105 protein-coding genes and 1 riboswitch (1 of these 106 cut by a window edge) are annotated in these 112,498 nt (G+C 70.3%); of the genes, 64 read left to right on the top strand and 41 right to left on the bottom strand.

Features of this window, described 5'->3' with window-relative positions; genetic code table 11:
• Positions 1–1,020, bottom strand: the 5' portion of a protein-coding gene (locus tag LG391_RS18275; RefSeq protein ID WP_225769467.1) for a L,D-transpeptidase family protein. The gene continues 177 nt to the left of window position 1, outside the view; only the first 1,020 of its 1,197 coding nucleotides appear in the window; the start codon lies at positions 1,018–1,020; its stop codon lies off the left edge, out of view.
• A gap of 239 nt (positions 1,021–1,259) precedes the next feature.
• Between LG391_RS18275 and LG391_RS18270 the strand changes: the two genes are divergently transcribed.
• The gene (locus LG391_RS18270; RefSeq protein WP_225769466.1) at positions 1,260–2,213 is read left to right on the top strand and encodes a sugar-binding transcriptional regulator; all 954 of its coding nucleotides are present in this window, start codon (positions 1,260–1,262) and stop codon (positions 2,211–2,213) included.
• On the opposite strand, the gene LG391_RS18265 is transcribed toward LG391_RS18270, so the two are convergent.
• From LG391_RS18265 to LG391_RS18255, 3 genes are all read right to left on the bottom strand, one after another.
• Positions 2,210–2,560: a VOC family protein gene (locus LG391_RS18265; RefSeq protein WP_225769465.1), complete on the bottom strand. Its 351-nt coding sequence runs from the start codon at positions 2,558–2,560 to the stop codon at positions 2,210–2,212. The two genes, LG391_RS18270 and LG391_RS18265, sit on opposite strands and share 4 nt — an antisense overlap.
• A 105-nt stretch (positions 2,561–2,665) precedes the next feature.
• A complete protein-coding gene (locus LG391_RS18260; RefSeq protein WP_225769464.1) occupies positions 2,666–3,859 on the bottom strand; it encodes an NAD(P)/FAD-dependent oxidoreductase in 1,194 nt (397 codons plus the stop codon).
• Positions 3,860–3,946: 87 nt separating this feature from the next.
• Entirely contained in the window at positions 3,947–5,083 is a 1,137-nt protein-coding gene (locus LG391_RS18255) for a ribonucleotide-diphosphate reductase subunit beta (RefSeq protein ID WP_255646723.1), read from the bottom strand.
• 1,050 nt (positions 5,084–6,133) lie between these two features.
• On the opposite strand from LG391_RS18255, the gene LG391_RS18250 reads away from it, so the two are divergent.
• A complete protein-coding gene (locus LG391_RS18250) occupies positions 6,134–9,343 on the top strand; it encodes a M10 family metallopeptidase C-terminal domain-containing protein (RefSeq protein ID WP_304608512.1) in 3,210 nt (1,069 codons plus the stop codon).
• A 95-nt stretch (positions 9,344–9,438) separates the two neighbouring features.
• Here the strand turns inward: LG391_RS18250 and LG391_RS18245 are convergent, their stop codons facing one another.
• The gene (locus LG391_RS18245) at positions 9,439–12,366 is read right to left on the bottom strand and encodes a ribonucleoside-diphosphate reductase subunit alpha (protein ID WP_225769463.1); all 2,928 of its coding nucleotides are present in this window, start codon (positions 12,364–12,366) and stop codon (positions 9,439–9,441) included.
• Between the two features lie 111 nt (positions 12,367–12,477).
• Positions 12,478–12,667: riboswitch (cobalamin riboswitch) on the bottom strand.
• Between the two features lie 167 nt (positions 12,668–12,834).
• Here LG391_RS18245 and LG391_RS18240 point away from each other — a divergent pair.
• Both LG391_RS18240 and LG391_RS18235 read left to right on the top strand, forming a co-directional pair.
• Positions 12,835–13,635 (top strand): potassium channel family protein, encoded by an 801-nt coding sequence (locus LG391_RS18240; protein ID WP_225769462.1) that lies wholly within the window; start codon positions 12,835–12,837, stop codon positions 13,633–13,635.
• Positions 13,628–14,242, top strand: a complete 615-nt coding sequence (locus tag LG391_RS18235) for an acetoacetate decarboxylase family protein (RefSeq protein ID WP_225769461.1) — start codon at positions 13,628–13,630, stop codon at positions 14,240–14,242. The genes LG391_RS18240 and LG391_RS18235 overlap by 8 nt, the downstream gene beginning before the upstream one ends.
• 257 nt (positions 14,243–14,499) lie before the next feature.
• Here LG391_RS18235 and LG391_RS18230 read toward each other — a convergent pair whose 3' ends face one another.
• Positions 14,500–15,003: an SRPBCC domain-containing protein gene (locus tag LG391_RS18230; RefSeq protein WP_225769460.1), complete on the bottom strand. Its 504-nt coding sequence runs from the start codon at positions 15,001–15,003 to the stop codon at positions 14,500–14,502.
• Entirely contained in the window at positions 15,000–15,359 is a 360-nt protein-coding gene (locus LG391_RS18225) for a helix-turn-helix transcriptional regulator (protein ID WP_225769459.1), read from the bottom strand. Before LG391_RS18225 ends, LG391_RS18230 begins: the two co-directional genes overlap by 4 nt.
• Before the next feature lie 100 nt (positions 15,360–15,459).
• Here LG391_RS18225 and LG391_RS18220 point away from each other — a divergent pair, with 100 nt between their 5' ends.
• Positions 15,460–16,371, top strand: a complete 912-nt coding sequence (locus tag LG391_RS18220) for a LysR substrate-binding domain-containing protein (protein WP_225769458.1) — start codon at positions 15,460–15,462, stop codon at positions 16,369–16,371.
• A gap of 148 nt (positions 16,372–16,519) precedes the next feature.
• Here LG391_RS18220 and LG391_RS35040 read toward each other — a convergent pair whose 3' ends face one another.
• A complete protein-coding gene (locus LG391_RS35040) occupies positions 16,520–18,190 on the bottom strand; it encodes a DapH/DapD/GlmU-related protein (protein ID WP_374200750.1) in 1,671 nt (556 codons plus the stop codon).
• A gap of 9 nt (positions 18,191–18,199) precedes the next feature.
• On the bottom strand, positions 18,200–19,474 hold the full coding sequence (locus LG391_RS18210; protein ID WP_225769457.1) for an ABC transporter substrate-binding protein: 1,275 nt from the start codon (positions 19,472–19,474) through the stop codon (positions 18,200–18,202).
• A 202-nt stretch (positions 19,475–19,676) separates the two neighbouring features.
• On the opposite strand from LG391_RS18210, the gene LG391_RS18205 reads away from it, so the two are divergent.
• Together LG391_RS18205 and LG391_RS18200 are read left to right on the top strand one after the other, a co-directional pair.
• On the top strand, positions 19,677–20,720 hold the full coding sequence (locus LG391_RS18205; protein ID WP_225769456.1) for a LacI family DNA-binding transcriptional regulator: 1,044 nt from the start codon (positions 19,677–19,679) through the stop codon (positions 20,718–20,720).
• Positions 20,721–21,078: 358 nt separating this feature from the next.
• Complete coding sequence (locus LG391_RS18200) at positions 21,079–22,044, top strand: OmpA family protein (protein WP_225769455.1); 966 nt, start codon at positions 21,079–21,081, stop codon at positions 22,042–22,044.
• Between the two features lie 60 nt (positions 22,045–22,104).
• Here LG391_RS18200 and LG391_RS18195 read toward each other — a convergent pair whose 3' ends face one another.
• The 3 genes from LG391_RS18195 to LG391_RS18185 all read right to left on the bottom strand — a co-directional run bounded on the left by LG391_RS18195 (position 22,105) and on the right by LG391_RS18185 (position 24,326).
• A complete protein-coding gene (locus LG391_RS18195; RefSeq protein WP_225769454.1) occupies positions 22,105–22,461 on the bottom strand; it encodes a VOC family protein in 357 nt (118 codons plus the stop codon).
• Between the two features lie 73 nt (positions 22,462–22,534).
• Entirely contained in the window at positions 22,535–23,338 is an 804-nt protein-coding gene (locus LG391_RS18190; RefSeq protein ID WP_225769453.1) for a DUF6597 domain-containing transcriptional factor, read from the bottom strand.
• A 7-nt stretch (positions 23,339–23,345) separates the two neighbouring features.
• Positions 23,346–24,326, bottom strand: coding sequence for a S1C family serine protease (locus tag LG391_RS18185; RefSeq protein WP_225769452.1), 981 nt, complete (start codon positions 24,324–24,326; stop codon positions 23,346–23,348).
• Between the two features lie 159 nt (positions 24,327–24,485).
• On the opposite strand from LG391_RS18185, the gene LG391_RS18180 reads away from it, so the two are divergent.
• From LG391_RS18180 to LG391_RS18165, 4 genes are all read left to right on the top strand, one after another.
• Positions 24,486–25,604: a winged helix DNA-binding domain-containing protein gene (locus LG391_RS18180; RefSeq protein WP_225769451.1), complete on the top strand. Its 1,119-nt coding sequence runs from the start codon at positions 24,486–24,488 to the stop codon at positions 25,602–25,604.
• A gap of 261 nt (positions 25,605–25,865) precedes the next feature.
• The gene (locus tag LG391_RS18175; RefSeq protein WP_225769450.1) at positions 25,866–26,528 is read left to right on the top strand and encodes a response regulator transcription factor; all 663 of its coding nucleotides are present in this window, start codon (positions 25,866–25,868) and stop codon (positions 26,526–26,528) included.
• A gap of 180 nt (positions 26,529–26,708) precedes the next feature.
• Positions 26,709–28,103: a hypothetical protein gene (locus LG391_RS18170; RefSeq protein WP_225769449.1), complete on the top strand. Its 1,395-nt coding sequence runs from the start codon at positions 26,709–26,711 to the stop codon at positions 28,101–28,103.
• A 23-nt stretch (positions 28,104–28,126) separates the two neighbouring features.
• Complete coding sequence (locus LG391_RS18165) at positions 28,127–28,759, top strand: DUF4142 domain-containing protein (RefSeq protein WP_225769448.1); 633 nt, start codon at positions 28,127–28,129, stop codon at positions 28,757–28,759.
• A gap of 33 nt (positions 28,760–28,792) precedes the next feature.
• Here LG391_RS18165 and LG391_RS18160 read toward each other — a convergent pair whose 3' ends face one another.
• A complete protein-coding gene (locus LG391_RS18160; protein WP_225769447.1) occupies positions 28,793–29,272 on the bottom strand; it encodes a nuclear transport factor 2 family protein in 480 nt (159 codons plus the stop codon).
• A 211-nt stretch (positions 29,273–29,483) separates the two neighbouring features.
• Here LG391_RS18160 and LG391_RS18155 point away from each other — a divergent pair, with 211 nt between their 5' ends.
• From LG391_RS18155 to LG391_RS18120, 8 genes are all read left to right on the top strand, one after another.
• On the top strand, positions 29,484–30,347 hold the full coding sequence (locus tag LG391_RS18155) for a helix-turn-helix domain-containing protein (protein WP_225769446.1): 864 nt from the start codon (positions 29,484–29,486) through the stop codon (positions 30,345–30,347).
• Positions 30,348–30,438: 91 nt separating this feature from the next.
• Positions 30,439–30,879, top strand: a complete 441-nt coding sequence (locus tag LG391_RS18150; protein ID WP_225769445.1) for a VOC family protein — start codon at positions 30,439–30,441, stop codon at positions 30,877–30,879.
• An 11-nt stretch (positions 30,880–30,890) separates the two neighbouring features.
• Positions 30,891–31,904: an ABC transporter substrate-binding protein gene (locus LG391_RS18145; protein WP_225769444.1), complete on the top strand. Its 1,014-nt coding sequence runs from the start codon at positions 30,891–30,893 to the stop codon at positions 31,902–31,904.
• A complete protein-coding gene (locus LG391_RS18140; protein ID WP_225769443.1) occupies positions 31,901–32,689 on the top strand; it encodes an ABC transporter ATP-binding protein in 789 nt (262 codons plus the stop codon). The genes LG391_RS18145 and LG391_RS18140 overlap by 4 nt, the downstream gene beginning before the upstream one ends.
• Positions 32,690–32,867: 178 nt before the next feature.
• The gene (locus LG391_RS18135) at positions 32,868–33,617 is read left to right on the top strand and encodes an ABC transporter permease (RefSeq protein WP_225769442.1); all 750 of its coding nucleotides are present in this window, start codon (positions 32,868–32,870) and stop codon (positions 33,615–33,617) included.
• 92 nt (positions 33,618–33,709) lie between these two features.
• The gene (locus LG391_RS18130) at positions 33,710–34,129 is read left to right on the top strand and encodes a helix-turn-helix transcriptional regulator (RefSeq protein ID WP_225769441.1); all 420 of its coding nucleotides are present in this window, start codon (positions 33,710–33,712) and stop codon (positions 34,127–34,129) included.
• On the top strand, positions 34,129–34,485 hold the full coding sequence (locus LG391_RS18125) for an SRPBCC domain-containing protein (protein ID WP_255646720.1): 357 nt from the start codon (positions 34,129–34,131) through the stop codon (positions 34,483–34,485). The genes LG391_RS18130 and LG391_RS18125 overlap by 1 nt, the downstream gene beginning before the upstream one ends.
• Positions 34,486–34,494: 9 nt before the next feature.
• Positions 34,495–34,956: an NUDIX domain-containing protein gene (locus tag LG391_RS18120; RefSeq protein ID WP_225769439.1), complete on the top strand. Its 462-nt coding sequence runs from the start codon at positions 34,495–34,497 to the stop codon at positions 34,954–34,956.
• A gap of 3 nt (positions 34,957–34,959) precedes the next feature.
• On the opposite strand, the gene LG391_RS18115 is transcribed toward LG391_RS18120, so the two are convergent.
• Both LG391_RS18115 and LG391_RS18110 read right to left on the bottom strand, forming a co-directional pair.
• Entirely contained in the window at positions 34,960–35,679 is a 720-nt protein-coding gene (locus LG391_RS18115; protein WP_225769438.1) for a DUF2076 domain-containing protein, read from the bottom strand.
• Positions 35,680–35,792: 113 nt separating this feature from the next.
• Positions 35,793–37,040, bottom strand: coding sequence for a cytochrome-c peroxidase (locus LG391_RS18110; RefSeq protein WP_225769437.1), 1,248 nt, complete (start codon positions 37,038–37,040; stop codon positions 35,793–35,795).
• 165 nt (positions 37,041–37,205) lie between these two features.
• On the opposite strand from LG391_RS18110, the gene LG391_RS18105 reads away from it, so the two are divergent.
• Positions 37,206–38,771 (top strand): acid phosphatase, encoded by a 1,566-nt coding sequence (locus tag LG391_RS18105; RefSeq protein WP_225769436.1) that lies wholly within the window; start codon positions 37,206–37,208, stop codon positions 38,769–38,771.
• A gap of 39 nt (positions 38,772–38,810) precedes the next feature.
• Here the strand turns inward: LG391_RS18105 and LG391_RS18100 are convergent, their stop codons facing one another.
• Genes LG391_RS18100 through LG391_RS18090 form a run of 3 tightly spaced genes read right to left on the bottom strand, consistent with a single transcriptional unit; the run spans position 38,811 to position 41,096 of the window.
• Positions 38,811–39,596: a transporter substrate-binding domain-containing protein gene (locus LG391_RS18100; RefSeq protein WP_225769435.1), complete on the bottom strand. Its 786-nt coding sequence runs from the start codon at positions 39,594–39,596 to the stop codon at positions 38,811–38,813.
• Positions 39,597–39,621: 25 nt separating this feature from the next.
• Positions 39,622–40,374, bottom strand: a complete 753-nt coding sequence (locus LG391_RS18095) for an amino acid ABC transporter ATP-binding protein (RefSeq protein ID WP_225769434.1) — start codon at positions 40,372–40,374, stop codon at positions 39,622–39,624.
• 8 nt (positions 40,375–40,382) lie between these two features.
• Entirely contained in the window at positions 40,383–41,096 is a 714-nt protein-coding gene (locus LG391_RS18090; RefSeq protein ID WP_225769433.1) for an amino acid ABC transporter permease, read from the bottom strand.
• 301 nt (positions 41,097–41,397) lie between these two features.
• Between LG391_RS18090 and LG391_RS18085 the strand changes: the two genes are divergently transcribed.
• The 3 genes from LG391_RS18085 (at position 41,398) to LG391_RS18075 (ending at position 43,793) form a co-directional block, all read left to right on the top strand.
• Entirely contained in the window at positions 41,398–41,652 is a 255-nt protein-coding gene (locus LG391_RS18085; protein WP_225769432.1) for a hypothetical protein, read from the top strand.
• Positions 41,653–41,747: 95 nt separating this feature from the next.
• Positions 41,748–41,999 (top strand): helix-turn-helix domain-containing protein, encoded by a 252-nt coding sequence (locus tag LG391_RS18080; protein ID WP_034837751.1) that lies wholly within the window; start codon positions 41,748–41,750, stop codon positions 41,997–41,999.
• A gap of 99 nt (positions 42,000–42,098) precedes the next feature.
• On the top strand, positions 42,099–43,793 hold the full coding sequence (locus LG391_RS18075; protein ID WP_225769431.1) for a SulP family inorganic anion transporter: 1,695 nt from the start codon (positions 42,099–42,101) through the stop codon (positions 43,791–43,793).
• A gap of 3 nt (positions 43,794–43,796) precedes the next feature.
• On the opposite strand, the gene LG391_RS18070 is transcribed toward LG391_RS18075, so the two are convergent.
• Complete coding sequence (locus LG391_RS18070; RefSeq protein ID WP_225769430.1) at positions 43,797–44,099, bottom strand: hypothetical protein; 303 nt, start codon at positions 44,097–44,099, stop codon at positions 43,797–43,799.
• A 223-nt stretch (positions 44,100–44,322) separates the two neighbouring features.
• On the opposite strand from LG391_RS18070, the gene efeU reads away from it, so the two are divergent.
• From efeU to efeO (LG391_RS18050), 4 genes are all read left to right on the top strand, one after another.
• Complete coding sequence (gene efeU / locus LG391_RS18065) at positions 44,323–45,153, top strand: iron uptake transporter permease EfeU (protein ID WP_225769429.1); 831 nt, start codon at positions 44,323–44,325, stop codon at positions 45,151–45,153.
• A 19-nt stretch (positions 45,154–45,172) separates the two neighbouring features.
• Positions 45,173–46,267: an iron uptake system protein EfeO gene (gene efeO, locus LG391_RS18060; protein ID WP_225769428.1), complete on the top strand. Its 1,095-nt coding sequence runs from the start codon at positions 45,173–45,175 to the stop codon at positions 46,265–46,267.
• A gap of 14 nt (positions 46,268–46,281) precedes the next feature.
• Positions 46,282–47,580 (top strand): iron uptake transporter deferrochelatase/peroxidase subunit, encoded by a 1,299-nt coding sequence (efeB, locus tag LG391_RS18055; protein ID WP_225769427.1) that lies wholly within the window; start codon positions 46,282–46,284, stop codon positions 47,578–47,580.
• A 67-nt stretch (positions 47,581–47,647) separates the two neighbouring features.
• Entirely contained in the window at positions 47,648–48,472 is an 825-nt protein-coding gene (efeO, locus tag LG391_RS18050) for an iron uptake system protein EfeO (protein WP_304608508.1), read from the top strand.
• A 112-nt stretch (positions 48,473–48,584) separates the two neighbouring features.
• On the opposite strand, the gene LG391_RS18045 is transcribed toward efeO (LG391_RS18050), so the two are convergent.
• Positions 48,585–48,851 (bottom strand): hypothetical protein, encoded by a 267-nt coding sequence (locus LG391_RS18045; protein ID WP_225769426.1) that lies wholly within the window; start codon positions 48,849–48,851, stop codon positions 48,585–48,587.
• A complete protein-coding gene (locus LG391_RS18040) occupies positions 48,851–49,144 on the bottom strand; it encodes a hypothetical protein (protein WP_225769425.1) in 294 nt (97 codons plus the stop codon). Before LG391_RS18040 ends, LG391_RS18045 begins: the two co-directional genes overlap by 1 nt.
• Before the next feature lie 247 nt (positions 49,145–49,391).
• Here LG391_RS18040 and LG391_RS18035 point away from each other — a divergent pair, with 247 nt between their 5' ends.
• Genes LG391_RS18035 through LG391_RS18020 form a run of 4 tightly spaced genes read left to right on the top strand, consistent with a single transcriptional unit; the run spans position 49,392 to position 53,221 of the window.
• Positions 49,392–50,333 carry an ABC transporter substrate-binding protein gene (locus LG391_RS18035; RefSeq protein WP_225769424.1) on the top strand — a complete coding sequence of 314 codons (942 nt, stop codon included), beginning with the start codon at positions 49,392–49,394 and terminating at the stop codon, positions 50,331–50,333.
• 31 nt (positions 50,334–50,364) lie between these two features.
• The gene (locus LG391_RS18030) at positions 50,365–51,525 is read left to right on the top strand and encodes an ABC transporter permease (protein ID WP_225769423.1); all 1,161 of its coding nucleotides are present in this window, start codon (positions 50,365–50,367) and stop codon (positions 51,523–51,525) included.
• Entirely contained in the window at positions 51,522–52,445 is a 924-nt protein-coding gene (locus LG391_RS18025) for an ABC transporter ATP-binding protein (protein ID WP_225769422.1), read from the top strand. The genes LG391_RS18030 and LG391_RS18025 overlap by 4 nt, the downstream gene beginning before the upstream one ends.
• On the top strand, positions 52,442–53,221 hold the full coding sequence (locus LG391_RS18020; RefSeq protein WP_225769421.1) for an ABC transporter permease: 780 nt from the start codon (positions 52,442–52,444) through the stop codon (positions 53,219–53,221). The genes LG391_RS18025 and LG391_RS18020 overlap by 4 nt, the downstream gene beginning before the upstream one ends.
• Before the next feature lie 6 nt (positions 53,222–53,227).
• Here the strand turns inward: LG391_RS18020 and soxR are convergent, their stop codons facing one another.
• From soxR to LG391_RS34740, 3 genes are all read right to left on the bottom strand, one after another.
• Positions 53,228–53,680, bottom strand: a complete 453-nt coding sequence (gene soxR / locus LG391_RS18015; RefSeq protein ID WP_225769420.1) for a redox-sensitive transcriptional activator SoxR — start codon at positions 53,678–53,680, stop codon at positions 53,228–53,230.
• Between the two features lie 86 nt (positions 53,681–53,766).
• Positions 53,767–54,924, bottom strand: coding sequence for an MFS transporter (locus LG391_RS18010; RefSeq protein WP_225769419.1), 1,158 nt, complete (start codon positions 54,922–54,924; stop codon positions 53,767–53,769).
• Positions 54,925–55,058: 134 nt separating this feature from the next.
• Positions 55,059–58,001 carry a hypothetical protein gene (locus LG391_RS34740; RefSeq protein ID WP_255646713.1) on the bottom strand — a complete coding sequence of 981 codons (2,943 nt, stop codon included), beginning with the start codon at positions 57,999–58,001 and terminating at the stop codon, positions 55,059–55,061.
• 209 nt (positions 58,002–58,210) lie between these two features.
• Between LG391_RS34740 and LG391_RS17990 the strand changes: the two genes are divergently transcribed.
• From LG391_RS17990 to LG391_RS17980, 3 genes are all read left to right on the top strand, one after another.
• Positions 58,211–59,113, top strand: coding sequence for a LysR substrate-binding domain-containing protein (locus LG391_RS17990; RefSeq protein WP_225769418.1), 903 nt, complete (start codon positions 58,211–58,213; stop codon positions 59,111–59,113).
• Positions 59,114–59,207: 94 nt separating this feature from the next.
• Complete coding sequence (gene gabT / locus LG391_RS17985; RefSeq protein WP_225769417.1) at positions 59,208–60,488, top strand: 4-aminobutyrate--2-oxoglutarate transaminase; 1,281 nt, start codon at positions 59,208–59,210, stop codon at positions 60,486–60,488.
• Between the two features lie 196 nt (positions 60,489–60,684).
• Positions 60,685–62,136 carry an NAD-dependent succinate-semialdehyde dehydrogenase gene (locus LG391_RS17980; protein WP_255646712.1) on the top strand — a complete coding sequence of 484 codons (1,452 nt, stop codon included), beginning with the start codon at positions 60,685–60,687 and terminating at the stop codon, positions 62,134–62,136.
• Between the two features lie 57 nt (positions 62,137–62,193).
• On the opposite strand, the gene LG391_RS17975 is transcribed toward LG391_RS17980, so the two are convergent.
• Together LG391_RS17975 and LG391_RS17970 are read right to left on the bottom strand one after the other, a co-directional pair.
• Positions 62,194–62,547, bottom strand: coding sequence for a YidB family protein (locus LG391_RS17975; protein WP_225769416.1), 354 nt, complete (start codon positions 62,545–62,547; stop codon positions 62,194–62,196).
• Between the two features lie 16 nt (positions 62,548–62,563).
• Positions 62,564–63,271 (bottom strand): helix-turn-helix domain-containing protein, encoded by a 708-nt coding sequence (locus tag LG391_RS17970; RefSeq protein WP_225769415.1) that lies wholly within the window; start codon positions 63,269–63,271, stop codon positions 62,564–62,566.
• Positions 63,272–63,323: 52 nt separating this feature from the next.
• Between LG391_RS17970 and LG391_RS17965 the strand changes: the two genes are divergently transcribed.
• Entirely contained in the window at positions 63,324–64,010 is a 687-nt protein-coding gene (locus LG391_RS17965) for a B3/4 domain-containing protein (protein WP_225769414.1), read from the top strand.
• 180 nt (positions 64,011–64,190) lie between these two features.
• Here LG391_RS17965 and LG391_RS17960 read toward each other — a convergent pair whose 3' ends face one another.
• Genes LG391_RS17960 through LG391_RS17950 form a run of 3 tightly spaced genes read right to left on the bottom strand, consistent with a single transcriptional unit; the run spans position 64,191 to position 66,023 of the window.
• The gene (locus tag LG391_RS17960) at positions 64,191–65,006 is read right to left on the bottom strand and encodes a DUF2625 family protein (protein WP_225769413.1); all 816 of its coding nucleotides are present in this window, start codon (positions 65,004–65,006) and stop codon (positions 64,191–64,193) included.
• Entirely contained in the window at positions 64,889–65,656 is a 768-nt protein-coding gene (locus LG391_RS17955) for an SDR family NAD(P)-dependent oxidoreductase (RefSeq protein WP_225769412.1), read from the bottom strand. The genes LG391_RS17960 and LG391_RS17955 overlap by 118 nt, the downstream gene beginning before the upstream one ends.
• Before the next feature lie 34 nt (positions 65,657–65,690).
• The gene (locus LG391_RS17950; RefSeq protein WP_225769411.1) at positions 65,691–66,023 is read right to left on the bottom strand and encodes a DUF2794 domain-containing protein; all 333 of its coding nucleotides are present in this window, start codon (positions 66,021–66,023) and stop codon (positions 65,691–65,693) included.
• 233 nt (positions 66,024–66,256) lie between these two features.
• On the opposite strand from LG391_RS17950, the gene LG391_RS17945 reads away from it, so the two are divergent.
• From LG391_RS17945 to LG391_RS17925, 5 genes are all read left to right on the top strand, one after another.
• On the top strand, positions 66,257–66,898 hold the full coding sequence (locus LG391_RS17945; RefSeq protein ID WP_225769410.1) for a tetratricopeptide repeat protein: 642 nt from the start codon (positions 66,257–66,259) through the stop codon (positions 66,896–66,898).
• An 11-nt stretch (positions 66,899–66,909) separates the two neighbouring features.
• Complete coding sequence (locus LG391_RS17940) at positions 66,910–68,232, top strand: PQQ-binding-like beta-propeller repeat protein (protein WP_225769409.1); 1,323 nt, start codon at positions 66,910–66,912, stop codon at positions 68,230–68,232.
• A 14-nt stretch (positions 68,233–68,246) separates the two neighbouring features.
• Positions 68,247–69,662, top strand: a complete 1,416-nt coding sequence (der, locus tag LG391_RS17935; protein WP_225769408.1) for a ribosome biogenesis GTPase Der — start codon at positions 68,247–68,249, stop codon at positions 69,660–69,662.
• A gap of 86 nt (positions 69,663–69,748) precedes the next feature.
• Positions 69,749–70,075 (top strand): NIPSNAP family protein, encoded by a 327-nt coding sequence (locus tag LG391_RS17930; protein WP_225769407.1) that lies wholly within the window; start codon positions 69,749–69,751, stop codon positions 70,073–70,075.
• Positions 70,076–70,138: 63 nt separating this feature from the next.
• Complete coding sequence (locus LG391_RS17925) at positions 70,139–70,867, top strand: class I SAM-dependent methyltransferase (protein ID WP_225769406.1); 729 nt, start codon at positions 70,139–70,141, stop codon at positions 70,865–70,867.
• On the opposite strand, the gene LG391_RS17920 is transcribed toward LG391_RS17925, so the two are convergent.
• The 7 genes from LG391_RS17920 to LG391_RS17890 form a co-directional block, all read right to left on the bottom strand.
• Complete coding sequence (locus LG391_RS17920; RefSeq protein ID WP_225769405.1) at positions 70,864–72,264, bottom strand: FAD-binding oxidoreductase; 1,401 nt, start codon at positions 72,262–72,264, stop codon at positions 70,864–70,866. The two genes, LG391_RS17925 and LG391_RS17920, sit on opposite strands and share 4 nt — an antisense overlap.
• Positions 72,265–72,388: 124 nt before the next feature.
• Positions 72,389–73,540: a Gfo/Idh/MocA family protein gene (locus LG391_RS17915; RefSeq protein WP_225769404.1), complete on the bottom strand. Its 1,152-nt coding sequence runs from the start codon at positions 73,538–73,540 to the stop codon at positions 72,389–72,391.
• 189 nt (positions 73,541–73,729) lie between these two features.
• Positions 73,730–74,497: a sugar phosphate isomerase/epimerase gene (locus LG391_RS17910; RefSeq protein WP_225769403.1), complete on the bottom strand. Its 768-nt coding sequence runs from the start codon at positions 74,495–74,497 to the stop codon at positions 73,730–73,732.
• 26 nt (positions 74,498–74,523) lie between these two features.
• Positions 74,524–75,609 (bottom strand): ABC transporter ATP-binding protein, encoded by a 1,086-nt coding sequence (locus LG391_RS17905; RefSeq protein ID WP_225769402.1) that lies wholly within the window; start codon positions 75,607–75,609, stop codon positions 74,524–74,526.
• A 4-nt stretch (positions 75,610–75,613) separates the two neighbouring features.
• Complete coding sequence (locus LG391_RS17900) at positions 75,614–76,471, bottom strand: carbohydrate ABC transporter permease (RefSeq protein WP_374200753.1); 858 nt, start codon at positions 76,469–76,471, stop codon at positions 75,614–75,616.
• A 47-nt stretch (positions 76,472–76,518) separates the two neighbouring features.
• Positions 76,519–77,394 (bottom strand): carbohydrate ABC transporter permease, encoded by an 876-nt coding sequence (locus LG391_RS17895; RefSeq protein ID WP_225769400.1) that lies wholly within the window; start codon positions 77,392–77,394, stop codon positions 76,519–76,521.
• A gap of 49 nt (positions 77,395–77,443) precedes the next feature.
• Positions 77,444–78,601 carry an ABC transporter substrate-binding protein gene (locus LG391_RS17890; protein WP_225769399.1) on the bottom strand — a complete coding sequence of 386 codons (1,158 nt, stop codon included), beginning with the start codon at positions 78,599–78,601 and terminating at the stop codon, positions 77,444–77,446.
• Between the two features lie 288 nt (positions 78,602–78,889).
• On the opposite strand from LG391_RS17890, the gene LG391_RS17885 reads away from it, so the two are divergent.
• The 15 genes from LG391_RS17885 (at position 78,890) to LG391_RS17815 (ending at position 94,737) form a co-directional block, all read left to right on the top strand.
• Positions 78,890–79,873 (top strand): LacI family DNA-binding transcriptional regulator, encoded by a 984-nt coding sequence (locus LG391_RS17885; protein ID WP_225769398.1) that lies wholly within the window; start codon positions 78,890–78,892, stop codon positions 79,871–79,873.
• Between the two features lie 82 nt (positions 79,874–79,955).
• Entirely contained in the window at positions 79,956–80,306 is a 351-nt protein-coding gene (locus tag LG391_RS17880; protein ID WP_225769397.1) for a hypothetical protein, read from the top strand.
• Between the two features lie 24 nt (positions 80,307–80,330).
• Complete coding sequence (locus tag LG391_RS17875) at positions 80,331–80,960, top strand: glycine zipper family protein (protein WP_225769396.1); 630 nt, start codon at positions 80,331–80,333, stop codon at positions 80,958–80,960.
• 176 nt (positions 80,961–81,136) lie between these two features.
• The gene (locus LG391_RS17870; RefSeq protein ID WP_225769395.1) at positions 81,137–81,619 is read left to right on the top strand and encodes a GNAT family N-acetyltransferase; all 483 of its coding nucleotides are present in this window, start codon (positions 81,137–81,139) and stop codon (positions 81,617–81,619) included.
• A 62-nt stretch (positions 81,620–81,681) separates the two neighbouring features.
• Complete coding sequence (locus LG391_RS17865) at positions 81,682–82,710, top strand: glycoside hydrolase family 3 N-terminal domain-containing protein (protein ID WP_225769394.1); 1,029 nt, start codon at positions 81,682–81,684, stop codon at positions 82,708–82,710.
• Positions 82,711–82,789: 79 nt separating this feature from the next.
• Complete coding sequence (locus LG391_RS17860; protein ID WP_225769393.1) at positions 82,790–84,448, top strand: ABC transporter substrate-binding protein; 1,659 nt, start codon at positions 82,790–82,792, stop codon at positions 84,446–84,448.
• 153 nt (positions 84,449–84,601) lie between these two features.
• A complete protein-coding gene (locus tag LG391_RS17855; protein WP_225769392.1) occupies positions 84,602–85,579 on the top strand; it encodes an ABC transporter permease in 978 nt (325 codons plus the stop codon).
• Between the two features lie 3 nt (positions 85,580–85,582).
• Positions 85,583–86,470 carry an ABC transporter permease gene (locus LG391_RS17850; RefSeq protein ID WP_225769391.1) on the top strand — a complete coding sequence of 296 codons (888 nt, stop codon included), beginning with the start codon at positions 85,583–85,585 and terminating at the stop codon, positions 86,468–86,470.
• Positions 86,467–87,324, top strand: a complete 858-nt coding sequence (locus LG391_RS17845; RefSeq protein WP_225769390.1) for an ABC transporter ATP-binding protein — start codon at positions 86,467–86,469, stop codon at positions 87,322–87,324. Before LG391_RS17850 ends, LG391_RS17845 begins: the two co-directional genes overlap by 4 nt.
• Entirely contained in the window at positions 87,321–88,205 is an 885-nt protein-coding gene (locus LG391_RS17840; RefSeq protein ID WP_225769389.1) for an ABC transporter ATP-binding protein, read from the top strand. The genes LG391_RS17845 and LG391_RS17840 overlap by 4 nt, the downstream gene beginning before the upstream one ends.
• Positions 88,206–88,417: 212 nt before the next feature.
• Positions 88,418–89,425, top strand: coding sequence for a LacI family DNA-binding transcriptional regulator (locus LG391_RS17835; protein ID WP_225769388.1), 1,008 nt, complete (start codon positions 88,418–88,420; stop codon positions 89,423–89,425).
• 60 nt (positions 89,426–89,485) lie between these two features.
• Positions 89,486–90,733, top strand: a complete 1,248-nt coding sequence (locus tag LG391_RS17830; RefSeq protein ID WP_225769387.1) for a sugar ABC transporter substrate-binding protein — start codon at positions 89,486–89,488, stop codon at positions 90,731–90,733.
• 238 nt (positions 90,734–90,971) lie between these two features.
• Entirely contained in the window at positions 90,972–91,901 is a 930-nt protein-coding gene (locus tag LG391_RS17825) for a carbohydrate ABC transporter permease (protein WP_225769386.1), read from the top strand.
• The gene (locus tag LG391_RS17820) at positions 91,901–92,755 is read left to right on the top strand and encodes a carbohydrate ABC transporter permease (protein ID WP_225769385.1); all 855 of its coding nucleotides are present in this window, start codon (positions 91,901–91,903) and stop codon (positions 92,753–92,755) included. The genes LG391_RS17825 and LG391_RS17820 overlap by 1 nt, the downstream gene beginning before the upstream one ends.
• Positions 92,756–92,799: 44 nt before the next feature.
• Positions 92,800–94,737: a glycoside hydrolase family 127 protein gene (locus LG391_RS17815; protein WP_225769384.1), complete on the top strand. Its 1,938-nt coding sequence runs from the start codon at positions 92,800–92,802 to the stop codon at positions 94,735–94,737.
• A 27-nt stretch (positions 94,738–94,764) separates the two neighbouring features.
• Here LG391_RS17815 and LG391_RS17810 read toward each other — a convergent pair whose 3' ends face one another.
• Positions 94,765–95,271, bottom strand: a complete 507-nt coding sequence (locus tag LG391_RS17810; protein WP_225769383.1) for a ferritin-like domain-containing protein — start codon at positions 95,269–95,271, stop codon at positions 94,765–94,767.
• 151 nt (positions 95,272–95,422) lie between these two features.
• On the opposite strand from LG391_RS17810, the gene LG391_RS17805 reads away from it, so the two are divergent.
• Positions 95,423–95,755 (top strand): hypothetical protein, encoded by a 333-nt coding sequence (locus LG391_RS17805; RefSeq protein WP_225769382.1) that lies wholly within the window; start codon positions 95,423–95,425, stop codon positions 95,753–95,755.
• On the opposite strand, the gene LG391_RS17800 is transcribed toward LG391_RS17805, so the two are convergent.
• Positions 95,756–97,033: an arsenic transporter gene (locus LG391_RS17800; protein ID WP_225769381.1), complete on the bottom strand. Its 1,278-nt coding sequence runs from the start codon at positions 97,031–97,033 to the stop codon at positions 95,756–95,758.
• 66 nt (positions 97,034–97,099) lie between these two features.
• Positions 97,100–97,243 carry a hypothetical protein gene (locus LG391_RS17795; protein WP_225769380.1) on the bottom strand — a complete coding sequence of 48 codons (144 nt, stop codon included), beginning with the start codon at positions 97,241–97,243 and terminating at the stop codon, positions 97,100–97,102.
• A gap of 131 nt (positions 97,244–97,374) precedes the next feature.
• Here LG391_RS17795 and LG391_RS17790 point away from each other — a divergent pair, with 131 nt between their 5' ends.
• The 8 genes from LG391_RS17790 (at position 97,375) to LG391_RS17755 (ending at position 107,749) form a co-directional block, all read left to right on the top strand.
• Positions 97,375–99,540 (top strand): VTT domain-containing protein, encoded by a 2,166-nt coding sequence (locus tag LG391_RS17790; protein ID WP_225769379.1) that lies wholly within the window; start codon positions 97,375–97,377, stop codon positions 99,538–99,540.
• On the top strand, positions 99,537–100,274 hold the full coding sequence (locus tag LG391_RS17785; RefSeq protein WP_225769378.1) for an endonuclease/exonuclease/phosphatase family protein: 738 nt from the start codon (positions 99,537–99,539) through the stop codon (positions 100,272–100,274). Before LG391_RS17790 ends, LG391_RS17785 begins: the two co-directional genes overlap by 4 nt.
• 37 nt (positions 100,275–100,311) lie before the next feature.
• Entirely contained in the window at positions 100,312–100,857 is a 546-nt protein-coding gene (locus LG391_RS17780) for a DUF4142 domain-containing protein (protein WP_225769377.1), read from the top strand.
• A 302-nt stretch (positions 100,858–101,159) separates the two neighbouring features.
• Entirely contained in the window at positions 101,160–103,292 is a 2,133-nt protein-coding gene (locus tag LG391_RS17775) for a TonB-dependent siderophore receptor (protein ID WP_225769376.1), read from the top strand.
• Positions 103,293–103,299: 7 nt separating this feature from the next.
• Entirely contained in the window at positions 103,300–104,196 is an 897-nt protein-coding gene (locus LG391_RS17770; RefSeq protein WP_225769375.1) for an ABC transporter substrate-binding protein, read from the top strand.
• Positions 104,189–106,195, top strand: coding sequence for a Fe(3+)-hydroxamate ABC transporter permease FhuB (fhuB, locus tag LG391_RS17765; RefSeq protein ID WP_225769374.1), 2,007 nt, complete (start codon positions 104,189–104,191; stop codon positions 106,193–106,195). Before LG391_RS17770 ends, fhuB begins: the two co-directional genes overlap by 8 nt.
• A gap of 16 nt (positions 106,196–106,211) precedes the next feature.
• Positions 106,212–106,934, top strand: coding sequence for a siderophore-iron reductase FhuF (gene fhuF / locus LG391_RS17760; protein WP_225769373.1), 723 nt, complete (start codon positions 106,212–106,214; stop codon positions 106,932–106,934).
• Positions 106,931–107,749 (top strand): ATP-binding cassette domain-containing protein, encoded by an 819-nt coding sequence (locus tag LG391_RS17755; protein WP_255646706.1) that lies wholly within the window; start codon positions 106,931–106,933, stop codon positions 107,747–107,749. The genes fhuF and LG391_RS17755 overlap by 4 nt, the downstream gene beginning before the upstream one ends.
• 20 nt (positions 107,750–107,769) lie before the next feature.
• Here the strand turns inward: LG391_RS17755 and LG391_RS17750 are convergent, their stop codons facing one another.
• Both LG391_RS17750 and LG391_RS17745 read right to left on the bottom strand, forming a co-directional pair.
• Positions 107,770–111,828: a non-ribosomal peptide synthetase gene (locus tag LG391_RS17750; RefSeq protein WP_225769372.1), complete on the bottom strand. Its 4,059-nt coding sequence runs from the start codon at positions 111,826–111,828 to the stop codon at positions 107,770–107,772.
• On the bottom strand, positions 111,825–112,498 hold a 674-nt coding region (locus LG391_RS17745), incomplete at its 5' end, for a phosphopantetheine-binding protein (RefSeq protein ID WP_225769371.1). The genes LG391_RS17745 and LG391_RS17750, both read right to left, overlap by 4 nt.

Genomic DNA, 112,498 nt, shown 5'->3' with positions numbered 1-112,498 from the left:
GGCGGCGAGGCCGAGATAGTTCTCGACCCGGATGCAGCCATTCGACACCGCCCGGTTGTCGGTGGCGAACAGGCGCCGGTTGTTGGTGTCGTGCAGATAGATCGCCTGGTCGTTGTCGAGCTCGAACTTGAGCAGGCCGAGCGCGTTGTCGTCGCCCGGCGGCTGCCAGAACTTCCAGCCCATGGTGCCGACCATGTCGGGCGGCACCTGGGCCGGGTCGAAGGTCTGGCCCTCCGGCGTCTTCACCACCACGCCGTGCTTGCGCATCTCGGTGTACTGGCCGGCCGCCATCAGGGCCTTGTACTTCTTGGTTAGGCCGGGCGGCACGGTCCAGTCCGGGTTGTACTTGACCGCGATCATGTTGGACTGGATCAGCGGCGTCTGGGTCAGGGGCGAGCCGACCACGGCGCGGGTGCGCAGCACCTCGACCCCGTTCTCGAAGGCGATGATCTCGGCCGTCGGCACGTTGACCGTGATCGACTTGCCGCGCGCCGGCGGAGGCTGCCAGCGGGCCAGGGTCTGGCGCAGCGACGCCGCCTCGTCCGCCGGGGTGAAGTTCAGCGCCCGCAGGGTGCGGCGGCCGACAACGCCGTCGTCGCGCAGCCCCCAGCGCGACTGCAGCAGCTTCACCCGCTGGGTCAGCGCCTCGTCATAGACCAGGGTGGCCGGCGCCACCGGGCCGATCAGCTCCGGCTCCGCCGTCGTCACGGCGGTCGCGGGGACCGCCTCGGATTGGGCAGGCTCGGCCGCCGCGGGCGCCGCGGCTTCGGGCAGCGCCACCCCCATGGCGTCGAGCCGCTGGCGCAGGAGCGGCACGCGCGGGTCGACGGCGCTGGGCTTGATGGTCCCGAGGGGAATGGCCGATGGCGCCGCGGCCAGCTCGGCCTCCGCCCGCTCCAGCGCCTGGCGCAGCTGGGCGTGGATCTTGTCCTCCGGCGGCACCGGCGTCGGCTTGGTCGCGGCCGTCGCGACATGCGGCGCCAGCGCCAGCGCCAGAACCAAGGCCCACCGAATCATCATCTGCCCCTTCGCTCGCCCCGCCGATCTTCCGGTCGGGCACATGCTTCCTTGCGGCCGGAATCGACCGCTTCGCCGCGCCGCGGTCAAGCCTTTCGACACGTGTCGGAGCAGGCATCATCGCCGCAGCGGTCCCGCCGGCGAACCGCAATCGCTGCACGCCACCGTTGCGCCGGACGCCCCGATCGGACGAGATGTTGCGGAAGGCCGCACAACGGCACGGAGCGTGGCGGATGCCGGGGATGGATCAGGCGGAGAGGAAGCGCGATCAGGCGGCGCGGGCGGCATGGCTGTCCTATGTCTCGGGCCTGACCCAGGACGAGATCGCCCGGCGGCTGAACGTCTCGCGCATGGCGGCGCAGCGCCTGCTGGCCTTCGCCGCGCAGGAGGGCATGGTCAAGGTCCGCATCGACCATCCGATCGCCGCCTGCATGGAGCTGGGCGAGCGCATCGCCCGCCGCCACGGTCTGCGCTTCTGCGAGGTGGTGCCGGCCGACCCGGTGGCGCCGGCCCAGCCCAACCTGCCGGCGCTGGCGATCGCCGGCGCCACCTGGATCGAGCGGCTGGTCGACACCGACACGCCGCTGGTGATCGGCGTCGGCAACGGCCGCAGCGTGCGCGCGGCGGTGGAGGAGATGGCGTCCTCGCCGCGGCCGCAGCACCAAGTGGTCTCGGTCACCGGCAACATCGCCCGCGATTCCTCCTACAACCCGTTCGACGTGGTGATGCGCCTGGGCGACCGGCTGGGCGCGCAGCGCTACCTGATGCCGGCGCCGCTGATCGCCGAGAGCGCCGAGGACCGCAAGGTGCTGGAGGAGCAGAAGCCGTTCCGCGAGATCATGGCGCTGGCGGCGCGGGCCGACGCGATCCTGATCGGCATCGGCCAGCTCGACGACAGCGCGCCGGTGCTGCACGACAAGGTGATCAGCCGCGCCGAATACGAGGCGCTGCGCCAGGCCGGCGCGATCGGCGAGGTGCTGGGCAACTTCCTCGATTCGGAGGGTCGGGTGCTGCCCTCGCCGCTGCGCGACCGGGTGGTCGGGCTGCCGCTCGACGCCGTCGCCCGGCGCCCGGCCGTCGCCATCGCCGGCGGCGCGGTCAAGGTGCCGGCGATCCGCGCCGTGCTGACCCGCGGCCTGCTGCAGGGGCTGATCACCGACGAGACCGCGGCCTCGGCGCTGGTGAGCCTGGGCTAGCCCGCCCGGCTCGGCACCGGATGGCGCGGTTCGTAGAGGCCGAGCCGGCCGCCGCCCGGCAGGTGGATGGCGGACAGAAGGCCCCAGCCCTCGTCGCTGACCGGCGCGCAGTCGACGCCCTTCTTGCCCAGCCGGGAGATCTCGGCCGTCAGGTCGTCGCACATCAGGAAGACCTCGTGCCGGTCGTTGGCCTCGGCGGGATGGCAGGCAATCTCGGCGGGCGGCGCCGCGAAGATCAGCCATCCGTCGCCGGCATCGACCGAGGCCAGGCCGAGGACGTCCCGGAAGAAGGCGCGGTCCGCCTCGGCGTATCGGGTGTAGATCACGACGTGAAGACCGGTCAGCATCGGTCCCTCCATCGATGGATGGCGCATGCCCATTCAACCGGCCCGCCGGGATCGATGTTCCGCCCGCCCGGCGTCGATGCGGCGGCCGGTGGCATGCGCCGCCCCTCAGCGGAACCGCTGCGGCGGCGCCTGGATCACCGGTGCGGCCGCGTCCAGGATGGCGCGCCGGTCCCCGGTCAGCGGCGGGTAGATGCGCTGGCGGTTGATGACCTGCTTGGTCTGCTTCGCGGCCGCGCCCTGCGCCACCACCTGCCGGTCCCAGCCTTCGGTGTAGACGGCGCCCCATGAGCCGAGGTCGAGGATGGTGGTGTACCAGTCGATCCGCATCGGCAGCAGCGGCCGGCCGAGCAGGTCGGCGACCGCATTGTAGCCGCCGAAGCGGCCCATCGGCCGGCCATGCTGGCACGACATCACCGAGGCGTGACTGCCGTCGACCATCGCCCGCGCCGAATCGCCGACGGCGAACTCGGCGTCGAGGCCGATGATCTTCAGGGTCGGACCGACCGGCAGCCGGCCCAGCCGGTCGCGATCGACCGGGAACTGGGCGGTCAGCGAGCTGGCCCGCATACCGGCGCACCAGATCACGGTCGCGGCCGGGATCGCCTCTCCGGTCGACAGCGTCGCGCCGCCCGCATCGATGGCGGCCACCGACACGCCCATCCGCGTCTCGACGCCGAGCGCGGCCAGGGCGGTCTCGATCACCGGCCGGGCGCTGTCGCCCATGTCGGAGCCGACCTGCGGCGCGCGGTCGGCCAGGATCACCCGGCCCGCCGTCCGGAGCCGGCCCACCATCTCGGTCGCGACCTCGATGCCGGTCAGGCCGGCGCCGACGACCAGGACGGTGTCGCGCCCCGGCGCGGCGGGACGCCCGCCCAGCCCAGCCAGATGGTCGGCGAGGCGGCGGGCGCCGGCGAAGGTGTCGACGTCGAAGCCGTGCTCGGCCAGTCCCGGAACCGGCGGGCGGACGAGGCAGCTGCCGAGCGCGAAGACCAGGCGGTCATAGGGCAGCGCCGGCCCCTCCCCCGAGACAGCGACGCTGCGCCGCGCGAGGTCGATGCCCGTCACCTCGCCCTCGACCCGGCGGACGCCGATCGGGTCGAGCACCGAGGCCAAAGGCACGCGGATCGCATCGAGATCGGCCTCGTAGTTGCGCACGCGGATGCAGTGCCAGGCATCGCGGTTAACCAGCGCCACCTCGACCCGGTCGGGCCCGATCCCGAATTCGTCGAGCGCCCGCGCCGCCCCGGCCGCGGCCCACAGCCCGGCGAACCCCGCGCCCAGGATCAAGATGCGCTGCATCCCCCCGCCCTCGCCCGCCGGTCCGGCCGGAACCCTAGGACCGGCCCGGGCCGGAGGCAACGCCGCCCTTCGGCTGAACGCGGGAGATCAGTCCCAGCTGAGCGCGCCGCCGTTCTGGTATTCGATCACCCGGGTCTCGAAGAAGTTCTTCTCCTTCTTCAGGTCCATCGCCTCGGACATCCAGGGGAACGGGTTCTCGGCCTCGGTGAAGACCGGGGCCAGGCCCAGCTGGGCGCAGCGGCGGTTGGCGATGACGTGCATGTACTGCTCGCATAGCGCCGCGTTCAGGCCGAGGAAGCCGCGCGGCATGGTGTCCCGGCCGTAGGCGGCCTCGAGCTCCGCCGCCTCGGCCAGCATCCGCCGCAGCTCCTGCTGGAACTCCGCGGTCCAGAGATGCGGGTTCTCGATCTTGATCTGGTTGATGACGTCGATGCCGAAGTTCAGATGGATCGACTCGTCGCGCAGGATGTACTGGTACTGCTCGGCGATGCCGACCATCTTGTTGCGCCGGCCGAGCGACAGGATCTGGGCGAAGCCGGTGTAGAACCACATGCCCTCGAACACGACGTAGAAGGCCACCAGGTCGCGCAGGAAGGCCTGGTCCGCCGCCGGCGTGCCGGTCTTGAAGGACGGGTCGGACAGGTTGCGGGTGTAGTCCAGCGCCCAGGCCGCCTTGTCGGTGATCGACGGCACCTCGCGATACATGTTGAACAGCTCGCCCTCGTCCAGGCCCAGGCTGTCGACCACGTACTGGAAGGTGTGGGTGTGCACCGCCTCCTCGAAGGCCTGGCGCAGCAGGTACTGCCGGCATTCCGGGTTGGTCAGGTGGCGGTAGATCGCCAGCACGATGTTGTTGGCGACCAGCGATTCCGAGGCGGCGAAGAAGCCGAGGTTGCGCTTCACCGCCCGGCGCTCGTCCTCGGTCAGCCCGTCGCGCGACTTCCACAGCGCGATGTCGGCCTGCATCGAGACCTCGGTCGGCATCCAGTGGTTGTTGCAGCCGGCCAGGTACTTCTCCCACGCCCAGCGGTACTTCATCGGCAGCAGCTGGTTGACGTCGGCGCGGCAGTTGATCATCGCCTTGTCGTCGATGCTGACCCGGCCGCCGGACCGGTCGATGGCGCCGAGGCCGGTGGCGTCGCCCGCGAGATCGGCTGCGGACGCGTCGGCCCGCTTCACCCGGATCGGCGCGGCGGGGGTGTCGGACCAGTCGAGCATGGTCATGGGTCTGGGCTCACGGTTGTGATGGTCGGGGTCCTCGGCTCGGCACCGTGAACGTCGAGGTCTCGGGCGGCGACGCAGGGTCGATGACCCTACAAGATGTTGCCGAATGCGGCAAGTGTCGCGCTAGGTGTTGTGGCGCTGGGATCCCGAGACCGCGGCCGGCCGGCCCCGAGGCGCCCCTGCCGCCCGAAGCCCCGCCAGGCGACGCGAAATCTTCCGCATCGTCCAGGTTTCCCGAGATCCCGCCGAAGCCGGCGATCGGAATCGCGACGACAACCAGGTTGCAAAAGAAAAGTAAGTCATATTGTCAAGACAACAGCCTTGTCTCAAATGACATATCCTGGCGCCTTCAAGGCATCTCGCGATTTTGAATCTAATTTCAGATAATCTCCAAAATATCGAGACGCCCTTCTCGGCAACATCCGGCCCGTGCTCTGGACAGCACTCGTATGCACACCAACGAAGGATCCGGATTCAACCGGAAGCGAAAGCATTTTTTGATTGCGGCGGCCGCTACATTGCCGAAGGATGACGGCCAGAGGTGCGCAGACAGTCGAGATGCTGAATCGCGCTTCACCTCTCGTTTGAGGGGTGGAAGAGCCATGACGTGGTGCCGTTGCCGTCGGCGTCCGTCAAGAAATGGCCGCAGCGGTCGGCCGAGTGACGCGTGTCGTTTCTCGGCCCGGTGTGTCGACGGACTGCGAACCGCAAACAGGGGGACATCGACAACCATGAGCATCATATCCACGTCGGGACTGCCGCGGCGCCGTTCCTTGGTGTCCGCATCGATTCCGACGGGTTCCGCATCGTCCCCGCCGGCGCAGGAGCCGTTTTCGGGACGATGTCAGCGCCGTGATGCCCAGGGCGCGACGCGGACGCGCTGAAGGCGAGCGGCGGGCAAAGCCCGGCGCCAGCTGACGAAACCTTGATCGCCAGACGCTGATACCACGGCCAAAGCTGTCATGGCCTCCGTGAACGGGATCCGATTCGCCGCCGAGCGCACCGACCCGAGCCGGGCCCATGCCAGGGCCGCCATCAAAGGGGGAACACATGTGCGTCCTATGCCAGATGGGCTACAGCCGAGAACATTCCACCCCGACAGGACAGGCGAGCGCCGGATCGTTCACGCTCAGCCCGGAAGACCTCCAGAACTGGCAGAACATCGACCAGACTCCGGACAATCCTTATAACAAGGACACCAATTACGAGACGTATCTCGACTATCTGGGGGCGCTGCAGCGCCCGCTGACGCCCGAGATGGCGCAATCGCCGATCGTGGTGAACCTGTCCGAGCTCAGCGACCATCCCGACTATCTGGAGGCCGCCATCGGGGCGCTGGAGATGTGGTCGGCGGTGACGCCGCTGCAGTTCGAGATCGTCACCGACCGACCCTTCGACCCGAGCACCGACTATCTCGAGGTCGTCAGCCCGGAGGTGGGCGAGGAGGACGACGGCAGCGCCTATTCCGCCGGCCGCTATGTCAGCGTCGGCCAGCGCTTCCACGACACCGAGCCGAACAAGACCGAGCCGGGCGGCTACATCTTCAACACCTTCATCCATGAATTCGGCCATGAATTCGGCCTGAACCATCCCGGCTTCTACAACTACGGCGGCCCCGGCGGCCCGCAGATCACCTATTACAACGACGCCAAGTGGGTCTACGACCAGCAGCAATATTCGGTGATGTCGTATTTCGACAGCATCGACACCGGCGGCACCACAGCCTGGACCAACACCACGCCGGGGATCGCCGATATCGAGGCCGTCATCCGGCATTATTTCTCGACGGTGACGGACGGCGTGCGGACCTATCAGGACATCCAGCTCAACACCGGCGACGACGTCTACGGCTTCGGCAGCACCCGGCTGGGCTACACGCTGACGGCGGACGGGCCGACCCATGACATCGGCTTCGTGATCCACGACACCGGCGGCCACGACACGGTCGACTTCTCCGGCTCGACCAGCAGCACCATCCTGGACCTGCGCGAGGGCCGCTTCTCCAGCGTCAACGGCCACGCCAACAACGTCGCCATCTTCGACGGACACAACGCCGACGCGACCGAGTACTACATCGAGAAGGGCGTCGGCAGCGCCTTCGACGACATCATCCTGGGCAATGACGGCGAGAACGAGCTGCTCGGCGGCGGCGGCGACGACCGGATCGACGGCGGCAACGGCGCCGACGAGATCCATGGCGGCGACGGCGACGACCTGATCGTCGGCGGCGCCGACAGCAACGATAGCCGCGACCGCAACAACACCTTGCCGGTCATCACCGGTCCGGACAGCAACGATGGCGACGACCGGCTGTATGGCGAGGCCGGCAACGACACGATCAATGCCGGCAAAGGCAACGACCTCCTCGACGGCGGCGCCGGAGATGACATCCTGCGCGGCATGGAAGGCATCGATGTCTTCCACGGCGGCGCCGGCAACGACACGGTCGATTTCAGCCTGGAGAGCCCGTTCCAGCTGCTGGTCAACCTGGTGACCAACGTCGCCAGCGGCGGCACCGCCTCCGGCGACACCTTCTTCAGCGTCGAGAACCTGATCGGGTCGGACGACCGCATCGACCGCTTCATCGGCAATGACGCCAACAACTACTTCCTCGGCCTCGGCGGCGGCGACGTCCTCAGCGGCGGCAACGGCAACGACAAGCTCGAGGGCGCCCGCGACGGCGACGTGCTGAACGGCGATGCCGGCAACGACCGGCTCATCGGCGGCGCCGGGGCGGATTACCTGGACGGCGGCGACGGCGTCGACACCGCCGACTACACGCTGGACGAGCGCCAGCCGATGTTCGGCCCGCCGCGGACGCCGGCCACCGAGGGCGTGACCGTCAACCTGCAGACCGGCACCGCCAGCGGCGGCGACGGCGAAGGCGACACCACGACCACGCATCAGTTTGACAGGCTGGTGAACATCGAGAACGTGATCGGCTCGAAATTCGCCGACACCCTGATCGGCAATACCGGCAACAACGTGCTCTCGGGCGCTGCGGGCGACGACGTCCTCGCCGGCGGCGGCGGCCAGGACACGCTGAACGGCGGTGCCGGCCGGGACATGGCGGCCTATTACGGCAGCACCACGGGCGTGATCGTCTCCCTCGGCGTGGCGAGCTCGCATCCCGAGACCTTCGTCTCGATCGAGGGCCTGGCCGGCTCCGGCCACAACGACCAGCTCACCGGCGATGCCGGCGATAACCGGCTTGTCGGCCAGGGCGGCGACGACGTCCTCACGGGCGGCGGCGGGAACGACGCGCTGGATGGGGACTTCATCCCCTTCCCGGTCACCGGCGTCGGCACGGGCGATGGCTATGCCACGCTGGCGCCGGGCGCGACCAACAACTCCACGGCAACCGCCCATGACCTGACCGGCAACTTCACGCTGGCCGCCGATGCCGACATCGTCAACGCGACCACCCTGGCGCATTCGACGGTCAACGCCACCGGCAACGGCGAAGGCGGATACTACAAGCTGACGGTGAATGCGGGGACGGTCATCACCGCCGATCTCGACCACACCTCGGACGGGCTGAGCGACAGCTTCCTGTGGCTGGTGCGGGCCGACGGCACCGTGGTCGCCTTCAACGACGACGGCGGCAACGATCCGGGGTCGAGCCGCCGGACGGATTCGGCGTTCAGCTTCAAGGTCGCCGAGACCGGGGACTATTACATCGTGGTCGGGCAGTACAACAACGACACGGGCGAGCCCGAACAGACCGTTCCCGACGGCGCCACCTACGAGCTGAACGTCTCGGTGACGCCGCCGCCGCCGGTGATGCCGAATATCGGCGTGGCCGGGAACGACACGCTCGACGGCGGTGCCGGCAACGACACGCTCTACGGGCGTGCCGGCGACGATGTCCTGAACGGCGGCGCCGGGGCGGACGTCCTCGACGGCGGCACCGGGAAGGACACCCTGTCCGGCGGCGACGGCGCCGATCGCTTCAACTTCTCGGCGGCCGGCGACAGCCGGGTCGGCGCCAACGCCGATCGGGTCACCGATTTCAGCCATGCGCAGGGCGACCTCATCGATCTCTCCGCGATCGATGCCGACACCGGCGCGGCGGGGGACCAGGCGTTCACCTTCATCGGCACGGCGGGCTATTCGAACCATGCCGGCGAGCTGCGCTTCGCCTCCCTGTCCACGACCACCACGACCATTGCCGGCGACATCGACGGCGACGGCGTGTCGGACTTCCACATCACGCTGACAGGGCGTGTCGGCCTGGTGGCGGCCGACTTCGTGCTCTGATCGGCCCACGACCGGGAGAATGACTGAGGCGGCGGGGGAACCCGCCGCCTCTTTTCATGTCGCGGGACGCCCGAAGACGGGATCCGCGATGCCTGCTACTGGCAGGCTTCGCAGGTCGGGTCGTCGATCGGGCACACCATCGGCGCGCCGTCGGTCAGCGTCAGCTCGTCGGCCGCCGCAACCGGGGCCGCCGGCGCGGGCGCCGCGACGGCCGGGGCGGCCGCGACCGGCGCCGGGGCGGAGACGGCGTTGAGCTTGCCGTCGGTGCCCTTCAGCGTCGACTTCTCGACATGGGTCGCGCTCATCGCCCGCAGGTAGTAGGTGGTCTTGAGCCCGCGCTTCCAGGCCAGGCGGTAGAGGGCATCGAGCTTCCGGCCGTTCGGGTTGGCGATGTAGAGGTTCAGCGACTGCGCCTGGTCGATCCATTTCTGCCGCCGCGCCGCCGCCTCGACCAGCCAGGAGGCGTCGATCTCGAAGGCGGTGGCGTAGAGCGCCTTCAGGTCGTCCGGCACCCGGTCGATGGCGCCGAGGCTGCCGTCGAAATACTTCAGGTCCGAGATCATCACCTCGTCCCACAGACCGAGCGCCTTGAGGTCGCGGACGAGGGCGGGATTCACCACCGTGAAGTCGCCCGACATGTTGGCCTTGACGTAGAGGTTGCGGAACGCCGGCTCGATCGACTGGGCGACGCCGCAGATGTTGGAGATCGTCGCGGTCGGCGCGATCGCCATGGTGTTGGAGTTGCGCATGCCGACCGTCCGCACCCGCTCGCGCAGGCCGCTCCAGTCGAGGGTCGAGGACGGGTCGAGGTCGAGCACGCCGCCGCGCGCCTCGGCCAGGAGCTCGACGGAGTCGATCGGCAGGATGCCGCGGCTCCACAGCGAGCCGTCGAAGGACGGGTAGCGCCCGCGCTCCGCCGCCAGGTCGACCGAGGCGGCGATGGCGTGGAAGCTGATCACCTCCATGCTCTCGTCGGCGAAGCGCACCGCGGCCTCGGAGGCGATCGGCAGGCGCAGCGCCTGCAGCGCGTCCTGGAAGCCCATGATGCCGAGCCCGACCGGCCGGTGGCGCAGGTTGGACCGGCGCGCTTCCGGGATGGTGTAGAAGTTGATGTCGATGACGTTGTCGAGCATCCGCATCGCGGTGCGGATGGTGCGTTCCAGCCGTGCCCGGTCGAGGCCGCGCTCACCAACATGGTTGGCGAGGTTGATCGAGCCGAGGTTGCAGACCGCCACCTCGTCGTTCGAGGTGTTCAGCGTGATCTCGGTGCACAGGTTCGAGGAGTGCACGACGCCGACATGGCCCTGCGGCGAGCGGATGTTGCAGGGGTCCTTGAAGGTCACCCAGGGGTGGCCGGTCTCGAACAGCATGGTCAGCATGCGCCGCCACAGGTCGAGCGCGCGGACCTGCTTGTGCACCCGGATCTCGCCGCGCGCGGCCTTGGCCTCATAGGCCTCGTAGGCGGCCTTGAAGGCCGGGCCGTACAAATCGTGCAGGTCGGGCACCTCGTCCGGCGAGAACAGGGTCCAGGGGCCGTCGGCCTCGACCCGCTCGAGGAACAGGTCGGGCACCCAGTTGGCGGTGTTCATGTCGTGGGTGCGGCGCCGGTCGTCGCCGGTGTTCTTGCGCAGGTCGAGGAATTCCTCGATGTCGACGTGCCAGGTCTCGAGATAGGCGCAGACCGCACCCTTGCGCTTGCCGCCCTGGTTCACCGCGATGGCGGTGTCGTTCGCGACCTTCAGGAACGGGACGATGCCCTGCGACTGGCCGTTGGTGCCGCGGATATGGGCGCCCAGGCCGCGCACCCGGGTCCAGGCGTTGCCGAGGCCGCCGGCATATTTGGAGAGCAGCGCGTTGTCCTTCACCGACTTGAAGATGCCGTCGAGGTCGTCCGGCACCGAGGTCAGGAAGCAGGAGGACAGCTGCGGCCGCGGCGTGCCGGCGTTGAACAGCGTCGGCGTCGAGCACATGAAGTCGAAGGAGGAGATCAGGTCGTAGAACTCGATCGCCCGCGCCTCGCGGTCGATCTCGCGCAGCGCCAGCCCCATGGCGACGCGCATGAAGAAGGCCTGCGGCAGCTCGAAGCGGATGCCGTCCGTCTGCAGGAAGTAGCGGTCGTAGAGGGTCTGCAGGCCGAGGAACTGGAACTGCAGGTCGCGCTCCGGCTTCAGCGCCGCGGACAGCCGGGCCAGGTCGAAGCGGCCGATCTCGGCGTCCAGGAGGCCGACGGCGATGCCCTTCTTCACATAGGCCGGGAAGTATTCGGCATAGCCCTCGGCCATCTCCGCCTGGGTGGCGCGGGTGGGCCGGCCATGGACGAAGGTCAGCGCCTCGTGCCGCAGCATGTCGAGAAGCAGCCGGGCGCTGACATAAGTGTAGTTCGGCTCGGTCTCGATCAGGGTGCGGGCGGCCATGATCGGCGCCAGGGCCAGCTCGGCCTCGCTGATGCCGTCATAGAGGTTGCGCCGGGTCTCGGCCAGGACCGGGCCGGGCTCGACATCGGCCAGCCCCTCGCAGGCCTCCTCCACCAGCCGCGCCAGCCGCGCCTGGTCCAGCGGCGCACGGCTGCCGTCGGCCGCGGTGACGTGCAGCGCCGGCGCGACCGGGGACGCCTCCGCCTTGGCCGCGGCGGCGGCGCGCTCGCGCGACCGCTCCTCGCGGTACAGCACATAGGCGCGGGCGACCTTGTGGTGCTCGCCGCGCATCAGGGCGAGTTCGACCTGGTCCTGCACCTCCTCGATGTGGAAGGTGCGGCCATGGTCGGCGCGGCGGGTCAGGGCGGCGACGATCTGGGCGGTCAGCCCCTCGACGATGTCGTGCACCCGGCGCGAGGCGGCGGCGCCGGAGCCCTCGACCGCCAGGAACGCCTTGGTCAGCGCGACCGAGATCTTGCTCTCGTCGAAGGCGGTGACGGCGCCGTTGCGGCGGATCACCTGATAGGCCGGCTCGGCGGCGGCGCGGGGCGCTGCCGGGACGGAGGGTGCGCCGGCGAGGGCGCGATCGGATTCCTGGATGGCTGACATCGGCAAACCCCATGATCGTGTTGGGGCTTGGGCCGACGGACGCGGAGTCGACGTTGCGCCGGCATGCCGGCGCAACTCGACCCTCGCTCCATCGGGACACCCCGCCCGAGGACGCTGTTCTCGATCACGGGCTCGGTCTCCTGGCTCGCGGGAATCGCCCTTCCGCCTCGCCTTCCCGGCCGGTCGCCCGGCCAGTGACTGGCGACGGAAGCGCTCTCCGCTTACAGTTGCGGGGACAGCCCCGGCCTTGCCGATGACTCGGCGCACCGGATTCCCGGACGCCCGTGATGTCTAGATATAGACGTCCGTCCGCCGGTTTCCGTCAATCCCTAGTTGGGCCCGCCAGCAACTTCGCAATCCAAGTTCGTTTTCGACTCCACCGATGCAATCCCGGAATCGCGCCGGCGCGGCCCGGCGGCGTCCGGTTCGGCGTGGAGGCGGGCGGGCGCTTCCGGTACAGAGGTGGGGATGACGCCGATCGACTCCCCCGCCCCGCCGGGCCGGTTCGCCCGCCTGAGGGGCGTCCTGCGCGCGCTGTATCACGGGCGCAGCCCCGAGGCGATCCACTTCCGCCTCGGCGTGCTGGTGATCGATTTCGCGATCATCGCCTTCTTCATCGTCGCGCCGGTGCTGCGCGACACGGCCGCCTTCCTGGCCATCGACTATGCCATCGCCGTGCTGCTGGCCCTCGACCTCGTGGCGCGGGCGGTGTCCTGGCGTGGCCTCCGCAGCTGGATCCGCCAGCCGATCGTGTGGGTCGACCTGTTCGTGCTGGCGACGCTGCTGGCGCCGCAGCTGCTGTTCAACCTGGGCTTCCTGCGGATCCTGCGGCTGTGGAGCCTGTTCCACAGCGAGTTCTTCTGGTCGACGGTCGGCCGGCGCTACGACGACACGCGCTGGGAGGACGTCGCCCGCACCCTGTCGACCCTGGTCACCTTCGTCTTCGTGGTGACCGGCTTCGTCTACACGGGCTTCGCCGGGACCGACAGCGGCGTCGAGGGCTATGTCGACGCCCTCTATTTCACCGTGGCCACGCTGACCACCACCGGCTTCGGCGACATCACCCTGCCCGGCACGGCCGGCAAGCTTCTGTCCATCGTTACCATGATCGTCGGCATCAGCCTGTTCGCGCGGCTGGCGCAGACGCTGTTCCGGCCGAACAAGGTGCAGTTCGACTGCCCGACCTGCGGGCTGCAGCGGCACGACCCGGATGCGGTGCATTGCAAGGCCTGCGGAACGCTGCTGAAGATCCCGAACGGGGATGACTGACGCCCCGGCCTATCCGCCGCCGCCCTGGCGGCTGCGCGGCACGGTACGGGCGGCGCTGTGGCGGGTGCCGCTGGCGGCGCTGCCGGGGCCGCTGCCGGACGGGGCGCGGCCGCTGGGCTGGGGGCGGTCGGCGCTGCTGGCGACGGTCTGGGCCGAATGGCTGCCGGGCGGCGACCTGGCCTATGCCGAGCTGGTGGTCGCGGTGCCGGTGCGGCTGGGACGGCGGATCGGGGTCACGGTCACCGCCGCCTGGGTCGACAGCCCCGCCTCGCTGGCCGGCGGCCGGGCGCTGTGGGCGATCCCGAAGCGGCTGGGCCGGTTCGAGACCGCGGGCGGTCGGACCGAGCTGTTCGCTGCGCAGCGGCCGGTGGCGGCCTTCACGGACCGGCCGGGACGCGCCCTGCCCCTGCGCCTGCCTTTCCCGCTGCGGGTGCTGCAGCCGGACGGAGCGGGCGTGCGGATCACGCGCGCCGCCGCCACCGGCTGGCCGCGCTTCGGCGGCCCCGGCTGGGAGTTTCCGCCGGACGGGCCATTGGCCCTGCTGGCCGGCCGGCAGCCGTTCATCGCCCTCACGCTGGCAGAGGCCGAGGCGCGGTTCGGGCTGTGACCGGCCTGCCCGCCTGATCGGCGCCATCCGGCTGCGGCGGCTCGACCCAGAAGGGCAGGTCGGCCAGCTCGCGCGGGGTCATGGCCAACAGCGCCTCGGCGCCATCCGGCCGGCGCCGGAGGTCCCGGCGCCGCAGGAAGGAGAACATCGCAGCCTCCTTGGAAGATCCTCTCCAAGAGATAGATCCGCGGGCCGGCGGCTGCGATGGACAGTGTCTCTCCAGGTCTGTAGAAAATCTCCACAGATCTGATGGCTGCTCAGCGAGCGGCCAGCGCCTCGTCCAGCTTGTCGAAGGTGCCGCCCCAGCCCTCGGTCATCGAGTCCAGCATGCCGGCGAAGGCCTGCCGCTCCTCACCGCTGGCGTCGAGCGGCGTCCAGACCAGCCGAATCCGGGTGCTCGCCCCCTCCTCCGCCAAGGTCACGGTCGACAGGATCCTGAGCGGCCAGGGCCCGCCGAAGGGTGACTCGACGATGTTCGCCTGCTCGTCCGAGAAGGAGTGCTCCCAGACCAGGCGCGACGGCTCGACCACTTCCCGATAGACGAACTTCACCCACATCCGGCCGCCGTCGGGCCGGTCCATGCGGGCATGCATCATCCCGCCCGGCCGCAGATCGAGGGTCTTGACGGTGGTGGTGACGCCCTTGGGGCCGAACCACTGCGACATCAGCCCGGCGCTCGTCCAGTGCTGCCAGACCCGGCTGCGCGGCGCGTTGAACAGGCGGGTGATGACGAATTCGGCATCGGCGGCGGCGGTTCTCATGATCGATCGTCCTTCTGCGGTTCGGGCTTCGGGTCGGCGTCCGCTTCGAGCAGCGCCTCGAGGCGGTCGAAGCTGTCGTTCCAGAGGTTCCGGAAATGGTCGAACCATTCGACCGTCTCCTTCAGCGCCAAATGGTTGAGGCGCCGCGGCCGCGACTGGGCGGCCTGGCCGCGCTCGATCAGCCCCGCCCCCTCCAGCACCTTCAGATGCTTGGAGATGGCGGGCTGGCTGATCCGGAACGGGGCCTGCAACTGCGACACTGTGGCCTCGCCTTGCGACAGGCGAAGCAGGATGGCGCGGCGGGTCGGATCGGCGAGCGCGGCGAATTTCAGGGTGAGCGAGTCTTCTAAAACCATATGGTTATATAACCAATCAGATATTTACGAGTCAACGCCTCTCGGCCCGCCGGTTGCGGCGGCGCTGGACAGCCCGCCTTCCGCCGCTCAAAGAAGAGGCATGGCCTCGCCTTTCCCGATTCCGCTGAATGCGCTGCGTGCCATCGCGGTGGTGGCGCGCGGCGGCTCGCTGTCGGCCGCGGCGAAGGAGCTGGGGGTGACGCCGGGCGCGGTCAGCCAGCACATCCGCCGGGCCGAGGCGCGGCTGGGCGTGACGCTGTTCGAGCGCACCCCGACCGGGCTGGTGCCGACGGCGGAGCTGTGGCGGATCCGGCCGATGCTGGACGCCGGCTTCCGCATGCTGGCCGACGCGATCGCGGCGCTGGCGGTCGAGCGCGCAGGCATCCTGACGGTCACCACCGGCAGCGCCTTCGCCGCGCGCTGGCTGGTGCCGCGGCTGTCGCGCTTCACCGGCGCGCATCCGGAGATCGAGCTGCGCTTCGTCGCCACCGCCGAGGTGCTGGACCTGGCGCTCGGCGACATCGACTGCGCCATCCGCATGGGCCGCGGCGGCTGGACCGGGGCGCTGGCCGAGAAGCTGATCCCGCAGACCGTGTTTCCGGTCTGCGCCCCGGCGCTGGCGCCGAAGCTGAAGCGCCCGGCCGACCTGGCGACGGTGCCGGTGATCCGCGACGAGGGCTCGCTGATCTCCTGGGCCGAATGGTTCGCCGCCGCCGGGGTGGCGTCGCCGCCGCGCCTGTCCGGCCCGTCCTACACCGACCCGATCCCGGCGCTGGAGGCCGCGGTGGCCGGCCAGGGTGTGTTCATGGCCTGGCAGCTGATCGCCGCCGACGCGCTGGCCGACGGGCGGCTGGTCCGCCCCTTCCCGATCGCGGCGCCGACGGAGATCGCCTACTGGTTCGTCACCACCGAGGCCCGGGCGCGGCAGCGCAAGGTGCAGCTGTTCCGCGCCTGGCTGGAGGCGGAACTGACGGCCAAGCGGGCGCGCCCGGTCTCGGGCGTATGGGGGTGAGCCTCACGTGGCGAGCCCATACGGGATCGTCATTGCGGGCGCAGCGAAACAATCCAGGGCCGCTCGCCGTGGCCCCTGGATTGCTTCGTCGGCTTCGCCTTCTCGCAATGACGGTTCTCGAGAGAGTCCGATCGCCTGTTCGTCCGCCTCACTGTCCCGGCCAAGGGATCCGGTCGGCCGGCAGGGCCGGGCCCCAGCGATGCACGCCGACCAGCCGGAATCTCGCGGCATCGGCCAGGCCGAGATGGGTCAGGATCAGGGCGACGATCGACAGCCACATCTCCGTCCCCTGCAGCCCCGGCGCCTCGCCGCGGCTGAAGGCGAAGCCGCGGCCGGGCGTGTAGTGCCGGAGCGCGGCGGCCAGAAGGTGGCGCAGCGCCTCCGCGATCTCCGCCGCGCGATGGCCGGCCTGGCGGGCGCAGAGCATCAGCGGGTGCACCACGTCGAGCACGTTGCAGGCGTTGAAGCCGGTGTGCCCGAACCCGCCGGTGCGGCGGAGATGGGCCAGGACGGAATCGATCGTCCGCTCCGGATACGGCAGCGGCAGGCCGAACTGGGCGTAGGTGCCGCGGGTCAGCCGGTAGAAGCCGTTCACCGGCTGCAGCCAGTCGTCGCCGACCGGTCCGCTCCACAGGCCGGTGGTGACGCCGGCCCGGGTGGTCAGCCAGCCGATCAGCGTGATCAGTTCGCCCGGATCGCCGAAGTCGCGAGCGTTGAAGTAGTAGGCCGTGCCCAGCGCGTCGACCCAGGCGCCGGAGGACCAGCCGCGTTCGGCCCAAGGCAGCCCGTCCAGCGCCCGCTGCAGCGCCGCGGGGTCGAGCCGCGAGGCCCAGGCGACGGGGTGGCGGAAGCCGGCGCCGAGGCACTCCAGCGCATAGCCGACGCAGAGGATATTGTAGAGATTGTCGCCGCCGGGATCGGCCGGCGGGTCGCGGCGGATCGCGTCCGGCGTGTCCGGGTTGAAGCACAGCCCGGTCGCCGGATCCTGCAGCGCCTGGAGGCGGGCGATCCACGCCGCGCGATCGAAGGGCGGCGGCACGGCGCCGAACATCGCGGCGATCTGGATCGCGTCGCAATCGGCCCGGAACGGCGCTTTCCCGGCGTTGCGCGGATCCTGGTACCAGGAGGGCTGGCCGGGCGGCGCCGCCTGGGCGGCGAGGATCGCCGGCCACTCCTCCCCGATCCGCGCGTCGAACTCCCTGACCTCCTCCAGCAGCGCATCGGCCGGGGGCGCCCCCCGCGGCCGGCGCCGGTCGCGGATCACCCGGGCGGGGTTGCCGCCGACCAGCGCGTAGTCCGGCACGTCGCGGGTGACCACCGCCCCGGCGGCGACGATGCAATGGCTGCCGATCCGCACCCCGTCGGTGATCACGGCATTGGCGCCGATCCAGACGTCGTCGCCGATCTCGATGCCCTTGGTGGACACGCCCTGCTGCGCGATCGGCGTCTCCGGATCATCCGAGACATGGTCGAAGCCGGCGATCATGGCGCCGGCGGCGATGCGGACCCAGGAGCCCATCCGCACCTGGCCGATCACCGAGCAATGCAGGTTGAAGGAGCAGTGGTCGCCGGCGACCAGTTGGCCGTGCAGGCGCACCCCGGCGGCGACGAGGCAGCGGTCGCCCAGCGTCAGGCTTTCGGGGAAGATATAGGCCTGGGGCGACAGGTAGCAGGCCTCGCCGAGCGTGAGCGGCAGGCGCTGCGCCAGCTGGGCGACGAAGGCCGCCTGCACCCGGCGCTGCGCCTCCGTGGCCTGGCTCTCGAAACGCCAGGGGTGGGAGTCGAACTCCTCCACCGGGCGGGCGTCTGGGATCGGCATCGGATCTCCTCAGAGAATGCCGCTGGCGTCGGCGACCAGCTGGGCGGCGCCATCTGTGACGGAGGCGGTGCCGAAGGCGACCGTGTCCGCCACCCGCTTCAGCACCCGGCCGAACTGCTGCGACCCCTTGGGCGGGGGCGGCGGATAGGGGCCGACCTTGTCGGCGATGAAGTTGACATAGTCGACCGTGGCGCGCTCCACCGGCCTGAGCGTCGGCAGGATCAGCTCGCGCGTCGCCGGGGCCATGGGCACGCCGCGCTCCACCCCCAGCACCTTGGCGGCCCCGGGGTCGCTGAGGAAGAAGGCAATGAAGCCGGCCGCCGCGTCCGGCGCCTTGCAGCGGGCGTAGATCGACCAGCAGGAGGCCGGCCGGTAGAACTGGCCCGGCTTCGCCCCGGGGCCGCCATTCGGATACATCGTCAGCGCCAGCGGCGCCGTGGTGGCGGACTGCATGCCGACGATCTGGTTGGAGAAGGCCAGGCTGGTCGCCGCCTTGCCCTGGATCAGCGGCATCTGGGTGATGGTCGAATCCGGGCTGAGCGCCGCGATGTCGGCCGGCACGCAGCCGCCGCGCCTGCGCATCCTGTCCCAGTAGCTGAACCACTCCGCGGCGTGGTCCCGGCCGAAGCCGAGCGCCCGGTCGGCGGTGAACAGCTCGGCGCCGCGCTGCCGCAGCCAGACCTGGAAGGCGAAGCCGTAGCCGCTGGCGTCGCAGGAGCCCCAGTACTGGTCGCGCCTCGCCGCCTTGGTCAGCTCGACCATCCGGTCGGCGTAGTCGTCCCAGCTGGTCTCGTGGTCCGGCGGGGCGATGCCGGCCGCCTTGAACACGGCGGTGTCATACATCAGGGCGAAGGAGTTCAGGCCGTGCGGGATGCCCCAGACCTTGCCGTCGAGGGCGCAGAGGCCGAGCAGGTCGCGGCTGACGCCGGCGGTGTCGATCGGCTGCGGCATCAGATCGTCGAGCGGCAGGGTGGCGCCGCGCTGGACGAAGTCGGCGAAGCTGCCGGGCTCGAGCTGGAAGATGTCCGGGGCGCTGCGCCCGACCAACTGGGTGGCGAGCTTGGGGAAGTATTCGGCGTTGCTGACCTCGCCCACCAGCTCGGCGCCCCGCGCCCTGGACTGATACAGCTTCAGCACCTCGAGCGTGCGGCGGGTGCGGTCGTCATTGCCCCACCAGACGACGCGCAGCCGCGCCGATTCGGCCCGAAGGCCGGCCGGCAGCGCCGCCCCCGCCAGCCCCAACGCCCCGGCCAACACGGATCTGCGCCCGATCGGAGCCGACATCGCGCCCTCCCCTGCCTGGTTGCCGATGATCCGGACGGTTGTCCCCGCCCGAGAAGTAACCAATTGGTTACAAGTGAACCGGGGAATGCGCCCGCTGTCAATTCGCAATGCACCCCGGCCGGACCGGCCGATCGCCCCCCTTGGCCCGCACCGCCGTTCCGGGGCATCGTCGGGGCATGATCCAGGATTCCGAGATCCGGCCGTGAGCCGCAGCCGCAGCCTGCCGCCGGCGCCCGAGGACGGGCGGCCGCGCATGGCCGACATCGCCCGCATCGCCGGCGTGTCGGTGGCCACGGTCAGCCGGGCCCTGGCCGGGTCGCCGCGGGTGACCGGGGAGACGCGCGAACGGATCGAGGCGGCGGTGCGCGACACCGGCTATGTCGTCAACCGCATGGCCCGCAGCCTGCGCCTGCAGCAGGCGCGGCAGGTGTTCGTGATGGTGCCGAACATCGCCAACCCGTTCCACGCCTCGGTGCTGCTGGGCGCCGAGGAGGCGGCGGTGGCGGCCGGCTTCCACGTGCTGATCGGCAACACCGCCGGCGACCCGGCGCGGGCGGAGGAGCATGCCCGCCAGCTGCTGACCGGCGCGGTCGACGGCATGCTGCTGCTGGGCGGCCGGATGCCGGATCCGCTGAAGGCCCCGGCGCTGCAGCGGCGCCTGGTGGCGGTGATCGAGCCCGTGGCCGCCCCCGGCGTGCCGGTGGTCGAGATCGACAACCGGGCCGGCGGGCGGGAGGCAACGCGGCACCTGATCGCGCTGGGCCACCGCCGGATCGGCCATATCGGCGGCACCGCCGCCACCACGGCCACGCCGAGGCGCTTCGCAGGCTATAAGGAAGCGCTGGCCGAGGCCGGGCTCGAGCCGCAGCCCGAGCTGGTGCGCTACGGCACCTTCTCGATCGCCACCGGGGCCGAGGAGATGGCGGAGCTGCTGGCGCTTCCGGAGCCGCCGACCGCCGTGTTCTGCGGCAGCGACGAGATCGCCATGGGCGCGATCCGCACCATCAAGCAGGCGGGCCTGCGGGTGCCGGAGGACGTCTCGATCGTCGGCTTCGACAACATCTACTTCGCCGCCGTCACCGACCCGCCGCTGACCACCATCGACCAGCCGGCCCGGCGGCTGGGCTTCGAGGCGATGCGCCTGCTGGCCGACCGCCTGGCCGGCGTCGCCGGCCCGAAGCGCGGCGTCGAGGTGCCCTACCGCCTGATCGTCCGCGCCAGCACCGCCCCGCCGCCGCGGCGCTGAGCCTGCCGCGCCGGCTGATCGACCCATTGCACGGCAACCGGCCGGCCTGACGCGGAGTCGAGCCGGATGGGCGGCCCCGATCGCCCGCCGGGAGCCGCGCCGCAGGGCGCCGGCGAGCGATCCCGGCACGGTGTTGCCGGACGGCCCCGCTGCTGTCGAACCCGCCAGTCCGGCCTTATGCCTGGCTTTCGCCCCTCTCGGCCCCTCCCCCCCTTGTGACGGATCGGTGACGGTTCAAGGTGCGACAATGCCGCTGCGCGCCATTTTGGCATACATTCAAGAACGTATGCGTCTGTATCGTCTGACCCGGGACGAGATTCGAGACCGAAATCCTATCGAGAAATCCGTGGAGTCAGGAATGACCAGACGCATCGTCTTCGCCGCGGGGGCAGCCGCGCTGCTGGCCGCGACGCCGGCCATGGCGCAGCAGGTGAGCGGCCTCTATGTCGGCGCCGGAGCGGGCGCCAACTTCCTCCAGGGCAACGGCCTGAACAACGACGACTACGATGTCGGGCCGGCCGGCAACCTCTATGTCGGCTACGGCTTCGGCAACGGCTTCCGCACCGACCTGGAGGCGAGCATCCGGGAGAACAGCCACGACGGCAACAACCACCAGACCACCTACGGCCTGATGGCGAACGGCTACTACGACTTCGACTTCGGTTCGCCCTTCGTGCCGTATATCGGCGCCGGTGTCGGCCTGGCGCTGGTCAATGCCGACTTCAACCCGAGCGGCCCGGGCAACTACTTCAGCTCGACCAAGGCGCAGTTCGCCTATCAGGGCATCGCCGGCGTGGCCTACAACTTCGCGCCGAACCTGGCCGCCACCCTTGAGTACCGCTACCTCGGCAACACCGGGCCGGTCTTCAAGGACAACGGCGTCCGGATCAAGTCGGACGACGACAACAACCACAGCGTCCTGGTCGGCCTGCGCTACACCTTCGGCGCCGAGGAAGCGCCGCCGCCGGTGGAGCAGGTCCAGCAGGTCACCCAGGCCCGCAGCTACCTGGTGTTCTTCGACTTCGACAGCTCGAAGCTGACGCCGGAGGCCACGCAGATCGTCGGCTCCGCCGCCTCCGACGCGCTGCAGGGCAGGAGCACCCGGATCGACGTCACCGGCCACACCGACCGGGCCGGTTCGGACAGCTACAACCAGGCCCTGTCGCAGCGCCGGGCCGAGGCGGTGCGCCGCCAGCTGGTGGCCGACGGCGTGGCCGACAGCATGATCGTCACCCGCGGCGTCGGCGAGGCCGATCCGCTGGTCCCGACCGCCGACGGCGTGCGCGAGCCGCAGAACCGGCGGGGCGAGATCGTCGTGAACTGAGAGCCCACAAGGGTCCAGGGATGTCGGAAGGGGGCTTCGGCCCCCTTCCCTCTTTTGGCGCTACCGGTCGGACCAGACCGCGAGCTCGTAGCCGTCCGGGTCGTGGAAGTGGAAGCGCCGGCCGCCGGGGAAGCTGTAGATCGGCTTCGTGATGCGGCCGCCCGCCTGCTCCAGCCGCTCCTGGACGGCGGCGAGGTCGTCGGCGTAGAGGATCACCAGCGGGCCGCCGGCCTTGGCCGGGCCGCTGCCCTGGGCGAAGCCGCCCTTCAGCCGGCCGTCGTCGAACTCGCAATAGGCGGGGCCGTAATCGGTGAAGCTCCAGCCGAAGGCGCGGCCGTAGAAGTCGCGCGAGCGCGGAATGTCGGCGACGGCGAACTCGATGTAGTCGATGCGGCGGTCGTTGCCGGGGCTGGCCATGGGGCCTCCTTTCTTCAACTCTCGGCGTGAGGGTCGCACTGTCCTGACGCCCCGTCTTGAACGGAACGGCCAGTCAGGCCGCCGCGCGCTCCTCCGCACCGGCGGCGAGCTGGCCGAGGATCGCGACCGGAGTCAGGCCGCACAGCCGCCGCGCCTCCCGCGTCAGATGCGCCGGGTCGGCATAGCCGGCCGCGGCGGCCAAGGCCGACAGCCCCGGCTCTTCCCCTGCCGCCGCCAGCCGCAGGAAGCGCTGGAAGCGCAGGATGCGGTCGAGCGTCTTGGGGCCGTAGCCGAAGGCCTCGTGGCAGCGCCGCCGCAGGCTGCGCTCGCTGATGCCGAGCCGGTCGCGCAAGGCCGCCAGCCCGGCCTCCTCCGTCCCGCGGCCGAGCCAGCGGAAGGCCAGCGCCATCTCCGGCGCCGGCGGGCCGATCTCCGGCGCGATCCGCGCCAGTCCGGCCTCGAGCCGCGCCATCCGCTCCACCATCGTCCGCGCCTCACCGATCCGGTCGGCCAGGTCGCGCGCCCAGGGCCGGCCAAGCTCCTGCAGATCCGGCTGCCGGCCGGTGATCTCCGACATCGGCAGGCCGAGCCAGCGCATCGCGGCGCCAGGCCGGAAGCGGACGGCGACCACCGGGTCGCCGGGCGGCAGCACGGGATGGGCGGCGGTGACGTCCGGCCCGGCCACCACCAGCCTTCCGCCGACCCACAGCAGGTCGACGCAGCCGTCGGGCACGACCGCGACCGGCAGGGCCGGGCCCTGCGGGATCACATGGACCCAGCGGCACAGCAGATGCGGCGCCAGCTGCGGCGCCGGCCGGGCCTCGCGATAGAGGCCGGCGCGCTTGGCCAGGATCGGCATGCCGTCGCCGGGCCGCATGCCGCCCCTAGTGCAGCTTCGCCGATTTCAGCACGCGGGCCCGGTCGGCCGAGCGGACGCTCACGTCGAACACGTCGCCCTCGCGGTCGAGCGTCAGCGGCACCTCGACCCCGGCCTCGCCCAGCGCCCAGACGGCGCGGAAGAAGCCGGCCAGTTCGGTGACAGCCTCGCCGTCGACAGCGAGCACGGCGTCGCCCTCGCGCAGCCCCGCCCGCCGGGCCGGGCCGTTGCCGGCGAAACCGACCACCACCACCCGGCCCTCATCCTCGGTCGCGAACAGGCCGAGCCAGGGGCGCGGCGGCGTATCGGGGCGGCCGAGCGTCGCCAGGTCGTCGAAGATCGGCTGCAGCAGGCCGATCGGCACCACCATGTTCAGCGGCAGCACCCGGCCGCCTTCCGCCTGGTGCTGGATCTGCAGCGAGCCGATGCCCAGCAGGTCGCCGGCCGGGCCGATCACCGCAGTGCCGCCCCAATGCGGATGGGCGGGCGCGGTGAACATGGCATCGTCCAGCACGTATTCCCAGTATCCCGCGAATTCCTGGCGGGCGACGATCCGCCCGGCCAGCGACCGGCGGCGGCCGCCGGCGCCGGCGATCACCACCTCGGTCCCCGGCTCGGCGCTGCGGCCGTAGCCGGGCTTCAGCGCGCGGACACCGAGCGGCCCCAGCGCCTGGACGAGGCCGAAGCCGGTCGCCTGGTCATAGCCCAGCACATGGCCGGGCACGACCCGGCCGCTGTTGGTGGTGAGCCACACCTCCTCGGCCTCGGTGATCAGGTAGCCGATGGTCAGCACGATGCCGTCGTCGCGGATCACCACGCCGTTGCCGGCGCGCTCGGTGCCCAGCGTGCCGGCGGTGAAGGCGTCGGCCGGGATGCGCGCGGTCAGGCCGACCACGGCGTCGAGCGCCCGGTCGAGATCGAAGACGTAGTCGTCGGGGTCGGGCTGCGCCCGGACGGGCACTTCCCAGTCGTCCGGTCCGAGGGCCATCGCGGCCTCCATGGTATCGGGCGGGATAGTCCCCTAATTGTCGGCGCCATGCGGGGCCGGATGCAAGCCCCGAGACGGACCCGGCCGGCCGGATGCCGCGCTTGTGTCCTGCCGCCGATCCGGACAGGCTGGCGCCCGGAATCGCGGATCGGGGGACCCATGGCGAAGGGGGACGCGGCGGAGGTGCTGGACCGGCGCAGCCGCAACCGGGCGCTGCTGGCCCGGCAGGGGCTGCTGCAGCGCTGGAAGGCGACCGCGGCCGAGGCGATCGAGCGGCTGGTCGGGATCCAGTCGCAATCCCCGACCGCCCCCTATGTCGGGCTGTGGAGCCGGCTGGAGCGGTTCGAGCTGGAGGATCTGGCCGAGCTGATCCGCGACCGCAAGGCGGTGCGCATCGCGCTGATGCGGTCGACCATCCACCTGGTCACTGCCCGCGACTGTCGGGCGCTGCGCCCGGTGCTGCAGGGGGTGCAGGAGCGGCTGCTGATGACCGGCACGCCCTACGGGAAGCAGCTCGCCGGGCTGGACCTGGAGGCGGTGGTGGCGGCCGGGCGGCGCCTGCTGGTCGACCAGCCGCGCACGGTGGAGGAGATGGGCCGGCTGCTGCAGAAGCGGTGGCCGGACCGCGACGCCAAGGCCCTGTCCTATGCCATGCGCAACCTGGCGCCGCTGGTGCAGGTGCCGCCGCGCGGGCTGTGGGGCATCGGCGGGCTGCCGCTGTGCACCACCGCCGAGGCCTGGCTGCGCCAGCCGCTGGGCACCGACACGGCGCCGGAGCCGATGCTGCTGCGCTACCTCGCCGCCTTCGGCCCGGCCGGCGTGCAGGACATGCAGACCTGGTCGGGGCTGACCCGGCTGCAGCCGGCGGTCGACGCGCTGCGGCCGAAGCTGGCGACGTTCCGCGACGAGGCCGGCCGCGAGCTGTTCGATCTGCCCGACGCGCCGCGGCCCGGCCCGGACCTGCCGGCGCCGCCGCGCTTCCTGCCGGAATACGACAACCTGCTGCTGTCCCATGCCGAGCGCGAGCATGTCATCGCCGAGCGGCACCGCCCGCTGGTCTACGGCAACTTCATGCCGCCGGTGCTGCTGGTGGACGGCCGCGTCCAAGGCCGCTGGAAGGCGACCCAGGCGCGCGGCGCCGCGACGTTGCGGATCGAGATGTTCGAGCCACTGTCGAAGCCGCAGGCCGCGGCGGTGACCGAAGAGGGAGAGAGGCTGCTGGCCCTGGTCGCCGAAGGGGCCAAGAGCCGCGAGGTGCGGATCGAGGCGGTGGAATAAAAGTCGCCGGCCGGGCGTCATCCTGAAAGAGCTCTCGACGAATTCGCCGCAAATTTCAGACAAACTTCCGCAACGGCGTTGGAGACGCCGGGACGCCGCCGTGATCTGCACAACAATCCGGGAGGAGAGGAAATGCTCGCGTATCGAGGGTCTGCCACGATGCCGCCCCCTCCGGAGAGCCGACCGGTCCGGGAGACGGAGTCCCACGGCTCATCCGCCGAAACCGGCCAGGACAAACCTGGCGGTGAGTCCGAGGCACCGGTGGTCACCATCATCGATCATCGTGCGCTCAGCCGGGACGGCCTGGCGAAGGCGATCAAGGATGCCGACGCCGGATATGCCGTAGAAACCTTCGCCAGCTTCGATGACTGGCTGGTCGACGAAGACGCGCCCCAGCGCACCTCAATCATCATCATCTCCATAAATGCGGGGTCGGACGCCGAGGATCATGCCCGCGAGATCGGCGCCCTGGACTGCCTGAGGACGCACCACCCTTCCATCCATGTCCTGGCATTGGGGGACGATGAGGATCCGGATCTGGTTGTCGGTGCGCTGGCCTGCGGGGTTCAGGGATATCTGTCGAGAGGCTTGAGCGTCAGCGTCGTGCTCGGCGCGATCAGATTGGTCCAATCCGGCGGAGTCTTCGTTCCGGCCGGCAGCCTCCTACGGCTGCATCAACGCCGGTCCACCCACCCCAGGGATCCGACGGAAGAGTTTCTGACCGCTCAGCAGGCCAAGGTTGCCCAGAAATTGCTGACGGGCAAAGCCAACAAGGCCATTGCCCATGAACTGAACATCCACGAAAGCACCGTGAAGGTGCATGTCCGGAACATCATGCGGAAGCTTCAGGCTCGAAATCGTACGGAAGTCGCCTTCAAGCTGAACACCTGGCTTCAGCTTAATCGGAAACGGGACCTCTTCTGAGATCCCATCGCCGAGCCGAAGGAGAGCTGCCGAGGCATTCGAGCGAAGAGACATCTCGTGGCGCCGCCGGCGCAAAAACGATCCGGGCCGCAGGAACCGCCCCGGCAAAGTTCCTGTTGGCCCGAAAACGCCGCGTCGCTCAGCGTCGGATTTTCCGAGGACGATTTCACGAGGTGCCCGATGGTCCGCCGTCTGCTGCCCCTGTCCCTGCTCACGGCCGGCATCGTCGCCGGCGTCGGCGCCCTGGCCGGGTCGCTGCCGCCGGACGCCACCTACCGGCCGCTGCCCACCCAGCCCTTCGACCAGGTCAAGGCCGATGACGAGGCCGCCAAGCCCGAGGTCATGCAGCGCCAGGGACAGCTGCTGGAGCAGCGCTACGACCTGGCCGACCGGCCGATCCCCGGCGTGATGATGTCGGGCGGACGCAAGCCGGTGCAGGGCGGCGTGCGGGTGAAGCTGCCGCAGGGAGCGACCTGGGACGAGCTGGCGGCGATGAGCCCGGACGAGATCCGCCAGCGCGGCCTGTTCCCGGCCGGCTTCCTGCCCCTGCCGCATGTCAAGCAGGCGACCGGCGGCCAGGTGTTCCCGAACCACCAGATCGACGAGATCGCCCGGCAGGAGCAGCGCAACCTGCGCCGCTTCGACGTCGATTTCGACCTGCCCGACGCCTTCACCCCGGAATTCCCGCCGCCGATCTTCCTGACCACACATCCCGAGCTGGGCGACGTCTCGCGCGGGCAGCTGCTGACCATCAAGAACTACTACGCGCTGATGGTCGGGCTGATCACCCCGGTGCAGATGGAGGGGCTGCGCCTCTTGCTGACGCCGTTCCCGCAGGAGGAGTTCAACCAGACCGAGGACCGCAAGAGCGCGGACCAGAGCCTGGGCGTCACCTGCCTGGACTGCCACGCCAATTTCCACAGCAACGCGGCGTTCCACCTGACCCCTGACATCCGGCCGCAGGCGGCGCGGTTCCGGATCGACACGGTCAGCCTGCGCGGCATGTTCAACCAGCAGATCCACGGCTCGAAGCGCTCGCTGCGCTCGGTCGAGGACTTCACCGAGTTCGAGCAGCGCACCGCCTATTTCAACGGCGACCAGATGAGCGCCCAGCGCAAGGGCGTGAACCTGCCGGACCGCCACGACCAGACGGCGATGATGGCGCAGATGCAGAACATCATCGACTTCCCGCCGGCGCCGAAGCTGACCCCGCTGGGGCGCCTCGACCCGGCCAAGGCGACCGAGCAGGAGCTGGCGGGCGAGCGGATCTTCATGGGCAAGGGCCAGTGCGCCACCTGCCACATGCCGCAGACCGCCTTCATGGACAACCAGATGCACGACCTGAAGGCGGAGCGGTTCTACGACATCGGCCAGACCGTGAACGGCCAGGTCGTCCTGCCGGACGGGCCGATCAAGACCTTCACCCTGCGCGGCATCAAGGATTCTCCGCCCTATCTGCATGACGGCCGCCTGCCGACCCTGGCCGACACGGTCGAGTACTTCAACCTCGTGCTCGGGCTGAAGCTGACCCAGGACGAGAAGGACGAGCTGACCGCCTATCTGCTGACGCTGTGACGGTCATGGAAGGAGGAACCGGCATGACGGATCGGATCGCGGCCGCGGCGCTGGCGGCCCTCCTGCTGGGGACGACGCCGGGCTGGGCCCAGACCGTCGACCCGACCACCCCCGCGCCGGGCAACCCGGCGACCACCCCCGCCGGGACGCCGGAGCGGAAGCCCGGCACGCCGGCGCCGCACCGGCCGAACGCGTCGGACCAGGTCTTCGTCGTCGCGGCGGCGCAGGGCGGCCTGGCCGAGGTCGCCTTCGGCAAGCTGGCCGAGGCGCAGGGCGGCAGCGACGCGGTGCGCGACTTCGGCCGGCAGATGGTGCGCGATCACGGCAAGGCGAACGACCGGCTGGCCGATCTGGCAAAGGCGGCCGGCATCGTCCTGCCCCGGGAGATGGATGCCGAGCACCAGGCGATCCATGACAAGCTGAAGGGGCTGAAGGGCGCCGATTTCGACCGCGCCTACGTCGCCAGCCAGATCGCCGACCACCAGGTCACGGCGCAGCTGCTGGAATACGAGATCGGCGCCGGCCAGGACGAGGGGCTGAAAGGCTTCGCCACCGAGACCCTGCCGGTGGTGTTCCACCACCTGCAGATGGCGCAGGGGCTGCACACGGAGATGGCGACCGCCAGCACCGCGCCGCCCATCCCGAAGGCGAAATGAATGTCTCCTGCGGGTGGGCTGACCTGCTGACGGTCAGGCCTGTCCGCCGGGCCGAGAGTGGAGTTCTGCCTCGCCGCGGGCGATCGCAGCCGCCTGGTCCAGGCTGATGCCGTGGACCAGCGCGTCGGCGTGGCGGTGAACCAGCCGCCATTCCGTGCCGTCGCGGCGAAAGACCAGGGTGACGCGCAGCGACCAGTCCTGATCCGGCAGGCCGCCGACCTCGGCCGTCTGCCGCTCGATCACCGCCAGCACCGCCATGTCGCCCGAAGCGTAGGCCTGCACCAGCTCCAGCGCCGTCCGGCCCGCCCGGAAGAAGCGGCCCAGCGCCGCCACCCGATCGCTCGACATGTCGAAGCCCCGGCTGGGCGGCCCGCCGAACGGGGACATGAGCGTGAAGTCGTCGGCAAGGGAGATCAGGGCAAAGTATCCCTCGACATCCCCGCGCATCAGCGCCGCATTGGCGTCCGCGGCGCGCGCCACGAGATCGGCGATGTCCTTGTCGGTGACGGCCATGGCTGCATCCTCGCTCCGTCGGTCCTTCGCGACCGATGGTCTACGGCAATCCGCAACGCCCGCCTGTTCCCCAGGGCACATCAGGCCGGGACCGATGGCCCTGCCCGCCTCCGTCTGGCATGCTGCTTGCGTCGTTCCGGTGCGGCAACGGCATCGGAATCGGAATCGCGGCCGCGAGAGCCGCGGACCGGGCAGGCAGGGAGAGCATGGGATGGACGGTCTCGACCCCTCGGTCTTCGCCATCAGCCGGCCGGCACTGCACGATTACGCGGCGACCGCGCGGCCGGACATCATGGTGGAGTGCTATCGCAGCGACGCCGGGCGGATGGAGTCGTGCGGCGCGCTGCACCGGCTGTCGCTGAACCGCACAAGCCATGGGCGCTATGCCTTCCGGATCGGCGACGGGCCGACGCGGCGGGTGGCGCGGCCGTCCTGGACGCTCGGGGTGCAGCCGGCCGGGCTGCCGCTGTTCGTCGACGGCGACGGCGCCGACTACATCTCGATCTTCCAGCCGCCCGAGGCCTATCGCCGGATCGGCCGGGAGATCGGCCCGGCGCAGTTCGAGGACGGCGAGATGCTGGTCGCCGCCGACCCGGTGACGATCCATGTCGCCCTGGCCCTGGCCGAGCTGGCGCGGCGACCGGAGGCGACGGACCCGCTGCTGGCCGAGCAGCTGGGCCTGTCCTTCGCCGCCTGCACCCTGCGCCTGCTGTCGCACCGCCCGGCGCCGCGGCCGGAACGGCCCGACGCGCTGTCGCCGGACCGGCTGCGCCGGGTGCTGGAGCATATCGAGGATGCGCTGGAAGACGGCGATCTGAGCCTGGCGGAGCTGGCCGCCGTCGCCCGGCTCAGCCCGTTTCATTTCAGCCGCGCCTTCAAGGCCGCGACCGGCCGGGCGCCGCATCAGTTCGTGCTGGCGCGGCGAGTGGAGCGCGCCAAGACGCTGCTGGCGCGGCCCGACCTGGCGCTGGCCGAGATCGCCTATCGCGTCGGCTTCGCCAGCCAGGCGCATTTCTCCACCGCCTTCCGCCGCGCCACGGGCACCACCCCGGCGCGTTTCCGGGCGGAGGGGTGACCGCAAGTTCCGGCAACGAAACCGCAGGATTGCGAAAGAGCGGTGGCGGGCGGCGGCGCCATGATCGGCGCGAGACCGTCCGGAGACCGCCATGCCCTTCGCCCAGGCCCATCCGATCACCGACATCTGCTTCCTGGTCGAGGATGTGGAGCGGGCGGCCGCCTTCTATATCGGCAAGCTGGGCTTCCGGCTGCGCCGCCGCGCCCCGGGCTTCGCCGACTTCAAGGGCGCCGGGCTGACCCTGGCGCTGTGGGAGATCGGCCACATCGCCGAGCACACCGGCGTCTCCGGCCGCCGCGCCCCGCCGCAGGTGCACAAGGCTTGCGCCGCCGCCGAGCTGCCGTCGCCTGACACGATCGATGCGGTCTATCGCGAGCTGAGCGCGCTGGGCGTGACGTTCACGCGGCCGCCCGCCGACTATCCGTGGAATGCCCGCTGCGCCTATTTCACCGACCCGGACGACAATCTGTGGGAGATCTATGCCTGGCTCGACGGCGGCCCGGTGGGCGACGTCGAAGGCCCGGCCGCCTGACGGAGGACCGCATGACCGCCTTCGACCGCCGCACCGTCCTGGCCGGGATCGCCGCCTTCGGCGCCGGCATCGCGCTGAGGATTCCGGAGGGCCGGGCCGAGGCCGCCAAGGTCGTGATCAAATACGACTGGCTGATCAGCAACGGCCAGATCGGCGACGTGGTGGCGCTGAAGCAGGGGCTGTTCCAGGCCGAGGGGCTGGAGGTCGAGTTCTCGCCCGGCGGCCCGAACTCCGCCACCGTGCCGCCGGTCGTCACCGGCCAGGCGGCGCTGGGCCAGTTCTCGGATTCCGCGCAGCTGCTGCTGGCCCGCGGCTCCGGCGTGCCGGTGAAGATCATCGCCTGCGGCTACCGTTCCGGCCCCTTCGCCTTCTACTCCCTGCCCAGGGCGCCGATCCGCAGCGTCAAGGACATGATCGGCAAGCGCATCGGCATCCAGCCGACCGCACGCTTCGTGCTAGACGCCATCCTGGCGCAGAACAGGATCGACCCGTCGCAGCTGGACATCACCAATATCGGCTTCGACATGACGCCGCTGGTGGCCGGCCAGGTCGACGCCGTCACCGGCTGGATCACCAACACCAAGGCGTTGTCGGTGATCGGGCCGGACCGGATCGATCTGATGATGAAGGACACCGGCCTGCCCTCCTACTCCAACGTCTATTTCGCCACCGACACGGCGCTGGAGCAGAATGCCGAGGTGCTGGCGAAGTTCCTGCGCGCCGTGGCCAAGGGCTGGGCCTGGACCCATGCGCATCCGAAGGAGGCCGTGGACCTGACCGTCGACGCCTATCCGCAGCTGGACCGCGAGACCGAGCAGGCGACGGTCGGGCTGGTGCTGAAGCTGAGCTTCGATGCCGACACCAGGGCGAAAGGCTGGGGCTGGTTCGACCCCGACGCGATCGCCGAGCAGGTGCGGATCTACGACTCGATCGGCCAGTTCCAGGGCAGCGCGCCGAAGCCGGAGGAGTGCTGGTCCGGCGCGATCCTGGAGATGACCGCGGCCGACCGGCCGAAGCTGGGGTGACGGCAGGAGTGGACAGCGCCGCGATCCGCTGCCGGGGCCTCGCCATCGGATACGGCGCGATGCCGGTGCTGGACGGCGTCGATCTGGACGTGCCGCAGGGCGGCTTCCTGACCATCCTCGGGCCCTCGGGCTGCGGCAAGTCGACCCTGCTGCGGGTGGTGGCCGACCTGCTGGCGCCGCTGGGCGGCGAGATCGCGGTGCTGGGCGGCCCGCCGGAAGCGGCCCGGGCGCGCCGCGACATCGGCTTCGTGTTCCAGGACCCGACCCTGCTGCCCTGGCGCAACGTGCGCGCCAATATCGAGCTGCCGCTGCAGGTCGGTCGCGGCCGGTCCGCCCGGCCCGACCGGGTGGCAACCGAAGACCTGCTGGCCCTGCTCGGCCTCGGCGGGCTGGCGGAGCGGATGCCGGACCAGCTGTCGGGCGGCCAGCGCCAGCGCGTGGCGATCGCCCGCGCCCTGCTGTCCCGGCCACGGATCCTGCTGATGGACGAGCCCTTCGGCGCGCTGGACGAGATCACCCGCGACCGGCTGAACGACGAGCTGCTGGCGCTGTGGCGGCGCACCGGCACCACCGTGGTCTTCGTCACCCACAGCATCGCCGAGGCGGTGTATCTGGGCCAGCAGGTGCTGGTGCTGGCGGCCCATCCCGGCCGGGTGCTGGAGATCGTCGACCTGCGGCCGCTGAAGGATTCCGACGGCCGCTGCGACCGCGACGCGCCGGAGGTGACGGCGGTCTGTGCTCATCTGCGTCGGCTGCTGGCCGAGGGGTCGGGAGCGCCGACATGACGGGGGCATCAGTTCTGGCTTCGGGAACCCCCTCCCCCTGCCCCCCTCCCGCAAGGGGAGGGGGAACTTGGTTTTGCATGTCGTCGCGAACCGTTCTCCACGCTATCCCCACCGTGTCCCCCCTCCCCTCGCGGGAGGGGGCTAGGGGGAGGGGGTTTGCGCCGCTGGGGTGCAAGCCATGACCCGCCCCTCCGACCTCCTGTGGCCGGCGCTGGGGGCGCTGTCGATCCTGCTGGCCTGGCAGTTCGCCGTGCCGGCGCTGGGCGTGCCGGCCTTCATCGTGCCGACGCCGGCCGCGGTGTTCGGCAAGCTCTGGACCGACCGGGCGCTGCTGCTGGCCAATGCCGGGCCGACGGCGCTGGAGGCGGTGCTGGGCTTCCTTCTGGGCAACGCCGTCGCGGTGCTGCTGGCGGTGCTGTTCACCTACAGCCGGCCGGTGCGCGCCGCCTACTTCCCGATCGTGCTGTTCCTCAACACCATCCCGGTGCTGGCCCTGGCGCCGATCTTCATCCTGATGTTCGGGCTGGGCCTGCTGCCCAAGATCGTGATCGCCGCGGTGATCTGCTTCTTCCCGACCCTGATCGCCATGGCCCGCGGCCTGACCCTGGCGACGCCGAACGAGCACGAGCTGATGCGGGTGCTGTCGGCCAGCGGCTGGGAGACCTTCTGGCGGCTGCGCGCGCCGCGGTCGCTGCCGATGCTGTTCACCGCGCTTCGCATCGCCGCCACCGGCAGCGTCATCGGCGCCATCGTCGGCGAATGGATCGGGTCGAATGCCGGCCTGGGCGCGCTGATCATCCAGGCCACCTTCAACTACCAAGCCGACCGCCTGTTCGCCGCCGTCTTCGTCGCCGCTGCGATGGGTCTGATGGCCTTCGGCCTCGTGGTGCTGGTCGAGCGCCTTGGCTTCCGGCGGTGGGTACGGTAGGACCGACCTAAACGTCCGGGATACTGGACCCTCGTCCCGATGTCGGCGCATATGGCTTGACAGCCGGACCCGATAACCCCAAAGTTCACTTGATGGTTAACTATCAAGAGCCCGCCCTCGACCGTACCTTCGCCGCCCTGGCCGACCCGACGCGCCGGGCGCTGATCGCCCGGCTGGGCGAGGAGCAGGACGTCTCGGTCAGCGAGCTGGCGCGGCCCTTCACCATGTCGCTGCCGGCGGTGATGAAGCATCTCGACGTGCTGTCCGACGCCGGGCTGATCACGCGGACCAAGACCGGGCGCACCGTGACCTGCCGCCTGTCCGCGGCACCGATGGAGCAGGCGATGGGCTGGCTGAGCCGATACCAGCGCTTCTGGTCCGAACAGCTCGACCGACTGGCCGCCTTCGTCGAGGAGGAGTCATGCTCGCCAAGCCCAGCCTCAGCATCCGGCGCCGCCTCGCCGCCCCTCCCGCCCGGGTCTACGCGGCCTGGATCGAGCCGGAAAAAATAATGCGCTGGTTCGGGCCGGCGGGCGCCGAGACGATCAGCGCCGAGGCCGACCCGCGCACCGGCGGCCGCTATCACGTCGCCTTCTCCACGCCGGACGGCGAGCGCCACGATATCGGCGGCGTGTACAAGGAGGTGGTGCCGAACGAGAAGCTGGTGTTCAGCTGGGCCTGGCGGACCATGCCGGAGCGGGAGTCGCAGGTGACGCTGACCCTGCGGCCGGACGACGACGGCACCGTGCTGATCCTGACGCATGAGCAGTTCTTCGACGAGCCGGCCCGCGACCGCCATCGCGAGGGCTGGGGCGGGTGCCTCGACCGGCTGGAGCGCTATCTTCTCGAGGAGGAAGCCGTCGCCTGAGAGGAGCCTATGCCCGCGGAGAGCGCCGGACTGCTGATGCACAAGCGTGTCGACGGGCGACGGCTGGTGCTGCTGGTGCATCCGGGCGGCCCGTTCTGGCGCGGCAAGGACCTGGGCGCCTGGTCGATCCCGAAGGGCGAGCCGGAGCCCGGCGAGGATTTCGAGACCACGGCCAGGCGCGAATTCGCCGAGGAGCTGGGCACGGCGCCCGAGGGGCCGCTGCTGCCGCTCGGTCGGATCCGCCAGCGCGGCGGCAAGGCGGTCACCGCCTTCGCCATCGCCGGCGACCTGGATGTCAGCCGGGTCCGCAGCAGCGAGTTCACGCTGGAATGGCCGCCCAGGAGTGGCCGGATCCAGTCCTTCCCGGAGGTCGACCGGGCCGAATGGTTCGACCTGGCGACCGCCCGGCACAAGATCCTGGAGGGGCAACGCCCCCTGCTGGACCGGCTGGAGGAGATCCTGGAGGGCTGAGGCTCAGACGCCCACCGTGTCGCCGCCGCCGCCACCGAAATCGTCGCCGCCGAAATCCTGGCTGCCATCGTCCTGATAGTCGGCGTCCTGGACGCCCTGGTCGTCCGGCGGCACGGCATCGGCATCCCGCAGGTCGGTGCTGTCGGCACCAGGAGCGGCATCGCCGTAGTAGTTGTTGATCACCGTCTCGGTCAGGCCCGGGGCCGCGCCGCCGAAGGCGCCGCCCCAGCCGCCATGGCCCGCGCCGAACAGGGATTCGATGCCCTGGAACAGCAGCGCGCCGCCGGCCACGCCGGCCGCGGTGGCGGCGGCGCTGCGCAGGAAGGACGGGCCGGAGGACTGGGCGAAGGGGCCGCCCCCGCCCCACGGGCCCGGCTGGGGCTGGGCATAGGCCGGCGGCGCCTGGGTATAGGCCTGGGGCTGCGGCGCCGGCTGCGGACGCGGGGCCGCGCCGCTGCCGAAGATGGCGCCGAGGAAGCTGCCGCCGCCGGAGCCGCGCTGCGGCTGCTGGACCTGGCGCTCCAGCTCGGCGATCCGGGACTGGGCCTGGTGCAGGGCGTAATCCTGGATCAGCACGGTCTGGGCCAGGAGATAGGGCGCGTCGGGCAGGTCGCGGACCAGGTCCCGGATCATCGCCGCCGCCTCCTCGTCCTTCTCGGCGGGCGGAGCCTGCTTGAGCCGGGCGACCAGGTTGGTCAGCAGCTCGCGTTCCTGGGGTGTCATCGAAACTCTCCGGTCGGGCCCGCTGCCGCGGGCATCCCCCTTCCGCCGCTGATATGGGCGCGACGCCGGAGCGAAGCAATCGACGGCGCGGCGGAGTGTCGCGCCGGAGCCGGTCAGGACGGCGGGCGGTAGCCATCGGTCAGCGTCTTCAGGAAGGCGACGACGTCGTCGATCTCGGCATCGGTCAGGGCCGGCGCGTCGCCCGGGTGACGGTCGAAGGGCGGGTCGCGGTTGATGTTGGCCCAGTATTGCGGCGGCAGGTCGTCATAGAGCCGCACGCTGCCGTCCGGGTTGCGCGGGTACCAGCGGCCGGGATCGGTCTCGCGCGTCGCGTAGAAGGCCACGGCGTCGCGCAGGCTGTGGATCGCGCCGTTGTGGAAGAAGGTCCGGCGCAGCGCCACGTTGCGCAGGCTGGGGGTGCGGAACAGGCCGCAATACTCCGGATGGTCCGTCAGGTCGGTGCGCTGCGGCCCGCAGACGCCGAGGTCGACATAGGCCGGATCGGCATTGGCCGGGATCTGCATGTTCCGCGGCAGGGCGATGGCGATCATGCCGTAATCGCTGAACTGCGGCGGCGTGCCGTCATTGCCGCGCTGGCTGATATGGCATTCGGCGCAGTTGCCCTTGGCCGGGTCGTTGAACAGCTCGAGGCCGCGCACCTCTTGCGGCGTCAGCGTCGCCTGACCGGCCAGCCAGGCGTCGTATTTGCTGCTGTAGGGATAGAAGCTGGCGGCGTCCTGCTCATAGACCTCGAAGGCCTTGAGGATGCCGCCGTAGAGCGCCTTGCGGTCCTGCAGCACGTCGGCGCCGTAGATCCGCTGCAGCGCGTCGCCATAGCCGGCGGCCAGCGCCTTGGCGACGACCTCGTCGGGGCCGGCGTTGCCCATCTCGAAGTCGGAGAGCAGCGGGATCGCTGCCTGGTCGGCGCCGCGGTCGACCCGGCCGTCCCAGGTCAGCCCGCCGGTCGGGCCGTTGTCGACGCTCTCGTCCGAATCGTCCTCCGAGTCGAAGAAATGCTCGGTGAAGGGCGGCACGGCCTGCAGATAGGTCAGCGACGGCACCGCCCGGATGCCGGGCCTGGCCATGTCGCCGCCGCCCATCTGCACCGGCAGCGCGTTCGCCGGGCCGAAGCCGTGCAGCGGGTCGTGGCAGGAGCTGCAGGACAGCTTGCCCGAAGCCGAGAGCGACGGGTCGACGAACATGGCGCGGCCCAGCGCCGTCAGCTCCTCCACCTGGCGCCGCACCTCGGCCCGCGTCAGGCCGCCATCCGGATGGGACCCTGCCGTGGCGGCGGAGACCGTCAGGACCGCCGCGGCCAAGCCGCCGCCCATCGCCCACCAGCGACCCGTTCGCAACGCCATTCCGGCCATCCCGTGATCTGCGCGACGCGGCGCCGGACCCGGCCCGCAGCCCCTCTCTATGCCGAAAAAGTTTCACTTGAGCGACAGCCGGCTTCGCGCGAGTGCTGGCGCGCGGAAGGGGAACAGCCACCGGGGCCTCGGCACCGGGAGCCAGAGGGAAGCCGCATGCACAAACTGATCGCCACCGCGCTCGCGGCCGGCGCCGCCGCGCTGGTCGCGCCGCCGGTCCTGGCCGTGGACGCGCCGGGCAGCGCCGACACCGCCCAGACCAGGGCGCTGCGCGCCATCGACACGGTCGTCGTGATCTATGCCGAGAACCGCAGCTTCGACAATCTGTACGGCACTTTCCCCGGCGCCGACGGGCTGGCGAACGCCTCGGACACCGCCAGGACCCAGTTGGACCGCGACGGCACGCCGCTGAAGGAGCTGCCGCCGGTGTGGGACGGGCTGACCGCCAAGGGCGTGACGCCGCCGGTCACCCAGGCGCAGACCGAACACCTGCCGAACGCCCCCTTCGCCATGGACGACCCGCAGGGGCTGAACGTCTCGGTCGGCACCGTCACCCACGACCTGTGGCATCGCTTCTACCAGAACCAGATGCAGATCGACGGCGGCCGGAACGACAGGTTCGTCGCCTGGGCCGATGCCGGGGCCGAGGTGATGGGCCATCTCGACGGCTCGAAGACGGCGATGTGGACGATCGCCCGGCAATACACGCTGGCGGACCATTTCTTCATGGGGGCCTTCGGCGGTTCCTTCATGAACCACATCTGGCTGGCCTGCGCCTGCGTCGCCCGCTATCCCGATGCCGACAAGGCTGCGGCCAAGCCGTCGATCGCGGTGGTCGACCCGGACGGCGTCAGCCTGACCCTGGCGCCGAACTCGCCGAAATCGGCGATGGACGGCATCCCGAAATTCGTGGCCGACGGCAACCTGACGCCCGATTTCTTCGCCGTGAACACGATGCAGCCGCCCTACCAGCCGAGCGCCAACAAGCCGGCCGAAGGCGGCGACCCGGCCCTGGCCGACCCGAACGCGCCGACCACGCTGCCGCCGCAGACCGAGATCACGATCGGCGACCTGCTGAGCGCCAAGGGGATCAGCTGGGCCTGGTATTCCGGCGCCTGGCAGTCGGTGCTGGACCACGGCAACCAGACGCCGGTGCCGGCCTTCCAGTACCACCACCAGCCGTTCAACTACTTCGCCAGCTTCGCGCCCGGCACCGCGGCGCGGCAGGAGCATCTGCGCGACGGCGGGCTGGACGGGACCGAGCTGGTCAAGGCGATCGACGCCGGCACGCTGCCGCAGGTCACCTTCTACAAGCCGCAGGGCAACCTGAACGAGCACGCCGGCTATGCCGACATCGCCTCGGGCGACGCCCATCTCGCCATGCTGATCGACCATCTGCAGAAGAGCCCGCAATGGCCGCACATGCTGGTGGTCGTGACCTATGACGAGAATGGCGGCTTCTGGGACCATGTGGCGCCGCCGAAGGGCGACCGCTGGGGCCCGGGCACCCGCATCCCCGCGATCATCGTCTCGCCCTTTGCCAGGAAGGGCTATGTCGACCACACGCCCTACGACACGACCTCGATCCTGCGCTTCATCACCCACCGCTTCGGGCTGCCGGTTCTGCCGGGCATCGCGGCGCGCGACGCAGCCATCGCCGCCAATGGCAACCCGCCGTTGGGCGACCTGACCGCGGCGCTGAACCTGCCCGCGGCGCAGTGAGGCCGAGGGGCGGGTGCGTCAGCCCCGCCCCCTCCCGCATCAGTCTTGTGTGTAGTCCTGGCCGAACCATTGCTGCGACAGCTTCGACAGCGAGCCGTCGGCCTTCAGCGCGGTAAGGGCGGCGTCGACCTTGGCCTTCAGCGCCTCGCCCTTGGCGTCCTTGCGGAACACCAGATAGGCCGGGACCTTGGTCAGGAGGTCGCCGGTCGCTTCGACCGGCAGGCCCAGCTTCTCGGCATGGTCCTTGGCCACGATCGGGTCGTTGACATGGGCGTCGATGCGGCCTTCGGCGATGTCCAGCAGCACCGGCGTGACGTTGCCGTCGTAATAGCGGATCTCGAACGCGCCCGGATGGGCGGCGAGATAGTCCTCGACCAGCTTGGTGTGCTCGCTGCCCACTCCGGCGCCGACCAGCTTGCCCTTCAGATCGTCCAGGCTGTGGATGCCGGTGACGCCCTTCTTGACGATGATGGCCGAGCCGCTGTGGAAGTAGGGGACGTCGGAGAACAGGTACTTGGTCTCGCGCTCCGCCGTCTTCGAGATCTCGTTGGCGACCACGTCGTATTTGCCGGATTCGAGGCCCAGGAACATGCTGTCCCAGGGCTGCGGCACGAACTCGAACTTGAGGTCCGGCACCTTGGCCTCGACCAGCCGCAGCACCTCGACGTCGTAGCCGGTCAGCTTGCCGCTGTCGTCCTGGTAGGTGAAGGGCGCATAGGTGCCTTCGGTCCCCACCCGCACCGTCTCCTGCGCGGCCGCGGGGGCGGCCGCCAGGGCCAGCGCGAGCAGGGCCGCCGCGGCGCCCTTGGCCAGTAAGTGACGCATCGTTCTCTCCATGGTTCGCGGATCCTCAGATGTCGAAGCTGAAGGACCGCAGATAGTTCTTCAGGAAGTCCCGCGTGCGCTGCTGCTGCGGGTTGCCGAACAGCGATTTCGGGTCGCCCTGCTCGATCACCTTTCCGCCGTCGATGAACAGCACCTGGCTCGAGATCTCGCGGGCGAAGCCCATCTCGTGGGTGACGATGATCATCGGGATACCCTGCCCCGCCGCCTTGCGGATCGCCTCCAGCACCTCGCCGGTGTGCTCAGGATCCAGCGCGCTGGTCGGCTCGTCGAACAGGATCAGCTCCGGCGCCATCGCCAAGGTGCGGGCGATCGCCACCCGCTGCTGCTGGCCGCCGGACAGCGAGGACGGGTACTGCGCCGCCTTGTCGGCCAGCCCCATCAGCGCGAGGTGATGCTCCGCGGCCTCCTGCGCCTCGCGCCGCGGCAGGCGCTTCACCACCAAGAGGCCCTCGAGGATGTTCTCGATCGCCGTCTTGTGGCGGAACAGGTTGTAGTTCTGGAACACCATGCCGATGCGCATGCGCAGCGACTGCAGCCGGCGCCGGTCCAGCCGCGGCAGGTCGTAGCGGTCGCCGGCGATGTCGATGGTGCCGTCGTCCGGCGTCTCCAGCCGGTTCAGGCAGCGCAGGAAGGTCGACTTGCCGGAGCCGGAGGGGCCGAGGATCGAGACGATGCCGCCGCGGTCGACATCGAGGCCGATGCCGTCGACCACCACCTGGCCCCTGAACGACTTGCGGACGTCGCGGATCGAGATCATGTCGCCCCCTAGCCCGCAATGTCCCGGCGGCCGCGGGTGAGATAGGCCTCCCAGCGCCGCATCGCGACCTCGACCAGGATGCAGATCACCCAGTAGATCACCGCCACCGCCAGGTAGAGCTCGAAGAAGCGCAATGACCGGCCGCCGATGATCTTGGCCGCCGCCATGATGTCGACCACCGCGATCAGGAAGGCCAGCGAGGTGTCCTTGATCAGGCTGATGAAGCTGTTGCCCAGGTTGGGCAGGGCCACGGCCAGCGCCTGGGGCAGGATGATCCGGCGCATCGCCTGGAACGGCGTCATGCCGATCGAATAGGCGGCCTCGGCCTGGCCGCGGTCGATCGACAAGAGCGCGGAGCGGATCGCCTCCGACAGATAGGCGCCGACATTGACCGAGCAGCTGAAGATCACGAAGACCAGCGCCGGCACGCGGTTGATATCGATCTCGGTGCCGAGCTGCGCGTTCATGTACTGCAGCAGCTTCGGGATGCCGTAATAGGCGAGATAGATCTGCACCAGCAGCGGCGTGCCGCGGATGAAGGAGATGTAGAGCGTCGCCAGCTGCCGCAGTATCGGGATGCGGTAGATCCGGATCAGCGCCGCGCCGGTGCCGATCACCAGGCCGAAGGCCATGGCGCTGAAGGCGATCAGCAGCGTCACCGGCAGGTAGGGCAGGATCAGCGGGAAGGCCGACAGGAAATAGTCGAAGTCGAAGATCGTCATGCGGCCCCCGCGCGGAAATGCCCGCACGCTCCATCGGAGAGGCGGATGGCCAGGAAGGATGTGGCGTGCACGGGAGGCGTCAACCTGCTGTTCGGGCCGGATGCCCCGTCCCGAAGGGATCGGCGCGGCGAGCGCGGAAGGTGGTTATAGGCACACCGATAAGCAACCACCAAATGTGCATATTTAGTTTTCACAAATATGTCTCGTGCATATCAGACTCCCCTCTCGTGTCGCCAAGCCCTGGCGTGTCCTCGATTCGACGCGTTAGCCTCTGCTCGCAAGGACATCGGGAGGGGGAAACATGTCCATTCTGCTGAAGATCGTCGCCGGCATATGTGCGTTGCTCGGCGTTCTCATGCTTCTGTCGGCGATCCTGGGCGAGATGACCGGCGCCAAGCTCGAGGTCGGGTTCATCTATGTGGCGACGGCGCTGGGCTTCGCCGCGACCGCCAGGCTTCTGGACGACACGGCGGCGATCAGGAGCCGGCTGGAGCACATCCAGTATCAGCTGATCCAGGAGATCCGCACCGCCGCGGGCCGCCAGGGGACGCGATAGACGAGAGAATCAGGATACCGATCTGGAACATCCATATTGATGTTCTAGACATCATCCCTGCCGCCTGATACCTTAGTTTTGTCAGAGGAAACTGCATGATCACCGCCGCCCAGATGCGGGCTGCCCGCGCCCTGCTCGGCATCGACCAGCGGCAGCTCGCCGAGCTGTCCGGAGTGTCGCTGCCGACGATCCAGCGCATGGAGGCCAGCGAGGGCACCGTCCGCGGCGTGGTCGACACGCTGACCAAGGTGGTCGAGGCCTTCGACCGGGCCGGGGTCGAGCTGATCGGCGATCATGCGGTGAGCCGCGAAGGCGGCCGCGGGGTGCGGTTCAAGACCCCGCGGTAGCCGGAGGGCGGAAGCCGGCTGACGAGACGTTCAGCGACGGCGACCGCCGGCCGACCCGACGATCCCGCCGCTCCTGCGGTGATGGGAGTGTCGAGGTCGATGGTGGCGCGCAGTCATGATCCGTCCTTTGCCGAGCTGTTCACGCCGAAGCTCGTGACCGTTTTGCGCGAGCGCTACGGCCTCGCCGACCTCAAGGCCGATGCCGTGGCGGGGCTGACCGTCGCGATCGTGGCCCTGCCGCTGTCGATGGCGATCGCCATCGCCTCCGGCGTCACGCCGGACCGCGGCCTCTATGCCTCGATCGTCGGCGGCTTCATCGTCTCGGCGCTGGGCGGCAGCCGGTTCCAGATCGGCGGCCCGGCCGGCGCCTTCATCGTGCTGGTGGCCGCGACCGTGGCGCAGCACGGCATCGACGGGCTGCTGCTGGCGACCTTCCTGTCCGGGCTGATGCTGGCGGCGATCGGCCTGCTGCGGCTGGGCACCTTCATCAAATACATTCCCTATCCGGTGACCGTCGGCTTCACCACCGGCATCGCCATGATCATCTTCGCCAGCCAGCTGAAGGACCTGCTGGGCCTGACCTTGGACGGGCCGGAGCCGGGGCCCTTCGTCCCGAAGCTGGAGGCGCTGGGCCGGGCGCTGCCGACCGCCAGCGCCGCGGCCGTCGCCGTGGCGGCGCTATCGGTCGGCACCATCCTGCTGGTGCGCCGGCTGCGGCCGCACTGGCCGTCCTACCTGATCGCGGTCGCGCTGGCCTCGATCCTGGCCGCCGTGCTGCAGCTGCCGGTCGAGACCATCGGCACCCGCTTCGGCGGCGTCCCGTCCTCCCTGCCCGCCCCGCAGCTGCCCGACCTGTCCTGGGCCCGGATCCAGGAGATGCTGCCGGCGGCCCTGTCCTTCACCCTGCTGGGCGGCATCGAGAGCCTGCTGTCGGCCGTGGTCGCCGACAGCATGAGCGGGCGCCGCCACCGCTCGAACTGCGAGCTGGTGGCCCAGGGGCTGGCCAACATCGCCTCCTCGCTGTTCGGCGGCATCTGCGTCACCGGCACGATCGCCCGCACCGCCACCAATGTCCGCGCCGGGGCGCGCGGCCCGGTGTCGGGCATGCTGCATTCGGTGTTCCTGCTGCTGTTCATGATGGCGGCGGCGCCGCTGGCCGCCTTCATCCCGCTCTCCGCCCTCGCCGGGGTCCTGGCGGTGGTGGCCTGGACCATGGCCGAGAAGCACCAGTTCGGGATCCTGATCCGCGCCTCGGTCGGCGACGCCGTGGTGCTGCTGGCGACCTTCGGCCTGGTGGTGTTCCGCGACCTGACCGAGGGCATCCTGGTCGGCTTCGTCCTCGGCGCGCTGCTGTTCCTGCACCGCATGGCGCAGGCGGTGCAGGTCGACCGGCCGGACATGGCCGACGACCGAGGCAACGGCGACGGCCGCCCGCCCTATGATCCCGCGCTGGCCACCGACCGCGACGTCGTCGCCTACAGGATCTCCGGCGCCTTCTTCTTCGGCGCCGCGGCCGGGGTGGCGGCGGCCCTCGACCGGATTGGCGAGCACCCGAAGGCCTATGTCGTCGATTTCTCGGCGGTGCCGGTGATCGATTCCACCGCCGCCGCCACGATCGAAGGCTTCGCCCGCAAGGCCCGGCGCCAGGGCGCCGCGGTCTACATCGCCGGCGCCCGACGGCCGATCCTGCGGGCGCTGCTGACGCATGGCGTCCGGCCGCCCCTGGTGCGCTTCAAGTCGGACCCGGCCGACGCGATGGAAGCGGCCCGACGCGCAGCCTCGACCGCGGCCTGAGGCCTACAGCCGCGCCTTGAGGCCCAGGCAGAAGCCGACGCAGACCGCGGCGACCACGGCCGACCAGGGGTTGCGGTGTACCGCCTCGTCCAGCGCGCTCGCCCGGGCCTGGGCCATCGACGCCACGGTCTCGCCGAGGCGGGCCACGTCCTCGCGCAACGCCCGCAGGTCCGACTCCAGGTCGTGTCGAGCGGCCTGGGCATCGGTCGCGGCGGCATCCAGCTCGGCGGCGGCGCGGCTCGACTTCGATCCCGACACCTGCGCGGCGGCGTCGGCGGCGGATTTGGGGGCTCCGGTCTCGGACATGGGCGGCTCCTTTCTGCTCCGCCAACAGCCGCTGCGCATCGCCGGTTCCGGGCGGAGGCCGCCGGCGGTGCCGCATTACGACAAATTTAACCTATCCCGCAGCGAAGCGGCCTCGACAACGCCGGGCGATGGGAGCAGAAGAACTGCGAGAGATACGCATTCTTGCTCGCAACTACCCGTGGGCATGGGGCGCCGCCCGTGGCGGTTCTGGGAAGATGTCGGGATGCTTGTACCGTTCCTGATCATGATGCGCGAGGGCATCGAGGCCGCCCTGATCGTCGGCATCATCGCCGGCTATCTGCGCCAGACGGGCCGGTCGCAATGGATGCCCCTGGTCTGGATCGGCATCGCCATCGCCGTCCTGCTTTCGATCGCCGTCGGCATCGTGCTGAACCTGGTCAGCGCCGAGTTCCCGCAGCGCGAGCAGGAGCTGTTCGAGGCGATCGTCGGGCTGATCGCGGTGTGCATCCTGACCTCGATGGTGTTCTGGATGCGCAAGGCCGCGCGCTCGATCAAGGCGCAGTTGCAGCATTCGGTCGACGCCGCGCTGGAGGGGCGCGACGCCAAGGGCCTGGCGCTGATCGGCATGGCCTTCTTCGCGGTCGCCCGCGAGGGGCTGGAATCGGTGTTCTTCCTGCTCGCCACCTTCCAGCAGGATGTCGGCCTCGAGGCGCCGGCCGGCGCCCTGGCCGGCGTCCTGGTCGCGGTCGGGGTCGGCTTCGCCATCACCTGGTTCGGCGTCCGGCTGAACCTGAAGCGCTTCTTCCGCTGGACCGGGCTGTTCATCCTGGTGGTCGCCGCCGGGCTCCTGGCCGGGTCGCTGCGGGCGCTGCACGAGGCCGGGCTGTGGAACGGGCTGCAGGAGGTCGCCTTCGACCTCAGCCAAGTCCTGCCGATCGACGGACCGCTCGGCTCGGTGCTGGCCGGCATCTTCGGCTATCAGGATACGCCGGCCGTCGGCGAGGTCGCCGTCTATCTCCTCTTCCTGATCATCACCGTGCCCCTGTTCCTGAGCGGCGGCCGGGTCGCGCAGGAAGCGCGGTCGAACGCCTGAGCCCGGAGCCGAAGCTCGAATGTCGTCCTTGCAGCGCACCACCCGGATCGGCATCGGCGTCGTCGCGGTCCTGGCCGTCGCCGTCGCGGGCCTGGGCGTCTACGCCTATCTCCCCCGCGCCGGCACGCCCCAGGCCGCCGCGGGCGGCACCGCCGTCACCATCACCGCCCAGAGCTGCGAGCCGAACGACCTGACGGTCGAGGCCGGCCGCGTCACCTTCCAGGTGAAGAACGCCAGCGACCGCGCGCTGGAGTGGGAGATCCTGCAGGGCGTGATGGTGGTGGAGGAGCGCGAGAACATAGCGCCCGGCTTCACCCAGAGCCTGACCGCCAAGCTAGACCCCGGCAGCTACCAGATCACCTGCGGCCTCTTGAGCAATCCGCGCGGCACCCTGACCGTGACCGCGGCGAAGACCGCCCCGGCCCAGGCGCTGCAGCCCTCGCTGATCGAGCTGATCGGGCCGATCGCCGAATACAAGGTCTACGTCCCCGGCGAAGCCAGGGCGCGGGCCGCCGCCCCCCCGCCGCTGGTCGCAGCGGTCAAGGCCGGCGACCTGGCCCGGGCGCGCGACCTGCTGGCCCCGGCCTGGATCCACTACCAGCGGATCAAGCCGATCGCCGACCTGTTCGCCGATCTCGACACGGCGCTGGACGCCCGCGCCGACTATTTCGAGAAGAAGGAGGACGACCCGGGCTTCACCGGCTTCCGCCGGCTGCACTACGCGCTGTTCACCCGCGGCTCGACCGACGGGCTCGGGCCGGTCGCCGACAAGCTGGCGGTCGATGTGCAGGCGCTGCAGGCCCGCATCGCCGACCTGTCGATCCCGCCGGAGAAGATGGCCGGCGGCGCCGCCACCGTGATCGCCCGCCTGGCCGCCGACCCGGGCCTCGACCCCGCCGCCGCCAAGGCCGATCTAGAAGGCGCGGCCCGCATCGTCGGGCTGCTGCGCCCGCTGAGCCAGAAGGCCGACAAGGCGCTGAGCGACCGGGTCGACGGCAACCTGACCGCGGCCGGGCTGGCGCTGACCCGCGACGACCGCACCGGGCTGCAGCCCCCGGTGACGGCCCTGGCCGACGACCTGCCGAAGCTGCGCACCGCCTTGGGGCTGGACTGACCGGACGAACCGCCATGACCACCACCGACGAACAGGGCAAGACCCCCACTCCCGCAGACGTTCCCAGCCGTCGCGCCGTGCTGCGCGGCCTGGCCGGCGGCGGCGCCGCGCTCGGCGCGCTGGCTGCGGTGCCGGCCGTCGCCCAGTCGGTGAAGCAGCCGCCCGGCCGCGAGGCCGATGTCGCCCAGCAGGCGCAGCCCTTCTACGGCGAGCACCAGGCCGGCATCGTCACCCCCTCCCCCGCCGCCGGCCTCGTCGCCGCCTTCGACGTGCTGGCGACATCGAAGCCGGACCTGGAGCGGCTGTTCCGCACCCTGACCGAGCGCATCGCCTTCCTGATGGGCGGCGGCACCCCGCCGGAGCTGGACCCGAAATTCCCGCCGGCCGATTCCGGCGTGCTGGGCCCGGTGATCGTGCCGGACAACCTGACCATCACCGCCGCCGTCGGCGCCTCTCTGTTCGACGACCGCTTCGGCCTGGCCGCGGTGAAGCCGCGGGAGCTGACGACGATGCCCAGCTTCCCGAACGACGCCCTGGATCCGGAATACTGCCACGGCGACCTGCTGCTGCAGTTCTCGGCCAACACGCCGGAGGCCAACATCCACGCCCTGCGCGCGGTGGTGAAGGCGACGCCCGACCTGCTGAGCCTGCGCTGGAAGCTGGACGGGTTCCTGCCGGCCGCAACCAGCAAGGCCGGCCGCAAGGAGACGGCGCGCAACCTCCTGGGCTTCAAGGACGGCACCGCCAACCCGAACCCGGCCGACGCCGCGGCGATGGACCGGCTCGTCTGGATCCAGCCGGGCGCGGACGAGCCGGCCTGGACGGCCGGCGGCACCTACCAGGTGGTGCGCATCATCCGCAACTTCGTCGAGCGCTGGGACCGCACGCCACTCGGGGAGCAGGAGGCGATCATGGGCCGCCAGAAGGCGTCCGGCGCCCCGCTGGGGATGAAGGACGAATTCGAGGTGCCGGACTATTCGGGCGACCCCGAGGGCAAGGTGATGCCGCTCGACGCCCATATCCGGCTGGCCAATCCGCGCACCCGCGAGACCGCGAACAGCCTGATCCTGCGCCGCCCGTTCAACTATTCGCGCGGGGTCACCAAGTCGGGGCAGCTCGACATGGGCCTGCTGTTCATCTGCTTCCAGTCGAGCCTGAACGCCGGCTTCGTCGCGGTGCAGCAGCGGCTGAACGGCGAGCCGCTGGAGGAGTACATCAAGCCGACCGGCGGCGGCTATTTCTTCGCCCTGCCGGGGGTTCCGGACAAGGACGGCTATCTGGGCCAGGGGCTGCTGCAATCCGTGTCGACCTGAGGGGCCGGAAGGGCCCTGAGCGCCGGGTGACGATCTCACCCGGCCCTATCCTAGGAGGGGATTGAATATGAAACGCATTCTGACTTTCAGCCTCGGCGCTGCCGCGCTGCTGGTCGGGCCCGCAGCCATGGCCGCCCCGCCGTCGCCGCTCGAGCTGGTCGAGCCGATCGCCAAGTACAAGACCTGGGTCATCGGCGAGGTCGACCAGTTCGTCGAGCACACGCGCCAGTTCACCGAGGCGGTGAAGGCCGGCGACCTGAAGAAGGCGCAGGCCTTGTACGCGCCGAGCCGCGTCTATTACGAGCGGATCGAGCCGCTCGCCGAGCTGTTCGCCGACCTCGACGCCGCCATCGACTCGCGCGCCGACGACCACGCGAAGAACGAGGAGGATCCGGAGTTCACCGGCTTCCACCGCATCGAATACGGCTTGTTCGCCAAGCAGTCGACCGAGGGCCTGGCCCCCTTCGCCGACAAGCTACTGGCCGACGTGACCGACCTGCAGGGCCGGATCAAGGACCTGACCACCCCGCCGGACAAGGTGGTGGGCGGCGCCGCGGCGCTGATCGAGGAGGTCGCGGCCACCAAGATCTCCGGCGAGGAGGACCGCTACAGCCACACCGACCTGTGGGACTTCCAGGCCAATGTCGACGGTGCCAAGAAGATCGTCGACCTGCTGCGCCCGATCCTGGAGAAGAGCGACAAGGCGCTGCTGACCAAGGTCGACGCCAACTTCAAGACCGTCGACGGCATCCTGGCCAAGTACAAGACCTCGGATGGCGGCTTCCAGACCTACGACAAGCTGACCGAGGCCGACCGCAACGCGCTGAAGGGCCCGATCACCGCCCTGGCCGAGGACCTGTCCCAGCTGCGCGGCACGCTGGGCCTGAGCTGAAGTTTCGTCGATTCCGGAGGTTGGGTTCGCGGCAGGCGAACCCAACACTGGCCGGGATCTCGCCATGCTGGGTTCGCCGATGGCGAACCCAGCCTACACCTGGCATTCGATATCAGGAGCGACTGTCGGGCAGAAGCGGCGGCTCCTGGGGACCGCCGGAACCGTCCCTGCCCGCTCGGCCGACGGCCAGGTCATAGATCATCTCAAGCCGCGTCTCGACCTTCACCAGGCGGGTGTCGATCCCCCGGATGTCGCCAGACAGCCGGCTCTCCAGGTCGCGAACCTCCTTGGACAATTCGGTGACCTTGGCGGAGGTCCTCTTGACGTCATCGTAGATGAGGATGATGTCGCGAAGCGTCGACATGGGCCGGATCGCCATCAGGCCACAGCCCCGGGCTTCCCGGCCTTGGCCTTCGCGGCGGCCGCCTCCTCGCGTCGCTTCCGCAGATAGCCGAGGGTCTCGTCGATTTCAGTCATCGCCTGATCGAGCGCTTCCCTGGCCTCTATCGCGGATTTGTGCAGCAACTGGGTCACCTCGTCGAGTTCCGGATCATAGGCGTCCATCGACCGGCGCGCGAACTCGCCGACCGACATATCGAGCGCCTTGGCACGGGCGGCGATCTGCGCCTTATAGTCGGGGTCGACCAGGACGATGATGCGATCCTGCCTCACATGATGCTCCTGAACATGCGCAGCACATGTACATGATATAGCGATTCCGAATGCCGCGTGAACTGCCGGGACTGCAGGCTGCATTCGGCTCCATTTTCTACACATTTCTTAAGATTTTTCTTATCGAATTGACGCCAGCCAAGCGTCAATTAAGCTGCCTCCCCGCAACCGGAACAAGCGAGCCGGCGAACGCATTCGGTGAAGAGGACTTCCCGTTCCGTTCGGCTCGAACAGAGAAGGCAGCGCCATGACCCCCTCCCCGTTCAAGCGCATCCTCCGCACGGCCGCCTTGGGCGCCGCGCTCGGCGCCGGCCTGCTGGCCGCTTCCGCCGCCATGGCCGCCGATGCGGTGCGCGTCGGCTCCAAGGTCGACACCGAGGGCCGCCTGCTGGGCAGCATCATCCTGCAGGTGCTGGAGGCCAACGGCATCCCCACCGAGAACAAGCTGCAGCTCGGCACCACCAAGATCGTGCGCAGCGCGATCCTGGCCGGCGAGATCGACGCCTATCCGGAATACACCGGCAACGGCGCCTTCTTCTTCAACATCGACAGCGACCCGGCCTGGAAGAACGCCCAGGCCGGCTACGACAAGGTCAAGCAGCTGGACGAGGCGCAGAACAAGATCGTCTGGCTGGCCCCGGCCCCGGCCAACAACACCTGGGCGCTGGCGGTGCGGCAGGAGGTGGCCGACGCCAACAAGCTGAAGACGCTCGAGGATTTCGCCAAATGGGTGAATGGCGGCGGCGAGGTCAAGCTGGCGGCCTCGGCCGAGTTCGTCGAGAGCCCCGCGGCCCTGCCCTCCTTCCAGTCGACCTACGGCTTCACGCTGAAGCAGGACCAGATCGTCACCCTGGCCGGCGGCGACACCGCCGCCACCATCCGCGCCGCGGCGGAGCGGACCTCCGGCGTCAACACCGCCATGGTCTACGGCACCGACGGCGCCATCTCCTCGGTCGGGCTGGTGGTGCTGGAAGACAGCAAGGGCGCCCAGATCGTCTATGAGCCGGCGGCGACGATCCGCGCCGACGTGCTGGCCAGGCACCCGAAGATCAAGGAGGCGCTGGACCCGGTCTTCGCCTCGCTCGACCTCAAGACCCTGCAGGAGCTGAACGGCAAGATCGCCGTCGACGGCGAGGATCCGCAAGCGGTCGCGGCCGAGTACCTGAAGGCGAAGGGGTTCGTGAAGTAAGGCACGACAGGACGGATCGGCTGATGCTTTCATGGCCGCCGCCATGACCGTCATCCGCAACCGCGTGCTGCTGGTGCTGGGGGTGGTGGCGCTGGCCGGGGGGCTGGCGCTGCCGATCCTGACCCATGCGCCGAACCGGCTGCTGTCCGGCAAGCCGATCGGCGCTCTGGACCTGGCAACGCCCTGGGGGCCGATGGCGATCGCCGCGGCCGTCCTGCTGCTGGCCGGTGCTTTCGTCCCGTCGCGGCGCGAAACACTGACCGCACAGCTGGCCGCCGGCATCGGCATCGCCGTCGGGCTGGTCTGGCTGGCGGGCATGCAAGCCGAAGCGCTGGCCGCAGGCGCCCGGCCCTCGGCCCGCACCTCGCTCGGCGCCGGCTTCTGGGTGCTGGGCCTGACCGCCCTGCTGGCGGCCGCCGACGCCGCCCGCCGGCTGCGGCTCGGCCCCCTCGCCCGGCTGGCCGCGGCGCTGCTGCTGGCGGTGCCGGTCGCGGCGCTGATCGCCGGCGGCGCGGTCGACCAGCTGTCGCTGATGAAGGAATATGTCCAGCAGCACGGCGTGTTCGGCCCGCAGGTGCTGCGCCACCTGCTGCTGGTCGAGCTGGCGCTGGTCCCCACGCTGCTGATCGGCGTGCCGCTGGGCATCGCCGCGCATCGTTCCGCCGCCGCGCGCGGGCCGATCTTCTCGATCCTCGGCATCATCCAGACGATCCCGTCGATCGCGCTGTTCGGCCTCCTGATCGCGCCGCTCTCGGCCCTCTCCGCCGCCGCCCCCTGGCTCGGCGTCAGCGGCATCGGCATCACCCCGGCGGTGATCGCGCTGACCCTCTATTCGCTGCTGCCGATCGCCCGCAACACCGCCGCTGGGCTGGGCCAGGTCGAGGCCGGGGTGATCGACGCCGCCCGCGGCATCGGCATGACGCGGCGCCAGATCTTCCGGAAGGTCGAGGTGCCGCTGGCCCTGCCGGTCTTCCTGTCCGGCCTGCGCATCACCCTGATCCAGGCGATCGGCCTGGCCGCGGTGGCGGCGCTGATCGGCGCCGGCGGCCTCGGCGCCGTGATGTTCCAGGGCCTGTTCGCCAACGCCCTCGACCTGGTGCTGCTGGGCGCCCTGCCGATCATCCTGATGGCGGTGGCGGTCGACGCCGTGTTCCGCATCCTGGTCGACGCCCTGCAAGGGAGAGCCGCATGATCGAGTTCGAGCATGTCAGCAAGGTGTTCGACGGCATCAAGGCGGTCGACGACCTGACCCTGAGCGTTCCCGACGGGGCCTTCTGCGCCCTGATCGGCTCCTCCGGCTCCGGCAAGTCGACCAGCCTGCGCATGATCAACCGGCTGATCCCGCACACCGAAGGCACGCTCAAGGTCGGCGGCGAGGACGTGACGACGATCCCGGTCGAGGCGCTGCGCCGGCGCCTGGGCTACGCTATCCAGTCGATCGGCCTGTTCCCGCACTGGACCGTGGCCCGCAACATCGCCGCGGTGCCGGCCCTGCTGGGCTGGCCGCAGGCGAAGATCGACGACCGGGTGCGCGAGCTTTTGGACCTGCTGCAGCTCGATCCACGCTTCGCCGAGAAATACCCGCACCAGTTGTCCGGCGGGCAGCAGCAGCGGGTCGGCGTCGCCCGGGCGCTGGCGGCCGACCCGGAGGTGCTGCTGATGGACGAGCCCTTCGGCGCGCTGGACCCCATCACCCGCGACGCGCTGCAGGGCGAGCTGGCGCGGATCCATCGCGAGACCGGCAAGACCATCGTCTTCGTCACCCACGACATGGACGAGGCGCTGCGCCTGGCCACCCAGATCGCCATCCTCGACCATGGCCGTCTGGTGCAGTTGGGCAGCCCGCGCGAGATCCTCACGGCCCCGGCCAACGACTTCGTGCGCGACTTCATCGGCCGCGACGACCTGGGCCTGAAGCTGCTGGCCACCGAGACGGCGGCGGACCGGGTTCGGCCCGGCGAGACGGCCGACGGCGCGCCGATCCCGGCCGAGACGTCTCTGCGCACCGCCCTGTCGATCCTGGTCGCGCGCCATGCCGACAGCGCCCCGGTGGCGGCGGCGGACGGCAGGCCGCTGGGCACGCTCCACCTCGACGACCTGGTGCGGGCATGAGCATCGCCCGGCCCGCCGCTGCGGACCCGGCCCGCCCGGGCTGGCGCCCCTGGCGCGACCCGCTGCTGTGGCTGGCCGCCGGCTTCGCCGCGCTGGTGTTCGGGCTGCCGCTGACCCGGCCGCTCTTCGCCGCCTGGTTTCCGCAGCTGGAGCGGCCCTTCTACGAGGCCGACAGCTTCGCCGCGCTGGTTCTGGCGCATGTGCTGCTGGTCGGGGCGTCGAGCCTGATCGCGATCGTCATCGGCGTCGCCGCCGGCATCTTCGTCACCCGCCGGTCCGGGGCCGAGTTCCGCGGCCTGGTCGAGACGGTGACGGCGATGGGCCAGACCTTCCCGCCGGTGGCGGTGCTGGCGATCGCCGTGCCGCTGATCGGCTTCGGCGCCTGGCCGGCGCTGATCGCCCTGTCGCTCTACGGCCTGCTGCCGATCGTCGAGAACACCATCGCCGGGCTGGAGCAGGTGCCGCCGGCGGCGCGCGACGCGGCCGAGGGCATGGGCATGGGGCCGCTGCGCCGGCTGTGGTCGGTCGAGCTGCCGCTGGCCGCGCCGGTGATCCTGGCCGGCATCCGCACCTCGGTTGCGATCAACATCGGCACGGCGGCGATCGCCTCGACCGTCGGCGCCCGGACCCTGGGCACCCCGATCATCGTCGGGCTGAACGGCAACAACCTGGCCTATGTCATCCAGGGCGCGCTGGTGGTGGGCACGCTGGCGGTGCTGGCCGACCTCGCCCTCGGCCGCGTGACCGACCTGCTGCAGCGCTGGAAGCGGGCGTAAGGCGCCTCAGCCCCCTCGCTTGTTATCGCCGACCCAAACGCGCGGCCCCGGCCCCAGGCGGGCGGCGCGGTCCGCCGGGTTGACGAGGCCGCAGGAGGACAAAGACAGGCAGCCGCAGCCGATGCAGCCGGCCAGGCCGGATCTCAGCCGCTCCAGCTCCGCGATCCGCTCGTCGATCCGCCGGGTCCAGCCGCCCGACAGGCGCGACCAGTCCTCGCCGGTCGGGATGTGGTCGGTCGGCAGCTTGTCCAGCTCCGCCTTCACCTCCTCCAGCGACATGCCGAGGCGCTGGGCGAAGACGATGAAGGCGATGCGCCGCAGCACGGCGCGGGGGAAGCGGCGATGGCCGGATCCGGCCCGCTCGGACCGGATCAGCCCCCGCTCCTCGTAATAGCGCAGCGCCGAAGCCGCGACGCCGCTGCGCCGCGACACCTGGTTGATCGTCAGGACTCCGTCCATGGCTCCGTCCCCAGCCGATCGAGCATTGAAGCTAACTTGAGCTTGCTGCACGCCCGGATCAAGCCGGGACGGATCGGCGGGCCGCCTCAGGCCAGGGCCGGGGCGCGCTTCTCCAGCGCGTAGGACAGCACGGCGACGCCGAGCCCGGCCACGGCGACGGCGGCGCCGAGATAGGGGATCTGGCCGTAGGGCATGCCGGCGGTGATCGCGGCGCCGCCGAGCCAGGCTCCGGCGGCGTTGCCGAGGTTGAAGGCGCCCTGGTTCAGGGTCGAGGCCAGGTTCGGCGCCTCATGCGCCTGGTCGACCACCCGGGTCTGCAGCGGCGCGCCGAGGCTGAACTGGACCACGCCCCACAGCACCATCGCTGTCACAGCCGGCACCATCATCGGCGCGGCCAGGCCGAAGCCGGCGCAGACCACGGCCAGGGCGGTGAAGCTCATCATCACCGCCGGCATCAGCCGCCAGTCGGCCAGGCGCCCGCCGAACAGGTTGCCGACGGTGATGCCGACGCCGAACAGCAGGAGGGCGGTGGTGACGCCCTGCGGCGTCAGGCCGGAGACGGTCTCGAGGATCGGGGTGATGTAGGTGAAGACGGTGAACAGGCTGACCGAGGACAGGATGCTGAGCGCCATGGCCAGCAGCACCTGCGGCTTGCGCAGCACCGAGAATTCGGACAGCAGGTTGCCCGCCGGCGCCTCGCGGTCGCGCGGCAGCACGAAGGCGATGGCCAGCGCCGCGGCGATGCCGATCGGCACGATCGCGCCGAAGGTGGCGCGCCAGCCGGCGACATGGCCCAGCGCGGTGCCGAAGGGCACGCCCAGGACATTCGCGAGGGTGAGGCCAGAGAACATCAGCGCAATGGCGCGAGAGCGCTGGTGCCGCGGCACGAGCCCGGCGGCAACCACGGCGCCGATGCCGAAGAAGGCGCCGTGGCACAGCGCCGTCAGCACCCGCGCCGCCATCAGCGACCAGTAGTCGGGCGCCAGGGCGCACATCAGGTTGCCGAGGATGAAAACGCCCATCAGCCCGAGCAGCACGGTCTTGCGCGGCAGCTTCGCTGTCAGCAGGGCGACGATCGGCGCGCCGATGGTGACGCTGAGGGCATAGCCCGAGACCAGCATGCCGGCCGCCGGGATCGAGACGCCGAGGTCGCGCGCCACGTCGGGCAAGAGGCCCATGATCACGAATTCGGTGGTGCCGATGCCGAAGGCGGCAACGGCCAGGGCGAAGAGCGGCAGCGGCATGAGGGGCGAATCCGGTGACGGGAGTTCGCCCCTAAGATGCGCGCTTACCTTGGCGATACGTCATACGAATGCTGCAATGCAGCATTCGGGAAATGCGGGGCGGAGACCGCTGGGCCTCCGCCTGCCGCGAGCCATCATACGAAGACGAAATCGGAAGCGTGAAGTTGAGAGGCTTCTGTGATTCCGGTCAACGTGAGAGTGATGTCTGCCGTGCCATTACCGTCGGCATCAATGAACAACTGGCCGCCTTCGAACCGCGCCTGGGTGTGGCCGCCGGCCGTGAAGACGCCTGCGCCGACATATCCGAAGCTGCCCTGCAACACCCACTGAAATACCAGCTTGTCGCCCTCGGACGGTTTCAGATCGATAATGGTGTCGTTCCCGCCGGAGGTTCCGACAAAGACGAACCGGTCCCTTCCTGCCCCGCCCCCCAGAGTATCGTCCCCGTAGCCTCCCCGCAGGAGATCATCACCCTGGCCACCGATCAGGCGGTTGCCATGGAAATCGCCATTGATGATGTCGTTCCCGTCCCCGCCATACGTTCCGAAGAACAGATCCCGATCTGTCGTTATGATGTCGTCGCCGGCTCCACCATCGATGAAACCGATTCCCGATCCAGCCGTGATACGATCGTTTCCATCGCCGCCGTCGATCATACCTCCGAGATCGCTGGCAGTGATCGTGTCGTTCCCGGCACCGCCGTCCAGACGATCGTCGGCGCCACCACCGACAAGGACATCATTGCCGCCTTCGCCACGGAGTTCGCTGCTTATCGTATTGCCAATGATCGTATTGTCCAGTTCATTGCCAGCCCCCCAGTTTGCAGAGCCCCTTAACGTCAAATTCTCGATATTCTTGCCGAGAACATAGTTGTAGTGATTAGAGACAAGGACGAGATCGACCCCACCTCCCTCAGCCTCCACAATTTTGTCTACAGTGCCGTCGAATGAAGCAATTTCGTAAATGTCATTGCCACCGCCTCCCACCAAAACGTCCGCCCCGTCACCACCGTTCAAAGTATTACTTCCATCATTGCCAGCAATCGTATTGGCCCGAGAATTTCCTACACCGTCAATGTCATCGTGGCCAGTCAGCGTCAGCGTTTCGGTGTTCATGGTGAGAACCCAGTCGACCGACGAGAAAACGTGATCGACTCCACCGCCCGCGGCCTCTGCGATCACGTCGCCAGACGAATCGACGATATAGGTATCATTGCCTCCCCTTCCGATCAGGACATCGTCTCCTTCGCGGCCATCCAGCACGTTGGCGCCGTCGTTTCCCTGAATCGTGTTATTCAGGTCGTTACCGGTGCCATTGACGTCGCCGCCGCCCATCAACATCAGCAGCTCGACATTCCGTGAAAGGGTGAAGCTGACCGAAGCGCGGACGAGATCCACATCTTTCCCACCGTATTCGATCACCTGATCGCCCACAGAATCGACCACATAGATGTCCGCACCGCCGCCACCACTCAAGACATCCGTGCCGCCCCCGCCGTCGAGCAGATTGGCGCCGTCATTGCCCGAGATTTCGTTGTTCAGCGCGTTGCCTATGCCGTTAATGTCGCTCGATCCTCTGAGGGACAGGTTCTCGAGGTTCGCGCCGAGGGTATAGGTGACCGAAGAGCGGACCGTATCCGTCCCCTCGTCGAAGCGTTCCACCACCACATCTGCAGCAGAGTCCACGGTATAGACGTCGCTCCCTGCACCTCCAATCAGAATATCGTCGCCCGCGCCGCCGTTCAGGTAGTTCTGGTTGACGTTGCCTATGATGGTGTTGTTCAGAGCATTGCCGGTGCCGTTGATATTATCCGTGCCGATCAGGTTCAGTTCCTCGATGTTGGCGCTGAGCGCAAAGCTGTCCGAGGCCCGCACCCGGTCGTAGCCTTCGTTTGCCAGTTCCTGGATCCGGTCGTAGATCGAGTCTACGCCGTAGTCGTCGTCGCCCTTGCCCCCGAGCAGCGTGTCATACCCGGCGCCGCCGTTAAGCACATTGTTCCCCGCATTGCCGATGATGGTGTTGCTCAGCGCGTTGCCGGTGCCAACCAGGTCGGCCGCGCCTTCCAGAATCAGGTTTTCGACATTGCCGGCGAGTTGATGGTTGACCCAGGCGTGCACCCGGTCCACGCCTTCGCCCTCCTCCTCTACCACCTGGTCTCCGGCCGTATCGACATAGTAGATGTCCCTGCCCCTACCCCCGGTCAGCAGGTCGTCGCCGGCGCCACCGTTGAGCACGTTGTTGCCAGCGTTGCCAATGATGGTGTTGTTCAGCGCATTGCCGGCGCCGTTGATGGCGCTCGTGCCGGTCAGGTTCAGTTCCTCGATGTTGGCGCTGAGCGTGAAGCTGACCGAGGCCCGCACCCAGTCGTGGCCCTCGTTCGCCAGCTCCTGGATCCGATCGCCGGCCGAGTCTACGTCGTAGACATCGTTACCCGTGCCCCCGATCAGCAGGTCGTCGCCGGCGCCGCCGTTGAGCACATTGTTCCCGACATTTCCGACGATAGTGTTCGCCAGCGCGTTGCCCGCGCCGTTGACGGCGCCCGTGCCGGTCAGGTTCAGCTCCTCGATATTGGAGCTGAGCGTGAAGCTGACCGAGGCCCGCACCCGGTCGTAACCCTCGTTCCCCAATTCCTGGATCCGGTCGCCGGCCGAATCGACGTCGTAGACGTCGTCGCCCCTGCCACCGATCAGGAGATCATCCCCGGCGCTGCCGTTGAGCACGTTGTTCCCGGCATTGCCGATGATGGCGTTGTTCAGCGCGTTGCCGGTGCCGGCCAGGTCGGCCGTGCCTTCCAGGATCAGGTTCTCGACATAGGCCGCGAGTTGATGGCTGACCCGGGCGTGCACCCGGTCGACGCCTTCGCCCGCCCGCTCCACCACCCGGTCGCCGGCCGAATCGACGAAATAGACGTCGTTGCCGAGGCCGCCGACCAGGATGTCGCCGCCCCGCCCCCCGTCGAGGACGTCGTTGCCGCCCACACCGTAGAGCGTGTCGTTGCCGTCCAGACCGTACACGCGATCCGCCTCGGCGCTGCCGACGATCCTGTCGGCGGCCGCCGTGCCTGAAAATACCGGCATGAAATCCTCTCCCCCACCAGAAATCAGGCGCGCCTCGGCCGGTGTTTCCCCGGCCCTCCCGCGCCCATTCCAGCTTAATCCCGGCTCCGCCTCGCTCGGCAATCCGGATTCTGCGAATTCGTGAAAAAATTCATATATCGCCGAGGCGCCCCGGCCGTACCGCCGCCATGCTAGGGTCCGCCTCGCCCGATCCCGACCCCGAGACCGCCATGGCCCGCCGCCTGCCCCCGCTCCTCGCGCTCCGCGCCTTCGAGGCCGTCGGCCGGCTCGGCAGCGTCCGCGCCGCGGGGGAGGAGCTGGCGGTCAGCCACACCGTGGTGTCGCGCCATGTCCGCAACCTGGAGCAGCGGCTCGGCGCCCGGCTGCTGCGCCCCGCCGGCCGCGGCCTGACGCTGACGCCGGAGGGCGCGCGGTACCTGGCCCAGATCGCCAATGCCCTGGACCTGATCGAGCGCGCCACCGCCGAGCTGTCCGCCCCGCGCCGCCGCACCCTGGCCATCTGGTGCGCCCCCGGCGTCGCCTCGCGCCGGGTGCTGCCGCTTCTGCCGGAGCTGGAGGCGCTGCTGCCGGAGCACGAGATCACCCTGCTGCCGACCCTGGCCCGGCCCGACTTCGCCCGGGACGAGGCCGATGCCGAGATCATCTATCTGGAGGCGGCGGCGCCGCGCGATGGCGTGCGGGCCGAGCTCTTGTCCAGCCCACGCGTCTTCCCGGTGGCCAGCGCCGCTTTCCGCGCCCGCCACGCCGATGTCGCCGCCCCGGCCGACCTGCTGCGGGTGCCGCTGATCCATGAGGAATCGACCGAGCAGTGGGAGCGCTGGCTGCACAAGGCTGGGGTGCCGGACCTGCCGCCGCTGCGCGGCCCGCGGCTGTGGCACGCCCATCTGGCGATCGAGGCGGCGCGGCTGGGCCAGGGCGTCGCTTTGGCCAACGCCGTGCTGGCGGGCGAGGACCTGGCCGCCGGCGGGCTGGTCGAGATGGTGTCGTCCGACATCCGCCTCGGCGGCTATTATTTCCTGTCCGAGGCGGCGCGCTGGGACGAGCCCGGCCTGGCCACGCTGCGGCAGTGGCTGCGCGATCTGTTCGCGACGCCGAACGGCAATGGTGCATAGAATGCACCGGACACGTTCAAACTAGGCGATTGTGCAACGAGGCTGCCGCACCGACCTTCTGTCTGTCGCCTGATCCGACCCTCAGAGGATGCGCATGACCACCAATGCCGAGCTATTCCAGCGCCGCAACGCCGCCGTCGTCCGCGGGGTCGGGCACGCCACGCCGATCTCCGCCGCCCGGGCGCTGAACGCCGAGGTCTGGGACGTCGAAGGCAAGCGCTATGTCGACTTCGCCGGCGGCATCGCGGTGGTCAACACCGGCCATTGCCATCCCAAGGTGATCGCCGCCGTGCAGGAGCAGATGGCGAACTTCACCCACACCTGCTTCCAGGTGCTGCTGTACGAGCCCTATATCGAGCTGGCCGAGAAGCTGAACGCGCTGGCGCCGATCAGCGGCCCGCTGAAGTCGGTGTTCTTCACCACCGGCGCCGAGGCCACCGAGAACGCGGTCAAGATCGCCCGCGCCGCCACCGGCCGCAGCGGCGTGATCTCCTTCACCGGCGCCTTCCACGGCCGCACCGTGATGGCCTCGGCCATGACCGGCAAGGTGGTGCCGTACAAGAAGGGACTGGGTCCCGTGCTGCCCGAGGTCTGGCACCTGCCCTTCCCGGTCGCGCATCACGGCATCACCGTCGAGGATTCGCTGAAAGCGCTGAGCTTCCTGTTCAAGGCCGATGTCGACCCGTCGCGCGTCGCCGCGATCATCATCGAACCGGTGCAGGGCGAAGGCGGCTTCTACGAGGCCCCGGCCGAGCTGATGCGCGCCCTGCGCCGGATCTGCGACGAGCACGGCATCGTGCTGATCGCCGACGAGGTGCAGACCGGCTTCGGCCGCACCGGCAAGATGTTCGCGATGGAGCATTTCGACGTCGAGGCCGACCTGATCTGCGTCGCCAAGAGCCTGGCCGGCGGCTTCCCGCTGTCCGGCGTGATCGGCCGGGCGCCGATCATGGATGCGGCCGATCCGGGCGGGCTGGGTGGCACCTATGCTGGCAACCCGCTGTCCTGCGCCGCGGCGCTGGCGGTGCTGGAGGTGTTCGAGGAGGAGAAGCTGCTGGAGCGCTCCAACGCCATCGGCGCCCGGATCAAGGCGCGGCTGGAGACGCTGTCGCGGCGCAACGACCTGCTGCCGATCGCGGGCATCCGCGGCCTGGGCGGCATGGTCGCCTTCGAGATCGTCAAGTCGCGCGGCACCTTCGAGCCGGATGCCGACGCGACCAAGCGGGTGACCCAGAAGGCCTATGAGAACGGCCTGGTGCTGCTGTCCTGCGGCGTCAACGCCAATGTCATCCGCATCCTGGTGCCGCTGACCGCCAGCGACGCCATCGTCGACGAAGGCCTCGACGTGCTGGAAAAGGCCCTGGCCGCCGCCTGATCCGACGGCACCGTCCTCCCCCTCACCCTCCCGGCCCTGACGGGCCGGGCCCTCCCTCTCCCCGAGGAGAGGGAAACGAGCGCGGCCGCCTCACCTCTCCTTGGGGAGAGGTCGAAATCGCGCAGCGATTTCGGGTGAGGGGGTAAGCGGCCTCGCCATTCAAGCGCACTCTATCCCGTGACCCCGTGAGGTCCCTATGCTGACCCTGAACGACCCGACCCTGCTGAAGAGCCAGAACCTGATCGGCGGCGCCTGGATCGGCGAGGCCGTCGATCCGGTGACCAACCCGGCGACCGGCGAGACGCTGGGCCGCGTGCCCCGCTTCGGCGAGGCCGAGGCCACCGACGCCGTCGAGGCCGCCGAGGCCGCCTTCGGCCCCTGGGCGAAGAAGACGGCCAAGGAGCGCTCCGCCATCCTGCGCCGCTGGTTCGACCTGATCCTGGCGAACAGGGAGGACATCGCCCTGATCATGACCAGCGAGCAGGGCAAGCCGCTGGCCGAGGCGCGGGGCGAGGTCGACTACGCCGCTTCCTTCGTCGAGTTCTATGCCGAGGAGGCCAAGCGCATCTACGGCGAGACCATCCCGAGCCACCGCACCGACGCCCGCATCCTGGTGATGAAGCAGCCGATCGGCGTGGTCGCGGCGATCACGCCCTGGAACTTCCCGGCGGCGATGATCACCCGCAAGGTCTCGCCGGCTCCCGCCGCCGGCTGCACCGCCGTGATCAAGCCGGCGCCGGAGACACCGCTGACCGCCCTGGCCCTCGCCGAGCTGGCGGTGCGCGCCGGCGTGCCGGCGGGCGTGCTGAACGTGATCACCGGCGACGCGCCGAAGATCGGCAAGGTCCTGACCGGCCACCCGGCGGTGAAGTTCGTCGGCTTCACCGGGTCGACCGAGGTCGGCAAGCTGCTGATGCGCCAGGCCGCCGACACGGTGAAGAAGGTCGGGCTCGAACTCGGCGGCAACGCGCCCTTCATCGTCTTCGACGACGCCGACATCGACGCCGCGGTCGAGGGCGCGCTGGCCTCGAAGTTCCGCAACATGGGCCAGACCTGCGTCTGCGCCAACCGGATCTACGTCCAGGACGCGGTCTATGACGACTTCGTCGCCCGCTTCGCCGCCAAGGTGAAGGCGATGAAGGTCGGCAACGGCGTCGAGCCCGGCGTGGTCCAGGGCCCGCTGATCACGGCCGAGGCGGTGGAGAAGACCGAGCGCCACATCGCCGACGCCCTGTCCAAGGGCGCGACCGTGGTCACCGGCGGCAAGCGCCACGCCCTGGGCGGCACCTTCTTCGAGCCGACGGTGCTGTCCGGCGCCACCACCGAGATGGTGGTGACGCAGGAGGAGACCTTCGGCCCGCTGGCCCCGGTCTACCGCTTCCGCGACGAGGCGGATGTGGTGGCCCAGGCCAACGCCACGCCCTTCGGCCTCGCCGCCTATTTCTACGCCCGAGACCTGGGCCGCGTGTTCCGGGTGGCGGAGGCGCTGGACTACGGCATCGTCGGCGTCAATGCCGGCATCGTCGCCACCGAGGTGGCGCCCTTCGGCGGGGTCAAGGAATCCGGCCTCGGCCGCGAGGGCTCACATCACGGCATCGAGGAGTTCGTGGAGCTGAAATACGTCCTACTCGCCGGGATGGGCAGCTAGGACGTCGGACAGACGCAGGCCGGATTCGCCACGGCGAACCCGGCCTGCGGACCGATTTCAGGCCGCGGCCGTCGGCGGCAGCGTGCCGTCCGGCGTCGCCTGGTCCACCGCCTTGGGCAGATGCTCCGACAGGAAGGCCAGCACCGTGTCGGTCGGGATGCCGACCGCGGCGGCGATCTGCTGGACCTGCTGATTGCCCAGGGCCGCCTGGATCTGCTCGGCGCTGACCGGCAGGTTGGCGCCGGTGCCGATCCAGGACTTCACCTGTTCGCCCAGGCCGCCGGCCTCCAGCTTGGCGAGGATGCCCTGCAGCCCGCCGGCCTGCGCCAGCGCGTTGGACAGAAGGCCCGGAATCCCGTCCTGGCCGACGACGCCGCCCAGAGCGCCCTTGATGCTGTCGAACAAACTCATGCACCGCTCCTGTGGTTCAGCCGGAATGGCGTGGCGGACCGGCCGCGGGCCGGCAGGACGATAACCCTTGCGTTGCGGCTTCGTTCCGCCTGCCTCTCCAAGGGCAGAAACGGCGCATCGCGTGCGGCTCCATCACCGCCATGGTGAAGCGGACCGGCCGCGCGCCCTTGCAGGCGTAGCTGTGCGGCCGGTCGCTGTGCAGCAGCGCCGAGGTGCCGGCCGGCACCTCGTGCGGGCGGCCTTCGACCTCGAGCAGCAGCGTGCCGGCGGTGACGTGCAGCAGCTCGCGCGTGCCGGCCGGATGCGGGTCGGAGACATGCCGCTCGCGCGGCTTCAGCTCCCAGCGCCACAGCTCCAGCATGTCCGGCCCGTCGCTGCCGACCAGCAGCACCGCGGCGCCGCCCTCCGGCCCGGCCCAGAGCCGCGCCGCCTCCTCCGGCCCGACCAGCCGCACCGCCTGCTCCCCGCCCAGATCCACCAGCTGCGCCACCGAGACGCCGAGCGCCGCGGCCACCCGGCACAGCGTGGCGATCGAGGGGTTGGACCGGGCGTTCTCGATCTGCACCAGCATGCCCTTGCTGACGCCGGACAGGCGGGCCAGCGCGTCCAGCGACAGGCGCCGCTCCCGCCGCCGCTCGGCGACATGGCGCGCCACCGCCGCCGCGGTCGCAGCCTCGGCGTCGCCGGAGGCCGCATCGGTCACTATATTGACCTGATCGGTCATTTTGGCCTATTCAACAAAGTGTCCCCTCCGGTCATTTTAGCGAACCGAGCCGATGCTGTCCGCCCTGCCTGTCGTCGATCCCGCCATTCGGGCGCTGCGCCCCGACTTCGTGGCGCTGAGCCTGGTGGCGCGCGGCGCCCGCAACGGCCCGAGCGATGCCGAGAGCGCGGCCCGGCTGGCCGAGGCCTGCCAGGCCGCGGCCGACGGCCCCGACTGGGCGGCGGCGCATCTGGAGGCCTGGCGCGACGCCTATCGCGGCTTCGGCGCCAAGCCGCAACGCACGCCCTGCTCGGCCGAGGCGCTGCGCAAGCGGGCCCAGCGCGACGGCGGGCTGCCGCCGATCAACCGGATGGTCGATCTGTACAACGCGCTGAGCGTGCGCTGGGCCGTGCCGATCGGCGGCGAGGACCTGGCCGCCTATGCGGGGCCGCCGCGGCTGGTGCGGGCGACCGGCGACGAGGCCTTCGAGACGTTGTCGAACGGCGAGCCCGCGGTCGAGCATCCGGAGCCGGGCGAGGTGGTCTGGCGCGACGACCGCGGCGTCACCTGCCGGCGCTGGAACTGGCGCCAGGGCCCGCGCACCCGGCTCGACCTGCCGACCACCGAGATGTGGTTCGTGATCGAGCGGCTGGAGCCGATGCCGATCGCGGCGCTGGAGGCGGTCGGCCGCGATCTCGCCGACGGCATCCGCGCGATCGCGCCGGACGCCCGGATCGAGACCACGCTGCTGGGCCCCTGAGCCGGAAGGCCCAAGGCAGGTTGCGCGCATCGCGCTTTCCTCTCCCCGGCGATCCCGGGGCGTGACGACGGTCCGGCCGATGCCGGGTCGACTGCAGCATGCGGGGTTTCGGCCGCGGCCGTTAGATCCAGATCAGGGTGATCGATAGGGCCAGAATCGATGCAGATCCGGGCATGCCGGTCACGACAGCGGTTTCAGGGCTCCCGCCAATCCGACCAGTTCCCGCAGCGGCACCGGCCGTCGACTTCGCTCGTCGGTCTCGGATGCTTTCGCCCAGAGGGGCGGATATAGCGACATGGCTTGATACCCGGCCATGGCCGCGACCTCCGTCTCCCACCCATTCCACCGGACATTGGCATAAAAGTCAGCCAGATCACCGTTCAGCAGGAAGGTGACCAAGTCCGAATAGCCTCGCCCGAGACTTTCCCAGGACAGGCTGTCGGGCGCGAAGTAGTGGACCTCCCCCGGCTGACCGGAAAACCGACCCGCGTTGATAGCGAAGAGGCCTCCGACAGCATCGTCGCCAACCAGCAGCAGCGGATCTCCTGGGACGGCCAGACCGCAGGTCAAGTTCCAGGAGACAAGCGAACGGCCCAACTGATCGCTGCCGGATCCAAGCAACCGCACCCAACCGCAATCGATCAGCAGTCCACCCGTCTGATAGACAATCGCGCCGAGGGTCGAGCGCAGGCTGACCTGAAGCCGGTGCAAATCGGCCCCGGCGGTTGCGGCCGGCGGAAGAACATCGACCGGATTCCTCGCGTGGCCGATCTCTCGCTGCAACGACGGCCACGCCGGATCAGCCACGGCCAGAAGATCGTCAAGCGAACGAATGGCAGGCGCTCCTTCCGCTTTGGGCCGACCGGCGAGCCGCCGCCTCAGATCCAGCCGCCGTCCACCACATAGGTCTGGCTGGTGCACATCCGGGCGTCGTCCGAGGCCAGGAAGGCGACCATGCGGGCGATGTCGTCCGGCTCGACGAAGCCCTTGAGGCATTGCGACGCCATGATCCGCTCGACATATTCCGGCGTGTACCACAGCTTCACCTGCCGCTCGGTCCGGACCGCGCCGGGCAGCACGCAGTTGACCCGGATGCCCTCGGCCCCGAGGTCCCGCGCCAGGCTGCGGGTCAGGCCCTCGGTCGCCGCCTTGGCGGTGGTGTAAGCCGGCATGCCGCCCATCCCGGCGCGCCAGGAGATCGAGCCGAAATTGATCACCGAGCCGCCGCCGGCGTCGCGCATCGCCGCCCGCACCGCCTGCACCGCGAAGAACTGGTGCTTGAGGTTCACCGCCAGCCGGTCGTCCCAGTATTCCGGCGTCACCTCGTCGATGCTGTGCCGCTGGTCGTGCCCGGCGTTGTTGACCAGCACCCGGATCGGCCCGACCGCCGCCTCCGCCGCCCGCACCATGGCGCGCAGCGCGTCGATGTCGCCCAGGTCGCAAGGCAGGAAGGCCGGGGTCGCCAGCCCCTCCCCCGCCAGCCGTTCGACCAGCGCCCGCGACGACTCCGCGTCGATGTCGCAGAACACGACCCGGCTCTTCTGGCGGATGAAATGCTCGACCAGGGCGGCGCCGATGCCGGAGCCGCCGCCGGTGATCAGCACGGCCCGGCCCTGCAGGCTGGGATAGAGGGCGAAGTCGGTCACGATGCCGCCTGGAAAGGGATGGAGGGAATCGGGGTCAGTCCCGGACCAGCGTCAGCTTGCGCTCGAAGAGATCCAGCACCTCCGCCAGGACGTGGCCGCGGCGGAGGCGGTGCCGGCCTTCATAGACGCCGTATTCCGTCCCCTGCGGCCCCACCGTCTTGGCGATGCCGTAGAGCGGACGGTCGTGGCTGTGCCGGAACACGCTGAACACGGCGATGCCGACGCCGTGGTCGATCGCGTAGTCGCGCCACTCGCCGGCGGCGACGCGGTCGAAATAGAGGCCGAGGAGCTGGCCCAGCTCGCCGCGGTTGAAATAGACGCGCCCGCGGCCGCGCCTTATCTGGGAGAGATCGAGAACCTGCGACATGCGCCGGACGGAACGCCTCGACACCGTTGAGTCGGTGACGCCAAGTGTTGGACAAATCCGGCCCCGCGTCCAGACGGCCCGCGCCGGGGTCCCGGCAACGGCCGGATCCTCCCGCCGCCGCACATCGCCATATCGCTGCCACACCCTTGGATTGTCTTCCCGGAGCCAATCGTCTAGGTAAGGCGGCTCGGCCGCGACGCCCGGCCGAGGCGCGCCCTGTTCGGAACCCTGTGATGACCGATATCTTCCGCGAAGTCGACGAAGCCCTGCGCGAGGATCGCGTCAAGGCGATCTGGAACCGCTACGGCACGCTGATCATCGCCGGCGCGGTCGCGGTCGTCCTCGGCACCGGCGCCTTCGTCGGCTGGCGCAGCTACAGCCAGAGCCAGGCCCAGTCGCAGACCAAGGCGCTGGTCGACGCCCAGCAGGCCGCCGCCGCCGCCCCGCAGAACGCCGCCTCGATCTACGCCGCCGTCGCCGCCGACAGCAGCGCCGACCGCGCCGCCCTGGCCCGCCTGCTGGAGGCCCGCGCCGACCTCGACGCCGGCAAGCGCGACGAGGCCGGCAAGATCTACCAGCAGATCGCCGGCGATAGCGGCGTCAATGCGGTGGTGCGCGACCTCGCCCGCCTCTATTCCGTCATGGCCCGGCTCGACGACGGCGACCCCGCGGCGCTGAACGACGAGCTGGCGCCGCTGGCGGCCGACGGCGCCCCCTGGCGGGCCTCGGCGCGCGAGCTGCAGGGCCTGCTGGCCCTGCGCCAGAAGGATGCGGCCAAGGCCCGCGAGATCTTCGAGGCGCTGTCGAAGGATCCGGCCTCGCCCCCCGGCGTGCGCAGCCGGGCCGAACAGCTCCTCAGCATTTCGAGCAATTGAGGGACCACCCCATGCGGCGACGCCACCTGCTGCCCCGGCTCTCCATCCTCGCGCTCGCCGGGGTCCTCGGCGCCTGCAGCTGGTTCAAGGAGGCCAAGACGCCGCTGCCGGGCGAACGGATCTCGGTCATCAGCCGCACCGAAGGGCTGGAGCCCGCGCCCGATGCCGGCCAGCCGGCCGTGCTGCCGGCGGTGCGCACCAACCCCGACTGGCGCAATCCGGGCGGCGCGGTGAACCACGTCAACGGCAACCTGGCGCTGAAGATCCCGTTCCAGCGGGCCTGGAGCACCAGCATCGGCAGCGGCGACAGCAGCAGCACGGCCCTGCTGACCGGCCCGGTGATCGCCGAGGGCAAGGTCTATGTCACCGACGCCTCGGGCCGGCTGAACTCGATCGACGTCGCCACCGGCCGCTCGAACTGGCGGGTGCGGGTGGCGGATCCGGAGCAGGACAGCGTGCCGATCGGCGGCGGCGCCGCCTATGCCGACGGCGTGGTCTACGCCACCACCGGCTTCGGCGAGGCCGTGGCGGTCGACCCGCAGAACGGCGGCCTGATCTGGCGCAGCAAGCTGGCCGGCCCCGTGCGCGGCGCGCCGACCGTGACCCAGGGCCGCGTCGTCACCATCACCGTCGACAACCAGACCGAGGTGCTGGACGCCAAGACCGGCACCGAGGTGTGGAGCCATGCCGGCATCACCGAGGCTTCCGCCCTGCTTGGCGGCGGCAGCCCCGCCGTCGACAACGGCGTGGTGGTGGCGCCCTATTCCTCGGGCGAGCTGTTCGGCCTGCGCATCGAGAACGGCCGGCCGGTGTGGGCCGCCAATGTCGGCGGCGGCGCCGCACGCGCCGCGGGCGCCCGGGCCGGCTGGGCCGACATCACCGCCATGCCGGCGATCGACGGCGACCTGGTGGTCGCGGTCAGCCATGGCAACCAGGCGGTCGGCATCGACATGCGCTCGGGCGCCACGGTCTGGGAGCAGCCGATCAGCGGCACCCAGATGCCCTGGGTGGCCGGCGACACGATCTATCTGGTCTCCACCGGCGGCGTGGTCGTGGCGCTGGCCCGCAACACCGGCAAGGTGCGCTGGGTCCGCGAGCTGGAGCGCTGGACCGACCCCGAGGACAAGGAAGGCCCGATCACCTGGACCGGCCCGGTGCTGGCCGGCGACACGCTGATCCTGGCCAGCTCGACCGGCAACGGCGTGCTGATCTCGCCCAAGACCGGCGAGATCACCGGCCAGTTCGAGACCGACCCGACGCGGATCGCCCCGGTGGTCGCCGACGGAACCCTGTATATTGTCAGCACCGGCGGCACCCTGACCGCCTATCGCTGAGCAGTCCCGAGCGCATGCCCTTCACCCTCGCCATCATCGGCCGGCCGAATGTCGGCAAGTCGACCCTGTTCAACCGGCTGGTGGGCAAGCGCACGGCGCTGGTCGACGACACGCCGGGGGTCACGCGCGACCGCCGCATCGGCGAGGGCCGGCTGGCCGATCTGAGCTTCCGGGTGATCGACACCGCCGGCCTGGAGGAGGCGTTCGACGACAGCCTCGAGGCGCGGATGCGGCAGCAGACCGAGACGGCGCTGCGCGAGGCCGATGTCGCGCTGATGCTGATCGATGCCCGCGCCGGGGTGACGCCGCTGGACAAGCATTTCGCGAGGTGGCTGCGGCGCCAGGGCGGCAAGGTGCTGCTGCTGGCCAACAAATGCGAGGGCCGCGCCGCCGAGGCCGGGCTGCACGAGGCCTGGTCGCTGGGGCTGGGCGAGCCGATCGGCATCTCCGCCGCCCATGGCGAGGGGCTGGTCGACCTGGTCGACGCGCTGCGGCCGCTGATGCCGGCCGGGGACGACGACGCCGCCGAGGCGGCCGGCGACGACGACGAGGCGATGCCGGAGGAGGAAGGCGACGGCGACACGGTCGATCCGGAGCGCGACTTGGCGCGGCCGATCCGCCTCGCCATCATCGGCCGCCCGAACGCTGGCAAGTCGACCCTGATGAACGCCCTGCTGGGCGAGGAGCGGGTGCTGACCGGGCCCGAGGCCGGCATCACCCGCGACGCCATCGGCGTCGACTGGACCTGGCGCGGCCAGGCGGTCCACCTGGTCGACACCGCCGGCCTCAGGCGCAAGGCGCGGATCGACAAGCACGACGACAAGATCGAGTTCATGTCGGTCGGCGAGACGCTGGAGACCATCCGCCTCGCCCATGTCTGCGTGCTGCTGCTGGACGCTGCGGCGATCCTGGACAAGCAGGACCTGACCATCGCCCGGCACGTGATCGAGGAAGGTCGCGCCCTGGTGATCGCGGTCAACAAATGGGACGCGGTCGAGGACCACGCCGCGGCGCTGCAGCAGCTGCGCGACCGGATGGAGACGTCCCTGCCCCAGGTGCGCGGCGTGCCGACCGTCACCATCTCCGCCCTGCGCGGCCAGAAGCTGGACAGGCTGATGGACGCGGTGCTGGACATCCACAAGGTGTGGAACCGCCGGGTGCGCACCGGACCGCTCAATCGCTGGCTGCCGGCGATGCTGGAGGCGCATCCGCCGCCGCTGGTGCGCGGCCGCCGCCTGAAGATCCGCTACATCACCCAGGTCAAGGCCCGGCCGCCGACCTTCGCCCTGTTCGTATCCCAGGCCGAGGAGTTCCCGGACAGCTATCTGCGCTATCTGGTGAACGGGCTGCGCGAGAGCTTCGGCCTGACCGGCGTGCCGATCCGCATGGTGCTGCGCCAGCCGAAGAACCCCTACGCCGACAAGGACTGAGCGGCGCCGTCCCGGCGTTTTTGCCGGACGATTGCAATCGGACGGCAGCGGGGCCAGAGTCGCCTCCCTTGCGGGAGGAGACCGGGATGATTCACGAGCTGCGCATCTATCACGCCGTGCCGGGCAAGCTGCCGGCGGTGCTGAACCGCTTCGAGACCATCACGCTGAAGATCTGGGAGCGCTTCGGCATCCGCCAGGCCGGCTTCTGGACCGTCGACATCGGCGAGACCAACCAGGCCCTGTACTACCTGCTGGAATGGGAGTCCCTGGCCGAGCGGGAGCAGAAATGGTCCGCCTTCGTCACTGATCCGGAGTGGCTGGAGAAGCGCGCCGGGACCGAACGAGACGGCCCGATCGTGTCGCACATCACCAACGCCATCCTGAAGCCGACGGCGTTCTCCAAGATCAAGTAGCCGGCCTGCCGACCGATGGGGGCGGCCGATCGCGGCCGCCCTTTCCTTTTGCCGGAGAGAACGATGACGAAGACTTCACCCGACCGGGCGCACTGGGCCCGTGTCGCTCGGGACTGGACGGCCTGGGCGCGGAAGCCGGGCCATGACGCCTTCTGGGCCTATCGCGATGCGCTGATCGGCTATATCGGCCGCGGCTCGGGCGAGGCGCTGGACCTCGGCTGCGGCGAGGGCCGGGTGTCGCGCGAGCTGACGGCGCTGGGCTGGCGCGTCACCGCCGCCGACACCGTCGCCGAGCTGGTGGAGATCGCCGCCGAGGCGGGCTCCGCCCAGGACTACGCCGTGGCCGACGCCGCCGACCTGCCCTTCGAGGACGGCCGTTTCGACCTGGTGGTCGCCTACAACATGCTGATGGATGTGGAGGATGTGCCGGGCGCGCTGCGCGAGGTGCGGCGCGTGCTGCGGCCCGGCGGCACCCTGATGGTGTCGCTGGTCCACCCCTTCCGCGACCGCGGCCGCTTCGCCGGGCCGGAGCCGGACGCGCCCTTCATCTTCGAGGGCAGCTATTACGGCCGCGAGCGCTTCGAGGGCAGCGAGGAGCGCGACGGGCTGCGCATGGACTTCGCCGGCTGGTCGCAGCCGCTGGAGGCCTATGCCGCAGCCCTGGAGTCCGCCGGCCTCGCCATCACCTCGATCCGCGAGCCGCAGCCGGACCATCCGGACGGCAACGACCTGCTGCGGCAATGGACGCGGCTGCCGCTGTTCCTGTGGCTGAAGGCGCGGCCGCTCGCCTAGGACAGGATCTTCCCCGGGTTGAGGATGCCCTTGGGGTCCAGCGCCGTCTTCACCGCCGCCATCGCCGCCCGCCGCGCCGGGTCGGCGTAGCGGCGGAAGGCGTCCTGCTTCTCCAGCCCGATGCCGTGCTCGGCCGAGAAGGAGCCGCCGGAATCGGCCAGCCCATCATAGAGGATCGCCTCGATCCGCGCCTCCGACCCCTCCGGCCAGTCGCCGACCAGCACATGCAGGTTGCCGTCGGCGAGATGGCCGAAGACATAGACCCGCATCGCCGGGGAGAAGGTCGCCGCCAGCTCCGACCGGATCCGCTCGACATAGGCCGGCAGCGCCGACAGGGGCACCGAGACGTCGAAGGTCTTCACCCCCGGGCAGGCGCGGCCGATCGCGTCGGAATCGTCGCGGATGCGCCAGAAGATCTCGCGCTGGCGCTCGTTCTGCGCCAGGGCGGCGCCGGTGACCGGCCCCTCCTCCCACAGCGCCCCGATCTCCGCCTCCATCGCCGCGGCGATGTCGGTGTCGGGGTCCTGCTCGGCCTCGGTCAGAAGATAGACCGGCGCCGGGTCGAGGCCGAAGCCGGACAGGGCCACGCCGTGCTCCTGCGCCACTGTCTCGGCATAGGCGTGCCACATGATCTCCAGCGCCCGCAGCCGGCCGGGGAAGCGGTCGCGCAGCCGCAGGGCCGCGGCCAGTGCCGCCTCGGCCGAGGCGCAGGCGACCAGCGCCGTCGCCGCCGGGGCGACCTGCCGCTCCAGCCGGATCACGGCGCGGGTGACGATGCAGAGCGTGCCCTCCGACCCGGCGATCAGGTCTTTCAGGTCGTAGCCGGTGTTGTTCTTCAGCACCCGCACCAGGTCGGAGACCACGGTGCCGTCGGCGCGCAGGAATTCGAGGCCGAGCACGCGGTTCCGCATGGTGCCGCGGCGGAACGCCTCGATGCCGCCGGCATTGGTCGCGATCATGCCGCCGATGGTGGCGGAGCCGCGGGCGGCGAGGTCGATGCCGGGGGTCAGGCCGTGCTCCGCCGCCGCGTCCTGCAGTTGCTGCAGCGTCACCCCGGCCTCGACCACGGCGAGGCGGGCGGCGGTGTCGATCTCGACGATGCGGTCGAGCCGGCGGGTGCTGAACACGATCTGCCCGGGCCGCGAGGCGCCGCCGCCGACCAGCCCGGTGCGGCCGCCATGGGGCACGACGGAGACGCCGGCCTCGTGGCACAGCGCCAGCACCGCCGAGGCCTCCTCGACGCTGCGGGGCGAAGCCTGGACGCCCGCCGCCAGGTTGTCGGGATCGTAGCCGGGATGGACGCCGGCCAGGGCGTCGCCCCGCGCCAGCCCGCCCAGGCCGAGCAGCGCGTCGAGGCGGGCGAGGAAGGCGGCGTCGAGGGTGGAGGAAGCCGGCAAGTTGTCTCTCCATCTGTCATGCCCGGGCTTGACCCGGGCATCCAGAGACTGTCGACATCTTCTGGATTGCCGGGTCAAGCCCGGCAATGACAGCAAACACTAGACGGCGGCTTCCATCTGCCCGTTAAGCCGCCTTGCGCGCCGCGACGAAGACCGACTCGTCGGCGCCGAGCGGCACCGGCTCCGGCCGCTGGCAGACGCTCTCGATGGTGACGTGACGGCCCTCGGTCGAGGACAGGGCGAACGCCTCCATCACCTCCAGCGCGTGCAGCGCCAGCTCGCCGGAAGCGCGGTGCGGCCGGCCCTCGCGGATGGCGACCGCCATGTCGAGCGCGCCGATGATGCGGTAGTCGGCGACCGACCGGCCGTCCTTCAGCGGCCGGTTCGGTGTGCCGAAGGGATGGGCCGAGATGTCGACATCCTGCCAGTCGCCGGCCTGGGCGGTGACCTGCGGCGCGCCGCCGAAGAAGTTCGGGTCGGGCACCAGCAGCGAGCCCTCGGTGCCGTAGATCTCGAACGGGATGCGCTTGTTCTTCCACACGTCCCAGGAGGCGGTCAGCGAGATGTTGGCGCCGCTCTCGAACTCCAGCACGCCGTTGACCGTGGTCGGCACCTCGACCTGGATGATCTGGCCGTTCAGCGGCTCGCTGGTGACGGTGCGGGTCGGATAGCCCTTGGTGGCGACCGCCGCCACCCGCTTCACCGGCCCCAGCAGGTTGATCAGCTGGGTGACGTAATACGGCCCGATGTCGAGGATCGGCCCGCCGCCCGGCTTGAAGAAGAACTCCGGATTCGGGTGCCAGCTCTCCATGCCGCGCGAGATCACCGCCGCGGCGCCGCCGACCACCTGGCCGATGCGGCCCTCGTCGATCAGCCGGCGGCAGGCCTGGTGGGCGCCGCCGAGGAAGGTGTCGGGGGCGCAGCCGATGCGCAGGCCGGCCGCCGCCGCGGCCTGGGCCAGGGCGCGGGCATCGGTCAGCGTCGCCGCCAGCGGCTTCTCGGAATAGACATGCTTGCCGGCGGCGATGATCTGCAGCCCGACCGCGGCATGGGCCAGCGGCACGGTCAGGTTGATGACGATCTCAATCTCCGGGTCGGCCAGCAGCTCTTCGACCGACAGCGCGGCGACGCCGTATTGCTGGGCCTTGGCTTCGGCCGCCTCGCGCCGCAGGTCGGCGCAGGCCTTGACGCGCACCAGGCTGGACCCGGCGGCGCCGCGGAAATAGGCGTCGCTGATGTTGCCGCAGCCGATGATGCCGAGGGTGACGGGGGTCATGGATGGAGTCTCCGGGGTGGTGCTGTCGGACCGGCCGGTGCTCCCCTCACCCCTTCCCACTGTTGTCATGCCCGGGCCTGACCCGGGCATCCAGAGACTGTCGAGACCTTCTGGATTGCCGGGTCAAACCCGGCAATGACACGGAGAGAGTGGTGAGGGGGTGGCTCCGGCCGATGGCCTTCAGAGCGGTCAGGCCGGCAGGCCCTTGAGGAAGTCGAAGCTGGCCTTGGCGAAGGCGTCCGGGTGCTTGGGGTTGTCGTGCTCGACCACCATCCACTCGGCGCCCGCCGCCCGGCATTCGCGCCACAGCCGCGGCCAGTCCAGCGTGCCGGTGCCGACATCGGTCCAGCCATCCTCGTCGGTCTTCTGGCCGGCCGGGGCGATGTCCTTGACATGGGCCGACACGACGCGGGCCTGCTCCTTCTTCAGCCAGTCGGACGGGTTGGCCCCGCCCCGAGCCAGCCAGGCGACGTCGACCTGCCAGGTCAGCGGATGGCCGTTGGCGCCGTCGAAGAAATGCGCCAGCACCGGGCGGCCGTCCTCCGCCGCCTCCAGCTCCCAATGGTGGTTGTGGTAGCCGAGCTTGATGCCGCGGTCGGCCAGCCGGGCCGCGAACTCGCCCAGCTCCTTGCCGATGCGGCGCCAGTGGTCGCCGCCGCCCTTGCGCTCCTCGGTCGGCACGGCCGGCATGAACAGCTGGGTCAGGCCGACGGTCTTGGCGCCCTCGACCACCCAGTCCAGCCGCTCGCGCAGCGCCGGCAGGCCGATATGGCCGGAGGACGCGGTCAGGCCGCGGGAATCGAGCTTGCGGCGGGTGCCGGCCGCATCGTCGAAATGCGATTGGATCGTCTCGACATGGCGGTAGCCGGCAGCAGCCACGGCGTCGAGCTGCTTGTCGAGGTCGCCGTAGTTGCGGAGGCTGTAGAGCTGGATGGAGATCACATCCTGAGTGGACATCGCTTCCTCTGGGGTTTGAAGCCGGTCTAAAGCCGGCGTTCGGTCTGGGTGCTGAACAGGGAGGCCTTGGACAGGTCGAGCGTCAGCCGGGCGCCGCCCGACAGCGCCCGCGCCCGGTCCGGCGGCAGGCGGACGGAGACGCGCTTGCCGGCCAGGTCGAACCAGGCCAGCGTGTCGGCGCCCATCGGCTCGGTGAAGAGCAGCGGCGCCTCGACCGGGACGCCCGGCGCGCCGTCCTCCGCCAGGCCGATATCCTCCGGCCGGAAGCCGAGCACGATCTCGTCCCCGGCCGCGGGCTCGGTCAGGAAGGGATAAGCCCCGAGCGGCAGGTCGTGGCCGTCGATCCGGGCAGCCATGCCGTCGGACGGCACCACCGTGCCGGGCAGGAAGTTCATCGCCGGGGAGCCGACGAAGCCGGCCACGAACAGGGTCGCCGGCTTCTCGTAGAGGGTCTGCGGGTCGGCGTACTGCTCGACCTGCCCGCCCTTCATCACCGCGATCCGGGTCGCCAGCGTCATCGCCTCGACCTGGTCGTGGGTGACGTAGATGATGGTCGAGCCCAGCTCCTTGTGCAGGCGCTTGATCTCGACCCGCATCTCGGTCCGCAGCTTGGCGTCGAGGTTGGACAGCGGCTCGTCGAACAGGAACACCTGCGCCTCGCGCACCAGGGCCCGGCCGATCGCCACGCGCTGGCGCTGGCCGCCCGAGAGCTGGCCCGGCTTGCGGTCCAGCAGCTCGCGGATCTGCAGCAGATCGGCGGCCCAGGCGACGCGCTTCTCCACCTCCTCCTTCGCCACGCGGTTGACGCGCAGGCCGAAGGACAGGTTCTTGCGCACTGTCATGGTCGGGTACAGGGCGTAGGACTGGAACACCATGGCCAGGCCGCGGGCGCTCGGCTCGGCGTCGGTGACGTCGACGCCGCCGATCACGATCTCGCCGGAATCGACGTCGTCGAGGCCGGCGATGGCGTTGAGCAGGGTGGACTTGCCGCAGCCCGAGGGGCCGAGCAGCACGGTGAAGGCGCCGGGATCGACCTCGATGTCGATCTCGCGCAGCACGTGCAGCGAGCCGTAGGACTTGTTCAGGCGGCGGATCGAGATGCCGGAGGACATGGGCTTACCCCTTCACGGCGCCCGAGGCGATGCCGCGGACGAAGTACCGGCCGGAGAGGAAATAGACGACCAGCGGCGGGATCGCGGTCAGCAGCGTCGCCGCCATGTCGACGTTGTATTCGACCTCTCCGGTCGTGGTGTTGACGATGTTGTTGAGCTGGACCGTCATCGGCAGGTTCTCGCGGCCGGCGAAGATCAGCCCCAGCAGGTAGTCGTTCCAGATGCCGGTGACCTGCAGGATCAGGGCGACCATGAGGATGTTCAGCGACATCGGCAGCATGATCTGGAGGAAGATGCGGAAGAAGCCGGCGCCGTCGACCCGCGCCGCCTTGACCAGCTCCTCCGGCAGGCCGGCGTAGAAGTTGCGGAAGATCAGCGTCAGCACCGGCAGGCCGAAGACGATATGGATCAGCACGATCCCCGGCAGGGTGCCGTAGAGCGACAGGGTCGAGAACACCTTCACCAGGGGATAGAGGATCACCTGGTAGGGGATGAAGGCGCCGAGCATCAGCAGGGTCAGGATCAGGTTGGCGCCGCGGAAGCGCCACTGCGCCAGGGCGTAGCCGTTCAGCGCGCTGACGAGGATCGACAGGATCACGCTCGGCACCAGGATCTTGACCGAGTTCCAGAAGCCGACATGCAGCCCGTCGCAGAACAGGCCGGTGCAGGCCGAGAACCAGGCCTTGTCCCAGGCCTCCAGCGTCGGCGCCGCCGGCAGGGCGAACAGCGAGCCCTGGCGGATCTCGTCCATCGGCTTCAGCGAGGTGTTGAAGGCGATCAGCAGCGGGATGGCGAAGAACAGCGCCGAGACCACCAGGAAGGCGTAGAGCCCGAGGCGCCCCACGGCCGCCTGGTTCGGCACCCGGCGGCGGGCGGCGCGCGGCAGGGCGCCGGCGACGGCGGTGTCGGTCATCGGTTCCTCCGCCCGAGCTCGATGTAGAGATAGGGGGCCAGCGCCGCCAGCACCGCGACCAGCATGACCACGGCGCCGGCCGAGGCCAGCCCGACATTGGCGCGCTCGAAGGTCAGGTCGACCACGAATTTGGCCGGCATGTCGGTGGCGTTGCCAGGGCCGCCGCGGGTCATGGCGACCACCAGGTCGTAGCTCTTCACCACCGCGATCGCGAGCAGCACGACGCAGGTGACGATCAGGGGCCGCAACATCGGCAGCACAATCGAGAGATAGGTGCGCCAGCGCGGGATGCCTTCGACCCGGGCGGCTCGCCAGATCTCGTGGTCGACGCCGCGCAGCCCGGCCAGCATGATCGCCATGATCAGGCCGGAGGAATGCCAGACCGCGGCCAGCACCAGGGTGTAGATCGCCCGGTCGCGGTCGACGATCCAGTCGAAGGTGAAGCTCTCCCAGCCCAGCCCGCGCACGAAGTCCTGCAGCCCCATGGTCGGGTTGAGGAACCACTGCCAGGCCAGGCCGGTGACGATGAAGGACATCGACAGCGGGTACAGGAAGACGGTGCGGAACACCCCCTCGAACCGGACCTTCTGGTCGATCAGGATCGCCAGCAGCGTGCCGAAGATCAGGGCCGAGACGATGAACAGCCCGCCGAAGATGAACATGTTGCTGAAGGCGGTGTGCCAGCGCGCGGTCCCGAACAGGCGCACATACTGGCCGATGCCGGCGAAGCTGTAGTTCGGCACCAGGCCGGACCTGGTGAAGGAGATGTAGATGGTCCACAGGATCGCGCCGTAGAAACACACCGCCATGATCAGGACGGTGGGCGCGACCACGGCCTTGGCCGCCGGATTGCGGATGCGGAGCGCGGACATGGTCCCTCCCGGGTGGCTCCCGGCGGCGCGCCGCCGGGAGCGGTGGGGATCAGATATCGGCGTTGGCGACGATGTCGGCGAACTGCTTGGCCGCATCCGCCGCCGACATCTCCGGCGTGGTCCAGAACTGGGTGACCAGGTCGTTGATCTGGCCTTCGACGTCGTTGTTGAAGCCCAGCGCGGTATTGGGGATCTGGTTGTTCACGTCCGCCAGCACCTTCTGGCCGGCCTGGGCGCAGGGGTCGAGCGTGCCGACATCGGCGTCGAGCCGGGCCGGCAGGGCGCCCTTGAACTGGTTGAACCGGACCTGCACCGCCGGGTCCATCATCACCTCGGCCAGTTGCCGCTGCGCCTTGATCTTGGCCTCGTCGGTCTGCTTCGGGAAGACGAAGACGTCGACGGTCAGGATGTAGGCGTCCTGCGTGCCCGGGGCCAGGACGCAGCCGAATTCCTTGCCCGGGGTCAGCCCCGCGGAGGCGAATTCGCCCTTGGCCCAGTCGCCCATGATCTGCATCGCCGCCTTGTTGCTGGCGACCATCATGGTGGTGTCGTTCCACTTCCGGCCGGCATGGCCCTCGTCGACATAGTCCTTCAGTCGGCGCAGCGTCTCGAACGCCTTCACCGTGCCCGGGCCGCCCGCCAGCTCGGCATCGTGGTCGACATAGATCTTGCGGTAGGTATCCTTGCCGGCGGTGCCGGCCAGGATGGCGCCGAACAGCAGCCCTTCCTGCCACGGCTCGCCGCCCAGGCCGAACGGGATGTAGCCCTTGGCCTTGATCTTGTCGGCGACGGCGAAGAACTCGTCCCAGGTCTTGGGCGGCTCGGCCCCGACCTCCTGGAAGATCTTGGTCGAATACCACATCCAGTTGTTGCCGTGGATGTCGGTCGGCACCGCGACGACGTGGCCGTCATAGGTGTTGTTCTTGACGATCAGCGGCGGCAGCACCTTCTCCCAGCCGCCCGCGGCCGCGAGGTCGTCGAGCTCGGTCAAAAGCCCCTCCTCCGCCAGCTTGCGCACGGCGACGCCGGCGTTCCACTGCGCGGCCGAGGGCGGGTCGCCACCGGCGATCCGGTTCATCGCCGAGGCGCGCGCCGCCTGGCCGCCGACCACGGCACTGTCGATCCAGGTGCCGCCGCGCTTCTTGAACTCCTCGGCGAAGACGCTGATCGCCTTGGATTCGCCGCCGCTGGTCCACCAATGGACCACGTCGACCGTCTGCGCGGCTGCCGTTCCCGCCGCCCCTGCCGCTATTGCACTGCAAAAAGCGACGGACAACAGAAGTCGTTGAGGAAAATTCATAAGATTCCTCCCTCGATTTATTCGGTTTACCGGCCTATCGAACCCATCACCACCCGCGGAACGGCTAGCGAACACTGGAACTGCAGCGCATTCCGTATTTTGACCGGATCGTACAATCGATTACATTGGGGCGTCAACCGCGGAATCGAGGAACGAATATTGTCCTCCCCCACGAATGGGCGGAACCGCACCCGGATGGTCGACATCGCCCGGCTGGCCGGGGTTTCGGTGGCGACGGTCAGCCGGGCGCTGACCGGATCGCCCCTGGTCACGGCGGAGACGCGCGAGCGGATCGAGGCAGCGGTGCGCCAGACCGGCTATGCCGTGAACCCGCTGGCGCGCGGCCTGCGCCGGCAGGAGGCGCGGCAGATCCTGGTGCTGGTGCCGGACATCGCCAACCCGTTCTTCTCCGAGGTGCTGCTGGGGATCGAGGAAGAGGCGGCGGCGCGCGGCTTCAGCATGCTGGTCGGCAACACCGCCAAGGACCCGGCGCGCGAGGATCGGCACGCCGGCCAGATGCTGACCGGCGCGGTCGACGGGCTGATCCTGGTGAACGGCCGGCTGCCGCCCCGACTGCTGCGCGACCGCGACTACGACGGCCGGATCGTGGCGGTGTCGGAGGCCATCCCCGGCGGACGGGTGCCGGTGGTCGGCATCGACAATGCGGCCGCGGCGGCTGCGGTCGTGGCCCATCTGGCCGGGCTGGGGCACCGCCGCATCGGCCACATCGCCGGGCCGGAGAGCAACATCCTGACGCGGCAGCGCCTGGCCGGCTATGAGGCCGGGCTGCGCGCGGCCGGCCTCCGCGAGGAGCCGGACCTGGTCCGCCATGGCGACTTCACCATCCCGAGCGGCGAGTCGGCGATGGCGGCGCTGCTGGATCTCCCTGCCGCGCCGACGGCGGTGTTCTGCAGCAACGACGAGATGGCGATCGGGGCGATCCGGGCGCTGCGCCGGACCGGGCGCGAGGCGCCGCGGGACGTAGCCGTGGCCGGCTTCGACGACATCCAGTTCGCCGGCACCTACGAGCCGCCGCTGACCACGATCCGCCAGCCGCGCCGCCGCATGGGGGCCGAAGCGATGGCGCTGCTGGGCCGCCGCATCGCCGGCGAGCCCGGCGCCGGCGGCGACGTCACCCTGCCCTTCGCGCTGGTGGAGCGGAGGAGCAGCACGGGGTAAGCGCCGGATCCGATCCGCCCTCTTGACGAGAGGCCTGAACACAGCGATGTTCGCGACAATATTCCTTTCAAGGTTGATTTAAATGCGCCGCATTTCACTCCTTGCACTCGCCGCCTTGGCGCTGGGCGCCTGCTCCGTCACCGTCCCCGTCGCCGTGGTTCCCAAGACCGGCCCGGTCATGCGCGGCACCGCCACCGGCTCCCTGGGCGGCGGCAGCTTCACGGTCACCGACGGCAAGCTGACCTGCTCCGGCGAATATGACGCGCTGGACAGTTCCCCGACCCTGCAGATGCCGACCTCCTGCAGCGATGGCCGCAAGGGTCTCGTGACGGCGACCCGCGACTCGAACATGACCGACGGCCGCGGCGTGGTCCGGCTGCAGGACGGGTTCGAGGCGCAGTTCGTGTTCGGCAAATACGCCCAGGGCATCTGACAGACCAGGACGGGGGAGGTTTCCATGCGTGCCAAGCGCTGGGTCGCCGTGTCGGCGGCCGTTGCGATCGTCGTGTCTGGCTGCGGTGCCAAGGGCATCCGGCCGATCATCGACCCCGCCACCTCGGTGGCCGGCGGCGTCAACTACGAGACCGATGTCCAGCAGTGCCAACAGCTGGCGGAGCAGGTGAACCCGTCCGGCCGGCTCGTGGCCGGTTTGCTGCTGGGCGCGGCGCTGGGCGCCGCCTCCGGCGCCCTGATCGGCAATGCCTATAACCGTCCCGGCGCCGGGGCGGCCTACGGCGCCGGGCTGGGCGCCACCTATGGCGGCGTCGCCGGCGGCGCCAGCGGCGCGCAGACGATGCAGGATGTCGTGCGCAACTGCATGTTCCGGCGCGGCTATGCGGTGCTGGAAGGGCCGCAGGGACTGATGTCGAACCCGGTCATCCCGGCCTCGGCCCCGGCGGCGACCGTCCAGCCGGCCGTCGTCCCGGCGACGGCCGCGTCCCAGCCGATCGTCCCCGCCGCAGCGGCCACGGCCGCGCCCGTCGGCGACCCCGGCGTGATCTGCCGGATCGGCAACCTGACCCTGGCGCGATCCACGTCCGCCTGCGCCGCCGCCGGCGGGGTCGCGGTCGCCCCTCTCGCTCGATAGCGGACGGGCCGGCTTCGGCCGGCCCCTTCCCTCTTTCCCGACACGACGGCGCGGGCCCGGCCCGGCGCTGTGCTGCCGCGCTTCCATATTGACGCCGTGCCCGTTCCCGGCTTTAGCTGTTGGAACGCAATAACGTTACATACTTCGTTATTGCGGAATAACAACAGGAGCAGGGAATGGCCGATCTGCTGGTCAAGCTCTACGCGCTGGAGCCACCGACGGGGTCGCGCGCGGCGATGGCCGCCGCCGGCATCACCATCCGCCCCGCCATCGCGCCGGAGAAGCGCGCCGTCGCGCAATGGGTGGAGGAGCGCTTCGGCGACCGCTGGGCCAGCGAGGTCGAGGTCGCCTTCGCCCACCAGCCCGTCGGCTGCCTGGTCGCGGTCCAGGACGGCACCGTGCTGGGATTCGCCTGCCACAACGTCACCGCCATCGGCTTCTTCGGCCCGACCGGCGTCGATCCCGACCAGCGCGGCAAGGGGATCGGCGAAGCGCTGCTGCGCGAGACCATGGAGGCGATGCGCCATCTCGGCCACGCCTATGCCGTCATCGGCGGCGCCGGCCCGGTCGCCTTCTACGAGAAAATCGTCGGAGCCGTCGAGATTCCGGGTTCCACAAGTGGTCTATACCACGGCATGATACGGTCCAGGACGGATTGATCCGGAGGGCGCGGCCCCGATCACGGCGGGCCCGCCCCATCGCAGACATGGGAGGTTCAGACGTGACCGCATCCAGGCCCGGCAGCCCCCTTGCGCTCGTCCTCGGCATCCAGCGGCCGACCCTGTCGGCGGACGAGCTGGCCTTCTTCCGCGAGGCCAACCCCTACGGCCTGTTCCTCGGCCGCCGCAACATGAAGGACCCGCAGCAGCTGCGCGCCCTGTGCGCCGCCTTCCGCGAGGCGGTGGGCCGGCCGGACGCGCCGGTGCTGACCGACCAGGAGGGCGGCCGCGTCTCGCATCTCGATTCCGGCGCCTGGCCGCTGTTCCGCAGCTTCCGCAGCTTCGGCCGGCTGGCGGAGCGCGACCTGGCCGCCGCCAGGCGCGCCATCCGCCTGTCCTCGGTCGCCATGGGCCGGATGATGCGCGAGGTGGGGCTGAACAGCGCCTGCTCGCCCGTCCTCGACCTGCTGCTGCCCGGCGCCGACGCGGTGATCGGCGAGCGCGCCTTCGGCGGCGACCCGGAGCTGGTGGCCGCGCTGGGCCGCGAGGTGGTGGACGGCTTCATCGAGGTCGGGCTGATGCCGGTGATGAAGCACATCCCCGGCCATGGCCGCGCCACCGAGGACAGCCACAAGACCCGGCCGGTGGTCACGGCGGACGCCGCGACCCTGGACGCCACCGACTTCCTGCCTTTCGCCCGGCTGCGCGACACGCCCTGGGCGATGGTCAGCCACGTCGTCTACAGCGCCTTCGACCCCGACCGGCCGGCCTCGGTGTCGCCGGTGATCACGCAGGAGGTGATCCGCGGCCGCCTGGGCTTCGCGGGCGTGCTGATCTCCGACTGCGTGTTCATGAACTCGCTGCAGGGCGAGGTGCACGACCGCGTCGCCCAGGTGCTGGACGGCGGCTGCGACATCGCCCTGCACTGCCATGGCGAACTGCCGGAGATGCGGCGCGCCGCCGCCCGGGCCCGGCCGCTGGACGACGCCGCGGTCGCCCGGCTGGAGGCGGCGGAGCGGCGCCTGGGTGCCGCCCCGGCCGACGTCGCGGCGCTGCACGCCGAGGTCGAGGCCCTGCTGGCCGCGGCCTGACCGGACCGGCCGCCGGCCCGTCCCGCGGGGCCGGCGCATCGACGATCAACGATAAGACACACGCATGGAGGCCAATGTCATGAGGCAGAAGAAGTCGGCATTCCTGCTCGCGGCCGCGCTGCTGGCGGCGTCGAGCACCGCGGCCCTCGCCCAGTCCACCCTGTCGATGCTGATCGAGGAGGAGACGAACTGGGTGCGGAACTTCAACCCGTTCAACCGCACCGCGTACCGCCAGAGCACGATGGATTTCATCTACGAGCCGCTGGTCGTGTTCAGCAAGGTGCAGAACAACAAGCCGTATTTCCGGCTGGCCACGGCGATGGCCCTGGCGGACGACCTGAAGGCGGTGACCTTCGACCTGCGCGAGAATGTGCAGTGGTCGGACGGCAAGCCCTTCACCGCCGACGACGTGGTGTTCAGCTTCGAGCTGATGAAGAAGTTCCCGGCGCTGGACTTCAACAGCATCTGGCAGGTGATCGACGGCGTCGAGAAGCTGAGCCCGACCAAGGTGAGGTTCACCTTCAAGGAGCCGACCGCGCTGGGGCCGGAGAAGATCGTCGAGATGCCGATCATCGCCCAGCATGCCTGGAAGGACGTGGCCGACCCGGTGACCTTCCTGAACGAGAATCCCGTCGGCACCGGGCCGATGACCGAGATCGCCCGCTTCACCCCGCAGGTCTATGAGCAGTGCCGCAACCCGCATTACTGGGACGCGGCGACGCTGAAGGTGGACTGCCTGCGCTTCCCGCAGATCGCCACCAACGACCAGGCCCTCGCCGCGGCCACGGCCGGCGAGCTGGACTGGTTCGCCTCCTTCCTGCCGGACATCGACAAGACCTATGTCGCCGCCGACAAGGACCATCACGGCTACTGGTTCCCGCCGGGCAGCCTGGTCGCGGTGATCATGAACCTGGAAAGCGAGAATCCGGTCCACCGCAAAGCGTTCGACAATGTCGACTTCCGCCGCGCCGTCAGCATGGCGATGGACCGCGAGGCCATGGTCAACGTCGCCGGCTATGGCTATCCGACGCTGAACGACGACCCCGGCACCTTCGGCAAGCGCTTCGAGAGCTGGGCCGATCCGCAGGTGAAGGAGAAATTCGGCAAGTACACCCAGTACGACCTGGAGGCGGCGAAGGCGCTGCTGGACCAGGCCGGCTTCAAGGACAAGGACGGCGACGGCTTCCGCGACACGCCGGACGGCGAGAAGCTGAGCTTCGACCTGATCGTGCCGAATGGCTGGACCGACTGGATCAGCACCTCGCAGATCGCGATCGAGGGCCTCAACCAGATCGGCATCGACGTCAAGCTGGCGACGCCGGACGGCGCGGCCTGGCGCCAGAGCCTGCTGGACGGCAAGTTCGACATGGCGCTGAACTCCTGGTACGTCGGCGCCACCCCCTACTACCAGCTGGACGACGCCTTCCATTCCCGCAACAAGGGCAAGACCCGGTTCACGGCGCAGCGCTTCTTCGATCCGAAGCTGGACCAGCTGCTGGACGCCTATACCCAGACCACCGACGACGCCAAGCGCAAGGACCTCTTGGACCAGGCGCAGCTGCTGCTGGCGGAGAAGCTGCCGGTAGTCGTGATCTACAACAACCCGATCTGGTACGAGTACAACTCGAAGCGGTTCACCGGCTGGGCCACCGCCGACAACCCCTTCGTCAGCCCGCAGAACTACGACCCCAACCACGAGCGGCTGCTGCACCTGCTGGCGCTGAAGCCGGTGCAGTAGTCGAGGCCAGTCCCCTCTTCTGTCATTGCCGGGCTTGACCCGGCAATCCCGAGAGCGTCGACAACCTCTGGATGCCCGGGTCAAGCCCGGGCATGACAGCGGGGGGAATGCGGTACCATCACAGCCCGCCCATCAGCCGGATGACCTGACCACATGGCCTTCGTCGGCAGACGACTGTTCTTCTACCTGGTCGCCTTCCTGGTGGCCGCGAGCATCAACTTCCTGATCCCGCGGCTGATGCCGGGCGACCCGATCGACATCATGTTCTCGCAGTCCGGCACCCGGCTGTCGGTCGAGAACCTGGCGGCGCTGAAAGCCACCTTCGGCTTCGTCGATGGCCCGCTGTGGCAGCAGTACCTGACCTATCTCGGCAGCGTCTTCACTGGCGACCTCGGCGTCTCGGTGAAGTACTTCCCCACCCCCGTCTCCGACGTGCTGGGCCGCGCCCTGGTCTGGACCCTGGTGCTGATGGGCGGGGCGACGCTGCTCAGCTTCGCCCTCGGCACGCTGCTCGGCATCATCGCCGCTTGGCGCCGCGGCAGCCGCTTCGACGTCGCGGTGTCGACCACCGCCATCGTCTCCACCGCCACCCCGGCGGTGGTGGTGGCGCTGTTCGGACTGTTCGTCTTCGGCTTCACCCTGCAGTGGTTCCCGACCGGCTACGCCGCCGACACCTCGATCGACCCCGCCTTCTCCGCCGAATACATCCTCAGCGTGCTGTACCACGCCGCCCTGCCGGTCGCGACGCTGTCGGTGGTGCTGACCGGGGACTTCCTGGTGACCATGCGCAACAACATGATCAACCTGCTGGGCGAGGACTACATCACCATGGGCCGGGCCAAGGGCCTGGCCGACCGGCGGGTGATGCTGATGTACGGCGCCCGCAACGCCCTTCTGCCCGGCATCACCAGCCTGGCGATCGCCATCGGTAAGATCCTGGGCGGGTCGCTGGTGACCGAGGTGGTGTTCAACTATCCCGGCCTCGGCAACACCCTCTACAAGGCGATCCTGGGGCGCGACTATCCGGTGATCCAGGGCCAGCTCCTGATCATGACCCTGGCCATGCTGGCCGCGAACTTCCTGGCCGACATCGCCTATGCCCGGCTCGATCCCCGGCTGCGCAGGAGCTGAGAGATGCGGATGATCCTGGCCGCTCTGTCCAACCGCAAGGCCGCGATCGGCCTCGTCATCGTCACCTTCCTGGTGGTGATGGCGCTGATCGCGCCGCTGCTGACCGACTACAACCCGTCGCGACGGGTCGGCCGGCCGCACGAGCCGCCCTCGGCCACCCATGTGCTGGGCACCACCCGCAACGGCTACGACGTCTTCGCCCAGCTGGCCTACGGCGCCCGCACCTCTCTGGCCGTCGGCTTCGGCGCCGGCCTGCTGATCACCGTGATCGGCACCGCGGTCGGCATCGCCGCGGGCTATCTCGGCGGCAAGGTCGACGAGGCGCTGAACTTCGCCACCAATGTCGTGCTGGTGATCCCCAACCTGCCCCTGCTGCTGGTGCTGGCCGCCTTCATCGGCCAGGCCAGCCCGCTGGTCATCGCCCTGATCATCGGCGCCACATCCTGGGCCTGGGGGGCGCGGGTGACCCGGGCCCAGACCTTCGCGCTCCGGGAGAAGGAGTTCGTGCGCTCGGCCGAGATGATCGGCGAGCCGCGCTGGCGCATCATGCTGGTCGAGCTGCTGCCGAACCTGGTGTCGATCGTCGGCATCAACTTCATCGGCAGCGTGATCTATTCCGTGATCACGGAGGCGACGCTGGAGTTCCTCGGCCTGGGCGACCCGCAGACCATCTCCTGGGGCATCATGCTGTTCAACGCCCAGAACGCCTCGGCCATGGCGGTCGGGGCGTGGTGGGAGCTGCTGTCGCCCTGCGCCGTGCTGGCCCTGCTGGGCGCCGGCCTGTCGCTGCTGAACTTCGCCATCGACGAGGTCGCCAACCCGCAGCTGCGCATCGGCCGGTCGATGGCGCGCTGGAAGCGACTGGCCCGGCTGCGGGAGGCGCGGCCGTGAGCCCGGATGTGACCGCGGCGCCGCCGCCCGAGCCGCTGCTGTCGGTGCGCGGCCTGACCATCGACTATGTCGGCGACCGCGGCGACTTCCGGGCGGTCGACGACGTCAGCTTCGACATCGGCCGCGGCGAGGTGTTCGGTCTGGCCGGCGAATCCGGCTGCGGCAAGAGCACCATCGCCTTCGCCATCACCCGGCTGCACAAGCCGCCGGCGCTGATCAGCGGCGGCGACATCCGCTTCGACGGGCAGGACGTGCTGCGCCTGGACGGCGAGGCGCTGCGCCGCTTCCGCTGGCGCGAGGTCGGCATGGTGTTCCAGAGCGCGATGAACGCGCTGAACCCGGTGCTGACGGTCGAGGCCCAGTTCCGCGACGTGCTGGCCGCCCACACCGGCTGCGGCCGGGCCGAGGCGCATGACCGCGCGGTCGAGCTGATGCGCATGGTCGACATCGACCCGGCGCGGCTGCGCGACTATCCGCACCAGTTCTCCGGCGGCATGCGCCAGCGCATCGTCATCGCCATCTGCCTGGCGCTGAACCCGAAGCTGATCGTGATGGACGAGCCGACCACGGCGCTCGACGTCGTGGTCCAGCGCGAGATCCTCCAGCAGATCGACGGGCTGCGGCGACAGCTGGGCTTCTCGATCCTGTTCATCACCCACGACCTGAGCCTGATGGTGCAGTTCTGCGACCGCATCGGCGTGATGCTGAAGGGCCGGCTGGTCGAGGTCGGCGCGGCGCAGCAGATCTTCCGCGCGCCCGCCCACGACTACACGCGGAAGCTCTGGGCCTCCTTCCCCTCGGTGCACGGGGCCCGGCGCACGGCGCTGCAGGATGCCGCGGAGGCGACGCCATGACCCCCCTCCTCGCCCTCGAGCGCGTCGGCAAGCGCTTCGGCCCGCTGCAGGCGCTGGACGACGTCTCCATCGATCTCCATGCCGGCCGGGCCCTGGCGTTGGTCGGCGAATCCGGCAGCGGCAAGACCACCTGCGCCCGCATCCTTATGCTGCAGCACCAGCCCACCAGCGGCCGGGTGCTGTTCCGCGGCCGCGATGTCGCCGCGCTGGACGGCAAGGCCGAGCTGCTGGCCTATCGCCGGGCGGTGCAGATGGTGTTCCAGGACCCCTTCGGGTCGCTGAACCCGGTGCACACCATCTTCCACCACATCGCACGCCCCCTCGCCCTCCATGCCGGCCTGGCCGACCGCAAGGCGCTGCGCGCCCGGGTGATGGAGCTGCTGGCGGCGGTGGAGCTGGACCCCGAAAGCACCGCGCCGAAATACCCGCACCAGCTGTCCGGCGGACAGCGGCAGCGGGTCAACATCGCCCGCACCCTGGCGGTCGGCGCCGAGGTGGTGCTGGCGGACGAGCCGACCTCGATGCTCGACGTTTCGATCCGGCTCGGCGTGCTCAACCTGCTGGAGCGGATGAAGCGCGAGCGCGGCATGGCCTTCCTCTACATCACCCACGACATCGCCACGGCGCGCTACGTCGCCGAGGAGATCGCGGTGATGTATGCCGGCCGCATCGTCGAATGGGGCGACACCGGCGCGGTGATCGATGCGCCGCAGCATCCCTACACCCGGCTGCTGCTCTCCGCCGTGCCGGACCCGGAGCGGCCGTTCCACGGCGAGGCCTCGCAGCTGCAGGCCGACCTCGTCGCCCAGGCCCGCGATGCCGCCCGTGCGGCCGGCGGCGTGCGTCAGATCGCCGGCAACCACTTCGTCCGCGCCGCCTGACCGGCGGCCGGACGGCCTCCTCCCCCGGCCCCACGATTCAGGCTTGTCGTCGCCTGCCGATTTCGCTTACCGTGTTTGAGAAAACGGTTTCTCATATCGAAAAACAAACGTCACGAAGTTGACAAGAGAAACCACTTTCTCAACAAGGCGCGACCGGGCTCGGCATGGACCAGAGGTCACCACGATCCGCTCCGAACGGGCCCGGCCGGCCGGTGACGCTGCGTGACGTGGCGCGGGCCGCCGGGGTCAGCGTCGCCACCGCGTCGAAGGCGCTGAACGGCCAGGGCCGGATGGCCGACGAGACGCGCGAGCGGATCCGGCAGACGGCGAAGGCGCTGGGCTTCCGCCCGAACGGGCTGGCGCAGAGCCTGTCGCGGCAGCGCAGCTTCACCGTCGGCCTGCTGACCAACGACACCTATGGCCGCTTCACCCTGCCGGTGATGGCCGGCATCTCCGACGCGCTGGTCGACAACGGCGTCTCGGTCTTCCTGTGCAACATCGAGGACGATCCGCGGCTGGCCCAGACCCATGTCGACGCCATGCTGGAGAAGCGGGTCGACGGCATCATCGCCTCGGGCAAGCGCATCGACCGCCACCTGCCGGTCGACCTGTCGAACCTGGGCATCCCGGTGATCTATGCCTTCACCGAGCCCGATCCGGACTCGATCGGCTTCGTCTCCGACGACGAGGCCGGCGCCCGGCTGGCGGTCGAGCATCTGGCCCGGCTGGGCCGGCGGCGCATCGCCCATGTCACCGGCCCGTCCAGCTTCCGCGTCGTGCACCAGCGGGCCAGGGCCTATCGCGACGTGCTGCGCGAGGCGGGGCTGGATGAGCCCGAGCAGGGGGTGCTGACCGGCCAGTGGACCGAAGGCTGGGGGCACGAGGCCGCCGGCTACATGTTCGATGGCATCGGCCGCCCGCCCGACGCGGTGTTCTGCGGCAACGACCAGATCGCCCGCGGCGTCGTCGACGCGCTGCGCGAGCGTGGCCGCCGCGTGCCCGACGACGTCGCCGTGATCGGCTTCGACAATTGGGAGATCGTCGCCGCCGCGACCCGCCCGCCGCTGACCACGGTCGACATGAACCTGAAGGACCTCGGCCGCGAGGCCGGGCTGACCCTGCTGAAGCTGGTCGACCGCGAGCCGATCGAGCCGGGCATCCGCAAGCTGCCCTGCCGGCTGGTGGTGCGGGCGTCCTGCGGCGCCCCGTTCGACGGCTGACGCCCGGCCGCACCGACAAGGCCGCCCTGAAGGACGGCCGCAACCGAGGGAGGACACGAGATGAAGCGTCTGTTGCAGCGCCTGGCCGGGGGCATCGCCCTTCTGGCCCTCACCGTCTCCGCCGCTTCGGCGGAGACCTTCACCCTGTGGGTGCGATCCGACGGGTCGAACTTCATGCCCCGCATCGTCGAGGCCTTCAACCAGAGCCACGAGGACAAGGCCGAGCTGCAGATCGTGCCGACCGCGGAGCTGGTGCAGAAATACGCCACCGCGGCGGCCGGCGGCCAGGCGCCGGACGCGCTGTCGCTGGACCTGATCTACACCCCGTCCTTCGCCGCCGCCGGCCAGCTCGAGGACATCACCGACTGGGCGAAGTCCCTGCCCTATTTCGACAAGCTGTCGCCGGCGCATGTGAAGACCGGCACCTACAAGGACCGGATCTACGGCCTGCCCTATTCCGCCGACAGCTCGGTCCTGATCTGGAACAAGAAGCTGTTCCGCCAGGCCGGCCTCGACCCTGACAAGGGTCCGGCCAACTGGGCCGAGATCGCGGCGGCGGCGGAGAAGGTCGCGGCGCTGGGCGGCGACGTCAAGGGCTTCTACTTCTCCGGCGCCTGCGGCGGCTGCAACATCTTCACCTTCACGCCGCTGATCTGGGCCAGCGGCGGCGACATCCTGACCGAGGACGGCAGCAAGGCGACCCTCGACACGCCCCAGATGCGCGACGCCATCGCCTTCTACCGCGACATGGTCCAGAAGGGGCTGGTGCCGGAGGGGGCGCGGACCGACACCGGGTCGAACTTCTTCGCCGCCTTCGCCCGCGGCAATATCGGCCTGGCCCCGTCCGGCGCCTTCGCCATCGGCGCCTTGAACACGCAGTTCCCGGACATCGAGTACGGCGTCACCTTCCTGCCGGGGAAGACCGGCGGCTGGTCGTCCTTCGCCGGCGGCGACAACTTCGTGGTCACCAAGGGCACCACCAAGCTGAAGGCGATCAAGGCCTTCCTCGACTTCTCCTATTCGCTGGAGGGGCAGACCCTCTTGGCCCGCTACGGCAGCCTGCCGGTGCGCGGCGACATCTCGGCCGAGGCGCTGAAGGACCTCGACCCCCGCTACAGGATCGCGGCGCGGGCGATGGAAAAGGGCCGGACGCCCTATTCCGTGGTCTTCAACGACATCATCAACAGCATGAACAGCCCCTGGGTGCAGATGGTGAACGAGGTGTTCTTCGGCGACGACGTCGACGGCTCGCTCGCCACCGCCCAGGAGACGATGCAGGGCATCATCGACAGCGCCCCCGGGAACTGAGGGCGGTGATGGCCTGCTCCTTCCCCATGGGAGCCCGGCTCTTATCGGTGGCACCGCTCCCCCTCACCCTCCCGTCGCCTTCGGCGCCGGGCCCCTCCCTCTCCCCGAGGAGAGGGAAAGGGACACAGCGCCAAATTACCTCTCCCCCGGGGAGAGGTCGAAATCGCGCAGCGATTTCGGGTGAGGGGGTGGCGCCGGCCTCGCCGCACAAGCCGATCCGCTTAGGAGGGAGACCGGCATGATCTCCACGACCGAGGCCGCCGGCACGATCACGAGGACGAGAGCCCACCGCCGCCCTATCCGCCGGCACCAGTGGGCCGGCCTCCTCTTCGTGCTGCCGGCGGTGGCGCTGGTGGTGGTGTTCTTCGTCGTGCCGCTGGCGATGACGGCGTGGATGTCGCTGCACAACTGGCCGCTGATGGGCGCGTCGCGCTTCATCGGCCTCGACAACTACCTCGCCATCACCCGCGACACCCGGTTCTGGAGCGCGCTGCGCTTCACCGCTCTCTACACCGTCGTCGTCACCGTCGCGATCTTCGCCGCCGCCTTCCCGCTGGCGCTGTTCGTGGAGAAGCCGCGACCCTTCGGCGGCTTCTACCGCACCGCCTATTTCCTGCCGGTGGTGGTCGGCTTCGCCTCGGCCAGCCTGCTGTGGGCCTGGCTGCTGAACGTCGATGCCGGGCTGTTCAGCCCGGCGGGCGAGGCGCTGGGGCTGACCCGAGGCCGGGTCAACCTTCTGGCCGATTTCGACCCGGCCTTCTGGTCGATCATCGCCATGGTGGTGTGGAAGGTCGCCGGCTTCACCATGGTGATCCTGATGACCGGGCTGCAGGGCATCCCGGCCGACTACCTGGAAGCGGCGAAGATCGACGGCGCCGGCCCTTGGGCCCGGTTCCGGCGCATCACCCTGCCGCTGATGCGCCGGACCATCGCGCTGGCGCTGATCCTGTCGGTCACCGGATCGATGCTGGCCTTCGACCAGTTCTACATCATCCTCGGCGGCGGCCCGCGCAACCAGACCGTCACCGCCGTCTACTGGATCTTCAACCAGTCTTTCGTCTCGTTCCGCCTGGGCTACGGCGCGGCGCTGTCGATGGTGCTGCTGGCCATCCTGCTGGTCCTGAGCGTGATCCAGCTGCGCCTCCTGCGCCATCCGGAGGGCGAGTGATGGGCACGGCCGTGCCGCTGCGCCGGGCCGCCCCCGGCGTCCTGCTGCAGGCCGCGGCGCTGATCGCCGCCCTGCTGTTCCTGGCCCCGATCGCCTGGACCATGCTGGCCAGCCTGAAGCCGGCGTCGGAAGCCAACCTGCCGCCGCTGCCGCCCTGGCCGAGCGCGGGCTGGAGCACCGACAGCTACGCGGCGCTCGATGCTTTCGGCGCCGGCATCGGCCATTACGCCGGCAACAGCCTGACCGTCGCCCTGGCCACCGCCGCCGTCACCTCGATCGTCAGCCTGCTCGGCGGCTACGGCTTCTCGCGCTTCCGCTTCCCGCTGAAGAACGTGCTGTTCGTGCTGGTGATCGCCACGATCATGATCCCCTTCCAGTCGATCCTGACGCCGCTGTTCCTGCTGCTGACCAAGCTGGGGCTGCAGAACACGTTGGCCGGGCTGGTGCTGATCTACGTCACGCTGCAGCTGCCCTTCTCGATCTTCATGATGCGCAACGCCTTCGACGCGGTGCCGCGCGAGATCGAGGAGGCGGCGCGGATCGACGGCGCCGGCAGCCTGCAGCTGCTGGCCCGGGTGATGCTGCCGCTGGTGTTCCCCGGCATCGTCACCGTGGCGCTGTTCGCCTTCCTGGCGGCCTGGAACGAGTTCCTGGCGGCGCTGATCCTGCTGACCGATCAGGACAAGTTCACCCTGCCGATCCTGATGACCGCCGTCCGCTCCGGCCGCTTCGGCGCCGTGAACTGGGGCGCGGTGCAGGCCGGCGTCACCGTCATGATGATCCCCTGCCTGATCCTGTTCCTCGCCCTGCAGCGCTTCTACATCCGCGGCCTGACGGCCGGCGCGGTGAAATAGGCGCGAGCATTCCCTGACCGACCGATCGATCGATGGAGTTCCGGATGACCGCCGACCTCGCCCCCGCCGCCGATGCTGCGCCCCGCGCCCGCTTCCGCCCGCCCGCCGTGCCGCAGGTCGAGGTCCGTGGCTTCTGGGGCGCCCGCATCGACGCCGTCTGCGCGAAGACCGCCGACACCCTCTACCAACGCTGCGAGGAGGCCGGGATGCTACAGCAGATCGACCCCAACGCTCCGTCGCCGGGGGGGAAAATCCCCTTCCATGGCGGGCTGGTCACCGCCCAGATGTTCTGGGATTCGGACTTAGGCAAGGTGATCGAGACCGCGGCCTACTGCCTGCAGCGCACGCCGAATCCGGAGCTGGAGCGCAAGGTCGACCACGTCATCGACCTGTACGGCCGGCTGCAGCAGCCCGACGGCTATCTCAACAGCTGGTACCAGCGGATCGAGCCGGGGCTGCGCTGGACCAATCTGCGCGACTGCCACGAGCTGTACTGCGCCGGCCACCTGATCGAGGGCGCCGTCGCCTACTTCCAGGCCACCGGCAAGCGCAAGCTGCTGGACATCATGTGCCGGTACATGGACCACGTCGCCACGGTGCTCGGCACCGGCCCGGGCCAGAAGCGCGGCTATTGCGGCCATGAGGAGATCGAGCTGGCGCTGGTCAAGCTGGCCCGCGTCACCGGGGAACAGAAATACATGGACCTGGCCAGGTACTTCATCGACGAGCGCGGCCGGCAGCCGCATTTCTACGACGCCGAGGCGCGCGAGCACGGCCGCGACCCGAACGACTACGTGTTCAAGACCTATGAGTACAACCAGTCGCACCTGCCGGTGCGGGAGCAGGACAAGGTCGTCGGCCACGCCGTCCGCGCCATGTATCTGTACAGCGGCATGGCCGACATCGCGATGGAATACGGGGACGACAGCCTGCGCCTGGCGCTGGAGCGGCTGTGGCGCGACCTGACGAGCAAGCGCTTCTACGTCACCGGCGGCCTCGGCCCCTCCGCCGACAACGAAGGCTTCACCGCCGATTACGACCTGCCGAACGAGAGCGCCTATGCCGAGACCTGCGCCGCGGTCGGCCTCGTGTTCTGGGCCGGCCGCATGCTCGGCCTCGGCCCCGATGCACGCTATGCCGATATGATGGAGCTGGCGCTGTACAACGGCGCCTCCTCCGGCCTGTCGCTGGACGGCGCCACCTTCTTCTACGAGAACCCGCTGGAGAGCCGCGGCGGGCACCATCGCTGGACCTGGCACCGCTGCCCCTGCTGCCCGCCCAACATCGCCCGGCTCACCGCGTCGATCGGCAGCTACATGTATGGCCAGTCGGAGGATGGAATCGCCGTCCATCTCTACGGCGACAGCACCGCGACGCTGGACGTCGCCGGCGGCAAGGTGCGGCTGGTGCAGGAGACGCGCTATCCCTGGGACGGCGCCATCGCGCTGACGGTCGAACCAGAGGCGCCGGCCGGCTTCACCCTGCATCTGCGCGTTCCCGGCTGGTGCCGGAAGGCAGCGCTGTCGGTCAATGGCGAGGCGCAGGACCTCGCGGCCGTCACCCGCAACGGCTACGCGGCCCTCACCCGGCGCTGGGCGGCCGGCGACACGGTGCGGCTAGAACTGGAGCTGGCGGTCGAGCGGATCCACGCCCATCCGGAGATCCGGCACGACGCCGGCCGGGCCGCGATCCGGCGCGGACCGCTGGTCTACTGCCTGGAGGGCGTCGACAACGGCGTGCCGCTCAACAGCCTGGTGCTGCCGGCGGATGCGAAGCTGACCCCGCGCGAGGAGCCCGGCCTGCTGGGCGGGGTGGTGACCCTGGAGGGACAGGCCCGGGCGCAGCCCGTGTCGGATTGGGGCGACGACCTCTATCGCACCGCCCCGCCGCCCGAGCATCCGGTCCGGATCAAGGCCGTGCCCTACTACGCCTGGGACAACCGCGACCCCGGGGAGATGCTGGTCTGGGTGCGGACGGCCTGACCGGCCGCCGCACCCGACCGGCCGGGGTCAGCGCTTGGCGGTGACCCCGACCTCGGAGCGGCTCATATACTCCTGGGTCAGGGCCGGCATCTGCTGCCAGATCCAGTCTCCCATCGCCTCCTCCTCGGCCTGGATGCGCTCGCAGGTCTCGGCGATGCCGGGCTCGCCGGCCTCGCGGGCGGCGGCCGCCAGCATGCGGTAGCTGCCGGCCTCGAACTGCTCGAAGGAGTAGCTGCCGAGTGCGTGCTTCAGCACCTCGTCCTCGGTCATGGAGTGGAACAGGCCCTGGATGTTGGCGATGGTCTTCTGGGCCAGGACCTTGAGGTCGGACGGGTCGGCGCCGAGCTTCGCCAGGCAGTCCTCCACATCCTCCCGCTGCCGTTTGGTCTGCTGCAGATGCTCCTGCACCTTCGCCTTGGCCTCGGGATAGGTCTCGAGCCGGTCGATCTGCGTCTCCAGAAGGGACACCGCCTGGCTCTCCATGGCGTAGGCGTCGCGCAACCAATGCGTCAGATGCTCTCTCGGATCGGTCATCGCACTCTCCTGTCGCTTCGATACGTCTTGAAGGCTCAACAGCGTTGCGCCGGGACCCGTTCGGCCGGCCGCCAAAAATTGCGACGCCCCCGGCCGGAACCGGCGGCCGGCCGCCGCCATTGGCCGGGTAACGGTCATCTCGGAGCTTGGAATGCCTTCGCCCAGCCGGAAGGAGAGCGCGGAACAGCTGCGGCGGGACATCGACCGCGGCCTGACCGGAGACAAGATCCCGGTGCAGGACCCGGCTGCGGCGCCGCTCGGCACCGATGACGAGGCCGCCGGCATGCCGCCCACCTCCGAGGAGATCCGGGACGCCCGCCGCCGCGAAGCGATCGGGCGTCCGCCGGACACCGAACTCGCGCGCGGCCCCGCGACGTCCGATCCGAGGCTGCCGCGGACCCTGCGGCCGATCTACGCCATCGCCTTCCTGTTCGCGCTGATCTTCGTGGTGGTGCTGATCCTGGCCCTGTGGAGCCTGGCCTGATCACCAGGGCAGGAGAAATCCGGCCAGAGCGAGCAGCAGCGACGGCGGCATCACGACGAGACCGAGCCGGAGGAACTGCAGCGCCCCGACCTCCAGCCCCTCGCGGCGCAGGGCCACCAGCCAGAGGATGGTGGCCAGCGATCCGGTGACCGACAGGTTCGGGCCGAGATCGATGGCGATCAGCGCGGCGCCGGCGATCTGCGGCGGCATGGGGAATTGGTCCAGAGGGGCCTGAGCCAGCGTCGACTGCACGATCAGCCCCGCCGGCAGGTTGTTCATCAGGTTGGTGGCCACCGCCACGATCACACCCGTGCCCCAGGCGGCGCCGCCGACCGAGCGAGCCATGGCGTCCTGCAGCGTGGCGGCGAGGAGATGGACGACGCCGGTCCGGTCCAGCCCCTCGACCAGCACGAACAGCCCGGCGACCAGCGGCAGCACCTCCCAGGAGATGCGGCGCAGCAGCCCCCAGGGCGCGGCACGGCGATGCAGCAGCACCGCCGCGGTGGTGAAGAGACCGGCCAGCGCCGTGGGCAGGCCGAGATCGAGCCCGAAGGCGGAGGCCAGCAGCAGAACGACGGCGGTGACGCCGAGGCCCCAGGCCGCCATATGGCCGCCGGGCGGCAGGGCCGGCACCGGCACGGCGGTGGCGATGGGCGCACGCAGCGCCTTCGCCTGGGTCAGCCGCAGCGCGACGAAGGTCGCCCCGATCGCCAACGCCGACGGCAAGGCGAACCAGGACAGCCACGTCAGCAGCGGCGGCATCTGGCTGCCGAACACCACGAGGTTGGCCGGGTTCGAGATCGGCAGCACGAAGCTGGCGGCGTTGGCGATGAACGCGCAGATCAGGAGATAGGGCAACGGCGCCGCCCCGGCCGCCCGCGCCACGGCATAGACCGCGGGTGTCAGCACCACGGCGGTGGCGTCGTTCGACAGGAAGACGGTGACGATAATGCCGACGACATAGGTCAGCCCGAACAACCGGCTCGCCGATCCGCGGGCCTGCCGCGCCGCGATCGCCGCAGCCCAGTCGAACAGCCCTTCGGTCCGCGCCAGTTCGGCCAGCAGCATCATGCCGATCAGGAACAGGTAGACATCGGTGCCCTTGCCGATCGCCGCCAGGGCATCGGATGCCGTCAGCAGCCCGAACCCGACCAGCGCCACGGCGCCGGCGGCCGCCCAGATCGCCTCGGGCAGGCGCCAGGGTCGCAGGATGACGCCGCCGGTCGCCAGCGCGGCGATGCCCCAGGTGGCGGCGGCGCCGTCGGTCAGCATGCTCATATCGGGATCGTCTCTCGGTTTCGGCTCTTCGTTAGCCGAGCCGGCGGCCATCCGGCAAGATGCGCATCAGCGCAGCCGCGCGGCCTCGGCCTCGTCGAGAAGGCCGAGCCGCCGCGCCGCGGCCAGCAGATGCCAGCGCATCGCCTCGCGTGCCGCGGCGACGGCTCCGCCGGCGATGGCACGGTGAATGCGGCGGTGCTCGTCGATCACCCCGCGACCAGGGCCGGCTGCCTCAGCGTGTTCCCGCGGGCGACGGAGATCGCAGCCGGCCGGAGCGGCGGTGACATTCCCCCGCCTTCGCGCGTTGACGGGAGGGGATAGGAAGGGAGGGATCCCACGCCGTGAGGGTCATTCGAAGCACCGCGGTCGTCGACCAGGAGGCGGACCGACCCGCCGAGACATCCGTGCTGCGGCCGCGGCGGAACGTCTGGCGGATCGAGCAGGCCCGCCGGGCCGCGGTGCTGGTCGACGCCGCCGCCTATTTCGGGGCGTTGCGCTCGGCGATGCGGCAGGCGAAGCACCGGATCCTGGTGATCGGCTGGGACATCGACAGCCGGCCGCCCCTGGTCGGACCGGAGGGCGAGCCCGAGGACGGGCTGCCGGCCACGCTGGGCGATTTCCTCTGCGCCCTTGTCCGCGAGCGGCCCGAGCTGTCCGTCAAGCTGCTGCTCTGGAACTATTCGCTGTACTACGCGCTGGAGCGCGAGCCCCTGCCGCTGCTCGCCCTGCAATGGAGCACGCCGCCGCAGATCGAGCTGTGCCTCGACGACGAGATCCCCGTCGGCTCCTCCCACCACCAGAAGATCGTGGTGATCGACGATGCGGTCGCCTTCGTCGGCGGGCTGGACCTGACGATCCGTCGCTGGGACACCTCGTGCCACCGGCCGGAGCATCCCGGCCGGGTCGACCCGGCCGGCGTCGCCTACCCGCCCTTCCACGATGTCCAGATGGCCGTCGACGGCCCCGCGGCGCGGGCCCTGGCCGAGCTCGCCCGCTGGCGCTGGGAGCGCGCGACATACGAGGCGCTGCCGGCCGTCGCCGCCCGGTCCGTGCCGTGGCCCGAGCAGGTCGAGGCGGATTTCCGCGACGTCGCCGTCGGCATTTCGCGGACGCTGCCGCTGTACCCTGGCGAGGGCGAGGTGCGCGAGATCGAGGCCCTGTTCGAGGACATGATCGATACGGCGCAGGAGGCGATCTACATCGAGAACCAGTTCCTGACCTCCGCTCACATGGCCGAACGCCTGGCCCGCCGGATGCAGGACGTCCCGGCGCTGCAGGCCGTGATCGTGGCCCCGCGCATCCATCACAGCTGGGTCGAGCATCGCGCCATGGCGCCCGGCCGCATCCGGTTCATGGAGATCCTGCGCGCCGGCGGCGTCGCCGGCCGGGTCCGGCTGCTGCACCCGCAGGCCGGCCGCGACGGCGCGACGGCCGACGTCATGGTCCATTCCAAGCTGATGATCGTGGACGACCGGCTTCTGCGGGTCGGCTCCGCCAATCTCTGCAACCGCTCGATGGGCGTGGACAGCGAATGCGACCTGACCATCGAGGCCATCGACGCCGATGAGCGCCGGGCCATCCGGCGCATCCGCGCCCGTCTGCTGGCCGAGCATTGCGGGGTCGAGCCGGAGGAGATGGACCGGCGGATCCGCGAGACCGGATCCCTGCTGGTCGCGATCGCGGCCGCCGGGACGGAACGCCGGCTGGTGCCGGTCGACGACCATCAGCCGGTCGCGGACGAGCGGGGCTGGACTCTCGCCGGCTTCGCCGATCCCCGCCATCCGCTGCCGGCGACCGGCCTGATCGACCGCGCCCTGGCCTCGGTCAAGGCGCGCTGGCGCGGCCTGCTGCGCATCGCCCCGATCATCATCGCGGCCCTGCTGCTGGCGCTGGCCTGGAGCACCACCGACCTCGCCGGCTGGGCGCAGCCGGAGCGGCTGCAGCAGTCCCTGCACGGCCTGGCGGGAACCGGCTGGGGGCCGCCGCTGGTCATCGCAGCCTTCGTGCTGGGCGGGATGGTGATGTTCCCGGTGACGGTGCTGATCGCCGCGACGGCCGCCGCCTATGGCGCCTGGCCGGGGCTGGCCTATGCCGGGGCCGGCGCGCTGGCCAGCGCCCTCGCCGGCTATCTGGTCGGCCTGATGGCGGGCGAGAATGCCTTGCGCGCCGTCATGGGCCCGCGGCTGCACCGGATCCGCGACGGCATCGCCCGCCGCGGGGTAGTCGCCGTCGCCACGATCCGGCTGGTGCCGGTCGCGCCCTTCACCCTGGTCAACCTGGTCGCCGGCGCGGCGCGGATCCCGATCCTCGATTTCGTCCTGGGCACCGCGCTCGGCCTGGCGCCTGGGCTGCTGGTGCTGTCGACGCTGGGCGACCGCATCCTGTCGATCCTGCGCGATCCGTCGCTGGCGGAGATCGGTATCCTGCTGGCGGTCCTGGCCGCCTGGATCGCGCTGTCCGTCGGGCTGCAGGCGCTGGTCAGCCGGAGGCGGCGCTCACGGTCGTGACGGACGCGCCGCTCCGCCTCCTGACATGGAACATCCACGCCGGCATCGGCCCGGACGGCCGTTACGACCTGGACCGCGTGGTCGCCCTGGTCCAGCGGCACGAGCCCGACATCGTCGCCCTGCAGGAGGTGGATTCGCGCGGCCGCGGCAACGGCCCCGATTCCCCCTTTGCCCTGCTATCCACGGCGCTCGGCCCCCACACCGCCGCGGCACGGACCATCGTCGCGCCGGACGGGCATTACGGGCATCTTCTGATCAGCCGCTGGCCGCTGTCGGCCATCCAGCTGCACGACCTGACCCATTCCCGCCGGGAGCCGCGCTGCGCCGTCGAGGCCATGGTCTCGGCCCCGGCCGGCCCGCTCCACCTCGCTTCGGTCCATCTCGGCCTCGCCTTCTCGGAGCGGCGCCGCCAGGCGGCGATGCTGGCGCGGATCGCCGACAGCGCCGCGCGGACCTCGGTCATGCTCGGCGATTTCAACGACTGGACCTGGAACGGCGCCGTCCGGCGGTCGCTGGCCGAGGTGCTGCCGGCCCGCACGCCGCAGCGCACCTACCCGGCCCGCTGCCCCGTGCTGACGCTCGACCGCGTGTACTGCCGGCCGCGCCACGCCCTGCTGCGCAGCTGGGTCGATCCCGAGGGCCGGCATGTCTCGGACCATCTGCCGCTAATCGCCGAGATCCGGGTCGATCCGGTTCCGATGGCGTCGGAACCCGCGATCCGGCCGTCTCGTTGACCAGGCGAGATCGTCCGCCTCCAGCACGGAGCCGACCATGAGACGCCTCCCGGCGGTTGTGGCCGTCGCCGCCATGGCCTGCCTCGCGACCGTCCCGACCGCATCGGCGCAGAGCGGCAACGTCGCCGTGCAGCCGGTGCAGACCGATGCGGCCGGCTATGTCCGGGAGACCGCGATCAGCAACCTGTTCGAGGTCTCGGCCGCCCAGGCGGCGCTGGAGAAGGCAGCCTCCGACGAGGTGCGCAGCTTCGCCCGGATGATGATCGACGACCACATGAAGGCCGGAGAGCAGCTGACGGAGGCGGCGAAGGGCCAGAATCTCGCCACCTCCCTGCCGACCAGCGTGGACGCGCGACACGACCAGCTGCTGCAGGATCTCGCCACCGGGACCGAGCAGGATTTCGACCGGCTGTACATGCGGACCCAGGTGGAAGCCCACACCGCGGCGCTGAAGCTGCAGCAGGACTACAGCAGCTTCGGCGCCAACCCCGCGCTGAAGGCGATCGCCACCCAACTCGTCCCGATCATCAAGCGCCATTTGGATCAGGCGCAGACCATCCTCGACCGGCTCAGCAGGGCCTGACGACGGGCAACGCCGGGCGCGGTTCGCCGATCCGTCGAGTTCGATGAAAATCTTCATGAAATGAGATTGCGAGTCATTATTATTCTTGATAATTGAGCAGCCGGCATTTCACGACGGGCGCGGCGCAGGCCGCCGGCGTCCGCGGTTCCGAATAAGAAGGATGGGGTGGCATGGGTGCTGGATACGGCGCGCGCGACCGCGTGCGGATGTTGCTAACGACAACCATTCTCGTCGCGGCCAGCGGATCGGTCGGGACATCCGCGCAGGCGCAGACGCAGGTTCAGCCTCCGGCGCAGCCGCAGGTGCAGGAGACGCAGCCCGGGGACGGCGTCGTCCTGGCCCCGATCGTCGTCACCGGCCAGGGCGAGAGCCCGACCGGCCCGGTGCAGGGTTTCGTGGCCAACACCGGCCTCAGCGCCACCAAGACCGCCACGCCGCTGATCGAGACGCCGCAGTCGATCTCGGTGGTTCCCAAGGACCAGATCACGGCGACGAACGCCGAGACCCTGTCCCAGGCGCTGACCTACACCCCCGGCGTCACCTTCCAGTCCGGCGCCTACAGCCGGCTGAACGACGATTTCATGATCCGCGGCTTCAACGTGTCCACCGGCGCATCCGGCATGCTGCGCGACGGGCTGCGGCTGCAGTCGAACGTCTATGACGGCAACCAGGAGCCGTACGGGCTGGAGCGCATCGAGGTGCTGCGTGGTCCCTCCTCCGTCCTCTACGGCCAGTTGACCCCCGGCGGCGTGGTCAACGCCATCAGCAAGCGGCCGACCGACACGACGTTCCACGAGCTGAACGCCGAGTACGGGAGCTACGGCCGGACCCAGTTCTCCGGCGATACCGGCGGGCCGATCGATGACAACGGCATGCTGTCCTACCGGCTGACCGGCCTGTGGCGCGATTCCGGCAACTGGGTCGATCACGTGCCGGACGACAAGTTCTACATCGCCCCGGCCCTCACCTTCCGGCCGTCGGACGCGACCACCATCACCTTCCTGAGCGACTATCAGGAGATCTACACCCGCTTCGCGCCGCCAATGCCCTTCACCGAATTGCGCGAAGGCAAGATCCCGCGCGACCTGTTCATCGGCCAGAAGGGCTACGACAAGTACTACAGCGAGAGCTACACGCTCGGCTACCAGCTCGAGCACAAGTTCAACGACAGCCTGACCCTGCGCAATTCCCTGCGCTACTATCATGCCGAGGTGGATTGGAACTATCTGAGCTACGGAACGCTCAGGGCCGACAATTCCCTGACCCGCGGCGTGATCAATCGCGACGAGGAGTCGAACGGCTTCACCACCGACACCTCGCTGGAGGCAAAGGTCGAGACCGGACCGGTGCAGCACACGCTCCTGGCCGGCATCAACACATACGGCGTCAGCTACGACACCAACCGCTTCGGCGGCTCGGTCGCCGCGCTCAACGACATCTACGACCCGGTCTACGACGCGACCGTCACCGTCAACAACAGCAACAACACCGGCTTCAAGAACTCGGGCTCGCAGATCGGCATCTATTTCCAGGATCAGATGAAGATCTACGACAAGCTGATCCTGGTGCTCGGCGGCCGCTACGACTGGGCCGACGCCTACAACAACAGCTACCGCAATCAGGCCACGCTCGACCTTCTGGGCATCGACCGGAAGCAGAGCCGTTCGGACAGCGCCTTCACTGGCCGCGTCGGGCTGCTGTATCTGTTCGACAACGGCCTCGCGCCCTATGTCAGCTTCAGCCAGTCCTTCGACCCGACCGCGCTGAGTGCCGGCGTCAGCGCCGACGGAAGGCAGTTCGAGCCGAGCAAGGCCAACCAGTACGAGGCCGGGCTGCGCTACCAGCCGGCGGGCGAGAACTTCCTGATCAGCGGCGCCATCTTCCGGATCGACCAGGACCATGTGCTGATGACGGATCCGGAGAACAACCTGTTCTCGATCCAGACTGGCAAGGTGCGATCGCAGGGCATCGAGCTGGAGGCCCGGGCCAGCATCGGTGCGCTCAACCTCGTCGGCGCCTACAGCTATACCGATGCACGCAACATGGAAGGCCAGCTGAAGGACGAGCGCCTGGCCCTGGTCCCGTATCACAATGTCTCGGTCTGGGCCGACTACAAGCTCGACGGCCTCGGCCTCAGGGGCCTGACGATCGGCGCCGGCCTGCAGTATCTGAGCTCCACCAACATCCCGGGCTTCTATCCCGCCAGCAGCCCCGAGGCCGGAGGGAAGGTCCGCGAGGACGTGCCGGGCCGGATGCTGGTGGACGCCATGATCTCCTATGATTTCGGCGCGCTCGACGAACGCCTGACGGGAACCACGCTGCAGCTCAACGCCAAGAACCTGTTCGACACGGACTACATCACCTGCGTCGACATCGGCGGCTGCCGTTACGGCGAGCCCTTCACCATTTCGGCCTCGCTGGGCTACCGCTGGTGACGATGTGATGCTGCACCGGCGCGCGGTCCTGGGCGGGATCGGGCTGGCCCTCGCCGGCCCGGCCTGGGCGCGCGCGCAGGCCCCGGGACCGGCACGCCGGGTCGCATGCCTCGACCTGCTGCTGACCGAGACGCTGCTGACGCTCGGCGTCACGCCCGCCGCGGTCGGCAACATCCCGCTCTATGAGCGGCTGGTGGCCGAGCCGGCGCTGCCGGACGGCGTGCCGGATCTGGGCCCGCTGCAGGAACCCAATCTCGAGCTGCTGCAGCATCTGCGGCCGGACCTGATCCTGGCCCCCTCCTGGGCCGAGGTCGGCCAGAATGACCTGGAGCGCATCGCCCCGGTCGCCTGGCTGCCGAGCTTCTCCACCGAGAAGCCGGCGCTGGACCATGCCCGGGACCTGCTGATCCGGGTGGCGGCGCTGACCGGCCGCGACGCCGAGGCCCGGGCCTGGGCCGACCGCGCCGGTGCTGCCGTGGCCGAGGCCCGCCAGGTCCTCGAGCCCTGGACCGACCGGCCGGTCTATGTCGTCCGCTTCATGGAGGACGGGCGCCATGCCGCGATCTTCGGCGGCAAGGGCATGATCGGCGACGTGCTGTCCCGCCTGGGCCTGCGCAACGCCTGGACGGGGCGAACCAATGTCTGGGGCACCACCTCGATCGGCATCGAGCAGCTGGCCGGCGACGCCGAGGCCCGGCTGATCCATTTCGACCGCGGCGCCGAGACCGAGCGCGCGCTGCGGCAGCTCGCGGCCAGCCCACTCTGGGCCGCCCTGCCGGCGGTGCGCCGGGACCGGGTGATCGAGATGCCGGTGGTCTATCCCAACGGCGGGGTGGCCTCCGCCATCCGTTTCGCCCGGCAGCTCGCGCAGGTCCTGCCGGCGCAGGGATCCGCGAATGGCTGACCTCGCCCTGTCCCGGCCGGTGGCGACGGGCCGCCCGGCCCTGCTGGCGGCGCTGCTGATCGGTGCTGCCCTGGCCCTGTTCCTGCACCATCTGCGGGCGCTGCTGCCCGCGGCGGAATGGGGGCAGGCCCTGACCGCGCCCGATCCGGCCGAGATGCGTCAGATGCTGGCGCAGTACAGCCTGCTGCCGCGCCTGGTCGTCGGCCTGCTCGGCGGCGCCGCGCTCGGCCTGGCCGGCGTGCTGTTCCAGCAGGCGCTGCGCAACCCGCTGGCCGAGCCCGGGACGCTGGGCGTCTTCGCCGGGGCGAAGCTGGCGCTGATCGCCGCCACCTTGTCAGTGCCATCGCTGCTGGAAGCCGGGCAGGAGGCGGTGGCCCTGCTCGGCAGCGCCGCGGCGATGGCCCTGATCCTGCTGCTGAGCTGGCGCCACAAGCTGGCGCCGATCGCCGTGATCCTGGCCGGGCTTGTCGTCACCTTCTATCTCGACGCCGGCAGCAAGATGCTGGTGCTGTTCAACCACCAGGCCCTGACCGACCTGTTCGTGTCGCAGGGCGGATCGCTGAATCAGAACAACTGGGACGTGGCGCTGGCCCTGGCGCCGCGCCTGGCCCTGGCGGGGCTGGCCGGCGCGCTGATGCTGCGGCCGCTGACCCTGCTCGACCTCGACGAGGACGGTGCCCGCGGACTCGGCTTGTCGCCGGCGGCGGCCCGTCTCGCGGCGATCGCGGGGGCGGTGCTGCTCAGCGCCTCGGTCGCCGCCCTGCTCGGGCCGATCGGCTTCATCGGCCTGGCCGGGCCCGCCATCGCCCGCCTCGCCGGCGCGCGGCGTTTCCGCGACCGCCTGGTCTGGGCGCCGGCCGTCTCCGCCGGGCTGCTGGCGCTGACCGATCAGTTGGTGCAGTTCGTCGACGCCGCCAGCGCGGTGCCGACCGGCGCCGTCACCGCCATCCTCGGCGCGCCGCTGCTGCTGTGGCTGCTGCGCCGGCTGCGTCCGGCGGCGGGCGAGGCCCGGCCCAGCCGTCCGGCCGCCGATGACCATCGCCGCCGGCATCCCTGGCCCTGGATCGCCGGCGCCCTGCTGCTGCTCGGCCTGGTCGTCTGGGCCGCGCTGGCGCTGGGCCGCACGGCGGAAGGCTGGCAGTGGAGCATGGGCGGCGAGCTCGACCTGCTGTTGCCCTGGCGGGCGCCGCGCGTCGCTGCGGCGCTGGGCGCCGGCTTCATGCTGGCGACCGCCGGCGTGGTGCTGCAGCGCCTGACCGGCAACGCCATGGCGAGCCCGGAGCTGCTCGGCGTCTCCTCCGGCGCCGCCCTGGCGCTGATCCTCGCCGCCGTCGCCGTGCCCGGATTGGATCGCCTGGCCCTGACGGGCGTGGCCGGGCTCGGCGCGCTGGCGGCGCTGCTGGCGGTGCTCTCGCTCGGGCGGCGATCGGCCTTCTCCTCCGAGCACATGCTGCTCGCCGGCGCGGCGCTGACCACCATCGCCGGCGCCTTCATGGTGGCGCTGCTGTTCAGCGGCGACCCCCGGACCGCGCTGCTGCTGGGCTGGCTGTCTGGATCGACCTACGGCGTCTCCGTCCGCGATGCCGCGATCACCTGCGGCCTGGCCCTGGCCGCCGCGCTGATCCTGCCGCTGGCCGGGCGCTGGCTGACCATCCTGCCGCTCGGCGCCGCGACCGGCCGGTCGCTGGGGCTGTCGCTGGCCCGCAGCCGGGCCGCCCTGCTGCTGCTGACCGCGGCGCTGACCGCCGGGGCGACGCTGACCGTCGGCCCGCTGAGCTTCGTCGGGCTGATGGCGCCGCACATGGTCCGCATGCTCGGCATCCGCCGGCCGACGCCACAGATCCTGGCGGCCGGGCTGCTCGGCGCCGGGCTGATGGTGCTGGCCGACTGGCTGGGCCGCACCGTCGCCTTTCCCTGGCAGGTGCCGGCCGGGCTGGTTGCGACCTTCGTCGGCGGCACGTATTTCATCTGGCTGATGCAGCGACGGCGGCCGGCATGACACCCGCATTCCTCCCATGATCGACGCCCTGGCCCCGATCTTCGTCGGCCCGCTGGCCGATTTCGCCGACCGGCTGATGCCGGCCGAGGATCCGCGGCCGGGGATCCGGGGATCTGACCTGCTCGACCCCGCCGTGCTGGGCCCGATCCTGGAGTGCTTCGCCCGGCGCTACGACCAGCCGGAACCGCGGGCGGTGGCCTCGCTGTGGGCGAAATGGCATTTCTGGATGCTGCTGACGCCGGTGGTGGCGGCCAGCCTGCTGGTGGAGCGCGGCCTGCCGACCGGCCTCGACGAGGTCGAGGTGATCGTGGCACCGGACGGACAGACGACCGGGTTCAAGCTGCCGCATGACGGCGGCCGGATCGCCCCGGCCGACGGCTTCGAGCGCTTCGGGCCGCTGGTCGACCGGCATATCGAGCCGCTGATCCGGGCGCTCGCGGCGCAGAGCGGCGCCACCGCGAAGGTGCTGTGGAGCAATGTCGGCAACCTGTTCGAGAACCTGCTGCGCCAGATCGAGGCGTCCGGCATGGCGCGCGGGCCCGGCCCGGCCCAGGCCCGCGCCCTGATGGCGAGCCGCGACTGGCCCGGCCGGCGCGGCAACCCGCTGTTCGAGCCGGTGCGCTATGTCGAGCGCGACGGCGAGCGGAAGAGGCTGCGGCGCGTCTGCTGCATCCGCTATCTGATCCCCAGCCTGGAGCTGTGCTCGACCTGCCCGCTGGAGAAAGCGAGACCGGCATGAACCACACCGCCCCCGCGCCTGCGGCCGAGACCGATGCCGCGCCGGCGATGTTCGAGCTGTCTCAGGCCGCCTTCGCCGTCGCCGAGCGCACCCTGCTGCAGCCGCTGGACCTCACGCTGGCGCCGCACCGGGTCACCGGGCTGATCGGCCACAACGGCTCCGGCAAGTCGACGCTGCTGAAGATCCTGGCGCGGCAGCAGCCGCCGAGCGCCGGCACGGTCCGGTTCGAGGGCCGGCCGCTGCGGGACTGGGCCGACCGCGCCTTCGCCCGGCGGGTCGCCTATCTGCCGCAGCAGACGCCGCCCGCCTCCGGCCTCCTGGTGCGCGAGTTGGTGGCGCTGGGGCGCTATCCCTGGCACGGCGCGCTCGGCCGCTTCGGCGCCGTCGACCGCGAAAAGGTCGAGGAGGCGATGGCGCTGACCGACATCTCTCCCTTCGCCGACCGGCTGGTCGAGACTCTGTCGGGCGGCGAGCGGCAGCGGGCTTGGCTGGCCATGCTGGTGGCGCAGGACGCCGCCTGCCTCCTGCTGGACGAGCCGATCTCCGCCCTCGACATCGCCCATCAGGTCGATGTCCTGGCGCTGGTGCAGCGGCTGAGCCGGAGCAAGGGGCTGGGCGTCGTCATGGTGCTGCACGACATCAACATGGCGGCGCGCTTCTGCGACGACATCGTGGCGCTGCATTCCGGCCGGCTGATCGCCCGCGGCGCGCCGGAGTCGATCCTGCGGCCCGACCGGCTGCAGGCGATCTACGGCATCCCGATGGGCGTCCTGCCCAACCCGGCCGGCGGCCCGCCGATCAGCTATCCCCACTGACCGGCGGGGCTCCCTCCCCCCTACTGCGCCGCCACCGCTGGCAGGGCATCGGCCCGGCGCAGCGCCTCGCGGACGCCGGACTGGAAGTCCGGCGCGTGTATGATGTCGAGATGCGTGGCGCCCGGCACCCGCGCCAGCGCCGCCACCGGCACCAGCAGGCTCCAGTCGCGCAGCCGCTCCGGCCGGCCCAGCGAATCCTCCGCCTGCCAGACATGGACCGGCAGGTCGAGCGGCCGGTACTGGTAGCGCGCGGCGCGCAGCCGCTTGTCCAGCATCGCCCACAGCTCGAATTCGCGCGAGGTCAGGTCCGGCCCGTCCGCGGGCAGGCCGTCGGCATGGGCCAGGACGTATTCGTCCAGCGCCGCCCGCTCGGCCTCGTCCATCAGGCCGAACAGCGACCGCCACTGCGCCGCCATAGCCGAGCGGCCGAGCCACTGCTCCAGCAGGGCCGCGGCCCGCCGCCGCTCCTCCGCCGCCGGCGATCGGCCGGGACGGAAATCGACATTCTCGAAGACATCGACCAAGCCCAGGAACTCGACCGCCATCCGCCCCTTCAGGCGATGCGCCGTCTCGAAGGCCAGGTCGCCGCCGGAGGACCAGCCCAGCAGGGCGCAGCGCCCGCCGGCAGTGCGCTCGATATGGTCGGCGAATTCCTGCGCCAGCGCCGCCATGTCGTAGCCGCGCCAGCGCTGCGCGGTATAGACGTGGCTGACGAAGCCGGTGACCGGGCGGTCGCCGCCCAGCGCCGCGACCATCGAGGCGAACTCGGTCGAGTTCACGATCAGCCCGGGGATGCAGTAGGGCGGCACGCCGTCGCCGCCGCCCGGCAGATGCACGACCCCCCGCCCCCTCGGCGGCGCCGGCGCGATCCGCTCTGCCCGCTCGGCCAGGCTGCGGGCGTTCAGGATGTCGGCCAGGGTCAGCGCCTGCCCGCCGGCCAGCCCCTGCTTGCGGATCCGGGCCAGCAGCTTCAGGCTGAGGATCGAATCCCCACCGAGGGCGAAGAAGTTGTCGTCGCGGCCGATCGCGTCGGTGCCGAGCAGGCCGGACCAGAGCGCGGCCAGCGCCTGTTCGGTCTCGCCGCGCGGCGGGTCGCCGGCCGGCTTTGCCGACTCGGGGGCCGGCAGCGCCCTGCGGCCGGGCTTGCCGTTGGCCGTGACCGGCAGGGCGTCCAGCCGCAGCCAGGCGGCCGGGACCATGTAGTCCGGCAGCCGGGCGGCGAGCTTGGCCTTGACCGCCTCCAGATCCGTGCCGGCCGGCGCTGCGACATAGGCGACGAGCTGCAGCCGGCCATCCTCCGCCGGCAGCGCCACCACGGCGGCGTCGGCGACGCCGTCGAGGCCGCGCAGCGCCGTCGCCACCTCGCCCGGCTCGACCCGGTAGCCGCGGATCTTCACCTGGTCGTCGGCCCGGCCGAGGAATTCCAGGCTGCCGTCCCTGAGCCGCCGCACCCGGTCGCCGGTGCGGTACAGCCGCGCGCCGGGCGGGCCGAAGGGATCGGGCACGAAGCGCTCCGCGGTCAGGTCCGGGCGGCCGAGATAGCCACGCGCCACGCCGGGGCCGCCGAGATAGAGCTGGCCTGCCGCGCCAGCCGGCACCGGGTTGAGATGGCCGTCCAGCACATGCGCCGCGGCATCCGGCAGGGGCCGGCCGATCGGCAAGGTGCCAGCGTCGCGCCAGGCCACGACGGCGGGCTGGCACAGCGCACCGACCGTGGCCTCGGTCGGGCCATAATGGTTAACCACCCGGCAGCCGGGCGCCAGCTCGCGGATCCGCTCCAGCAGCGGCCAGCCGGTGGCCTCGCCGCCCAGCACCAGCGTGTGGGCCGGCAGCGCATCCTGCGGCCGGCGCGCCTGCAGCAGCGCCTGCAGGTGGCTCGGCACGATCTTCAGCACCTCGATGCGCTGGGCGGCCATGGTTTCGGCGAAGCGGTCCGAGTCGAAGGCGTGGGCCGGATCGATCAGATGCAGCTCGCCGCCGCCATAGAGCGCGCCGTAGAGCACGGTGTTGCCCAGATCGGCGGCGACGGTCGAGACCATCGCCATCCGCGCGCCCTCGGGCAGGTCCAGCACCTGCAGCACGCCGCGGGCATAGTCGGCCATGCCGCCGCGGGTGACGACCACGCCCTTCGGCTTGCCGGTCGACCCCGAGGTGTAGATCACGCAGCCGGCCTGGTCCGGCACCGGCGCGGACAGTGGGACTGTCGCATCATCAGCATCGTCGTCCAGCGACAGGCGCAGCACCTCGCAGCCGAAGCTCTCCGCCGTCTCGGCATCGACCAGCAGCCAGCGGGCGCCGCTGTCGGCCACCAATTCCGCCCGCCGCTCCAGCGGCGCCGCGGGGTCGAGCGGCAGATAGGCCGCGCCGGCCTTGAGCACGCCGAGCAGGCCCAGCACCCATTCCGGCGTCCGCCCCATCTGCAGCGCCACCCGGTCCTCGGGCCGGACGCCGCGGGCGACCAGCCGCCGGGCCAGCCGGTCGGAGGCCTGGTCGAGCTGCGCCCGGGTATAGGACCTGTCCTCGTGCCGGAGGGCGACCGCTTCCGGCCGCGCCGCCGCCTGCGCCCGCCAGGCCGCGATCAGATCCGCCGGCGGTTCGCCGCTCACCGGTCCGAACGCGGTTTCCGCCGCTGGGATCGGCGCGAGATCGGCCAGGCGCCGCCCCGGCGCCGCCACCACGGCCTCGGCCAGGACGGCGAAATCCGCCGCCAGCCGTTCGATCGTCGCCGCGTCGAACACGTCGGGGGTGTAGGCGATGAGGACGTCGACCCCCTCCGCCCGGTCGGTGAAGTCGAGGCTGAGGTCGAAATGCGCGGCGCCGCTGCCCAGGCCGCGCAGCGTCATGGCCAGGCCGGCGAAGTCGCGGCCGCCCGGCGCGTCGGCCTGCTCGGTGCATTTCACCTGGAACAGCGGGTGCACCCCGGCCTGCCGCGGCGGGGCCAGCGCCTCGACCACCATGTCGAAGGGCATGTCGATCCGGGTCTCCGCCGCCAGCAGGCCCTCGCGCACCTGGTCCAGCAGCGCGGTGAAGCCCCGGCGCTGGTCGATGACCGTGCGCAGCACCGCGACATTGGTGAAGTAGCCGATCATCGGATGCGTCTCGGCCCGGCCGCGATGGGCCAAAGGCGCGCCGATGCGGATGTCGTCGCCCCCGCCGTTCCGCGTCAGCAGCAGCTTGAACAGCGCCAGCACGGCCATGAAGGTCGAGGCGTTGCGGCCGCGGGCCAGGGCGCGCAGCCGGTCGCTCAGGGGCTGGGACAGGCGGAAGCGGTGCGCCGCCCCGGCCCCGCTGCGCTCCGTGGGACGCGGGCGGTCGAACGGCAGGTCGAGCGGCGGGTGGCTGTCGCCCAGCGCCGCCTTCCAGGCCTCGATCTGTCGCGCCTCCTCCCCCGCCTCCAGCCAGCTGCGCTGCCAGGCGGCGTAGTCGGCATAGTGCAGCGCCAGCGGCGGCAGGCCGGACGGCGTGCCGTCGCGCCGGGCGGCGTAGAGGGCGGCGAGGTCGCGGATGATCAGCCCGATTGACCAGCCATCGGCGACGATGTGGTGCAGGGCCAGCACCAGCCGGTGCTCGCGATCGGCCAGCGCATGCAGCTCGAAGCGCAGCAGCGGCCCGGCTTCGAGGTCGAAGGGCTGGCGCGCCAGGGCTTCGGCGAAGGCGTCGCTCTCCGCCTCCTGATCCGCAGCGGCGCGCAGGTTCCGGACCACGAAGGGCGGCGGCAGCTCGGCGTGCAGGCGCTGCACCGGCCGGCCCTCGGCGTCGATGCCGAAGGTGGTGCGCAGCGCCTCGTGCCGGGCGACGAGATCGCCGGCCGCAGCCTGCAGCGCCGCGGCGTCGAGGTCGCCGGACAGGGACAGGATGCCGGCCATGGTGTAGGCCGGGCTGGCGGGGTCGCGCTGCCAGGTCAGCCACAGCCCGCGCTGGGCGTGGGACAGCGGCAGGTCGCCGCCGCGCTCGACCGGCACGATCGGCAGGGTGGCGAAGTCCACCCCGTGCTCGGCCAGCTTGTCCAGGAAGGCGCGGCGGCGATCCGGCGCCAGCGCGGCGAAGCGGCGGGCGATGTCCTGCGCGTTGATGGTCATGTCAGGTCCTCGAGTTCGCTCATCCACTTGTCCATCTCGTCCAGGCGCTGCCCGGCGGCGCCGGAGGACAGGTCCAGGCTGGCGGCCAGCCCGGCGAGGGTGGGATGGTCGAAGAAATGGCGGATCGGCAGGGCGCGGCCGTGCCGCTCCAGCAGCAGCGCCCGCACCTTCATGGCGGCCAGCGAGTGTCCGCCGAGCTGGAAGAAGTCGTCGTGGCGGGAGATGTGGGCGAGGCCGAGGACGTCCTGCCAGATGCGGGCGATGGCCTGCTCGGTCTCGCCCTCCGGCTCGGCCAGGGTCTCGGCCGCGCTCTCCCACTCCGGATCGGGCAGGGCCTTGCGGTCCAGCTTGCCGTTGGCCGAGACCGGCAGGGCCGCGAGCCCCATGATGCGCGACGGCACCATGTAGTCCGGCAGCAGCGCCGACAGGTGCCGCTTCAGTTCGGCCTCGTCGGGCTGCGCCTCGCCGGCGACATAGCCGACCAGCCGGCCCTCCCGCAGCACCACCACCGCGTCCCGCACGCCGGGATGGGAACGAAGGCCCGCCTCGATCTCGCCGAGCTCGATCCGGAGGCCGCGCAGCTTCACCTGATGGTCCAGCCGGCCGAGATACTCGATCGCCCCGTCCCCGCGGCGCCGCACCAGGTCGCCCGACCGGTACATCCGGCTGC

This window comes from Inquilinus sp. Marseille-Q2685 (genome assembly GCF_916619195.1).
In the GTDB taxonomy this organism is placed as follows: domain Bacteria; phylum Pseudomonadota; class Alphaproteobacteria; order DSM-16000; family Inquilinaceae; genus Inquilinus.
This window is presented reverse-complemented; position numbering and strand designations above follow the sequence as displayed.

Bases quoted from the DNA above. Each gene is read 5' to 3' on its own strand.
- LG391_RS18270 (WP_225769466.1), top strand. From the start codon at position 1,260: ATGGATCAGGCGGAGAGGAAGCGCGATCAGGCGGCGCGGGCGGCATGG.
- LG391_RS18265 (WP_225769465.1), bottom strand. From the start codon at position 2,560: ATGCTGACCGGTCTTCACGTCGTGATCTACACCCGATACGCCGAGGCG.
- LG391_RS18260 (WP_225769464.1), bottom strand. From the start codon at position 3,859: ATGCAGCGCATCTTGATCCTGGGCGCGGGGTTCGCCGGGCTGTGGGCC.
- LG391_RS18255 (WP_255646723.1), bottom strand. From the start codon at position 5,083: ATGACCATGCTCGACTGGTCCGACACCCCCGCCGCGCCGATCCGGGTG.
- LG391_RS18250 (WP_304608512.1), top strand. From the start codon at position 6,134: ATGTGCGTCCTATGCCAGATGGGCTACAGCCGAGAACATTCCACCCCG.
- LG391_RS18245 (WP_225769463.1), bottom strand. From the start codon at position 12,366: ATGTCAGCCATCCAGGAATCCGATCGCGCCCTCGCCGGCGCACCCTCC.
- LG391_RS18240 (WP_225769462.1), top strand. From the start codon at position 12,835: ATGACGCCGATCGACTCCCCCGCCCCGCCGGGCCGGTTCGCCCGCCTG.
- LG391_RS18235 (WP_225769461.1), top strand. From the start codon at position 13,628: ATGACTGACGCCCCGGCCTATCCGCCGCCGCCCTGGCGGCTGCGCGGC.
- LG391_RS18230 (WP_225769460.1), bottom strand. From the start codon at position 15,003: ATGAGAACCGCCGCCGCCGATGCCGAATTCGTCATCACCCGCCTGTTC.
- LG391_RS18225 (WP_225769459.1), bottom strand. From the start codon at position 15,359: ATGGTTTTAGAAGACTCGCTCACCCTGAAATTCGCCGCGCTCGCCGAT.
- LG391_RS18220 (WP_225769458.1), top strand. From the start codon at position 15,460: ATGGCCTCGCCTTTCCCGATTCCGCTGAATGCGCTGCGTGCCATCGCG.
- LG391_RS35040 (WP_374200750.1), bottom strand. From the start codon at position 18,190: ATGCCGATCCCAGACGCCCGCCCGGTGGAGGAGTTCGACTCCCACCCC.
- LG391_RS18210 (WP_225769457.1), bottom strand. From the start codon at position 19,474: ATGTCGGCTCCGATCGGGCGCAGATCCGTGTTGGCCGGGGCGTTGGGG.
- LG391_RS18200 (WP_225769455.1), top strand. From the start codon at position 21,079: ATGACCAGACGCATCGTCTTCGCCGCGGGGGCAGCCGCGCTGCTGGCC.
- LG391_RS18195 (WP_225769454.1), bottom strand. From the start codon at position 22,461: ATGGCCAGCCCCGGCAACGACCGCCGCATCGACTACATCGAGTTCGCC.
- LG391_RS18190 (WP_225769453.1), bottom strand. From the start codon at position 23,338: ATGCGGCCCGGCGACGGCATGCCGATCCTGGCCAAGCGCGCCGGCCTC.
- LG391_RS18185 (WP_225769452.1), bottom strand. From the start codon at position 24,326: ATGGCCCTCGGACCGGACGACTGGGAAGTGCCCGTCCGGGCGCAGCCC.
- LG391_RS18180 (WP_225769451.1), top strand. From the start codon at position 24,486: ATGGCGAAGGGGGACGCGGCGGAGGTGCTGGACCGGCGCAGCCGCAAC.
- LG391_RS18170 (WP_225769449.1), top strand. From the start codon at position 26,709: ATGGTCCGCCGTCTGCTGCCCCTGTCCCTGCTCACGGCCGGCATCGTC.
- LG391_RS18165 (WP_225769448.1), top strand. From the start codon at position 28,127: ATGACGGATCGGATCGCGGCCGCGGCGCTGGCGGCCCTCCTGCTGGGG.
- LG391_RS18160 (WP_225769447.1), bottom strand. From the start codon at position 29,272: ATGGCCGTCACCGACAAGGACATCGCCGATCTCGTGGCGCGCGCCGCG.
- LG391_RS18155 (WP_225769446.1), top strand. From the start codon at position 29,484: ATGGACGGTCTCGACCCCTCGGTCTTCGCCATCAGCCGGCCGGCACTG.
- LG391_RS18150 (WP_225769445.1), top strand. From the start codon at position 30,439: ATGCCCTTCGCCCAGGCCCATCCGATCACCGACATCTGCTTCCTGGTC.
- LG391_RS18145 (WP_225769444.1), top strand. From the start codon at position 30,891: ATGACCGCCTTCGACCGCCGCACCGTCCTGGCCGGGATCGCCGCCTTC.
- LG391_RS18135 (WP_225769442.1), top strand. From the start codon at position 32,868: ATGACCCGCCCCTCCGACCTCCTGTGGCCGGCGCTGGGGGCGCTGTCG.
- LG391_RS18130 (WP_225769441.1), top strand. From the start codon at position 33,710: ATGGTTAACTATCAAGAGCCCGCCCTCGACCGTACCTTCGCCGCCCTG.
- LG391_RS18125 (WP_255646720.1), top strand. From the start codon at position 34,129: ATGCGCTGGTTCGGGCCGGCGGGCGCCGAGACGATCAGCGCCGAGGCC.
- LG391_RS18120 (WP_225769439.1), top strand. From the start codon at position 34,495: ATGCCCGCGGAGAGCGCCGGACTGCTGATGCACAAGCGTGTCGACGGG.
- LG391_RS18115 (WP_225769438.1), bottom strand. From the start codon at position 35,679: ATGACACCCCAGGAACGCGAGCTGCTGACCAACCTGGTCGCCCGGCTC.
- LG391_RS18110 (WP_225769437.1), bottom strand. From the start codon at position 37,040: ATGGCGTTGCGAACGGGTCGCTGGTGGGCGATGGGCGGCGGCTTGGCC.
- LG391_RS18105 (WP_225769436.1), top strand. From the start codon at position 37,206: ATGCACAAACTGATCGCCACCGCGCTCGCGGCCGGCGCCGCCGCGCTG.
- LG391_RS18100 (WP_225769435.1), bottom strand. From the start codon at position 39,596: ATGCGTCACTTACTGGCCAAGGGCGCCGCGGCGGCCCTGCTCGCGCTG.
- LG391_RS18095 (WP_225769434.1), bottom strand. From the start codon at position 40,374: ATGATCTCGATCCGCGACGTCCGCAAGTCGTTCAGGGGCCAGGTGGTG.
- LG391_RS18090 (WP_225769433.1), bottom strand. From the start codon at position 41,096: ATGACGATCTTCGACTTCGACTATTTCCTGTCGGCCTTCCCGCTGATC.
- LG391_RS18085 (WP_225769432.1), top strand. From the start codon at position 41,398: ATGTCCATTCTGCTGAAGATCGTCGCCGGCATATGTGCGTTGCTCGGC.
- LG391_RS18080 (WP_034837751.1), top strand. From the start codon at position 41,748: ATGATCACCGCCGCCCAGATGCGGGCTGCCCGCGCCCTGCTCGGCATC.
- LG391_RS18075 (WP_225769431.1), top strand. From the start codon at position 42,099: ATGGTGGCGCGCAGTCATGATCCGTCCTTTGCCGAGCTGTTCACGCCG.
- LG391_RS18070 (WP_225769430.1), bottom strand. From the start codon at position 44,099: ATGTCCGAGACCGGAGCCCCCAAATCCGCCGCCGACGCCGCCGCGCAG.
- efeU (WP_225769429.1), top strand. From the start codon at position 44,323: ATGCTTGTACCGTTCCTGATCATGATGCGCGAGGGCATCGAGGCCGCC.
- efeO (WP_225769428.1), top strand. From the start codon at position 45,173: ATGTCGTCCTTGCAGCGCACCACCCGGATCGGCATCGGCGTCGTCGCG.
- efeB (WP_225769427.1), top strand. From the start codon at position 46,282: ATGACCACCACCGACGAACAGGGCAAGACCCCCACTCCCGCAGACGTT.
- efeO (WP_304608508.1), top strand. From the start codon at position 47,648: ATGAAACGCATTCTGACTTTCAGCCTCGGCGCTGCCGCGCTGCTGGTC.
- LG391_RS18045 (WP_225769426.1), bottom strand. From the start codon at position 48,851: ATGGCGATCCGGCCCATGTCGACGCTTCGCGACATCATCCTCATCTAC.
- LG391_RS18035 (WP_225769424.1), top strand. From the start codon at position 49,392: ATGACCCCCTCCCCGTTCAAGCGCATCCTCCGCACGGCCGCCTTGGGC.
- LG391_RS18030 (WP_225769423.1), top strand. From the start codon at position 50,365: ATGGCCGCCGCCATGACCGTCATCCGCAACCGCGTGCTGCTGGTGCTG.
- LG391_RS18025 (WP_225769422.1), top strand. From the start codon at position 51,522: ATGATCGAGTTCGAGCATGTCAGCAAGGTGTTCGACGGCATCAAGGCG.
- LG391_RS18020 (WP_225769421.1), top strand. From the start codon at position 52,442: ATGAGCATCGCCCGGCCCGCCGCTGCGGACCCGGCCCGCCCGGGCTGG.
- soxR (WP_225769420.1), bottom strand. From the start codon at position 53,680: ATGGACGGAGTCCTGACGATCAACCAGGTGTCGCGGCGCAGCGGCGTC.
- LG391_RS18010 (WP_225769419.1), bottom strand. From the start codon at position 54,924: ATGCCGCTGCCGCTCTTCGCCCTGGCCGTTGCCGCCTTCGGCATCGGC.
- LG391_RS34740 (WP_255646713.1), bottom strand. From the start codon at position 58,001: ATGCCGGTATTTTCAGGCACGGCGGCCGCCGACAGGATCGTCGGCAGC.
- LG391_RS17990 (WP_225769418.1), top strand. From the start codon at position 58,211: ATGGCCCGCCGCCTGCCCCCGCTCCTCGCGCTCCGCGCCTTCGAGGCC.
- gabT (WP_225769417.1), top strand. From the start codon at position 59,208: ATGACCACCAATGCCGAGCTATTCCAGCGCCGCAACGCCGCCGTCGTC.
- LG391_RS17980 (WP_255646712.1), top strand. From the start codon at position 60,685: ATGCTGACCCTGAACGACCCGACCCTGCTGAAGAGCCAGAACCTGATC.
- LG391_RS17975 (WP_225769416.1), bottom strand. From the start codon at position 62,547: ATGAGTTTGTTCGACAGCATCAAGGGCGCTCTGGGCGGCGTCGTCGGC.
- LG391_RS17970 (WP_225769415.1), bottom strand. From the start codon at position 63,271: ATGACCGATCAGGTCAATATAGTGACCGATGCGGCCTCCGGCGACGCC.
- LG391_RS17965 (WP_225769414.1), top strand. From the start codon at position 63,324: ATGCTGTCCGCCCTGCCTGTCGTCGATCCCGCCATTCGGGCGCTGCGC.
- LG391_RS17960 (WP_225769413.1), bottom strand. From the start codon at position 65,006: ATGCCTCAAGGGCTTCGTCGAGCCGGACGACATCGCCCGCATGGTCGC.
- LG391_RS17950 (WP_225769411.1), bottom strand. From the start codon at position 66,023: ATGTCGCAGGTTCTCGATCTCTCCCAGATAAGGCGCGGCCGCGGGCGC.
- LG391_RS17945 (WP_225769410.1), top strand. From the start codon at position 66,257: ATGACCGATATCTTCCGCGAAGTCGACGAAGCCCTGCGCGAGGATCGC.
- LG391_RS17940 (WP_225769409.1), top strand. From the start codon at position 66,910: ATGCGGCGACGCCACCTGCTGCCCCGGCTCTCCATCCTCGCGCTCGCC.
- der (WP_225769408.1), top strand. From the start codon at position 68,247: ATGCCCTTCACCCTCGCCATCATCGGCCGGCCGAATGTCGGCAAGTCG.
- LG391_RS17930 (WP_225769407.1), top strand. From the start codon at position 69,749: ATGATTCACGAGCTGCGCATCTATCACGCCGTGCCGGGCAAGCTGCCG.
- LG391_RS17925 (WP_225769406.1), top strand. From the start codon at position 70,139: ATGACGAAGACTTCACCCGACCGGGCGCACTGGGCCCGTGTCGCTCGG.
- LG391_RS17915 (WP_225769404.1), bottom strand. From the start codon at position 73,540: ATGACCCCCGTCACCCTCGGCATCATCGGCTGCGGCAACATCAGCGAC.
- LG391_RS17910 (WP_225769403.1), bottom strand. From the start codon at position 74,497: ATGTCCACTCAGGATGTGATCTCCATCCAGCTCTACAGCCTCCGCAAC.
- LG391_RS17905 (WP_225769402.1), bottom strand. From the start codon at position 75,609: ATGTCCTCCGGCATCTCGATCCGCCGCCTGAACAAGTCCTACGGCTCG.
- LG391_RS17895 (WP_225769400.1), bottom strand. From the start codon at position 77,394: ATGTCCGCGCTCCGCATCCGCAATCCGGCGGCCAAGGCCGTGGTCGCG.
- LG391_RS17885 (WP_225769398.1), top strand. From the start codon at position 78,890: ATGGTCGACATCGCCCGGCTGGCCGGGGTTTCGGTGGCGACGGTCAGC.
- LG391_RS17880 (WP_225769397.1), top strand. From the start codon at position 79,956: ATGCGCCGCATTTCACTCCTTGCACTCGCCGCCTTGGCGCTGGGCGCC.
- LG391_RS17875 (WP_225769396.1), top strand. From the start codon at position 80,331: ATGCGTGCCAAGCGCTGGGTCGCCGTGTCGGCGGCCGTTGCGATCGTC.
- LG391_RS17870 (WP_225769395.1), top strand. From the start codon at position 81,137: ATGGCCGATCTGCTGGTCAAGCTCTACGCGCTGGAGCCACCGACGGGG.
- LG391_RS17860 (WP_225769393.1), top strand. From the start codon at position 82,790: ATGAGGCAGAAGAAGTCGGCATTCCTGCTCGCGGCCGCGCTGCTGGCG.
- LG391_RS17855 (WP_225769392.1), top strand. From the start codon at position 84,602: ATGGCCTTCGTCGGCAGACGACTGTTCTTCTACCTGGTCGCCTTCCTG.
- LG391_RS17850 (WP_225769391.1), top strand. From the start codon at position 85,583: ATGCGGATGATCCTGGCCGCTCTGTCCAACCGCAAGGCCGCGATCGGC.
- LG391_RS17840 (WP_225769389.1), top strand. From the start codon at position 87,321: ATGACCCCCCTCCTCGCCCTCGAGCGCGTCGGCAAGCGCTTCGGCCCG.
- LG391_RS17830 (WP_225769387.1), top strand. From the start codon at position 89,486: ATGAAGCGTCTGTTGCAGCGCCTGGCCGGGGGCATCGCCCTTCTGGCC.
- LG391_RS17825 (WP_225769386.1), top strand. From the start codon at position 90,972: ATGATCTCCACGACCGAGGCCGCCGGCACGATCACGAGGACGAGAGCC.
- LG391_RS17820 (WP_225769385.1), top strand. From the start codon at position 91,901: ATGGGCACGGCCGTGCCGCTGCGCCGGGCCGCCCCCGGCGTCCTGCTG.
- LG391_RS17815 (WP_225769384.1), top strand. From the start codon at position 92,800: ATGACCGCCGACCTCGCCCCCGCCGCCGATGCTGCGCCCCGCGCCCGC.
- LG391_RS17810 (WP_225769383.1), bottom strand. From the start codon at position 95,271: ATGACCGATCCGAGAGAGCATCTGACGCATTGGTTGCGCGACGCCTAC.
- LG391_RS17805 (WP_225769382.1), top strand. From the start codon at position 95,423: ATGCCTTCGCCCAGCCGGAAGGAGAGCGCGGAACAGCTGCGGCGGGAC.
- LG391_RS17800 (WP_225769381.1), bottom strand. From the start codon at position 97,033: ATGAGCATGCTGACCGACGGCGCCGCCGCCACCTGGGGCATCGCCGCG.
- LG391_RS17780 (WP_225769377.1), top strand. From the start codon at position 100,312: ATGAGACGCCTCCCGGCGGTTGTGGCCGTCGCCGCCATGGCCTGCCTC.
- LG391_RS17770 (WP_225769375.1), top strand. From the start codon at position 103,300: ATGCTGCACCGGCGCGCGGTCCTGGGCGGGATCGGGCTGGCCCTCGCC.
- fhuB (WP_225769374.1), top strand. From the start codon at position 104,189: ATGGCTGACCTCGCCCTGTCCCGGCCGGTGGCGACGGGCCGCCCGGCC.
- fhuF (WP_225769373.1), top strand. From the start codon at position 106,212: ATGATCGACGCCCTGGCCCCGATCTTCGTCGGCCCGCTGGCCGATTTC.
- LG391_RS17755 (WP_255646706.1), top strand. From the start codon at position 106,931: ATGAACCACACCGCCCCCGCGCCTGCGGCCGAGACCGATGCCGCGCCG.
- LG391_RS17750 (WP_225769372.1), bottom strand. From the start codon at position 111,828: ATGACCATCAACGCGCAGGACATCGCCCGCCGCTTCGCCGCGCTGGCG.